The organism is Thermobacillus sp. ZCTH02-B1 (assembly GCF_002159085.1).
Lineage (GTDB): Bacteria > Bacillota > Bacilli > Paenibacillales > Paenibacillaceae > Thermobacillus.
Window position 1 is genome coordinate 1 of sequence record NZ_LZRU01000019.1, and the last position, 115343, is coordinate 115343.

Sequence of the window (115343 nt, forward strand, 5' to 3'; positions counted from 1 at the left end):
CAACCGCCGCAGGCGACGCCTCCCGAGCGGCGGGAGGAGCCGCAGGATTCGGGCGGCGGCGCCGAGGGCGCGGGAGCGAACGGCGGCGAAGCCGGCCGGAACGCCGGCGGACCGGACCATGCCGGAACGCAGGACGGGGACTGATCCGGGAACAGGACGGGGGTCCGCCCATGAAGAAATTGCTGCTTCTCTATCTGGTCATCATCGGTGCCTATGTTCTGTATGCCCTCAATTTCTTCTACGGCCAGAATCTGTCGGCCCGGTCCGGCGAACCGGCCGGCCTGGTCGGCAGCATCGACGAGAAATACGTCATGGTGACGTTCCAGTCCGGCATTGATTATTGGAAGAGCGTGATCAAGGGGTTCGAGGACGCGGCGGAGAAGCTGGGCGTCTCGGTGGAGTACCGGGGTTCGACCCAATATGACGCACGGGAGCAGGTGACCGTGCTGGAGCAGGTGATCGCCCAGAAACCGGCGGGTATCGCCCTCACCGTGAAAAATCCGGAAGCGCTTACACCTTCGATCGACAAGGCGGTCGACGCGGGGATTCCGGTCGTCCTGTTTGATGCCGGAGCTCCGGACAGCAAAGCTTACTCGCTCCTGGCCACGGACAACTACAACGCGGGCGTGACGGCGGCCCGGACGATGGCCCGGCTGATCGGGGGCAAAGGCAAAGTCGGCGTCATCACCCTTCCCAACCAGCTCAACCACCAGCAACGCACCAACGGCTTTCGCGACACGATCCGTGCGGAATTTCCGGACATGAGCATCGTGGCGATCGAAGACGGCAAGGGAGACGTCATCGTCTCCCGGGACGCGGCGCTCGCCATCCTCGACGCCCATCCGGATCTGAAGGGGATCTTCAATACCGACGCGGTCGGCGGCGTCGGCGTCGCGGACGCGGTCCGGATGAGGCAGCGGAAGCACGAGGTGAAGGTGATCGCGTTCGACACGGACAAGGTGACGCTGGACCTGATCCGCCAGGGCGACATCGACGCCACGCTGGCCCAGGGCACGTGGAACATGGGCTACTGGTCGCTCGTCTTCCTGTTCCATCTCCATCACGGCATCGTGACGCCCGACCGCGGACAGACGGCGGACGCCTCCCCGCTGCCCGTCTATGTGGATACGGGGATTTCCGTCGTCACCCGCGAGAACGTCGACGACTATTACGTGAAGTGACGGACGATCGGCGGCAGGTGAACGCCATGCGCGTATGGCTGGAAATCAACAACTGGCCGATCCGCTACAAGCTGATCGCCCTTTTTCTGCTCATCGGCATCCTGCCGGCGATCTGCATCGGCGTGCTCATCCACTTTTCGGTGGACCGCGTGCTGGAACGGCAGGCCGTGGAAAACACGCTGCAGCTCATCGCCAAAGTGAACCGCTCGCTGGAGCATTATGCCGTGAGTCTCCAGAACATCACGTACATGGTCTCCGACAATCCGGATGTGCGGCGGTTTCTGGACGGCACGGAAGGACCGGAGGCGAAGGCGAACGACCATTACGAAATCCGCCAGTTGATGCGGACGATCGGCACGCTCTACACGGAGGTTGCCGGTATCCTGATCGCCGGCAGCACGGGCGAATCGATCAGCAACGAGCTGTACGTCAGGGAAGGCTACCGGCTGTCCCGGGAACCGTGGTACGAGGAGGCGGTGCGGCGGGACGGCATTTTCACGATCGTCGGGCGTCCCGAGGGCAGACAGGTGGCCAGCCACGTCAATTACCGGGATGACGAGGTGATCTCGGTCGCCAGGGCGGTGCTCGATCCCGACACCCAGAACGTGCTCGGCGTCGTGCTCATCGACCTGAAGCTGCGGGTGATCGCGCAGGAGCTCAAGAACGTGCGCCTCGGCCGCAACGGCTATCTCATGGTGATCGACAGTGAGGGAGAGCCCGTGTACGCGCCCTCCAATCTGCCGATCAGCAGCGTCAGGCCCGACTGGTTCGGGGGAACGTCGGGTTCGGTCTACCGGGACACGGACAGCGGAAGATTCCAGTTCATCTACGTCAAATCGCCCTTCACCGGCTGGACGACGATCGGGGTGTTCCCGGCGCGCGAATCGATCCCGGAAATGCGGGAAATCCAGTTCTACATCGTCAGCTTCGTCTTTCTCGTCTGCCTGTTCGGGATTGCGGCTTCGTATTACCTGTCCCGCACGATCTCCCGCCCCATCGGGCAGCTCATTTCCTTCATGCAGAAGGCGGAATCGGGGGATCTCCTGACCCGCTTCATCGGCGAACGGCACGACGAAATCGGCATGCTGGGCCGCAGCTTCAACCGGATGCTCGTTCAGATCAACCGGCTCATCTCGCTCATGAAACACAAGGAACGGCAGAAGCGGGAGGCGGAACTGCGCAGCCTTCAGGCGCATATCCGGCCGCATTTCCTGTACAACACGCTGGATACGATCCAGTGGATGGCGCGCCGGGAGGGCGCGGCGGCCGCGGCGGAAGTGGCGGAATCGCTCGCAAGGCTGTTCCGGATCGGGCTGAGCGGAGGCAGGGACCGGATTCCGCTGGCGGAGGAATTCGAACATCTCGAAAGCTATCTGAAGATCCAGAAGGTCCGCTACCGGGACAAGCTGAACTATTCGATCCGCATGGAGCCCGGCCTCGAGCGGTACACGGTGATGAAGCTGATCCTGCAGCCGCTCGTGGAAAATTCCATCTACCACGGCATCAAGGAGCGGCGCGGGCCCGGCACCATCGAAGTGGACGTGTCCCTCCGGGACGGCGATCTCGTGCTCCGGGTCCGGGATGACGGCGTGGGAATGGACGAAGCGCGTCTCGCGGAAGTGCGGCGGGCGCTGGACCGGGTCGGCCGCGAGCCGGATCCCGGGGAACTGATCACCGAAGCGGAATCCGCCGCGGCGGACGGATCGGGGAGCCGGGACCGGGGATTCGGGCTCATCAATGTCCATGAACGGCTGCGGCTGACGTTCGGCGAACGGTACGGGCTTGTGATCGACAGCGCGCGCGGCGAGGGCACGACGGTGACCGTCATCCATCCCGCGCTGCCGGAGGATACCGCTGCCTGTCGGGAGGAGGAGGGGCCGTGAAGCGGCGCTGGAAGGTGCTGATCGCCGATGACGAAGCCATCATCCGGGAAGGCATCCGCGACTCGGTGGACTGGGAGTCGCTCGGCATGGAAGTCTGCGCCGAAGCGGAAGACGGCGAAGAGGCGCTCGAACTTGCGGAACGGCATGGGGCGGACGTCATGCTCGTCGATCTGAACATGCCGATCATGCACGGGCTGGATCTGATCCGGCTGATCCGGGAGCGGCGCCCGTCGTGTGTCGTCGTCATCATCACCGGCCATGACGAGTTCGAATACGCGCGGGAGGCCATCCGGCTCGGCGTCCAGGAATATGTGCTGAAGCCGACGAATCCGGGAGAGCTGACGAGAATCATGACGCGCGTCCGGGACATGCTGGAGCGGGAGGAGCGGCAGAAGGCCTACATGGAAGCGGCGGCCGCGCAGATCCGGAAGAACCTGCCGCTGCTCCGGGAGCGGTTCTGCCTGGAATGGATGGAGGGGGCGCTCGGCCGCGACGAGATCGCCGACCAGCTCCGGTTCCTGGAGCTGCCCGAACGACCGCCCGAATGGGTCATGGCGATCCGCTGGCCGGAGCTCGACACGGGCCAATCCCCGAGGACCGAATCCGAGCGCCAGCTGATGCTGTACGCCATCGAGAACGTCACGTCGGAACTGCTGGGCGCGGCGGAGCATCTGATCTTCCGGGACGCCACCGGGCTCATCCTGCTGATCATCTGGGACGATGTGCCGCCGGCGCTGGCGAGCGGGATCGAGCAGGCGGTGCAGCAATATCTGAAGCTGACCGTCCAGGTCCATCTCGAACCGGCCGGCCGGGATCCGGCCGAAGCCGGCGCGGCGCTGAGGCGCGCCCGGTCCGCCGTCAGCCGGGAAGCGCGCCTGTCGCCGATCGTGAAGCGCGCCCGGGCGCTGATCCGCGAGCGGTTCGCCGATCCGGAGCTGACCCTGGAAGCGGCGGCCGCCGAGCTGCGCGTGTCGCCCGTTTACCTGAGCCGCATCCTGAAGCAGGAGCTCGGAGCGCCGTTCAACAGCCTCGTGACGATGATGCGCATGGAGAAGGCGACGCGCCTGTTGACCGGAACGGATCTTCCGATCCACGAGATCGCCGAAAGCGTGGGTTACGTGAGCCAGCATTATTTCAGCACCGCGTTCAGGAAAATGTTCGGCGTCTCCCCCGTCCAATACCGGAAGGGCGGGACGGAGGCGGACGAAGCGGACGAGCGTTGAGCCGTCCGGCATCATCCCCCGGAAGGGGGATTTTTTTGTCCGCACCGGCGGCTCTGCGCCATGCATCGTCCGGGTTTGGCCGCACGACGTTTGTTGAAATTTTGAAAATTCGCGTCGGGTTTTTGGAAAGACCGGGACGGCCGCCCCGCGTTACGATACGGTCGTACACCATACCGAAGCGACAGGGAAAGGGGTAGACCGGATGAAACGAAAACGCATCCTGAATCTGATCCTGCTGCTCGTCGCGGCGCTGGCGGTTTCCGCGTGCGGCGGCGGCTCCGGCGGCAGCGGCGGCGAAGCCGGGTTCATCGGCATCGCGATGCCGACGAAGTCCTCGGAACGATGGGTGCATGACGGCAACAACATGAAGGCGGAATTCGAGAAGCGCGGCTACAAGGTTGATCTGCAGTACGCGGAGGACATCGTCGAGAACCAGGTTTCGCAGATCGAGAACATGATCACGAAGGGCGTGGACGTGCTGGTCATCGCCGCGATCGACGGGGAATCGCTGACCAACGTCCTCGAAAAAGCGAACAGCCAGGGCATCAAGATCATCTCCTATGACCGGCTGATCCGCAAGACGCCCCATGTCAGCTACTACGCGACCTTCGACAACTTCAAGGTCGGCGTGCTGCAGGGGTCCTACATCGAACAGGCCCTCGGACTGAAGGAAGGCAAGGGACCGTTCAACATCGAGCTGTTCGCCGGATCGCCCGACGACAACAACGCCTACTTCTTCTTCGACGGCGCGATGAGCGTGCTGCAGCCGTACATCGACAACGGCCAGCTCGTGGTCAGGAGCGGGCAGACGGACTTCGACCAGGTGGCGACGCTCCGCTGGGACGGCGCGACGGCGCAGGCGCGGATGGACAACCTGCTCAGCGCCTACTACACCACCGAGCGCGTGGATGCGGTGTTGTCGCCGTATGACGGCATCAGCATCGGCGTCATCTCGTCCCTGAAGGGCGTCGGATACGGTTCGGCCGACAAGCCGATGCCGGTCATCACGGGCCAGGACGCGGAGCTCGCGTCGATCAAGTCGATCATCGCCGGCGAACAGACGTCCACGATTTTCAAGGACACCCGCGAGCTGGCGAAGAAGGCGGTGGAGATGGCGGAAGCGGTGCTCAAGGGCGAGGAGCCGGAAGTGAATGACACGACGACCTACGACAACGGCGTGAAGGTGGTGCCGTCGTACCTGCTCGAGCCCGTCCTCGTCGACAAGTCCAACTACAAGGAAGTGCTGATCGACAGCGGCTATTACACCGAGGATCAACTGAAATGATCCGTTGACCTTCATGGGGAATCCGGACGGAAACGGTTTCGCGGCGGCCCTGAAAGGGCGCGCCCGCGAAATCGTTTCCGCGAAGGAGTGAATCGTCCAATGACAGACATCCTGCTGGAAATGCGCGGGATCACGAAGACGTTTCCCGGCGTCCGGGCGCTGAACAACGTGAACCTGAAGGTCCGGGAAGGCGAAATCCACGCGCTCATGGGAGAGAACGGGGCCGGAAAATCGACGCTCATGAAGGTGCTCAGCGGCGTCTACCCTTACGGCACCTATCAGGGTGAAGTGTACTTTCAGGGCCGGCTCTGCCAGTTCCGGGACATCCGGGACAGCGAGCGGCAGGGCATCGTCATCATCCACCAGGAGCTGGCGCTCAGTCCGTACCTGTCGATCGCGGAGAACATCTTCCTCGGCAACGAGCGCGCCCGGCGGGGCGTGATCAACTGGCGCGAGACGTACGCGCGCGCGCGGGAATTGATGGATCTGGTCGGGCTGGACGAGTCGCCGAACACCCGCGTCATGGATCTCGGCGTCGGCAAGCAGCAGCTTGTGGAAATCGCGAAGGCGCTCAGCAAGAACGTCAGGCTGCTCATCCTGGACGAGCCGACCTCCGCCCTCAACGAGCACGACAGCGAGAATCTGCTTCGGCTGCTCCGGTCGTTCAAGGCGCGCGGGCTGACCTCCATCCTCATTTCCCACAAGCTGAACGAGATCGTCCAGGTCGCGGATTCCATCACGATCCTGCGGGACGGCGAGACGATCGAGACGCTCGACATGGCCCGGGACGAGATCACGGAGGACCGGATCATCCGGGGCATGGTCGGACGGGATTTGAAGCACCGCTATCCGGAACGGACGCCGAACATCGGCGAGACGATCTTCGAGGTGCGGAACTGGAACGTGTATCACCCCCGGCAGCCGGACCGCCGGGTGATCAAGGACGTCAGCTTCCATATCCGCCGGGGCGAAGTCGTGGGCATCGCCGGGCTCATGGGCGCCGGACGGACGGAGCTCGCGATGAGTCTGTTCGGCAGGGCGTACGGCAAGAGAATCAGCGGCCAGATTCTGAAGAACGGAAAGCCCGTGGAGCTCCCCGACATCCCCGCCGCCATCCGGAACGGCATCGCCTACGTGACCGAAGACCGGAAGCATTACGGCCTCGTCCTGATCCAGGACATCCGGCGCAACACGACGCTCGCCGGGCTGCGGAAGGTGGCCCGGCGCGGCGTCATCGACGAGCGGCGGGAGAACCTGGAGGTCGAAGGCTTCCGGCAGCGGCTGAACATCAAGACGCCGAGCATTCGGCAGACCGTCATGAATCTGAGCGGCGGCAACCAGCAGAAGGTCGTCCTCAGCAAATGGATTTTCACCGAACCGGACGTGCTCATCCTGGATGAACCGACCCGCGGCATCGACGTCGGCGCGAAATACGAGATCTACACGATCATCAATCAGCTGGCCGGCGAGGGAAAGGGGATTCTGCTCATCTCTTCGGAGCTTCCGGAGCTGCTCGGCATGTGCGACCGGATCTATGTCATGAGCGATGGCCGCATCACCGGGGAGCTGCCGCGGGAAAAGGCCGACCAGGAAACCATCATGCGACTCATGGCGCGAATGGAGGGCGACATTGTTGCAAACGGTCGTTAATCTGCTCAAGGCCAACATCCGGCAATACGGCATGCTGGTCGCGCTGCTCGCGATCATGCTGCTGTTCCAGATCCTGACGGACGGCATTCTGTTCAAGCCGCTCAACGTGACGAACCTGATTCTGCAGAACAGCCACATTCTCGTGCTGGCGATCGGCATGATGCTGGTCATCATCAGCGGGCACATCGACCTGTCGGTCGGGTCCGTGGCGGCCTTCGTCGGCGCCGTCGCCGCGATCCTGATGGTCGAGATGAACGTGCCGTTCGCGGCCGCGATCTTCCTGTCGCTGCTGCTCGGCGCGCTGATCGGCGCCTGGCAGGGCTTCTGGGTCGCCTACGTGCGGGTCCCGTCGTTCATCGTGACGCTGGCGGGCATGCTGATGTTCCGCGGGCTGACGATGCTGGTGCTCGAGGGCCAGTCCATCGGGCCGTTCCCCGACGCGTTCCGCGCGCTCAGTTCCGGTTTCATCCCGGATATTCCGGGCGGGCGGGGGATTCATCTGCTCAGCATCCTGATCGGCATCCTGCTGTCGCTGCTGCTCATCGCGCTGGAATGGGGCAAGCGGCTGTCGGACATCCGGTACCGGTTCGAAACGGAGCCGTTCGCCTACTTCATCGCGAAGCTGGTCATCCTCGCCGCCGCCCTGAATCTGTTCATCTATGTGCTGGCGAGCTATGAAGGCATCCCGAACATCCTGATCGTGCTGCTCGTCCTCATCTTCCTGTACACGTTCGTCGCCAACCGGACGGTGATCGGCCGGCACATCTACGCGATGGGCGGCAACGAGAAGGCGGCGATGCTGTCCGGGGTCAAGACGAAGCGGGTGACGTTCTGGGTGTTCGTCAACATGGGCACGCTGGCCGCGCTTTCCGGCCTCGTGTTCGCCGCCCGCCTGAACGCGGCCACCCCGAAGGCCGGCACCAACTTCGAGCTGGACGCGATCGCGGCGTGCTTCATCGGCGGTGCCTCCATGTCCGGCGGCGTCGGCACCGTGATCGGCGGGGTCATCGGCGGCCTCGTCATGGGCGTCATGAACAACGGCATGTCGATCCTCGGGATCGGCGTCGACTGGCAGCAGGCGATCAAGGGGCTGGTGCTGCTGCTCGCCGTTGCGTTCGACATCTACAACCGCAGCAAGTCATCCTGAATCGCTGCATTCGGCAGACTGTCGGCAGACCGTCTCCGGCGATGACCGGCCGGGGAGGTCCGCCGTTTTTTTTGCGCCTTTTTTGTGCATTTTTTGCGCTTTTTTGTTCCGGGCGGAAGGAGCCGTTTCTCCGAATGCCGCCGGTTGTGTTACAATAGCGGAGGAACCTGGGAAGGAGAAGGGTATGGCCAAGATTCGACTCGTAGCGCTGGATATGGACGGCACCCTGCTCAATGACCGCCAGGAGGTCAGCCCGCGCAACGCCGCGGCGATCCGCCGCGCGCTGGATGCGGGCGTCATCGTCTGCCTCGCGACGGGAAGGGGCGTGCAGCACGTGCTTCCGTACACGGAGCTGCTCGGCCTCACGACGCCGATGATCACCGTGAACGGCGGCGAGATCTGGCGCCGGCCGCACGATCTGCACCGGCGGACCCCGATGCAGGCGGAGGACGTGCTTCGCCTGCGCGAGCTGGCGCTGGAGCGGGGCGTATGGTACTGGGCGTACGCGACGGACGGCGTCTACAACCGGGAACGCTGGGTGGAGCCGGAGGATGCCGTCCGGAGCAAGGTTTGGCTGAAGTTCGGTTATTACGAGGAAAACGCCGCGGTTCTCGACGAGATCCGCAGGACGGCGGAAAGCTGGGGCGGATTTGAAATATCGAATTCTTCGCCCGCGAACATCGAGCTGAATCCGTCCGGCGTCTCGAAGGGCGCCGCGCTGATCGAACTGTGCGATCTGCTCGGCATCGATCCGGCCGAGACGGCCGCGGCCGGCGACAGCCTGAACGACCTGTCGATGATCCGCACGGCCGGGCTCGGCGCCGCGATGGGCGGCGCGCAGCAACGGGTGAAGGAGGCGGCGGACATCGTGCTGCCCGGCAACAATGAAGACGGCGTCGCGCATCTGATCGAACATTACGTGTTGCGGGGCTGAGTCCTCATGTGGCCGGAGATTGTGGCCTGGATCATCGTCATCCTGCTGTTCGCCGTCGGGATGGCGGGCGCCGTCTTCCCGGTGCTGCCGGGCGCCCTCGCGATTTACGCCGCGTTCTTCGTCTACGGATTTCTGGTCTCGTTCGAGCCGTTCGGCTGGCTGTTCTGGACGATCCAGACCCTCATCGTCGCCGCGCTGTTCCTGGCCGACTACGCGGTGAACGCCTGGGGGGTTCGGAAATACGGCGGTTCGCGGGCGTCGGTCATCGGCAGCACGATCGGCGTGATCGTCGGTCCGTTCGTCATCCCCGCGTTCGGGCTCGTCATCGGCCCGTTCCTGGGCGCCGTCATCGGCGAGCTGATCGCGGGTTCCGATCCGAACCGGGCCGTGAAGGCGGGGTGGGGATCGCTCGTCGGCCTGTTCGCCAACACGGTCGTGAAGATCGTGCTGCAGGCGGTGATGATCCTTTTGTTCCTGATCTGGGTGTTGTTCTGAACAAACCTTACCTGACGGAGGAGGCCGGCGCATGATTCGCGTCACGGTATGGAACGAGTTCCTTCACGAGAAAAAGCATGAAGAAGTCGCCCGCATCTATCCGGACGGCATCCACAACGCGATCGCCCGGGGCATCGCGGGGGACGGCATTTCGGTGCGCACCGCCACGCTCGATGAGCCGGAACACGGCCTGACGGAGGAAGTGCTCGGCGAGACCGACGTGCTGATCTGGTGGGGCCACATGGCCCACGACAAGGTCGAGGACGCGATCGTCGACCGCGTCCATCGCCGGGTGCTGGACGGCATGGGGCTCATCGTGCTGCATTCGGGCCATTTCTCGAAAATTTTCCGCCGCCTCATGGGCACGTCGTGCGATCTGAAATGGCGCGAGGCGAACGAGAAGGAGCGGCTCTGGGTCGTGAACCCCGCGCATCCGATCGCCGCGGGGCTCCCCGAATCCATCACGATCGAACACGAGGAGATGTACGGGGAACACTTCGACATCCCGGCGCCGGACGAGCTGATCTTCATCAGCTGGTTCGAGGGAGGCGAAGTGTTCCGCAGCGGGTGCACGTTCTACCGCGGGCAGGGAAGGATCTTCTATTTCCGGCCCGGCCACGAGACGTACCCGACGTACCACAATCCGCAGATTCTGCAGGTGATCCGGAACGCCGTTCGCTGGGCGGCGCCCGCCGGCGCGGCGAAGCCGGTGCGCGGCAACGTGAAGCCGCTCGAGCCGATCAAGGGCTGAAGGCGGCCGTCCCGTCCAACCCGTCCGGCCCCGCGGCCGGACTTCGAAGGAATGGAGAACGTGAGCCTGAAGAAAGATTCCCTGATCCGGGGCACGGTCATTCTGGCCGCCGCCGCGCTCATCGCCCGTTTCCTCGGCATATTCCAGCGGGTCCCGCTCGACTACATGCTGGAGGAGGCGGGCGGCGCCTATTTCACGGCGGCGAACAACATCTATCTGCTGCTCCTCGTCGTCGCGACGGCGGGCATTCCGAGCGCGATCAGCAAGATGATCGCGGAGCGGCACGCGCAGGGGCGGTTCGCGGAGGCGGAGGGCATCTACCGCGCCGCGCTGCTGTTCGGCATCGCGACGGGCGTCGTCGTGTCGGGCGGGCTGTACGCGCTGGCGCCGCTGCTCGCGCATGACAACCCGGGCGCGGCGGCATCGATCCGCGCGATCGCGCCGGCGCTTCTCCTGTTCCCGGTCATCGCGATCATGCGCGGGTATTTCCAGGGACGGCAGTTCATGACGGCGGGCGCCGTCTCGCAGATCGTCGAGCAGATCGCGCGCGTCGTGACGAGCGTCTCGCTCGCGTTCGCGCTGTACAGCTTCGGCTACGGCGACGAGCGGATCGCCGCCGCCGCTTCGGCGGGCACGATCTTCGGCGCCGTCGGCGCATTCGCCGTCATGCTCGGCTATACGGTGAAGCTGCGCCGCGCGGATGCGGCGGATCGCCGGGGGGCCGGGGCCCATGATCGAAGCGGCGGGCGGATGTTGCGGTACCGCGAGATTTACGGCGAAATCTTCCGCCTGTCCGTGCCGATCGTTTTGACGTCGATGACGGTGCAGTTTTTCTATTACTTCGACACGCAGTTTTTCTACCGGCTGACGGAAGGCTACTACGGCTCCCGCGAGCTGACGAACGCGGCGCTCGACGCGCTCGGGATGAAGGCGCAGACGATCGCGGGCATTCCGCCGATCCTGGCCGTCGCGCTCAGCCAGTCGATCATCCCGGTCATCTCGTCGGCTTACGCGACGGGCGACATGCGGGAAGTGAGCCGCCAGGCGTCGCTCGTGCTGCGCATCGTGATCTTCACCGGCGTGCCGTTGGCGCTCGCGCTCACCGCCGCCGCCGAATCCGTCACCGGGCTGCTCTATACGCCGGGCGGCAGCGGCGTCGTCGCCGCGCTGACGGCCGGCACGGTGCTGCAAATCGTCATGATGACGACGAACTCGACGCTGTTCGGCCTCGGAAAGCCGCGCCAGGCGATGTACCACACGCTGACCGGCATGGCGGTCAAGGCGGCGCTGAGCGTCCTGTTCGGCCCCCTGCTCGGCGTGTACGGCCTCATTCTCGCGTCGACGATCGGCTTCCTCTGGATCGGCGGGTTCAACGTGCTGTCGATCCGCAAGGTGGTTCCGATCGCCGTGCTGGGCCGGCGCTGGCTGCCGTATCTGGGAGCCGTGCTGGCGGCGTTCGCCGCGGGATACGGCATCGACACGGCCGGCCTGCGCCTGATGGACGCCCTGCCGTACAAGCTGGCCTGCTTCTTCACGGCGGCCGCCTCCTGCGCCGCCTCGGGCGCGGCCTATCTCGCGCTCATGGTGCTGTTCGGCGCGGTCACGCAGGAAGACGCGGCATCGTTCCCGGGACCGCTGAAGAAGCTGTTCAGGCCGCTGCTCCGCCTGCGGGCGCGCTAGCGCGGCCTTCTTCGTGACCGGAAACCGGAACGGCGTGACCGGCGACGGCGTGTTCGACCGGCAAGCAATGAATCTGCTGCGCGAAATTTTTAATAAAGAACGGGACGGCAATTTCCGCCTGTCCGGACGTAAAGCGGGGAATGGACCCGCGGCGGCGGTGCCGGCATGGACCATGTAGTGCCGATGTGAACCAGGCGATGCCGGTCCGGACGCGGCGGCGGGCGGCTGTCGGGTGATGGCCGGCGAACGGAGAGCGGCTCTCCGGCGGCCAGAAGCAGCGAATCGCCATTGCCCGGGCAATATTGAAGAACGCGCCGCTTCTGTTGCCGGATGAGGCGACCGCCCTCCCTCGTTTCCGAGTCGGAGCAAGCCGTCCTGCAGGCGCTTCGGCGGCTGATGGCGGGCAGGACGACGATCGTGGTCGCCCATCGTTTGTCCACGATCCGGCGGGCTCTGGTGGTCGACCGGGGCGTGTTCGCGGTACGGGGCACGCATGAAGAGCTGATGGAAGCGGTCGGCGTATACAGCCGTTTTTGGATCAGATACTGATGCGGGAGAGAAGATCCGGTCATGCTGATACGGCATTTGCATGTTGGCGGCACATGCCGGGTAGCCGTCACGGTGAGCCGGAAAACGCTTAACACGAGCATCTTTTTTATTACAGATACCTTACAAACCCCCGGGATTTGTGGTAATATCGAACTGCTGCCCCATTATTTCGAGAGAGGAGAAACACGGAAGACATGCGGTTGAAGAAATGGCTCGGATTGGTACTGTCAGCTCTGCTTCTGTTCGCCGCGGGCTGCGAGTCGGTGCAGGGAGTCGATCTGAACTCCGTGCTCAAGCAGTCGCAGCATGTAAAGGCGTACGAAGGCAGCATGGTGTTCGAGCTCGATGTGAAGCTGAGCGAGGACCTGCTGGACGAGATCGCGGCCGAAGACGAGGAATCCGCTTCGTTCGTCCCGCTGCTCACCCATGTAAAGTTCGAGCTTGACGAGATCAAGGTCAAGGATCCGGTGAACGCCTCGATGCGCGGGAAACTGACGCTCGGGGATATCGGAATCGGATTCGGAATCCGGCAGGCCGGTACGATCATGGTCATGGAGCTGGACGGCGCGGCCGCACCGATCGTGATCGACATGGCCGCCATGCAGGAAGAGTTCCCGGGAGCCGTCCTGACGCCGGAACAACAGCTCGAGCTTCAGGAGATGGCGCTCAAGGCCGCGGATTCCGCGAACGGATATCTGATCGGCAACATGCCGAACGTGTCCGATATTTCGGTGGAGCTGAACGCGCCTGTCAAGGTGGGCGGAGAGGAGCTCAAGCTCACGAAGATCGGCGTCCGGTTCGACGGCGCGGAACTGCTGGAGTGGCTGAAATCGTACCTCAAGGCGCTGACCGAAGACAAGGAAGGCCTCCGGGCGTTCATCGGCGCGATCGAGACGTACATCCGGGAAAGCGCGGGGCTGTTCGGCGAATTCGGGCCTACGGACGACGAAGGGCAAGCGGACTTCGGCCTGAACGAGGATGAATTCGTCGAGATGCTGCAGATGGCTTCCCTGTCGCTGGCTTATCTGGAGACCACGGAACCCGAACTGGCCAGGGAGATATTCGGCGAGAACCTGACCGTCAGCGCCGATTTGTACGTCGACGGCAAGCTCGACATCCGCAGGCAGGACGTGGAAGTCAACTTCCGTCCGGACGGGAAGAAGCTGGCCGAGCTGGCCGAAGAAGAATCGCTCGCCGGATTGGAAGGCATCCGGATTTACTATTCGCAAGAATTGTGGAATATTAATGGCGATGTGGCGATCGACGCGACGACGGTGGAAGGCGGCGTGACGGTCGAAGAAATGGAAGACTGGTCGACGGCGGACACGCTCCGCTTCTTCCGGGGCACCGGTCTGTACAAGCTTTTGGCGAATATGGGCGTGGGAGAGCAGGAGCTTTGGCTTTTCCCCGACATCGACGAGCGGGCGCCGATCAAGTCGCCGGACGGCCAGACCCTCGTGCCGCTGCGCTCGGTGGCGGAGTATTTCGAAGCCGAAGTCGGTTGGGACCACGCCACGAAGACCATCACCGTGAACGACGACGCCACCGGCAAACAGATCGTGCTGCAGGTCGGCAGCAGCCGGGCCGTCGTGAACGGCGAGACCGAGGAATGGCCCTATCCGGTCGTCCTGATCGACGGCGTAGCCTACGTGCCGGGCGACAGCCTGCTCGCGACGCTCGGCGGCACGATGGAATGGGACATCGACGGTGATGACTGGGAAGTGCTGATCCTCTCGCGCGACGTCGTGAAACTGATCCGATCCTGACCGGTTCCGGATCACGGCGGATAACCGGAGGGCGGCCGAAGCGCCGCCCGGCCAGGCCGGTCGGAAGGAGCGTGAACCGATGGACAAAGCGTTAAATGCCGAAGATTTCCGCAACCGGATCGGACGGGACGAACTGACCGTCGCGGTGTTCAAGGCGGACTGGTGCCCGGATTGCCGGTACCTCGACCTGTTCTTCGGGGAGATCGAGGAGGCTTACCGGGACCGGATCACCTTCCTGGAAGTCGACCGCGACGCGATGCTTGATGAGCTCATCGAGCTGCAGGTTTACGGCATTCCGAGCTTCATCGCGTTCCGGAACGGACGGGAGATCGTCCGGTTCGTCAGCAAGCTGCGCAAGACGAAGCCCGAAATCGAGCGGTTCCTGGATCGCGCGATCGAGGTGGACGCGGCGCTGAACGGAAGCGGCGGCTCCGGCCGTACCGATTGACCGCGGCCTGCGGCATCACCGCGGCATACGGGCATCGAACAGGTTAGCGGCAGGAATCGACCCTTTGCGGTCGGGGCCTGCCGCTTATGCTTTCCGGTGCGTTCGTCCGTCCGCCCCGCTAGGCCGTCCGGCCGGATCCGTCAAATCGCCGACATGTTCACCGTTTCTACATGGATTTCGCTGTTTGCAATCGTTATAATGTAGTCTGAATGAGATGTGAAAAGTCTGTGAAGCGAACCGCCGGGCTCCGGCCCGCTGAACGGTCGATTTGACAGAAGGAATGTGGTGAGTCCATGATATCCGGCGGTTACCGCAAACTCGCCGTCGCGACCTGCGTCGGCATGCTGATTGTGCTGCTTGGGGGCGCGCTCGTGACGAACACCGGCTCCGGCGACGGCTGCGGCACGGACTGGCCGCTCTGCCACGGCAAGTTCATTCCGGCCCGGACGCTCGAGTCGGCGATCGAATATTCGCATCGATTTTTTACCGGCATCGTCGGCATACTCGTCATCGCGATCGTCGTCGCGACCTGGCGGCTTGTCCGCAGGATGGACAGGCCCGATCCGGAGCCGCTCTGGTATGCCGGCAGCATCTTCGTGTTCACGGTCGTGCAGTCGCTGATGGGCGCGGCGGCGGTGAAATGGCCGCAGTCCTCGCAGGTCATGGCGCTGCATTTCGGCATTTCGCTGTTCGCGTTTGCGGGCACGATGCTGCTGGTCCTGTGGGTTCTGAGGCGCGGGCGGGCGGCGGAACGCGGGATGCCGTCCATCCCGCGGGGCGTTTTTCCGTTCGCGCTGGCGGTCTCCGTGTACAGCCTGATCGTCATCTATCTGGGCGCCTATATCCGGCACACCGACTCCAGCGGCGGCTGCGGCACGGACTGGCCGCTCTGCGCCGGCGCCCTCGTGCCGGAACTCGAAGGGGCGACGCTGATCGCCTTCGTGCACCGGCTCGCGGCGGCGCTGTTCCTCGTCCTCGCGATCCTGCTCCACGCGTACGTCCGGCGGCGGGCGGACCGCGGCACGGCGAGAATCGCTTCCTGGATCCTCGGGATGACGTGCGGACAGGTGCTGAGCGGCGCGCTGGTGACGTGGACGGTGGGGAACGATGAGGTGTTCATTTTCACCAGCCTGCTGCACAATCTTGTCATCTGCGGCCTGTTCAGCCTGCTTGCCGATCTGACCATTCAATCCGGGATCCGTCGCGCCGCCGGCGGGCGCCGGAATTAGACGCGGGAAGGAGATGCGGCGTTGCTGCGCATGCTGTTCGGCGAACGCCCCCGGCGGTTGACGGGGCGAATGGCCGAAGTGCACAGGGAAATCATGGCTTTCGCGAACCTGATGGACGAGCGGATCCGGGCCGGCAAGGATCGCGACCATCGGCTGCGCATGTACGAGATCGGCGCGCTCGGGTTGCTCGCGTCGCTCGATGAGCTCGAACAGAGCCTGTACGCGGCGCGGGGTTACGCGAACCGCATCACGAAGCATTCGCTGGCGCATATGTCGCGCGAAGAGCAGTTGGATTATTTCCGGTATGTCTATTTCGACAAGAACGGATTCATCCGCGTGTTCGCGATTCTGGACAAGCTCGGCGCCTTTCTGAACGACGCGCTCGGGCTGGAGACCGAGCGAATGAAGCCGCACTTCTCCTACTTCACCGTGCTCCGCAACATGCGCCAGCGGAAGCTGCATCCGAAGCTGTCCGCCGCGCTCGACGAGCTGAAGATGAAATATCAGCCGCAGCTCACCGAACTGCGCAAACGCCGCAACATCGAGATTCACTTCATGAACACCGAGATGCTGGACGATCTCGATCACAGCCGCAAGGCATACGGCCAGCCCGCGAGGCTGGAGAACATCGGGGAGCAGGTCAGACATCTGGAAGATGCCTTCGAGATGATCACGGCTTCCCTGTGCATCGCGTTCCGCTACGTCCGGAGCCGGATGAAATGAGCCTCCGGAACGGAGCGGAACGGGCCGGGGACCGGTTCACGGGGAGGAATCGATGGAGCTGAAGGGCAGAAGGGCGCTGATCACCGGGAGCGCGAAGGGGCTCGGCAAGCGGACCGCACAGCTCCTCGCCGACGCGGGATGCGACGTCGTCGTGAACTATGTGACGAGCCGCGCGGAGGCGGAGGCGCTTGCCGAAGATTTGCGCGGCCGCGGCGTCCGGTCGGCCGCCGTGCAGGCGGATGTCGCGGACCCGAAGCAGGTCGAGCGGCTGGCCGAAGAGGCGGAGCGGCTGCTCGGCGGCATCGACATCCTGATCAACAATGCGGGTCCGTTCATTCGCGAGCGCCGGCTGTTCGCCGATTACACGCCGGAGGAGATCATCGGGCTCGTGAACGGCAATCTGCTCGGCGTCATGCTACTCGACCGTCTGCTGCTGCCGGAAATGCGGCGGCGGAGATGGGGGCGGATCATCCATTTCGGGTTCGGTCACGCCGGAGAGTCGCGCGCCTGGCCGCACCGCGCCGTGTACGCCGCGGCGAAGACGGCGCTCGTCTCCTTCACGAAGACGCTGGCCGTCGAAGAAGCGGCGCACGGCATTACGGTGAACATGATCTGTCCGGGCGATATCCGGGGGGCCAACAAGGAGAAGTCGATCGACGACGTGCGGAACGAGATCGATCCGGAGACGCATCGGCGGCCCGGAACGGGCGAGGACGTCGCGCGCGCGATCCTGTTCCTGTGCGATCCGAAGTCGGATTTCATTACCGGCAACCTGCTCGACGTGACCGGCGGCTTCGATCCGATCCGGAACACGGTATGACGGACGCGCGGCGTATGACGGACGCGCGGCTGGCAAAGGGCGGAGCGGCATGCCCGAAGACGAAAAAAAGCGTCTCATCCCGCGGATGTTCGAACGAACGGTTCCGGGGACGAGGCGCTTTTGTCGCATGTTCGGGGAAATCTAATGTCAGAAGACCTGAATGACTTCCTGGATGCCCTCGACTTCTTCGAGCAGCGCGCGCTCGATGCCCGCCTTCAGCGTGATCGTCGAGCTCGGGCAGCTGCCGCATGCGCCCATCAGGCGAAGCTTCACGACGCCGTTTTCGACATCGACCAGTTCGACGTCGCCGCCGTCGCGCTGCAGGAACGGGCGCAGCTTGTCAAGGACGTCCAGCACTTCGTCGTACATGCGCTGATCCGCCTCATTGCTCATTTGCCATCAGCTCCTTTCGTGCTTAGTATTTATTATAGTACAAAAAAGGCCGAAAGAAAACGGATCGGACAAGGGGCGGGTGATGACCGCGTGGATCGGCCGATCATCGAATTCTGCGCAAGCAACATGCATCACGGGACGGACGCGGTGATGCGCCGGCTCGAAGCCGAACCGGACAAGTATGAGGTGATCGAGTACGGCTGCCTCGGGAACTGCGGCGAATGTTTCCTGTTCCCTTACGCATACGTCAACGGCGAGATCGTGGCCGCCGAGACGGCGGATGAACTGTACGACAAGATTCTGGCATGCATTCGCAAGCAGCAGGAAGAGCGGGACATGCTCGACAAGCTGCTGGATGATCTGTGACGGATAGCCGCGGATGCGTGTTACTCCCGCTGCGGTGAATCGCGAGCGGGAGTTTGTGTTCAGTCTGAGGCTCCCCCGAACGGGGGAGCCTCATGCGTTGCGCGGAACTCAATCATAGACCTTGATTTCGTTGTAGAACGTGTCGCGCTCGACCGGAATCCGGCCGGCGCCCTTCACGAGCCAGATCAGATCTTCGCGCGTGAGGCCTTCCGGCGTCAGCGCACCGGCGGAATGGCTGACCCGCTCCTTCACGATCGTGCCGTGGACGTCGGAGGCGCCCATGGTGAGCGACACCTGGGTGAGCTGCACGCCGATGTTGATGAAGTATGCCTTGATGTGTTGGAAGTTGTCCAGCATGAGGCGGCTGATCGCGATCGTCTTCAGGTCCTCGAACGCCGAGTTCCGCTTGCGGATGCCGGCGCTCGGGCTGCGGGGCTGCATCGACAGCGGGATGAACACCATGAATCCGTTCGTTTCGTCCTGCAGCTCGCGCAGCTTGATCATGTGCTCGATCCGGTCGCGGTACGTCTCGATCGCGCCGTACAGCATCGTCGTGTGCGTCCGGAGCCCGAGCTGGTGCGCCGTGCGGTGCACTTCGAGATACTGGTTCACGTCGGCTTTCTCGACGCGCATTTTCTTGCGGTATTCGTCGGACAGAATCTCGGCGCCGCCGCCCGTCAGCGTGCCGAGCCCGGCCTTGATCAGCTCCTGCAGCACTTCCTTGTACGAGAGGCCGGAGAGGCGCGAGAAGAACTCGATCTCCGCGGCCGTGTACGCCTTCAGCGTGACGTTCGGATAGTGCTTCTTCAGGATGCGCAGCGACTCGACATAGTACTCGAACGGCACGTACGGGTTGTGGCCGCCGACGATATGGAATTCCCGGATGCCGGGATGGTAATGCTTCTCGATGTAGGCGAGCATCTCTTCGCCGGTGAGCGTGTATGCTCCCTCTTCTCCGGGATCGCGGCGGAAGCTGCAGAAGGCGCAGTGCGATTCGCAGATGTTCGTGAAGTACAGGCTCATGTTCTCGATGAAGTAGACCTTCCTGCCGTTCTTCCGCATGTTCACTTCGTTCGCCATCTGGCCGATGGTGAGCAGGTCGTCGGACTCGTACAGGAAGACGCCGTCTTCAAGGGTCAGCCGCTCGCCGTGCCTGACCTTTTCCCAGATCTCCTGCATGCGCGATTGTTCCGTCGGGATGACGACGTTCATGGCGATTCCTCCTATCCGGCGGGCCGTAGGGACACCCGTCCAGAGAACTGTAATCATTATAATCCTCCGTGGACGGATCGGGCAACAGGAACATCCGGCCGAAGACCGGCGGCAGCGGCGACGGACCGCGCCTCCGGCGGGCGTGATTCGCCGCGGGTGCGGGTTCTGTGCGGATGCTGTTGGAAGCAGGATCCGTACGGATACAGTTCGGCGCGGGTGCGGGCTTCGTGCGGGCGTAGTTTGTCGGGGGTGCTGGTTCCGTGCGGGTGTGGTGCATCGCGGGTGCAAGTTCCAAGCGGGCGTGGTTCGGTGCGAGAATCCGTGCGGGTACGGGTTTCGGGCGGGCGCGGTTCGGCGCGAGTTTGGTGTTAGTCGGGGAAGGACCGGCTGGATGTGCCCATAACGGTTCCGCAGACCGTTAACGCGTTGCCGGAGCGCATTTGGATGGGCCATAACGGTTCCTAAGGCCGTTATTTGCCTGCCCCAGGCGAATCAGGGCCGTCTAGGTGCGCCCATAACGGTCCCGCAGACCGTTAACGCGTCGCCGGGGCGCATTTGGATGGCCCATAACGGTTCCGGAGACCGTTATTTGCCTGCCCCAGGCGGATCAGGGCCGTCTAGGTGCGCCCATAACGGTTCCGCAGACCGTTAACGCGTCGCCGGAGCGCATGAAGATGGCCCATAACGGTTCCTAAGGCCGTTATTTGCCGGCGCCCACCAGGCCAAGGCCCGGTGGATGCGCCCTGAACGGTCCCCCGCACCGTGATCGTGCGCCGGAGCATATTGTGGCAGCTTCGGATGTCGGATATACTATTTAGTAATCACCGATGTCGTATTACCGCATCGGACCGCGGGAGGGATCCGGAATGATCGCGATCAGCGAGGCGGCTTCGAATAAAATCAAGGAAATGCTCGCCGAGGAAGGGACGCCCGGCCTGTTCCTCCGCATCGGCGTGAGGGAGGGCGGCTGCAGCGGCTTCTCCTACGGCCTCGGCTTCGACGACGAGAAGCACGAGAACGACCAGGAGCTGGAAATTCATGGCCTGCGCGTCGTCATCGACTCGGAAAGCATGAAATTTCTGCGCGGCGCCGAGATCGATTACAAGGAGACGGCGATGGGCGGCGGGTTCACGATCCACAACCCGAACGCGATCGCGACCTGCGGCTGCGGCCAGTCGTTCCGCACGGCGACCGAGGCGGGCAAGCCGGAGGAGTGCTGACGCGGCCCTGACCGGCGTACAACCTCCGGTCCTGGTGATTACCATATGAAGCCCTTCATCACCGGATACCGTGACCGATAAAAACGGAATCCGCGGAATCCGGGGAGGAGGGCTTTTTTGTTGCCGTTTGCGTGCCGGAATCATGCGCACCGGCAGGGAATCCGCCGCCGACAACGTATACCTGTAGAAAGGTGCATTCGGCATGGAGGTGTCCGCAAGCCGGGAACCATGAAACCGGTATTCGGGCGTTACGTTGAGGCATGGATTCGCGCGGACATGGAAGCCGCGCTCGAAACCCTTGACGAAGACGGCGTGATTACGGAATGCGACGGTCCCGTATATCGCGGCCGGAACAAGGTTCGTCTGTGGAGGGAAAAATGGCCGGGCGAGGGCAATCGCGTCCTGGAGTGGGACATCCTGTCCCGCGTATCCGGCCGGGACGCCGACGCCTTCGAATGGCGCTTGCTTCAAATGCCTGTGGCACGGCGAAGAATCCGGCTTCGAAGGGGCCGGCATCGTGCGATACCGGAACGGCAAATCCTGTACATGTGCGAGTACGCGACCACCGCCGAATGTTACGAGTGGTACGGAACCTGGCGATCGCAATGAATCGCCGGCGGGATCTGGCCGCGGCTTTACCGCCCCATTGTTCCCGCGCGAATCAGCCGGATCAGCGCGCAGCATCTTCCCGTCCCGCATGCAAACGCATACGCGTCCCAATGCCAACGCCAGCGTCACGGTCAAGGACATCACGGCGCCGGCTGAAGCGCGGAACCCTTCCCGAGGACGGGGACTTTTTTGTCACTTGCTGCAATCTTCTGTCATCCGCTTTCGCGACGGAGGGAAATGGAGTACGCTGTCGAAAGAAGTCAAGTCCATTTTTGAAAGCGCTTGCTAAATGAAAACCCGGGGGTTCAACTACCGACAACGGGCAGGGTGACATCCGCGATGAAATTCGACCGATCCATGTTCCATTCCGTCGGCGTGAAGCTGTTCATCCTCATTTTCTGCGCCATGCTGATCTGCGTCCTCGCCCTCGGCTGGTTCTCGTATTCCCGTTCGAAGCGGGCGATCGAGCAGGAGGTCGCGGAGGCGAGCCGGGTCACCGCGCGGCAGACGGCCGAAACGCCGGCATCGAGGCCGCGTGCGCCGGGCACGCGGGCAAAGGCTTCATGGTCGTGGCGGACGAGATCCGCCGGCTCGCGGAGCAGTCCCGGCAATCGATCGGGATCGCCGGCGAGATCATCGGCGCGATCCGGCGCAAGATCGGAGACGGTCGGGGCGCTGAACGAGGCCGATCCGGTGTTCCGCGAGCAGATCGATTCCGTCCGGGAAGCGCACCGGCTCTTCCGGAAAGTCCGGATGAACATGAACGCCTTTGTCGGCAGGCTGGAAGACGCGTCGGCCTCGATCCGCCGGCTCGAGCAGGTCAGACCGCGATGGCCGAAGCGATGGCCGACGTCAGCTCCATCGCGCAGCAGGCCGCGGCGGCTCCCGGCGAAGTGGCGAATCTCAGCCGGGAACAGCTCGGCGTGAGCGAGCATCTCGTGGAACTCGCGAACCGGCTGGAATCGGTGTCCGACCGGCTCAAGATATCGCTGTCCAGGTTCACGGTCGTCTGATTCGACTGCTCCGAACACGACGGAAGATGGGGAGCAATCGCCATGCGCAAAACGATCGTTCTGTTGCTCGGCGTCATCGGCGCGGTGCTGATCTGGTTCACGTCGGTGTCGGCCTACAGGGTGTTCAGCGTCGACTGGCAGCTGCCCCAGACGCCCCTGCAGCAATCCGCGGAATACCGGCTCGTGCTCATCACCCAGGAGCTCGAGACGCCCTTCTGGGACAAGGTGGCCGCCGCCGCGCGGGAAGAGGCGGCGAAACACGGGGCGATGCTCGCGGTCTGGGGGAGCTACAACAACGACTCCGACGAGTTTCTGAAGAAGCTCGAGATCGCGATCCATTCCCGCATGGACGGCATCATCGTCCAGGGGCTGGACACGGATACGTTCAAGGAGCTCGTGAAATACAAGGCGGCCTCCTACGGCATACCCGTCATCACCGTCGGGAGCGACGTGCCGGACAGCCTGCGCCGGACCTACGTCGGTTCGGATCATTTCCGGGCGGGACGGATGATCGCGCGGCAGCTCGTGGAGGACATGGGCCCCGAGGGGACGGTCATCCTGGTCCGGGACAGCGGCAACGCGCACTATCAGGAACAGCGGCTGAACGGCATTCGCAGCGTGCTCGAGTCGTATCCGGGCATCGAGCTGCGCTACGCGGAGACGCAGGGCACGCGGGAGCAGGTGATCGCCGCGATGCAGGACCTGATGAACCGTTCGCCCGACGTGCAGGCGTTCATCGCCGCGAACGCGAACCTGACCGCCGCGATGGTGCAGGAGATCGGGCGCCGCTCGAGGGTGCAGCCCTACCATATCTACTCGTTTGACGACAGCCCGGACATGCTCACGCTGCTCCGGGACGGCCTCATCGACGGCATCATCGAGCAGTCGCCCGAAGCGATGGGACGGATCAGCATCTCCCTCATGATCGACTGGCTGAAGGGCGAGAAGCTGCCGCTCGATTCGGGCGGCTACCATACCGAAATCCGGCTGCGGAAAGCGGTCGATGCGCCATGAACCGAATCCAGTACAAAATCCTGTCACTCACGGGCATCGTGCTGTTCATCATGGCGGCCATCTGGATGACGCTGACCTACTACAGCCGCCAGACGCAGGAACAATACAACGAAATCCTGCAGCGGTACCTGCGCATGAACGAAGTGACGGGCGCCAGCCAGCAGACGATCACCGACCTGAACAACTACCTGATCAGGCCCACGCAGGAACACCTCGGGCAGCTCGAGGGGAGCATGGAGCGTCTGCGCCAGGCGAAGTACGACGTGTACGCGCTGCGCAACGGAGACAACGATTTCGACCTCACGAGCTACACGAACCTGATCGACAGCCTGCTCGACGCGGCGAACCGCGCGCTCATGTTCCAGTCGCAGACGGCGACCGAAGATTCGAACGAGGCGTTCAACGAAGCGACGCGCATCTCGCGGTCGATCTCGGACATGACGCTGACGCTGCTCGATACCGAGCTGAAGACGTACGACCGGTTCTACCGGGGCATCATCGAGCGGTCGACGGAGTTGAACCGGCTCGGCATCTGGCTGCTCCTGACGATCACGTTCCTGCTTCTGATCTTCGCGTATTGGTTCGCCCTCAGCATCACACGGCCGGTGCAGAAGCTGACGCAGGCGGCGAAGGAGCTGTCGCGCGGACATTTTGACCGGAAGATCGAAGTTTCGTCGAATGACGAGATCGCTTTTTTGGCCAAAATGTTCGAGCGGATGCGGGTCAATATCAACAATCTGATCACCGAGATCCAGCAGAAGGCCCAGCTCGAGCATGAACTGCAGCAGAGCAAGCTCCTGCTGCAGGAGAGCCGGTACCGGAGCCTGCAAAGCCAAATCCATCCGCATTTCCTGTTCAATACGCTCGATACGCTGTCGAAGAAGGCCTATCTGGAGGGCGCCGAAGAGACGAGCGACCTGCTCGCGAGCGTCGCCGGCCTGCTCCGTTACAGCCTGCGGCGGATGGACCGCTCCGTCACGCTCTACGAGGAAGTCCGGGTGCTGCGGCAATACATGGACATCCAGACGGCCCGGTTCGCCGACCGGCTGCGGTTCGTCGAGGAGATCGACGAATCGTGCCTGTACGTGGAGATCCCGGGGTTGACGCTCCAGCCGATCGTGGAGAACGCCGTCATCCACGCGGTGGAGCCGATGGAGGACGGCGGCACCATCACGTTCCGCGTCGCGAACGACGGCGACCGGATCCGGGTCGAGATCGAGGACAACGGACCGGGGATCCCGGCGGACAAGATCGCGCAGATTCTGAAAGGGAGTGCGCAGGAGACGGAAGGGCATACGACCGGCATCGGGATCGGCAACGTCGTGCAGCGGCTTCGCCTCTTTTACGGGCAGGAGGACGTCATCGATATCGAAAGCGGGCCGGGGTCCGGCACGAAGGTTGTGCTGCGTCTGCCCAGGTGGAGGAGGTACGAAACGGATGACCAGCGTACTGATCGTGGATGACGAGAAGATCGAACGGGACGGGCTGCAGGCGATGCTGCGGAAGGGATTTCCCGATCTCGTCATCGAGCAGGCGCGCAACGGGAAGGTTGCCTTGCGGATGGTGGAGGAAGGCTTTCGCCCCGACCTCGTGCTGATGGACATCAAAATGCCGGGCATGGACGGGCTCGAGACGATCGAGCGGATGAGCGCGATCGATCCGGACATCCGGTACGTCATGGTGACGGCCTACGATACGTTCGACTACGCCCGCCGGGCGATCAAGCTCGGCGTGATGGACTATCTGCTCAAGCCGGCCCGGGCGGACGAGATCATCGCGACGGTCGGCCGGGCGCTGAAGCGAATCGGGGAGGAACGGCGGGAGCGGGAGGCGAGCCGGCGGCAGCATGTGACGCTGAAAAAAGTCCTTCCCGTCGTCGAGACGGACATCGTGACCCAGCTCCTCTACGATCATGTCCACGACGTCCATCTGAACGAGCTGGTCGCGCTGCTCGGCGTCAGCACGTCCAGCGAAATGTTCGCGATCGTCGTCATCCTGCCGTCCGGCGACGAGCAGTCGTACGCCAGGGTGAAGGAGAAGATCCGGACGACGGGGGTCGGCCTCGTCGGCGCGCTGACCGGCGGCCAGATTCCGGCCATCTTGTTCCGCGATCCGGCGCGGTCGTACCGCTCCCAGGCGACGGCCCTCGCCCGGTAGCTGCTCGCCCTGGCAGCTCCGGAGGACGAAGGCTGGTTCGTCGGCATCGGCGGTGTCCGCGGCTCGCTCGACGACGTGCGCCAGTCTTACCACGAGGCCCAGATCGCGGCCAAGGACCCGATGCTGCCGGTCAAATACCGTTTCTATGAAGACACGCCGGCGCTCGGCTCGACGGGCGGCCAGCCGGACCGGGATTGGGAGAAAAGGTTCGTCGAGGAGATCCGGACGGGCGACTGGGAACGGGTGCAGGCCGATGTCATGGCGTTCATCCGCCGGTGCGAGCAGGAGGGCGTGGAACTTCTGGTCGCGCAGCAGCGGACGCTCGAGCTGCTCTGGCTTGCGGCGCGGATGCTGCGGGAGCTCGGCATCGAAGTCCGGACGCCCGTATTTCCGTCCGCGTCGCAGGATTATCGCCATCTCCAGGCGGAGGCGATCGTGCTGCTCGGCCGCATCCGGCAGGCCTATGCGGAGCATCAGGCGCGGCACGAGCCGGATGCCGTGCACCGGATCCGGAAATACATCATCGAGCACTCGCATGAGGACATTTCGCTCGAGGCGATCAGCCGCATGGCGGGCCTGTCCCCCTTCTACATCAGCAAATTGTTCAAGGAGCAGTTCGGCATCAACTACATCGATTTCCTGACCGAATGCCGGATCGAGAAGGCGAAGAAGCTCATGGCCGACCCGGAGCTCAGCATGAAGGTGATCGCGCTCGAAGTCGGCTACCGCGATCCGAACTACTTCAGCAAGGTGTTCAAGAAGATGTGCAACATCTCGCCGACGGAATACCGGAAGGCGCTGCTCGGCGCGGGAGGACGGGAGGCCGATGATGCCTGAACGGAGCGGGAAATGGAAAGCGGCGGGCCGGCGGCTGCTTCAGGCGGCGGCCGCCGCGCTGGCGGTGTTGGTCCTCTGGGCGTTGGCCGCGCTCGGGAACGGCGGAGGAGGCACGCATTCGCCTGCGCCGCATTCCGGGGAGATTCCGGACGGGAGCCGCAAGGTCGTGCGTCCGGACGACGGCATCATCCGGGTCGGCCTGACGATGGACACGCTGCAGGAGGAGCGCTGGATCAAGGACATGGAGCTGCTCGGACAGGCCGTCGGGGCGCTGGGGGCGGAATACCTTGCCATGACCGCGGACAGCGACGACGCGAAGCAGCTCGAACAGGCGGAGACGCTGATCGCCATGGGCGTCGACGTCCTCGTCATCGTGCCCCACGACGCCGAGGCGATGGCGACGGTCGTGAACAAGGCCCATGCGGCCGGCATCAAGGTGCTCTCCTATGACCGGCTCGTGCGCAACGCGGACGTCGACCTGTACGTTTCGTTCGACAGCGAACGGGTCGGTGAACTGATGGCGGAGTCGATCACGAAGCGGGTTCCGGCCGGCAAATATGTCTATATCGGCGGACCCGAGACGGATTACAACGCCCATCTGGTGAAGAAAGGCGTGTACAACGTGCTGCAGCCGTACATCGACCGGGGCGAAATCACCGTCGTGTTCGACCAGTGGACGCCGGACTGGATGCCCGCCATCGCGCGGGACAACATGCGCATCGCGCTGGAGAAGAACGACGGCCGGATCGACGCCGTGATCGCCGGCAACGACGGCACCGCGGGCGGCGCGATCGAGGCGCTCGCGGATTGGGGGCTCGCGGGAACGGTTCCCGTCGCGGGACAGGACGCCGAACTTGCGGCCGCCCAGCGCATCGTGCAGGGTACCCAGACGATGACCGTCTACAAGCCGATCCGGCAGCTCGCCGAAGTGGCGGCGGAGCTCGCCGTCATGATGGCGAAGGGCGAGACGCCGCGGGCGGACCGCTTCGTGAACAACGGCAAGATCGACGTGCCGAGCGTGCTGCTTACGCCGATCGCCGTCGACGCCTCGAACATCGACGACACGATCATCGCGGACGGGTTCCATTCGAGGGAGGACGTCTACCAATTCGTCGAGCCGTGAACGCCGGGCCGCGAACGTGCAGCCGGCGCTGTCCGGCTTTTTGCTTTTGTTCAAGAAATTGCAGAACATCTCAAAAGAATCCTGGCGATGAAGCGCTTGCAAGCGGAGCCGGGGTGCTACATTGGTGATGCCGGAAAAAAACTTGCGAAAGGGGTTCTACCAATGCGCACAGGGTTCCGTATCACCGCCATCGCCCTTGTCGTTGCGCTGTTCGGCGCGCTGCTCGCGGCCTGCGGAGGCGGCGGCAACAAGGTGGACATCGGCATCGTCCTCCCGACGAAGGACGAACAGCGCTGGGTGCAGGACGAGCAACGGTTCAAGGAGGCGCTGGCGGACACGAAGTACAAGGTCGAGATTCTGTTCAGCCAGGGGTCTTCCGCGAAGGAGAAGGAGAACGTCGAGACGCTCATCAACCGGGGCATCAAGGTGCTCATCATCTGTCCTCCGGACGGCGACGCCGCCGCGGCTTCCGCGGAACTGGCGAAGAAGGAAGGCATCACGGTCATCGCCTACGACCGGCTGATCACGAACACGGACGCCGTCGACTACTACGTCACGTTCGACAGCGTGGCGGTCGGCGCGGCGCAGGCGCAATACCTGGTTGACCACATGAAGGGAGGCGGCCAGCCGGTCTACCTGTACGCGGGCGCGGCCTCCGACAACAACTCGTTCCTGTTCTTCGAAGGCGCCTGGAAGGTGCTGCAGCCGTACTTTGCGGACGGCACGCTGCGGATCGCGAACTCGAGCGAAGCCGAAGCGCTGAAGGACAAGGCCGAGCTCACGCGCGAAGAGATGAGCCGCATCATCGGCCAGGTCACGACGAACTGGGATCCGAACGAGGCGAAGAACAAGGCGCAGACGCACCTGACGGCTGCTTCGGACGACCTGAAGGGCGACGTGCTCATCCTCGGTCCGAACGACCATACGGCGCGCGCCATCGCGGACGTGTTCTCCACCGACTCGGCGATTACGAGCTACGTCGTGACGGGTCAGGACGCCGACAAGGCTTCCGTCGAGTACATCCTCGACGGCAAGCAGTCGATGACGGTGTTCAAGGACGTCCGCCAGCTCGTCAAGGACGCGATGAGTCTGGCCGTCGACATCCTCGAAAAGCGCACGCCGAACGCCACCGGTTCCTACTTCAACGGCAAGATCGACGTCAAGGCGATCCAGACGGACGTCATCTCCGTCGATCAGTCGAACATCAAGAAGGAACTGTTCGACTCCGGCTATTACGACGAGAGCGAATTCGTGAAATCGTGATCCGGCGGTTCATGCGGGGGAAGACGGATCCGCCAAGGTCCGGCTTCCCCGGCCGTCGGGCGGAGCCGCGGCTCGGCCGTCGCGTGGCGGCGGCGTCGGCGGGGCATCGGGCAAGCCTGCAACAGGCGCCCTCCATGTTGCAAACGCGCCGAAAATACCCGCAACGCGGCATCCGCCCAGCAGCCGCAGCATCGGGTCATCGGGATTGCGTCGGGCTGCCCGCAAGTCCATCGCGCGGCTTGCGGGCCGGCCCGTGTCATTACCGCATCCGCATGAAGGAGAACGGGCCATGGACGACTACATTCTGGAGATGCGGAACATCTCCAAGACGTTCCCGGGCGTCAAGGCGCTCACGAACGTCAGCTTCAAGGTGAAGCGCGGAGAGATCCACGCCCTCGTCGGCGAGAACGGAGCGGGCAAGTCGACGCTGATGAAGGTGTTGAGCGGCGTCTACCCGTACGGCACGTACGAGGGGGAGATCGTCTTCGATGGCCGGGAGCAGCGGTTCGGGTCGATCAGCGACAGCGTCGCGGCCGGCATCGTCATCATCTATCAGGAGCTGGCGCTGTTCCCGGATCTGTCCGTCTACGAGAACATCTACGTCGGCAACGAGGTGCAGCGTAACGGGCTGATCAACTGGAACGAGACGATCGTCCGGGCGCAGGACATGCTCCGGAAGGTGAAACTGGACGTCAATCCGTCCACGCTGATCAAGGATCTCGGGGTCGGCAAGCAGCAGCTCGTCGAAATCGCAAAGGCGCTGAGCAAGAACGTGAAGCTGCTCATTCTGGACGAGCCGACCGCCGCGCTCAACGAGAATGACAGCGAGAACCTGCTCAACCTCCTGCGCGATCTGAAGCAGCAGGGCATCACCTGCATCCTGATTTCCCACAAGCTGAAGGAAGTGATCGCGATCGCGGACAAGGCCACCGTGCTCCGCGACGGACAGACGATCTGCACGCTGGATGCGGCCAAGGGGGAAATCACGGAGAACAACCTGATCAAAAACATGGTCGGCCGTGAAATCGAAGACATCTATCCGAAGCGCACCAACAAATCGTTCGGCGAAACCGTCTTCGAACTTCACAACTGGACGGCGTACGACCCGCAGTTGGGCCGGAACGTCGCGAACCATGTGAACCTGTACGTGCGGAAGGGCGAGATCGTCGGCATTGCGGGGCTGATGGGCTCGGGACGCACGGAGCTGGCGCTCAGCATTTTCGGCAATCCCAAGGGATACCGGATCCAGGGTGAAATGTTCCTGGACGGCAAGCCGGTCCGCTTCCGGCACCCGAGCGACGCAATTCGCGAAGGCATCGCCTACGTCACCGAGGACCGGAAGGGCAACGGGCTGTTCCTGATCCAGGACATCAAATGGAACATCACGGCGGCGAATCTCCGGAAAGTGGCGTCGGGCGGCTGGATCAACGAGAACGAAGAAATCCGGGTCTCCGATTACTATAAAAATGCGTTGAACGTCAAGGCGCCGTCGGTGGAGCAACTGGTCGGGAACCTGAGCGGCGGCAACCAGCAGAAAGTCTCCCTCGGCAAATGGATGTTCGTCGGGCCCAGGCTGCTCATTCTCGACGAGCCTACACGCGGGATCGACGTGGGCGCGAAGTACGAGATCTACACGATCATGAACGAGCTGATCAGCCAGGGGATGAGCATCATCATGATATCGTCCGAACTCGGCGAAGTGCTCGGGATGAGCGAACGCGTGTATGTCATGGCGGAGGGCAGGATCACCGGCGAGCTCCCGATTGAAGAAGCCGATCAGGAGAAAATCATGCAATACGCAACGCTATAGGAGGAACCTGTATGAGTACGCAAGTGAACGAAAGCCGGACCACCGCCGAGGCGGGCGGGTTCTTCCGCGAGATCCTGTCGCTGCTGAAGGTAAACGTCCGGGAATACGGCATGTACATCGCCCTCTTCGTGATCATGCTCATCTTCTCGATCCTGACGGACGGGCTGTTCATGTCGTCCCGGAACATCAGCAACCTGCTGGACGCCACGGGCTACATCGCGGTGCTCGCCGTCGGCATGACGCTCGTCATCGTCATCCGTCACATCGACCTGTCCGTCGGCTACGCGGCCGGCTTCATGGGGGCGATCGCGGCGATCCTGCTGACGCAGTACGGACTTCCGGTGTACCTGACGATTCCGATCATTCTGCTCATCGGCCTTGCGGCGGGGCTCGTCAACGGCTTCCTCGTCGCTTCGGTCGGCATTCCGGCGTTCGTCGCGACGCTGGCGGGGATGCTCATTTTCCGCGGGGCGCTGCTGCAGGTGACGGAGAAGACCGGCACGATCAACGTGCGGGACGAATATTTCAACGCGATCGGCAACGGCTACATCCCGGCGATCGCGAAGATCGGCGGCCTCAACCTGTCGTCGCTGCTGCTCGGCGCCATCGCGATCGTTCTGTATATTCTCTCCCAGATCCGGAACCGGCGCAACAAGCTGAAATACAACTTCCAGGTCGTCTCCACGGGCATCTTCGTCCTGCAGCTCGTGTTCGTGTCGGCCCTCATCGCCTACATCACGTGGATTCTGGCGGGTTACAACGGCATCTCCTGGACGGTCGTCATCATGCTGCTCGTCGTCATCGTCTACCATTTCCTGACGACGAAGACGGTGCTCGGACGTCACATCTACGCCGTCGGGAGCAACCCGGAAGCCGCGCATTTGAGCGGGATCAACGTGAAGAAGATCACGTACGTCGTGTTCGGTTCGATGGGGATGCTCTCGGCCCTTTCGGGCATTCTGTTCACGTCCCGGCTCCAGTCGGCCTCGCCGACGGCGGGCATGCTGTTCGAGCTGGACGCCATCGCGGCCGCGTATGTCGGCGGCGTGTCGGCGGCCGGCGGCGTCGGCAAGGTGACGGGCTCGATCATCGGCGCCATCGTCATGGCATCGCTCTCGAGCGGCATGAACCTGCTCGGCGTCGGCGTCTCCTACCAGTACATGATCCGCGGCGGCGTGCTCGCGCTCGCGGTCATCTTCGACGTCATGACGCGCAAGAAGCGCGCCTGAATCGAGAATCGGGCCTGTGCCCGTCCGGGCCGGCCGGGGATGTTCCCGGCCGGCCTTTCCGTGTTGCGGCGGGGTGCCGGTCCGGTCGAAACGGAGGCGCGCCGATCGTCGTATCAAGGGTAGATGGTTGCGGATCGGAGGGATCGCCATGCCGGAACCGAAGGAGCGGCGCCGCCGGTTCGGCCGGCTGCTCGAGCTCGACTGGATCGAGGTGATCGGGGAGCTGTTCGGCGGGTTGATTCGTCTGCTGGCGCGCGGCATCCGGTCCTTTTTCGACTGATGCCGGTACGGGTCATGGTCCGTCCAACGGGGACGCGTGTCTGGAGGCGCGGGCGCATCATTCCCGTGCATTGCTCCCAATTTGAAATCATGGTAATATACGGATAACACAAGGAAGGAGCCCGCCATGCCCGAGATCAGGATCGACGTCCTGGACGCCGCCGACGGAGAACCGGGGCGTCTTTGGCAAGCCGGCTTCGGAGTTTGATAGCGGCTCCAACATCGATGTTGGATGGATCGAACGGAGGAGATGTCGCATGTGGTCGTCCATGCCGGCACCGTGGCAGGCCTGCTTCGAAGAAGCCTGGGAGGCCTATTGCAGCGGCTCGATTCCGATCGGCGCGGCGATTGCGGACCGGCATGGCACGGTGATCAGCCGGGGAAGGAACCGGATGCACGAGGCGGAGGCGCCGCCGGACCAGATCTGCGGAACCCGGCTGGCCCATGCCGAGATCAACGCGCTGCTGCAGATCCGGACGGCGGACTCGGGCGAGCTCAAGGACCTGATCATCTACACGACGACCGAACCGTGCGTGCTCTGTTTCGGCGCGATCGCCATGAGCGGCATCCGGACCGTCCGGTACGCCGAATGCGATTTGAACCGTTCGGGCAACGCCTTCATCCGGGATCGGAATCTCGACGTCCGGCAGGCGGAACATCGGCTCGGCGAGATTCAGCGCGTTCCGAGAACGGATTACGTGCTGCGGACGATGGATGCCGCCAGGGCCGAACGGTTTCTGGACCGGGAAGGCGGGGATTACCCGCAGGCGGTGGAACTGGGCCGGAGATGGCACGCGTCGGGCCGGCTGGCGGAAGCGGCGCGCAGGCGCGTGCCGATCGCGGCGGTGGTGGATGAAATCGCGGCGGAACTCGATCGGATGCAGCGGGCGTTTTTTACCGGCAAAGGGGAGAGGGGCATGGACGAGCTTCGGATCGTGAAAGCGACGGACGGGGATGTCGAACGGCTCGCGCGGATGAACCAAGAGCTGATCGAAGACGAGCAGCATGAAAATCCGATGAATGTCGAACAGCTCGCGGAGCGAATGAGAGGGTTCCTGAACACCACCTACAGCGCTTGGCTGTTCACGGCCGGCGGTGACGTCAAGGGTACGCGCTGGTCGACCATGCGCGCCAGCCGCTGTATCTGCGGCACTTCTTCATCTGCCGGCATTGCCGGCGTGAAGGCTGGGGACGCAAGGCGTTCCACCTGCTGCTCCGGGAGCTCGGGACGGACGTGATCGACATCGACGTGCTGGTCCGGAACACGCGGGGGCGCCGGTTCTGGGAGGCGCTCGGCTTCGGCGAGCGGAGCATCCGGATGCGCTATGAAGCGGGCCGCTCCTGATCCGGAACTTCTCGGCCGCATCGCCGGAAGCCGCCCCGTCGTCGAGGTGCGGGCCCTGGACCCCGGCTACCCGGACCACGGCAGCGACGTCTGGCTCGTCCGGACGGAAGCGCAGGAGTTGATCGTCCGCTCGTCCCGGCTGCGGGAGGAACCGGATCGCGAATTCTGGTGGGGGCTCAAGGCGCTGTTCGGCGTCGATCCCCGGAACATGGACCATGTCGAAGCCGCGTTGAAGCTCCTCTCCGGCATTCCGGACATCCCGGTTCCCCGGGTGCTGGCGCGGGAGAGGGTGAACGGCCGAGAGTACCTCGCGGTCGAGCGGATGCGGGGAGCCATGCTGCCATCGTTCATCGGCCAGCCGGATGAGCTGCTCCGGAGCTTCGGCGCCTGGCTCGCCCGGGTGCACAGGCTTGAAACTGATGTGTTCGGCAATCCGGCGGGGACAAGGCGCGAGGCGAAGGAGCATTTCCACGGGCGGCTGGCGGAAATCGTGCGCGTCATGGTCGGGCGCGAACATCCGGACGATCCGGAGATGCGCGAATGGCTGGACGTCGCGCTGGACGAGCTGAGCCGGCTGCCGGCGCCGGAGGCGTGCTGTCCGGTCCTCGTCGATCTCGGGCCGGGACAGTTTCTTGCGGAGGACGGGAGAATCACGGCCCTCGTCGACGTGGAGGCGTATGTGCTGGCGCCGCGCGAGCTGGATTTCGTCAATCTGGAGTACGAGCTGGACGCGCGGGCGGCGGAGGCGTTTCTTGAAGGGTACTCATCCGTCCTCGACGTGCCCGACCTGTCCCGGTGCCGGACCGCATACCGGCTGTTCTGCCGGCTGATGGGCGTCAAGGGTTCGGTGGACATCCGCAAGTGGATGGCGCATCCGTGGCTGTTCTGAAAGCCTGGTACAGACCGGTGCAAATTCGAAGCCTGCCATGGAAGAGGGGCTCGCCGCGAACCGGACTCCGGAGACCGGGATGCCGGAACGCGGAGCCCCTCTTTTGTCGCGGTCCGATCATTCGGACTTCGGGTCATGAACCGGGTTGCCGCAACATTCGCATGTTACGGACGAGAACGGCGGAACCGGCACCGGAGCGCCGCAACCGGGGCATTTTGTCGCCGCTTGCGGCGGCGATGGAGCAGATCCCCGGGCCGTTCCTTTCACGGCGATATTCCGCGGGACCCGGAACCTTTGGGTGAAAAAGGATTTGGTGCGCGCGCGTCGAACAGGGTTTGGAAATCTGCATTGAAAGTTCCGCCATTTCCCGGGTAATGGGGCCCCTGTGGCTGTGGCGGTTGGTTTTCTTTCTCCAGGCGGATGATGCGTGCTGCTCGGAAGGTTTGGAACGATTGAAACGAAAAAACGGAGTTGTGTTCCCATGAAAAAAGCGAAGGTACGGATGCTCATGGCAAGTGTATGGATCGGTCTGGCCGTTTTGATCGCGCTGTTCATGTGGGGCGTTTTTGAAATGTACGCATCCATAAGCGAGACGGTATCGTTCGACAGGGAAATCACCGCGGCAAAGGCCGCGTTGGCCGGCCTGTTCGTCGTCTATGCGGCGCTGCTCGCGCGGTTCAGGATCAAAGGGGCCGGTCCGCGCGACCTTTTTCTCAATGTTGCGGTATGCATCGGGGTTCCCGGCTGATCATTGCGCTGTATATGTTCTATCTTGGGTTGACGGGATCGTTGGCGTTGTGGTGAGCATGCAGCGGAACGCGGCGGTTTCCATTTGGGGAGGAACGAAACATGATCCGCTATGATGACCGGTCGACCCCGGCCGTGAAAGATTATCTGGCGCTTGTGGAAAGCACGGGATGGCCGGGGATCGTCGAGAAAGGGGCGCGCAAGATAGCCGAGGCCTTGTCCAACAGCTGGTATCTGGTATGCGCCTATGAAGGCGACCGATTGGTCGGCTCCGGCAGGATCGTATCCGACGGAGCGCATCAGGCGCTGATCTGCGATCTGATCGTGTTGCCGGAGTACCAGGGAAGGGGAATCGGGAGCGAGATTTTACAAGGCTGCTGAAGCAGTGCCGCGAGCGCGACATCACGATGGTGTCGCTGTTCGCGGCGCAGGGCAAGAGCGGTTACTACACGCGATTCGGCTTCGAGGAACGACCGCATGACGCGCCCGGGATGCGATGGGTGAAGCGGGACGGGATTCAGGGCGAACGGCTTTCCGGGATGGGGAAAAATCGGCGGTAGCCGTGCGGGAGCGAAAGAAGCGCAACGGTCAGACGACCCATTGCGCTTCTTTGCCTTGCCCATCGGTGCAGGTGATGATCGAGCGATAGGTGTCCAGATCCACGTGAAGGGCGCATCGTATGGCGTCCTTCTCCCATTCAAGCCGGATTTTGCTGTCCTCCGACTCGCAGACCCGGAACGAACCCTGAAACGCCTCGTGTTCATTGCGGAAACGGATCAGTTTTAGGAGCCGCTGCACAACAGGGCGCCGCACCGCCTGCTCGATCTCTTCGAGGGTGTAATTGTGCCGGTTGATTTCGCGGCCGTCTCCGGTGGCTTCCGCCCTCGCCGGATCGTTCTCCCCGGCCAGAAGCCCGACGTAATAGATTTGCGGGATGCCGGGCACAAAAAGCTGGATGGCGCGGGCGGCCAGATAGGCGTCGTCGTTCCGTCCGAGGGCGTCGTAATAGGTGCAGCGGATCTGATGGACATCGAACCCGTCCGGAGACTTGTGCCGGTCGGAGATCACGTAGCTGAGATTGGCGCCGCGTGCAAGGCACAGATCGACGACCCGCCGCGCTTGCGCGGTATCGACCAGATCGTCCAGATCCGGTTTGACCGGGATGCCGTCATGGCAGTCCAGCATCGTGAACTGATTGGCCGGCCGGGTGCGCAGGTAGCGAAGCAGCATGGCGGAAGACCGGTTGACCAGCGCGTCGAGCACCATGAAGGGCAGGATGAAATCGTAGATCCAGAAGCCCCGCTCCGCCAGTTTGTACTGGATCGAATAGTGGGCGTGCACTTCAGGCAGCAACGCGATGTCATGTTCCTTCGCCTGATCGGCAACCCAGTCGAGAAATTCGTAAATGTCCGGCTCGACAAAAAAGCAGCTCGTCCCCGGTTTCTTGATGACGTAACCCACCGCGTCGAGGCGCACCATATTCACACGGTTGGCCTTGAAACGTTGGAAAATGCCGGACAGATAGTGCCGGGCAAGCGGCGACCTCACGTCCAGATCGATCTGTTCCGAAGGATCCGTCTTTCCAAAGGTCGTCCAAACGAGTTCTTCCCGTCCGTCCCCGACCGTGAAGGCGGAGTAGGGGAGTTTCCGGCGCAGGAACATTTTGTCGATGTCGGCCTGTACGGGCCGCCCGTCCGGCCAGATTTTGTCAAGGGTCAGGAACATGTCGGCATAAGGCGAGCTGCGGCCTTGCTTGAGGAAATCCATAAACTGCGGCGAACGGCGGGAGATATGATTTACCATGACGTCCAGCATGACACCGTATTCTTCGCCGAGTTGCGCGATGTCTTCCCATGTGCCGAACGCGGGATCAATCATGCCATAGTCCAACGGGGCAAACCCGCGGTCTCCCGAGGAAGGAAAGGGCGGGAGAATGTGGATGCCACCGAGGAACAAGCCGGGAAAATGGCGGCGGAGAACCTCCCTCAGGGCGGCGAGATTGCCGCCGAGGGAATCGGGATACGTAATCAGCTGAACGCGATTCTCAAGCTTCATGATGGATTCTCACCACCGGACGGAAACCGTGTCAACCGGTACTCCTCGGGGAATCGGCTGACGGGTCCGAGATGTCTCAATTTGTACGCGCTCACTTCCATGCCGAGTTTCACCGATTCTTTCAGGACAAGTCCCTTCACGAGACCGGCGTAGAACCCGGCCCAGAAGGCGTCGCCGGCCCCGGTCGCATCGACCACTTCCGTCGGAATGCTGTCCATCCTGAGCGTCTCATTGCCGTTGGACACCAGAATGCCCTCCGCTCCGAGCGTCAGGATGACCAGTTTCGCGCCGAGGGCGAGAAAGCGGGACAGGTGGTTGTCCGGCGTGTCGGCTCCGAACAGTCTGTCCGCGTCGTCCTTCGACGGCTTGATCACATCCACCCGGCCGATGACGGATTTCACGTAGGCCGCTCCGTCCTCACCCTTGCTCCAGATGGACGGATGGTAATTGGGGTCGAATCCGACCAGCGCGCCCTCCGATTTCGCCAGTTCAATCGCGCGCTCGACGGTGGATCGTGCCGGCTCCCGCGAGATCGGCCAGCACGAAAAGTGGACGATCCGGGATTGCCTCACCGCCCTCGCCAGGCCGGGCGTAAAGTCCAGCCGGAAATCCGCGCCCCGGTAAAAGATCGGTTGGGGGGTGGTTCGGCTCTTGGTGATCACCACCATGCTGGTGGACTCGTCTGCCAGCTGGATCTGATCCGTCGGAATTCCTTCCTTCTCCAGCTGCTGAAGCAGATAGGTGCCGAATCCGTCCCGGCCCACGGCCGAAGCGACCAGCGAACGAAGGCCCAGTTTTTTAGTGTTCAAGGCCAGGTTTGCGGCCGAACCGCCGAAAAAGCGGGTAAACGTGCTGCAATTCACCGCGTCGTCGTACGTTTCGGAAATCATGTCGATCAAAAGCTCGCCCACGGTCAGGATGTCGTAGGGCTTCTCTGCCAGCGTGACATGATGGTCAAGTTCGAACAACCGTTTCCCTCCGCTCCTTGTTGGTCATCAGTTGAACAGTGCAGGGCACTCAAAGGGCAGTCAAACGGTTCTCACGCGTCGATGAAGGTCACGGGCAAGCCGCCGGATGTGTCAAACGGTTGATATAAGAACCGGTTGACAGATGCGGCGGCGGAAAGGGAGGGTGTCCCTTCCTCCATGCAAGAACGTCAGGTGGTTTCCTTCTCCACCAATTTGACGGGCAGAATGTTTTCCCTCTGCACTTCTTTGCCGTTGATCTGGTCGATCAGCAATTGGACCGAGGTCTTGGCGATTTCCTTGATCGGCTGCTGGATCGTGGACAAACCGGGCGTAATGTACCTGCCCAGTTTGATGCCGTCAAAGCCGATCACCTTGACATCTTTCGGCACCTCTTTGCCGAGCTTCCGGCATTCCTTCAACACTTGCGCGGCGATGACATCGCTGCTGGCAAATACGCCGTCGATGTCCGGGTGCTGACGGAACAGATCCTCGACGATCTTCTCGTATTCATCGTACTTGAAACCGTTCAGGTCCGTCTCGACCACGACATGGGGAATGTTCGCCTTGGTCACCGTATCCAGGAATCCGTCGTATCTGGATTTGGCGAGCAGATGCAGCTTCAGGTTGCCGCTGATGTGGGCGATTTTCCGGCAGCCCTTGCGGATCAGCAATTTGGTGGCGAGCACCCCGCCCTTGTAGTGGTCGGCCGATACATACGGAATCGATTCCGACAGCTGGCGGTCCAATGTCACGAGCGGCAGATTGATCGTGGTAAATTCCTCGGTGTCGAGCGTGTGGCTGCCCATGATGATGCCGTCGACCTGGCTGGCCCTCAGCATGCTGATGTAGTCCAGCTCTTTCTTGTTGTCGAGCTGGGAGTTGCAGAGCAAAACCTTGTAGCGGTTCTTGTAGGCGTATTCCTCGACGTACCGCGCAAATTCGCCGAAAAACGGATGGGAGATATCCGGAATGATCAGCCCGATAATAAAGCTTTTCTTGCGGAACAGGGAACGCGCGAGTTCGTTCGGCTGATAGTTCAGCTCTTTCATGGCCTCGTAAACCCGCCGCTTCAGGTCCTCGCTTAAATATCCCCGGTTGTTGAGGACTCGCGATACCGTCGTGACCGAAACGCCGACCTTCTCCGCCACGTCTTTGATGGTCGCCATGCCGTTTCCTCCGAAACCTTGTAATGGCCTGTGAAACGCCCGAATTATGCTTAATATTATATCATACCATTTTTCCGACCGGATGTTCGGGAGTGGCGGCGATTCAGCGCTGCAGCGCCCTTTTCAGTGCCTGAACGTATTCGTTTCTCGCCCGGATGCTGATCTCCGCGTCGGGCACCGCGACTTCGAAAGCATGGTAACCGCCGGGATACAGATGAAACTCGACATCCACGCCGGCTTGTGCCAGACGGGCCACGTATTCGAGCGTTTCATCACGGAACGGATCCAGCTGTCCGACGCACGTGTAGGTTGGCGGGAGCCCGGACAGGTCGGTCGCGCGGATCGGAGCGGCGTAAGGCGAGACCTCTTCCGTCCGTCCGCCCAGATACATGTCCCAGGCCGCAACGTTGTTGTATTCGTTCCATACGGCAGGATGCATGATCTCGTGGCTGGACGGCGTAATGTTGCGGTCGTCGATCATCGGATAGAGCGGCATCTGGAAGCAGATGGACGGACCGCCCCTGTCTCGCGCGAGCAGGGAGAGGGCCGCCGTGAGTCCTCCGCCCGCGCTCGGGCCCGCCACGGCGACCCGCTTCGGGTCAAGGCCGAGCGATTCCGCCGATCGGTGAATCCAGACCAGCGTCGCATAGCAATCTTCCAGACCGGCGGGGAAGGGATGCTCGGGAGCCAGTCGATAATCCGGCGAAAACACGACGCATCCCACGGCTTCGGCGAAGGCCAGGCACAGGTTGTCGTCGTATCCGGGGTGCCCCATCACATATCCGCCGCCGTGAATCCAGAGCAGGGCCGGCGCCGCGGCGGGATCCCGGTCTGACGGTTCATATACGCGGAGCATCATCTCGCGTCCGTCCGCGCCGGGAATCGTCATGTCCCGGATCGAAACCCGGTCCGACGGGTTGCGCGGAGGCTGCGGAATCTGCCTCGCCTTCTCCAAATCTCCAGGCAGCACGAACGGGGTCATATGCTGCAGGGCGCTTCGCAATTCGGGATGAACCCGGCGCAGAAAATCGTTCATGGCTTGTGCCTCCATCCGGTTTCAACCGGTTTATTTCAAAGCCCCCTCCGTGATTCCCCTGATGACGTAATCCTGCAGGATCAGGTAGAGAATCAGGACCGGAATGATGGTCATGACGAGTCCGGCCATCAGGGGGCCATAGTCGACGGAATAGGAAGAGAAAAACGCGTACGTGGACAGCGGCAGCGTCCGGTTCGACGGCGACAACAGCACGAGGCTCGGCAGCAGGTAGTCGTTCCAAATCCACAGCACGTCAAGCACGATCAGCGTGACCACGACCGGTTTGAGCAGGGGAAAGACGATCTGGAAGAACGTCCTGAGTCGGGAACAGCCGTCCAGGAACGAAGATTCCTCCAGCTCGTAGGAAATCCCCTTGATGAAGCCGTGAAACGTGAAGACGCCCAGCGGCACGCCGAAGCCCATGTACATGAAGATCAGCATGGCCTTCGAGTCCAGCAGTCCGAGGTTGCCGTACAGCATGACCAGCGGGATCATGATGACCTGGAATGGAACGGTCATGGCCGCCAGCATGATGAAGAACAGGATCTTGTTCACTTTCCAGTCGAAGCGGACGAACAGGTAGCCCGTCATGGATGAAAACAGGATGATGACGAATACGCCGAACACCGTGATCAGGAGCGTATTGATGAACCCTTGCATGAAGTTCATTTTGTGAAACGCGTCGATATAGTTGGCGAAACTGAACGTGTCCGGCAACGCGATCGGATTTTCGACGAAATATTGGGTTTTCTTGAACGAGTTCAGGATGACGATCAGAAAAGGTGACAGGAACACGACCAGTCCCGCGTAAATCAGGACATGCTTCAGGAAACGGCCCGCACGCCGCGCCGACATTACGATTCCACCTCCAGCTTCTTCAGCAGATAGGACTGGGTCAGCGCAACGGCCGCCACAATGACGAAAAGCACGATTGCTTCTGCCTGGCCGACTCCGTACTGGTTGGACAGGAAAGCCTTCTGCACGATGTGGTAGGTGGCCAACTCGGTCGAGTTGAACGGCCCGCCCTTCGTCAGGCTGAGGTTCAAATCATACGTCAGGAACGAACGGGACACGGACAGGAAGACGCAGACGACGACGGCCGGTATGGAAAGCCGCAGCACGACTTTCCGGAGGATGGTAAAGTTTCCGGCGCCGTCCATTTTGGCTGCTTCGATCACGTCTTTCGGGACGCCGGTGATGCCGGCAATGTAGATGATCATCAGATAGCCGGCCAGCTGCCATGACGTGGCGATGACCAACGCCCAGAACGCCTTGTCCGTATCGGTCAGCCAGGACGTCTCGAAGAGCGGCCAGCCGTATTTCTGTCCGAGGAACGGCATGACGCGGGAGAACAGGCTTTGCCACAGATAGCCGAGAACAATGCCGCCAATCAGGTTGGGCGTGAAATAGCCGGTCCTGATCCAGCGCTCCCCTTTGATGCCGGTGGTCAGCGCCAGGGCGATCAGGAAGGCCAACACATTGGAGAAGATCACCGTGAAAAAGACGTACCGGATCGTGAACCAAAGCTGCGTCAGAAATGATTTGTCCCTGAACACTTCCACATAGTTGACAAATCCGACAAACGAACCGTCATTGTTCACGACGTCCCATTTGGTGAAGGTCAGGTACAGCCCGACGACAAACGGGATCAGGAAGACGAGCGTGAACGCGATCAGGGAAGGACCGCCGAAAAGAAAAAAAAGTCCCGCATTCCTCAACGCTTGGTTTTTCTTCATAATTACCGCACCTTTAATTTGCGATATGATGTCGGGAAGAAGATGGGCGCAAGACCCTGTGCCTTACGCCCATTGTTCAACTTCCTGCAGCGATGCGCTTCAATCAACATTCTGCCAGTACTTCTCGATTTCCTCAAAGAGTCCCGCACGGTCAATTTTGTCGACCAGGTATTTCTGCATCGAAGCGCCATTATTGGCCCAGTAATCTGCCGGGAAATAGTTGATAATCGAGATGTCGATGGTCTCGCCTCTGCTGACGTATTCGGCTACGGCTTTGGCGATGACGTTGCTGCTTTCGGCCTTGACATCCTTGTAAGGCATGACCAGTCCCATTTTCTCCACGATGGCCTTCTGGCCTTCCTCGCTGGTGAGCATCCATTCGATGAATTCCAGAGCCGCCTGCTGTTCTTCCGGCGTCGCGGCGCTGTTGTCAATGGCGAACAGCTTGGGCTCGCTGTAGGGAATCTGCCCGTTGCCGTAGTCGTCCGGATTGTTGCTGATCGGAATGGGTAGGACGCCGAAGTCGTTGTCCCGGTCCTCCAGGGAACCGATGACCGCCCAGGTCCAGTCGCCCATGAAGTAGAATGCGGCTTTGCCTCTCGCGAAATCCGCACTGTCCAGTTCATAGTTCGCCACGAGCGGATCGTTCTTGCGGGCGTTATACTTCTTGAGCAGATCGAACGTATCCATCAGACCGTTGAATACCGCGTTGTCGGCAAGTTTGACCTTGCCTGCCTTGAGATCTTCCCAGAATTGGAATCGTTCCTCGGCGTTCCGCGATTGCAGGGAGAAACCGAGTGCGAAGTAGTGGGCGCCCAGCGACCAGTCCGCGCCGTGAATTATGACCGGAGGAATGCCTGCCGCGTCAACCTTCTCAAGCAGTGCCGCCAGATCGTCCCGCGTGCGGATGGTCGACGGATCGAACGGACCGCCGATCGCTTCCTCGACGACCCGGGTGTTGTACAGCAGACCGTACCCCTGGGCGCTCCACGGAATGCCCAGGAACTTGCCGTCTAACACGCCGCCTTCCACCGCGCCGGGCAGCGTCAGTTCTTCGTATTTCGCCCGCACGCTCTCCAGATCGAGGAACTTGTCCTTGTAGAGAAGAATGTGGCCAGCGTCCAGATTCGAGATGGTCGGGGGATTGCCCGAGGCCAGACGGGATTGGAAGATTTCGATCTGGGCGCCGCCGATCGGTGTTGGAATCAGTTCCACCGTCACATTCGGATTGATTTCGTGATACTTGGCGAACAGCTCTTCGAAGACCGTGTTGACTTCGGCCGACGTGTTGAAGAACGTGATCTTGATTTCTTTTCCGGAACCGGCGGCCGATCCTGTCGATTCCGACGATGTTCCGGTTGATCCGCCGGCAGAGCCGGAATTCGACGAGCCGGTATTTTCTTTGTTGCCGCCCGAGCATGCCGACAGCAGTCCAACCAGCAGAATCGTACACAGGCTCAAAAATGCGAATGATTTGAAAGCTTTCAAAGGCTCCGCCCCCTGTGTGTGGTTGTTTTAGTTTGAATGCGCATTCAATTCATACCCGTATGATAACCGGTTGTCATATGGATGTCAACCAGTTGACATATTCATTTTTTGCTCGATTTTTATCTTAATTTGTCGTTGGATAGGGGGCGAAGTGTCTGTGGGAAAATGGTTATATGAAACAGCGAACAATGGAGGGGGCCGGCATTTCTCATTTTGAAGCAGCCCGCTTCATCAATCGGCGCGATCGCAGCGGTCGAAAACGGGGGCGTCCGTTCATGGCGCGTCGCCCGAACGAAAGTCCCTGATGACGCTCCACTCCCGGATCAATTGCTCCAGGCTTTTCGCGGCGTTGGCGGGTGAAGTGGAGGGCAGGCAGATCGCTTTTCGTCCGATTGTCGGCGCGATCAGCCTGTTGAACAGTTGTTCCGCCTTCCTGCCGTTGACGAAGATCTGTCGGATGTTCGCGGTGCTCAGGATCGGCGTCAGATCATTGGGAACGGCATCCCGGATCGTCTGGTCCGAACTGCCCTCGATTTCGCAGCTTGCGATGACGTCCCACAGGGCGATCCGGTTCCGCAGCAGGAATGCCTTTTTTTCTTCGAACGTCCGGGGAACGTCCTGTTCGAATACGGCCGCCACCACGCGCCAGAAGCGGTTTTGCGGATGGCCGTAAAAGAACTGCGCCTCCCTCGACTTCACCGACGGAAAGCTGCCGAGGATGAGAATCTCGCTGTGCTCGTCGTATATCGGCGGGATGGGGTGGAAGATGGCGGTCAATGGCGATCCCTCCGTGATTCATCATCGCTGCGCGTCGGACAGGACGTCGAAGAAAAACGGCGCCACCGTATCCCGGCTTTCGCCGGTGTCCATCGTTTCGTGGCCGATGCGCGTTCGGCAATGCCGGGCCGGTTCAGATCCAGGCTCCGAAACCCGGGGGCTATGCAATGTACAATTCGTCTCGCTGGCGGCAAATCCTTTGTCCGAACCCGGAATCCCGTTCCCTCCAGGGACTGTACCTGACGGGATTGCGAAGCGGCCTTGGAATATCCGGCGGTCACTGAAAAACGAGCCCCTTCCGGCGGAGCGGATTTCACCGGAAGGGGCTTCTTCATTCAGGATGCCGGAGCGATGCGATCCAATATCCTCAGGATCCGTACAACGGCTTCGGCGCGGGTCGCATGATCGTCCGGATCGAATCGGTTGCCGCTCCTTCCCCTGACGATGCCCGCTTCCGTGGCTGCCGCAACGGCCGGGTAAGCCCATGCCGGAATTTGATCCGCGTTTTTGTAGGGCAGCGAAGGCCTCGTATCCATCCGGTCATCGTATCCCAATACGCGCATCAGCATGACCGTCATTTCGGCGTTGGTGATCCTTTGCAGCGGCCTGAACGTCCCGTCTTCGTATCCCATTACCAAACCGGCGGCAGCCGCTTGCGTGACAAAAGGTTTCGCGTATGCCGGAATGCTCTCGTGATCCCCGAAGATCCGGGCCTGGCCGGACGGAGCCGAGAGCGCGAGCGCTCTGGACAGCATCGTGGCGAATTCCGCGCGCGTGATCGCTTGGTCCGGGCCGAATCTTCCGTCCGGATACCCCTTGATCCAGCCCATTTCCGTCGCCCGCGCGATGCCTCCTTCGGCCCAGTGACCTTTCGTATCCGTGTAGTAAGCGGCATCGGATACACGGATCGTCACGAATGCGCCGGGTTCGACCGTTGTGCTGCCCAACTCGCTGTCCACCAGCTTCGCGCGCGTCAATCGAACGGGGACGTCGCCAGGCCCGATCGCCTTGAACCGCACGTCGGCAAGGCGAACGGGGCCGTTCTCGCCCTTCTGTCTGCCGATCTTGGTGTGCGCGAACATGATGTTCCCGTCCTCGACGATCGGAGGAACCGTGAAGCCGTCCCACGGAGTGGTTGCTTCGAGGAAAGTCAAGGCTTCCGGATCGTAGGACAGACGAAGCTCGTATCCGTAGACATCCCTTGCGTTGGGGCTTTCGATCGTGATCAGGATTTCTTCGCCGACGCGCGCTTGATCGACGGTGCTGCTGATGGAGAAGGAAGGCTTGTCTTCGGCGGATGCCCATGCCGGCAACATGGCAAAGAACAAAAGCATCAACAGCAGAAGCAGCGCTGTTCGGTTCTTCAAACGAATCATCTCCTTGAGATGAGGCATCGGACGCGGCAATCGCCGCGCCGGAACAGACCCGGGGGGATCGACGAGCGCCGCCGATCCCCCTCGGGCCGCATGGGAGCGATCAGGGATTCAGGATAAGCCGTGCCAACGCGACAAGGTCTTCGATGTCGATGACGCCGTCGTTGTTGATGTCGTAATGCTTGACCTGATCCCAATCCGGGCTTTCCGATGTCTTGCCGTAAGCCTTGGCCAACAGCGCCAGGTCGCCGACGCTTACCCGGTTGTCGTCGTTGAAATCTCCCGGTATGACCGGCTTGTAAATCTCGACCGCAATCGCGTCACCGTCGATCTCCGTTTCCACGCCGTCGCCGTCGGCAATCACGACTTGCGCGATCCTGATCTCCGCTGCGCCGGCGGTATTCTTGGCCTTGAAGCGGAGCGTGAAGAGATTCCGGTTCGGATCGTTCGCGCCGTCATTCAAATGAGCGGCCAGAATGCGGATCTTGCCTTCCTGGATGTCCGTGCCCACGATCGCGAACTGGTCGGCGTCCAGGGATGCCGGCTCTCCGGCCAGTTCCAGCTTGTCGGCGTCGTATTCAATCGTGATGTCTTGCGCGTACACGTCCTGTTGCAAGCCTTCAAGACCGTACGTCACGTCGAACGTGTCGCCGAACTGTGCCCTGGCCGGACCCGACAAAACGGCAGCGGGGGCGGAAACGCTCTTTTTTCTGGACTGCGCGAACATCCAGTCGAAGATGTTCTTGTCCGCGAACGCCTCCTGGCTCGGGCCATACCGGTAGACCGTTTTCGATTGGCCCGGCAGGTTGCTGAACACCTGGGCCTCGGTTTCGTGCGGCGTCCAGTCAAAGCCGAAGTACGGGTAGTTGAAGGCCTGGTTCGTCTCCAGAATGTTCACGTTGGCATTTTCAAACAAATCGCTGGCGCCGGGGCCCGTGGAGAAATACTGCATCCAGGAATTGCCGGCTCCGTCATTCTGGTGGACATGGGCCCATATGGCGGTCTTGCCGAGTTTCGGATTCGCGACAAGCTGCTCCTCGGTCGGCAGGGTGCCGCCCGCAAGCGGAACGATCGCCGCGAGGAACTCGGGATAGCGGGTATAGAAACCGATCGTGTACATGCTGCCCATCGAGAATCCGGACATGTAAATCCGGTTCGGATCCACCATGCCCTCGGCGACCAGTCTCTCCACGTATGCGATCAGGGCTTCGTTGTTTTCCCGGCTGTTCACATGGTTCTGCGTGGCGATGATGTGCGCGTTGTACTTGCCGGGGTGCTGCAGTTGGAGCTTGGAAAGCACGGTCGCCCCGTTCGCGGTCTGGACAGGCGCGAAATGGTCACCCGCAGGGCCTCCGCGACCGCCGCCATGGTTGTAGATGAACAGCGGGAGAGGACCGAGCTCCCTCCAGGACTCGTCGATCGAGACCAGGATGTCCATATTGCCCGGGCCGCCCGGATTCGTCTGATCCGGGACGAACTTGTCAAGCGCCGGATTGACCACCGCGGTTTGCACGAATCGCGGCGTGAGGGTCGTGCCGTCCGACAGCCGGATTTCCCGGTTCACGTTGATGCGGTAATTGAGAATCGCCGAGAACGCGTTTTGCAAACCGCCCGAAACCATTGCGCCGGATGCGGGCCCGCTATCGTTCCAGAACTCGAATTCGATGATGATATAGCGTCCGCTTGCGGGCGTATCCGTCACGAGGTCATCGGATCCCGGCGCGGGCGTCACGTAGCCGAGCGGCTTCGGTTCGTCGTTGACATAGACCCGGGTGATTTTGCGCGCGCCTTCAAAGATGACGGTCTCGCCGTCGAGTCTGGTGTTCCTTGCGGATACCGTGAACATGTCGGTGTTCAGATCGGACAGGTTGGCCGTCCTGCCTTCGCCAAGGTCGATGATGACCGCCGTCGTGACGTTGCCGACGGAGAAGATGTCGTTATACACGATGAACGGCAAATCCACCGTATCGGCAACAGGCTTGAAGGTGACGTGGATGGTGATTCCGTCCGTGGTGACGTTCCGGATCGTATAGGTGTTGCCGGAGACTTCCACTTCTTCGCCGTTGACCGTCACCTTGTCCACTTCATACCCGAACGCGGGGGTGAACGTGAAGGTCACGTCCTCGCCGGCTTTCACCCAGACATGGCCGGTCAGGGAAGTCGGGCTGATCGTGCCGTTCGGACCGGTTGTCGCGAGGATGTAATGCTCTTCGCCGACGTCCACGTTCGGTTCGTACAGCCGGATCGGCGGGGACTGCCGCATCAGCTCCAGCAGTTGGGCGGCGGTCGATGCGCTCGCGGCCGGACTCTTCGCGGTGAAGCCGTCTTCCGTGCTCGTCAGGACAAAGTTGAATTGGTTGTCTCCGGTCCAGAAGTACAGGGCCACCGTCCCTTCTTGTTCGTCCAGGACGTGCAGCATGACGCTCTGTTGGTTGCCGTTGACGGAGGCGTTCGTCGTGTTGAGCGGCGCATGCTGCGCGTTGTAGCTGGGCTCCCTTCTCAAGGGCTCCGTGCCTCCGCCCGGGCCGGGGGAGTCGTTGTACAGATGGTAGCCCGGACCTTCGCCGATCCCGTCGGATGCGGGAGCGGTGTTGGCGCCCAGACCGAACTGCCAGATCATGTCGGGCGTCACCTTGGAAGTGATCAAACCGTTTCGGATCGTCACGGGTTTGGAGGCCATGCCGATCTGGGTGTCGCCGGTGACGTCGCCGGGGGTGTTGATGGTCGCCTGGGCGTTGACGAGTGCGCCATGCTCGGATACGATGAGATATTTTTTGCCAATCTTGATGTCGTCGGGATGGACCTGCCTCCACGTTTCGCCCGGCGCCGATTTCACACTGCCCTGGGGAAAAGTGAAGCATGCGGCCAAAACGAAGCAAACCAGGAAGGCCGCCACGGATCTTTTGCCGCGCATGACCCAAAATCCCTCCTTCGAAATGAATGCGCTTACAAACATGCGTGCCATTGTTCCGCAGCTTCGCAGGCCTTTCTGCAACCATGGATGTTTTACATTATCAAACCATGTTTGTCATTCTTGGCAACAAAAAACAGATGGTTTTACAATGTCAAACCATGTTCATCACCTCTCGCACGCTCCATCGTTCGGGTAACTTGAAGCATAGCAGAAGAGGGGTGAAAAGGACGTCGAATCCTGCGCGTCCGGAATGACTATTTTTATCGTCTGAATGTCCTGAAAAAGCGCCTTTCCCCGGCCCGTCGGGCCGAATAAAAGCGCGATTTGCCGAAAAAACAAGGGAAAGGCCTGTACCCTGCGTGTTCTTCCGATGTGCGGTTCGCCATCAAAAACCCGGAAACCGAACCGGTAACGGTCCAATTTCCGGGTCAACCATGAACGGCTTTCGGGTCGAACGGGTTCTTACATCCCTCGGATATGACAGAAAGGCTTCGGAAACTCAACGGCTCTGTTTGGCAATCCACTCGAAGATGGTCTCACCGTTTTCATCTTCGACAAGGTTATTGTAAATATAGTTCCAGGAATCGTGAGCGCCATAGTAATATTCTCCGTCGAAAACGGGACCCTCGGGATACAGTTTCAGCCTGGCGTCCACCCCTGCCGCCTGCAGGTTGGCCAGCGAGGCGGGGAGGCCGGACGCGGCAAAATCGGATGCGTTGCCCACAAGATATACAGGGAAGCCCTTGCTCGCGATGATCTCCGCCTGTGCCGCATTGATGTTGCCCCCGGAGCAGAGGATCGCTGCGGCGAAGTTGATCTGATTTTCGGTGGTGGACGTGATCAGCAGCGTGGTCATGACGGTGCCCATGGAAAGTCCGCCCACATAAATTCTGTCGGGATCCACATGATGTTCGGCCACGACCTGATGAATGAGTGCTTCCATGTCGTTGAGTCGGTTTGCGTTCCATCCGTCGGTCGCGGATTGCGGTGCCAATACATAGGCGCCGTTGAGGGCCTCCTGGAACTCCCTGTCTGCGAAGGAAAGGGCTCTGTTGCCGATGAGATTGCCGCCCGGATTGTCGCCGAAATAGCGTTCTCCCGTGCCATGGAACCAGATGAACAACGGTCTTTTGTTGTTCTCGCTGGCGTTCTCGGGAGTGTACAGCGCGTATTTGCCGCCACCGGGGGCATCCAGGATCTCGAATTTATCGAACAGGGGATCGTGCCTGGTCTCCCGCTGGACATAGGTGGCAGATGCAATTCCCGGAATTTCCTTTTCCTGCGTAATCTCTACCTCTGCGCTCGCATAGGCAATGTAGCTTCCCGCTCCCGTGTACCACGCCGCACGGGTAGCGGGAACGTCGTACCGGTTGGCGCCGCTGGCTCCGCTCGGCTCGGTTCTCGGCTTGTATTCAATGTCGATTTTTACATAGTTGCCCTTGTCCACCCTGTTCCCATAGGCATCGGCGACATAGGCGTCGACAATATTCCATTTCGCCCATCCGTCTCCGAGCGCGTAGCCCGCTTTTTCGGGATCCCAGGCAAAATTCCCGAAATCCCCCTGAACGACGCCGTTATGTTCGGTGACTCTGGCTTTTGCGGAGAAGGTGTCCTTGTCCACGGCGTCGGCGGTCAACGTAACGCCCATATCGATCAGAGCGCCGGAGAAGTAATATCCGGGGTTGATCGCGGTTCTCAAAACGTCGAAGTATATCGGACCGTCGTACAAGGCGGGAACGACGACCGTGGTGTGAAGCTTTTGTTTGTTGACCTTTGTCAAGGTAAACACGACCGTCTGTTCTTCGGTGGTCTGCCGGATCTGGATGCCCAGCTTTCCTTCTCGCTGTTTGTTGTTCACGACCGTGTACGGCGTAACGATGACCTCTCCCTGGTTGCCGGTCCAGGTGACATCGGCTTTATTGTTGCCGTTGCCGTTCCATCTGACCGTGATGTCCCCGACATACCAGCCGTCTACCGCCTCAAAATTCCCTGCCTCAAATTCGTACACGTTATTGCTGACGGGAATATCCAGGGCCATGGCCTGTTGTGCCAAGCCAAGCGTCATGATCAACGCGATGACGACAGTCCAGAATTTCTTCACGATGATCCCCCTCCCACCGCAAGGTTGGGATTTTTCATGTTCAGCTTAGCCGCGGATGCGAACCACAGAATTAACCATCCTTGATACCCGTCACAAACGAGGCATGCCCGCGTCATGAACCACCTCCCTTCACAATGCATGGGGAACCGTATATTTGACATAACCGCATTCATGACATTTGAAACGCTTTCAATCTTTCGCCTTAATAAAGCCTTCAAAAACAAACATGACGCGCAGGGGAAGCCCATCCTGGCGTCATGGTTTTGTTCCAGAAGGCTGAATGGCCGGCGTCAACATGGCCGCGCTCTCGTTTTTGGGCTGTACGGACACACGTCAGCTATTCGTTCCGAACCAGCAACAGGACCGATTCCACATGGCTCGTCTGCGGAAACATGTCCACCGGCTGCACCCATTCGATCCGGAACCCCGAGTCAAGCAGAAAACGGCAGTCCTTTGCGAGCGTCGCCGGGTTGCACGAGACGTAGACGAAGCGGGGCGGCTTCACATCGGCGACCGCGCGCAACAGGGCGTCGTCGCAGCCGGTGCGCGGCGGATCGACGACGATGACGTCGGGGCGGAAGCCCGTTTTCAGCCAGCGGGGCAGCAGTTCCTCGGCGCGTCCGACGTAGAAGCGGGCGTTCGTCCGGCCGTTCAGCCGCGCGTTTCGCTCCGCATCGTCGACCGCCTCGCGGATCGTCTCGATGCCGCGGACTTCGCGCGCATGCGGCGCGAGCCACAGCGCGATCGTGCCGGTGCCGCAGTAGGCGTCCACGACCGTCTCTTGGCCGGTCAGGGCGGCCGCCTCCCGCACGAGATCGTACAGCTTTACGGTCTGCTCCGGGTTGAGTTGGAAAAAGGCGCGCGGCGAGAGCCTGAAGGACAGTTCGCCCAGCTTCGTCTCCAGAGCGGGTTCGCCCCATAGGAGCCGGGTTTGCTCGCCGAAGACGAGCGGGGAGCTGCCGCGGTTGACGTTGACCGAGATCGAGGTGATCTGCGGAAGCTCGCGGCGGATCGACGAGACGAGCCGGTCAAGTCCTGGGAACCGCCCGGCCGATGCGACGAGGACGAGCTGCAGCTTGCCCGACTCGGGAGCGACGCGCAGCACGACGGTGCGCAGCGCGCCTTCCGGGCCGCTGCCGACCGGCACGCGGGCCTCACCGATCAGTCGCCGGATCCGCCCGGCGGCTTCGGTCACGGCCGGGTGCTGCACCGCACACCCGGCGATGTCGACGAGCCGGTGACTGCCCGGCTCGTAGAGTCCGAGGGCGAGCTTGCCATCCGGCGTGCGCCCGGCCTGAAGCTGCGCCTTGTTGCGGTAGCGCCAGGGCTCGTCCATGCCGATGATCGGGCGAAGCGGCAGCGGATCCCCCTCGAGGCCGGCGTAGCGCGCGAACGCTTCGCGGACGAGCTCCTCCTTCGCCTTGAGCTGCCCCGCGTAATCCATGTGCTGGAGCTGGCAGCCGCCGCAGCGTTCGTACACCGGGCAGGGCGGCTTCACCCGGTGCGGCGACCGCTTTTCGATTTCGACCAGGTCGGCCGTCAGCCGGTTCGGTTCCGTTCGCGCCACGGCCGCTTTCACGACTTCGCCGGGCAGGGCGCCGGGCACGAAGACGGCCTTGCGCTTGTAATAGCCGACGCCCTCGCCGTTGATGCCGATCCGCCGGATCGTCACGACGATCCGGTCGCCCGGCTTCAGCTCGTCTGCCGGGACATCCGCGACGCGCTCATCCCCTCTCTTTTTCGGGACGCGCCCATGTACGCGTTTCGCTTTCCCCTTGTCCGCGGTTCCGTCCGCTTTCGTACGGACGGATTCTTCTTCCGTGCCCTTCCGGTGTCGGTTCTTCATGCCCCCGTACGCTCCGTTTCTCATGCTGGTTGCGTCCGTCGCACCCTCTTGTCCATCATAGCATGAACCGGACGCGCGCCGCCAATCCGCCCGGCGGAAACGCCCGTCCGCTCAACCGGCAGCAGGACAACCCCCGCAAGAGATGAGGAAATAAGTCCCATTTTGGCTGGCATCTGGTTTCAGTGGGTGATTTTCGGTTTATATATTCACAATGAGTTTTTAAGCGTTTACATCCGCGTTCCGGACCTCTGTTTGCGGAATTGGAGGTGATTGCAGTCTCCGGTCGCATGGCGGGACGCCGCCGGTCAACCCAATACGTAAAGGAGGGCAATGAGATTTCATGTTCCAATTCAAACGAACTCGCCGAATCCTTTCGTTCTTCTGCTGCGTCATGCTGCTGACGTCCTTGCTGCCCGTATCTTACGGCTTTGCCGCCGAAGCGGATGACAGCGATCACGCGGAGGAGAACGGAAAGCCGACCGCCATGTTCGGAACGCCCCAGCTCGGGGCCGACGACCCGCTGTGGGACCAGACGAAGGCGTATCCGATCAACCGCAGCACGCTGCCGGAAGGGGATCCCAGACCCCGCGCCACGGGCACGGTCCGGATCCTGTGGGACGACGACTACGTGTACGCCCGCGTGGAAGTGCAGGACAGCAATCTGTATGTGGGGCCCGGCGGCGACCATACGTACGACAGCGTGGAATTTTTCGTCGGTCCGGGCTCCAGCGGTTCCAACCAATGGCGCGTCAGCGCGACGGGCGTGTTCTCGGGGCAGTCCCATACGGACAGGGCCGCATGGACCCGAATCACGGACGACGGGTACATCGTGGAAATCCGCATCCCGAGACGCGATGTGGTCTTGGAATCCGGCGGCTACCTGACCTTCGAGGTGAACATCAACAACTCGACGGAAAAGGGCGGGGACCGCTACGAAGTGGTATCCGCATTCGGAACGCCGGATGCCGGCTTCACCGGCGACGAGTCCTTCCGGGACAGCGTGAAGCTCATAGACGCCATCAAACCGGATCCCAGGCTTTCCGTCATCATCGTGGCGGAGCCGGGAGGCCGGGTCGAGCCGAACGCGCCCGGCAACGTGCTCAGGGTGGAGCCCGGCACCAGCCTCGAATTCACCATCAAGCCGGACAAAGGCAAAATCGTGGACACCGTCACGGTAGACGGCCAACCGGTGACGGTCGGTGCCGACAACGCGTTCACGCTGACCGATATCCGCGTCGACACCAGGATTCATGTGACTTTCAAGGATGATCCGGCCGCCGAACAGATTCCGTTCATCGTGTGGAACGACAACTTTGCCCGGGGCGAGTACACGACGGCCGTCATCATCGATCTGGGCGAGGGCCGGGAAGCGAAGGGTTCCGCGCTCCGTCCGGACCTGTTCGCCGTATCGCACCGGGACACGACCCTGTCCGGCAACACGGTCTTCGAAGGAGAGCGCAGGATCACGAGGGTATACGCCAATGACGAACCGAAGGTGCGCGGCTATCTCGGGGAGAAGTTCAATTCGCCGGATTATCGGGACGGACTGGAGAGCGGCCGCTACATTGTCATCGAACTGGAGTTCTACACGGAGGTCGGCGGCCACACCACGCTGGACGAGAACAGCAACTCGACCGTGCAGCATTACGGCATTGTCCTGAACGGCGAGATTGCGCTCACGAAAGGCGGGCCGATCCGCTACGCCGTCTTCAAACAGACGGGCGTCGTGAACCCGATCCTTGACAAATTCACCACCCATACGAGCGGGACGGCCCATTACGCGCTGTACCTGCACAAGGACCAAGAGGGCCATGTGGTGAAGGGATTGCCGCTCTATATCTACACACACGGCTTCTCGCGCGGCGGCACCCAGGCGCATATCGACCAGAAGGCGTCGATGAAATCCGCCAACGGTGCGGTTGCCCTGATGAAGCGGATGGAGGAGAATTTCGACAAATACGCGAGCCACATCCTGAACATTTCCTACAATGGAACGGCGACTCCGCAGACGGACGATGTGAAGCGGGTGATCGACGAACTGATTGCGGAAGGGCTGGTGGATCCCGATCGCATCTATGCGGCGGGCTTCTCCTGGGGCGGCGCGTATACGAACACCCTGATCAACGCCTATCCCGGCTTCTTCGCGGCGGCGGCCACCTTGTCACCGGTATTCGGCTCGCCGGATACGAGCAGGTTCCCTGAAGAACACAGGGATCTGGCTTACTGGATGTTCATCAATGCGCACAATGTCGGGATCTATCAGCAGACGCTCAACAACTTCATCACCAACGATATGCCGAACATGACGAACGCGCGGGCTACCCGCTTCGAGAGCAACGAGGCGCTTACGTGGCCCTACAATCAATACGACCAGCCGAGCCAACGGCCGAATCCGGATCTCGATCCGCCGCTGCTCGATTATATCGCACACGAGGTGGAAGCGGCGGTTCTGTACAACCGGTTCACGATGGACAATCCGCACACAGGCGGAATCTGGAGCATCGCGCCGACCGCGCAGTCACCCAACTTGCCGCCGTGGAACGATGACTACACCGATCTCTTTGACTGGATGTTCTCGCAGCGCAGGCCGGGAGTGCCGGATGCTCCGGGCGGCTTGACGGCCGTTGCGGGTGACGGCAAGGTCACGTTGAAATGGACGGCTCCGGCATACGACGGAGGGAAACCGATCCTGGGATACAAGGTCTGGTACGATGATGAGTCACCGGTCCCGGTGGATGCGTCGACGTACGAATATACCTTTACCGGACTGAACAACGGTCAGGAGTATACCTTCAAGGTTGTCGCGGTCAACGAGAAAGGCGACAGTGCGGCGGCAAGCGTGAAGGCGACGCCGCGGAGGTCCTCGTATCCGGTGATCATCATTCCCGGCGGCGGGGGAACCGGCCAGGATACCGATTCGGAACTGCCTTACACGCTGAAAACACCGGAAGGCAGTCCGGCCGTCAAGGATCAGAACGGCAACACGATCCTGCCGGGCGGAGGCGAGATTGTAACCGGAAGCGGAATCCGGATTCTGGCGCCCGCGGGCACGACGATCGCCCCGGACGGCGAGATCGTGATCGGATCGGGCGGTGCGGCCGTCATCTTCGAAAGCGGCTTGTCGCTCAACATTCGGGCGGGCGCGAAGCTGGTGCCGGATGAGATGTCGGCGCTCGGCTTCTCCGTGGCGTCCGGCGGTCCTTTCCGCGACGTCGACGAAAACGCCTGGTTCTACCGCCATGTCGTGACCGCCTACACCTTCGGGCTGTTCAACGGCACGTCTTCTGCAACGTTCTCGCCGGGAACTTCGATGACGCGCGCCATGTTCGTACAGGTACTGGCCAATCTCGAACAAGTGAACCGTTCCGGTTACCGGAACACCCGTTTCAAAGACGTGGCGGACAGACAGTGGTACACGGCCGCGGTCGCGTGGGCGGCCGAAACCGGCATCGTGAACGGGGTTGGCGCGGATCGGTTTGATCCCCATGCTCCGATTACGCGCGAGCAGATGATCGTAATGCTCTACAATTACATGAAATCCAAAGGCTACGCGATTCCTCAGGGTCAGGGTCGGCCCTTCGCGGATGAGGGCAAGATCAGCCCGTGGGCGCTGGAGGCCGTTCATGCGCTGCAAAGCCTGAACATCATAACCGGCAGGAACGGCAACCTCTTTGATCCGAAGGGGGTCGCCAGCCGTGCCGAAGTCGCGGCCGTCTTTGTCCGACTGATCGAATATCTGGCCCAGACCCGGGCTTGACACCCCCGACAGCGGAGGCCCTTCCGGCGGGCATGTTCCTGCCGGAAGGGCCCTCTTTCTGACCGTATGCATGCAAGCCGGGACCGGAAGAACGGGGCGAAGGCGGCGCGCCTTCACCCCGCCCGGTTCACTTCCGCGTCCAGATTCCGCAGGATCCGGTCGATTTCCGCCATCTGCTCCGGCGAAAGCGGACCGAATGCCATCGCCTTCGCGGCCTCTTCCGCCTGCGCGGGATGCTTGATGCCCGGAATCGGCACCGTATGCGCGCCGCGTCCCCAGATCCAGCAGAGCGCGCCCTGCACGAGCGTGCGGCCCCCGGAGGTCAGCACCTCCCGGATCGCGTCCAGCGCGTCGAGATATTCCGGCACCGGCCGGCCGTTCTTGAAGTAGCGCACCCAGGCGTGCATGCTGCCGCGCACGTCATCGGCCGGAAGCTGCGACGAGCGGTTGAACTTGCCGCTGAGCAGCCCCATCGCGAGCGGCATGTTGTTGATGCTCGTGAGGCCGTGCCGCGCGCAGAGCTCCACCATCGGGGAATCGGCCAGCACGTTGAGCGGATGCTGGAATGCCGCGGCTCCGGACCTGGCGGCGAACGTTTCGGCCGCCTCCGGGTCCTCCGTGCTCCAGCCGTACGCGCGGATCCATCCCTTCTCCTTCAGCCGCTCCAGCGAGTGGATGACCGAGTCGATCCGGTCGTCCGGAATGGAGCCGGGGTGGATCTGGTAGAGGTCGATGTAGTCCGTGCCGAGCCGCCGCAGCGACCGCTCGCAGGCCCGGACGATATAGTCCGGCGACACGTTGATTTTCGTGTACACGTTCCGGGTCGCTTCGTCGTAGGTGAAGCCGAATTTCGTCGCGATGACCGCCTCGTGGCGGCGACCTTTCAGCGCGCGGCCCAGCACTTCCTCGCTGTGTCCGGTGCCGTACACGTCCGCCGTGTCGAAGAATTGGATCCCGAGCTCGAGCGCCCGTTCGATCGCGCGGATCGACACGTCGTCGTTCACCTCGCCGTAGCCGTCGGGATGCCCGTCGAGCAGGAACTGACCGCCGATCGGCCAGCAGCCGAAGCCGACCGCGCTCACTTCGATGTCCGTGCGCCCCAGTTTCTTCTTGCCCATCATGCGCATCCAGCCCCTTTCCGGTTCGTTCCGGCCCCATTATAATGGGGGGAAATGGTCGTTCACAGAGCCACTTTTCATCAATTTTCATGGAACCACTTGCTTCGTTGCGGGAAAGGGGTGGCATCCGGTTTGTTCGGCATGACGATCGACCGGTCGTCGGATCGGCCCGTGACCGCCCAGCTCTGCGACCAGATCCGGCGCCTGATCGAAAGCGGCGGGATGGCCCGGGGCACGCGCCTGCCCTCGACCCGCCATCTCGCGAAGGAGCTCGGTATCGCGCGGAACGTCGCCATCGAAGCGTACGAGCAGCTCATCGCGGAAGGGTATCTCGTCGGCCGCGTCGGATCCGGCACCTATGTGGCGGAAGGCATCCCGGCGATTGCGGTTCCGCGCGCGGTCCGCATGTCCGAAGCGGGCGATCCGGACGCGGCCGGTGCGCCGAAGGACGCCGCCGCGCGCGCGGACGTGATCCGTTTCACCCCCGGCGTGCCGGATCTCGAGCGCTTCCCGCGCTGGAAATGGGCCCGCTATCTGAAGGAAGCGACGGAGGCGTGCAGCTTCGACTACGGCGACGTCCGGGGCGAGGAATCGCTGCGCGTCGAAATCGCGGCCTTTCTGCTTCGCTCGCGGGGGATGCGGGTCGACCCGGACCGGATCATGATCACGAGCGGCTCGTCGGAGGGATTCGACCTCATCGCCCGGACGCTCCGGCCCCGGTTCGGAAGCGTTTTCCTGGAGGATCCGACGATCGAGATCACGGGACACATCTTCGGCCGGGCCGGATACCGGATCGAGCCGGTTCCGGTCGACGAGTCCGGCATGCGGGTGCACGAGATCGGCACGTTTCCGCCGGACGGGCTGATGGTGCTGACGCCTTCCCATCAATATCCGACCGGCTGCATCCTGCCGGTCCAGCGGCGGCTCCACGCCCTCCGGCTCGCCGGGGAAGCCGGCTCCTTCATCGTGGAGGACGACTATGACGGCGATTTCCGGCTGAAGGGGGTGCCGATTCCGCCGCTCTGCATGCTCGGGCCCGAGCGCGTCCTTTACGCGGGGACGTTCAGCAAGACGCTCGCACCGGGCCTTCGCCTCGGCTTCCTCGTGCTGCCCGGCGACCTGACCGGGACGTTCGCCGAATTCCGGGAACTGGCGAACCTGCGCCCGCCCGTCCAGCCGCAGCTCGCCCTGGCCCGCTTCATCCGGGACGGGCATCTCGACCGGCACATTTACCGGATGCGGACCGTCTACCGCAACAAGCGCACGATGCTCATCAAGGCGATCAAACGGCATTTCGGCGATCGGGCCGTCATCCGGGGCGACGAGGCGGGCATGCACCTCCTCGTGGAGTTTCCGTTCCTCGACGCGGCGCCGGACTGGTCGCGGTCGGAGGAATACGGCGTCGCGGTCGAACCGGTCGAGGACTACTGCATGCGCCGGGGATCCCGCACGCGCCAGATCGTGCTCGGATACGGCAACATCCGCGAGCGCGACATCGAGCCCGGCATCGAGCGGCTGAGCCGGTTCGTGCGGGAGCGGGGAACGGCGCGGCGGACCGGCGGGACGGATTTTCCGGCCGGTTGACATGGACAACCCCGCTTCCGGGTGGTACGATGGCTCATGGGAGAAGAGTGGGAGAATCCGAGAAGCCGGAGGGAGACATGGATACGTCATTCATGGCAGCAACATTGGCAGGCATCAGACGCGGCATTGCCATCTGCGTCGCGGCTGTTCTGGTCGCATGGCCGCTTGCGGGGGAATGGACGCGGACCGCGCACGCGGCGGCCGGATCGGCTGCTCCGGCGGCGCAGCAGGACGGCATCCGGGTGATGCTCGACGGGAAACCGCTGTCCTTCACGCCCGCGCCGATCCGGGAAAAAGGCGTGACGCTCGTGCCGATGCGGCCGATCTTCACCGCCTTCGGCGCGAAGGTCACCTGGGTGTCCGAGACGAGGACCGTCTTCGCGGTGAAGGGAATCCTGAGCGTCTCGCTGCAGGCCGACGCGCGGCAGGCGGTCGTGAACGGCGAGAAGGTGGCGCTGGACGTGCCCGCCCGGTTGATTGACAACACGATGATGGTGCCGCTGCGCTTTGTCGCCTCCGCGTTCGGCGCGAAGGTCCGGTGGGAAGCCGGGACGCAGACCGTCTTCATCGAGACCGCCGAATCCCTGGAGCGCGAACGAGAAGCGGCGGAGGCCGGGGGCCGGCTGACGCCCGCGCAGATCGTGGAGCTGAACGACGACCGGGTCGTCATGATCACGACCGACACCGGCCAGGGCAGCGGCGTCATCGTCGGATCCCGCTGGGTGCTCACAAACTGGCACGTGATCGATGGTTCCGATTCGGGCCACGTCATCCTGAACGACGGCACCTCCGTCGGCATCCAGGGCGTGGCCGCGGCGGATGAGGACGCGGATCTCGCGGTCGTGCAGACGACGCGTCCGCTCGGGATTGCGCCCGTGGTGTTCGCGGATCCGGACTCGGTCCGGAAGGGCGACCGCATCGTCGCGATCAGCAGTCCGCTCGGCTACCGGAACACCGTGTCCGAAGGCCTGATCAGCAACTTCATCGAGAGCGGCGGCATCACCTATTACCAGATCAACGCGCCGATCGACCGGGGCAGCTCCGGCGGCGCGGTGTTCAACGAATACGGCGAGCTGGTCGGCATTACGACGGCCGTCATCCGGGACACGCTGGCCAGCCTGAATTTTGCGGTTCCCGCCTACTACGCCGAACCGCTGCTCGGGGAACTGGCCGCGAATCCCCCCGCCGCAAGCAGCGTCCGTTTCCCGGGCCGCAAGCTTCCGGACAGCCTCGCCGGCGCGTCGAACGAGGAGATCCGCGAGCTTCTGGAAGCGAAATTCGGCGGCGTCCAGACGACGAAGGGGCTCGCCACGTTCACCGACTGGACCGTCACCCGTGACGGGGAAGGGTGGCTGGTCATGACCGCCGTCATCAACCCGTCCTTCTACATGCTGTACGCCGAAGATGCGTCGGGAGAACTGCGCTGGTGGGCCATCAACCTGGCCACCGAGATGCGCCGCATGCTGCCGGACGTCAACCTGGAACTCATCGTTTATTACTCCCGGACGTTCAACGCAAAACCGCGCGGCTTCGCGCCGGACGACGTGACGTATCTCGGAGACGGCGAGTGGCGCGTCCAATATGAAGTTTTGCACCTGCAATATATGGACAAAATCCATCTCAGCGACATCCTGTGAGAATGACCAGGGAGGCCTGCCGCTTCCGGTTCGCGGGAGCAGGCGGGCCGTCCTTGTCCAGCGAGGTCAGGCCACATGAAAATCGTGCTCGCCACGCTCAACGCGAAATACATCCACATGTCGCTCGCGCTGCGCTGCCTGAAGGCGTACAGCGGCCGCGAGTTCGACATCGAGATCGCCGAGTACACGATCAAGGATCCGCCGATGCACATCACCGCCGATCTGTACCGCCGGCGGCCGGATGTCGTCGGCTTCTCGTGTTACATCTGGAACATCGAGGAGACGATCGCGGTCATCGACATGCTGCGCAAGGTGCTGCCCGAATGCCGCATCGTGCTCGGCGGCCCGGAGGTCAGCTACGACACGGAATATTGGATGAGGCGGCTTCCGGCGGTCGACTTCATCGTCATGGGCGAAGGGGAGGAGACGTTCCACCATCTGCTGACCGAGCTTGAGGGCGACGGGAAGTTCCATTATGTGTTCGGTCTCGCATATCGCAAGACGCTGCCGGACGGCACGCGCGAGATCCGGATCAACCCGCCGCGCCCGAAGGCGGATCTCACGAAGATGCCGTCGCCTCACCGCTTCCCGGAGGATATTCCGCATCTTCCGAACCGGATCGTCTACTTCGAGACGAGCCGCGGCTGTCCGTTCAGCTGCCAGTTCTGCCTGTCCAGCATCGAGACGGGCGTCCGGTACTACGATCTCGAGCAGACGAAGGCGGACCTGAAATACCTGATCGAGAACGGCGCCCGGCTGATCAAATTCGTCGACCGCACGTTCAACATCCGCCGCGACTACGCGCTCGAGCTGTTCCGCTTCCTGATCGAGCACCACGGCGGCTGCGTCTTCCAGTTCGAGATCACCGCGGACATCATGCGGCCCGAAGTGCTGGAATTCCTGTCGGAGCACGCGCCGCCGGGCATCTTCCGCTTCGAGATCGGCGTGCAGTCGACGAACGACGCGACGAACGAGGCGGTCATGCGGCGGCAGAACTTCGCGAAACTGGCCCGCACGGTCACGGCGATCCGGGACAGCGGCAACATCACCCAGCACCTCGATCTGATCGCCGGACTTCCGTACGAAGACTACGCCTCGTTCCGCAAGACGTTCAACGACGTGTTCGCGCTGCGCCCCGAGGAGCTGCAGCTCGGTTTCCTGAAGATGCTGCGCGGCACCGGGCTTCGGCGGGACGCGGAGAAGTACGGCTATGTCTACATGGAGCGGGCGCCGTACGAGATTTTGTCGAACGAATGGCTTTCGTTCGGCGACATCGTCCGGATCAAACGCGTCGAGGACGTGCTGGAGAAATACTGGAACGCGCATCGGATGGACCGCACGGTGCAGTATCTCGCATTCCATGTGTTCGAGACGCCGTTCGATTTTTTCCAGCAGTTCGGGGACTACTGGGAAGAGCGGGGCTGGCAGCGGATCGGCCACCAGCTCGAGGACCTGTTCATCCGCCTCCTGTCGTTCCTCGAGGACGCAAGGCCGCCGAAGCTGGAGCCGGATCTCGCGCTCGGCCTCATGAAGTACGATTATTTCCTGAACCACAAGTACCGGCCGCGCGCCGTCTGGTGGGAATTCCGGATGGACAAGCGGGAACACGCCGCGTGGATGCGCCGGCTGGCCGAGCGCCCGGAGGACGTGTCGCCGGCGTTCGCCGCGCTTCGGCCGGACGAGAAGCTGCTGCAGAAGCACGCGGTGATCGAGCGGCTGCCGTTCGATCTCGGCGCCTGGCTCGAACGCGGGGAATTCACGCGGGAGGCGGAGACGCTGCTCGTCGTCTGCTACGGCCTCGGCGGCGAGGGGGCGTCGGCCCACACGCTGCGCCTGCCGGCCGGGTCGAAATTGTGACATCAATCACGAAAATCAGAAGGAAAATGCACGGAAATGTCGAATGTTGGCTTTACGTACCGCTTGTACGTACAACCGAAAAGACCGATAGGGCATGCACCAAGCTTGAAAAAGGCAAACCATATGAAAATATGGGACGCAAAGCCACGGGTCTAAGGCATGGACCTCCGTTGCGGCCATGCTATGACGGCCGGGCTGCCGGGTAAGTGCATCGCAAGGACGCGTACCGTCTTCATGCCTTTTAGAGCTTGGGGACGGATTTTTTTTGTGCCGGCTTTTTGCGTCCCCGTCAGCGGGGGATGAACATGTCGAATGATTCCGTCGGGAAACAACGTCCGGGGTGGAAGGGGGGAATTGATGTTTCTCTCGCGGCGCTCGCCGCGATCGTCATGGTGCTGCCGGCTCCGCCGGCCTTCCTGAACGGTGCGGGCTGGGCCGGCTGCCTGCTGCTGCCGCTCCTCAGGCGGACGGGCTTCCGCTTCGCCGGGGCCGCGGCGCTAGCGGCAGCGGCGGCCGGCTTCTGGCTGGGGGATCGGCCGTGGACCGCGTTCCTCGCCGTACCGGAGGCGGCGCTGCTGGCGATCTGGCTGAAGCGCGGCCGGCAGGATCTGCTGCCCGCGGAGCTTGCCTGGCAGCTGGCCGCCGCCGCTCCGGCCGCGTTTGCGGCGACGCTTGCGGGAGGCGGGACGGCCGGAGAAGCGGCGGTGGCGGCCGCCGGCAGCGTGATCGCGGGGGCGTCGGCCGCGCTGCTCGCCGATCTGGTCCATCATTACCGGCTGCTGGATCGGTTGACGGGCCGATTCACGACGCCGGCGGAAGTCGGGTGCGTGCCGCTGCGGCGCATGATCACGCATCTGGCCACGGCCGCAGCGGTCGTGCCCGGCCTGCTGATCGTCCTGGCCGCCGGGCTGCCCGGATCGAAGCATGCGGCGCAATCCGGGGCCGGCGGATTTTCGGGCCCGGCGGTGCTGACGGTCGCCGCGGCGGCGGCGGTGCTGCCCGCGGCGTTCGGCGCCCACTGGCTGTCCGGACGGATCTCGGGCGCCTTCGAACGCCTTGCGACGGCAACGGACGGCCTGCACCTGAAGCTGCGGCGGGGCGAGGCCGTCCGCTGGCCCGACGGCGGCGCGGCGGAGGCGGCGGCCATCGCGGCGAACTGCCGGGAGATCGCGAATCTGCTCGCGGTTCAGTTTGACGCGAACGAGCGGCTGTCGGAATCGCTGGAAACCCAGTCCGCCCGGCTCCGCGCCTCCGAAGCCGCGCTCGAGCGGTTGTCCTGGCACGACACGCTCACGTCGCTGCCGAACCGGTATTCGTTCTACGAACGGCTGCGGTCGATGATGGAGGAGCACGGCGAGCGCGGCGTCGGCGTCATGCTGCTCGACATCGACCGGTTCAAGCAGGTAAACGATTCGCTCGGCCACGCCTCCGGCGACGAGCTGCTGCGCATCTTCGCGGACCGGCTGCGGCGGACGTGCGGCGAACACTCGGTCATCTGCCGGCTGGGCGGCGATGAATTCGCGGTTCTCGTGCCCGGCGGCACGCGCGATGCGCTCGGCCGGCTCGGCGACGCGATCCTCGGGGCGGCGGCGGAGCCGGTGCGCGTCGGCGAACGGGAACTGTACGTCGGCGCGAGCATCGGCATCAGCCTCTATCCGGACGACGCGGTGCGGGTCGAGGAGCTGGTGCGGAACGCGGACACCGCGATGTATACGGCGAAGGAAGCGGGCGGACGACGATACATATTTTATTCCGGTTCGATGAAGGAACGGGTATCCGAGCGGCTGGAGCTGGAGACGAGCCTGCACAAGGCGCTGGAACTCGGACAATTCGAGCTGTTCTATCAGCCCAGGATGGACGCGGACGGCAAGCGCACGCTCGGTTTCGAGGCGCTGATCCGCTGGTATCTTCCGGGCAAGGGATACATATCACCCGATCTGTTCATTCCGCTCGCGGAGGAGACGGGCGTCATCCAGGCGATCGGCGACTGGGTGCTGCGCACGGCGTGCCGGCAGTGCGCGGTCTGGCGCGAGGCGGGACATCCGCCCGTGTTCGTGGCGGTCAATGTCTCTCCCCGCCAGTTCGAGGATCCGCGGTTCGTCGAGCGGGTGGAAGCCATTCTCGCGGAGACGAACATGCGGCCGGAGTGGCTGGAGCTCGAGATTACGGAGAGCTTCCTGCAGCGGGACCGCCGCGTCGTCGCCGCCATGCTTCGGCGGCTGAAGGACCGCGGCATCCGCATATCGATCGACGATTTCGGCACGGGCTACTCGTCGCTGTCGCAGCTCAAGGATCTGCCGATCCACGCGGTGAAAATCGACCGCACGTTCATCCGGCACATCGACACCGACCGCAAGAACGCTTCGATCGTCTCGGCCATCATGGCGCTGGCGCACAGCATGAACCTGCGGGTCATTGCGGAGGGCGTCGAGACGGAAGCCGAGCTTCGGCTGCTGCGCAAGATGGGCTGTGACGAGCTGCAGGGCTATTATTTCAGCGCGCCGCTCCGGACGGAGGACGCCCATTCGTTTCTCCGCCTCGTGCGGGAGCCGGCCGCCTGGCGCAAGCGCGGATCGGGCAGCGGGGGCGCGGCGGGGTAGAAAACGGGCCATATCGGCGATTTTGCGCGAGTGAGGGGAAATTTTTTCTTCTATTTTGTCTGCCGGAAGCGGGCCGAACCGGAAGCGGGCCGAAACCGGGAAATCGAAACCGGGAAATAGACGAAAAAATGGCGATTCTTGCTTCGTCCGTCGGACGGGCGGGAACCCGCCGGCATCGGAATCCTGCGCTCCGCCCTCCCCGTTCGCGGCGGAGCCGTCCGATTCCGGAACGGTTGCAGGCGGCGGTTCGGTTCGTTTGCGGCATGCTTTTGGGGCTGTCTCATGCGGGCGGTCCGTTTTTCTTTTTGCAGGGGTTCTCCGGGACGGTTCGTTGCGGGGAGCCCGTTTTTTCCGGCGGTCCTCCGGGATTGACTTCGGAGGTGTCTCTTGCGGGCGGTTCCAATTCCGTTAACATCCGCATCATCCGCGCTCCGGCCGACCCCGCGCTTTGATCCCCGCACGCCGTTCTGCTTCAGGCCTTGTCTCCCGCGCCTCGTCCCGCGCGTTGTCCCCGCATGCCGTCCGTCTCTAAGCATTTTTTCCCCGCGTTCCTTCCCGCGCTTTGCCTCCTTGCGCAGTTCCGTTCGTCTCCGCACATCTTTCTCGTACTCCGTTCCGCGCCGTGTCCTCCCGGGTCCCCTCCTGTCGCTTCCGGTCATAAAAAACGCCCATCGTGGGAATATTTAACTTCGTGACTTCGACCAGACAATACACCTGGATCACGGGAGGACTCATGATTCTGAACGAGGAGCAGCTTCGGCGCAAAGCGCGGGAGCTGGCTTTGACCCATAATCTGTCCGGAGGCGGTCTGCGCGCCTCGTTCGCGCTGATCCGCGCGTTCGACCGCGACGCCGGGGAGCTTCGGAATTACGCGCTCAGACTTCAGCAGGAGGGACAGGGAAGCACGCGGCCGGCCGAAGAATGGCTGCTTGATCACGCGGATTTCATTGCCGAACAGACCATTCACATCCGCAAAATGATCCGTCCGGATGAAACGCGCCGCCTGCCCGCGCTGTCCGGCGGCCGGGAGCTGCGCGCGATGGCGCTCTGCGCGGATTACCTGGAGCATACGGACGGCCTGTTCGACGCCGATCTGCTCGCCGCATACGCGGAGGCGTATCAGGAGGTCGCCGTGCTGACGATCGGGGAAGTCGCGATGATCCCGCTGTTCGTCCGCATCGCGGTCATCCGGCGGCTCGCCTCCCTGTGCCGCACGTTGAAGGAGCGGCGCGAAGCCGGCGATCGGGTCGACCGGATGCTGGAACCGTTCACGAAGGCGGGCCGGACGCTTTCGGCGGAGGCCGTCCGGGAAGCGCTCGACGATGCCGGCGAGACGCTTCCGCTCTCGGGACCGACGATCGTCCATCTGATCGACCGGCTCGGGGAAATGGCCGAATACGCCGGCGATGTGCGGGATTGGCTCGCCTGCCGGCTCGACCGCCGGCAGGAAAGTCTCGAGAAAATCATCGCGCACGAGCACGGGCTGCAGGCGGCGTACGAAGTGTCGGCCAGCCACGCGATCCAGTCGCTCCGGCGGCTGGACCGCCTGGACTGGAGCACCATGTTCGACCGGCTCTGCCATGTTGACCGGGTGCTCCGCACGGAGACGGCGGGCACGTATCCGCTGCTCGACGCGTCCAGCCGGCAGGTGCTGCTCGGCCGGGTCGAGACGCTGGCGCGGCGCATGCGCGTGCCCGAGACGCTCGTGGCGAAGCAGGCGGTGGAGCTGGCCGCCCGTTACGGCGAACGCGAACGCGCCGGCCGCAAATCCGCGGACGTCGGCGGCTCCGTCCGGGACGGGGACGGCTCCATCCGGGACGGGGAAGGCGCCGGGGCGAGCCGGGACGGTCGCACCGCGCGGACCGATCTTCCGTCCTGCAGCGAACCGGAAGTGCTGCCGCGCCCGGCCTATGCGGCCTACTACCTGCTCGATCCGCACGGCGTCCGGGCCCTCTGGCGCGCCCTGAAACGGTGTGCGAAGCCCCGCGCCATGCCGCGCGCGGTGGTGAAGCGGATGCGCCAGCCCGTCTATTTCGGCGCGCTGGCCGTGGTGTTTGCCGCCTTGTGGGCGCTGTTCGTGCGGCTTGCGGTGCCCGGGGACGGAGCCGAAGACTGGCGGACGTGGATCGCCGCCGCGGCGGCGCTGTTGCTCGCGATCCCGGCGAGCGAATGGGCGGTGCAGATCGTGCACCAGTCGATCTGCGCGTATTGCCGGTCGCGGCCGCTGCTCAGGTACGATTACGCCTCGGGCATTCCGGACGACGCGGCGACGATGGTCGTCATGCCGGTCATCTGGTCCAGCCCCGCGCAGGTGCGCGAGAGCGCGGAGCGGCTGGAGCTCCATTACCTTGCGAACCGCGATCCGAACATCCATTTCGCGCTGCTCGGCGATTACGCCGACGCGGACGAGGAGACGAAGGATGAGGACCGGGCGATCGCCGACGAGGCGATCCGCGCGATCGAGGCGCTCAACCGCGCGTACGGTTCGGAGGGCGGCCCGACGTTCCATGTCTACATTCGCCGCAGAACCTGGAACGAGGCCGACCGGGTCTGGATGGGCTGGGAGCGGAAGCGCGGCAAACTGGTGGAATTTGCGGATTTGCTGCGCGGCGCGACGGACACGACATTTGCCGTGCGCGTAGGCGACCCGTCGGTGCTGCCCCGCATCCGCTATCTGATCACGCTGGATGCCGACACCCAGCTTCCGATCGGCGCGGCGCAGCGGATGATCGGCACGATGCATTATCCCTACAACCGTCCCCGCTTGAACGAGGCAGGCACGCGCGTCGAAGAAGGCTACGGCGTGCTGCAGCCGCGCATCGGCATCAGCCACGAATCGGCGACGCGTTCCCGTTTCGCGCGGCTCTGGTCCGGCGAACCGGGCATCGACCCGTACGCCTTCGCGATGTCGGACCCGTACCAGGATGGTCTGGACGTCGGCATCTTCACGGGCAAGGGCATCATTGACGTTGACACGTTCCGCGCGGTGCTGCGCGAGCGCATTCCGGACAACCGGGTGCTCAGCCACGATCTGCTCGAGGGCGGTTTTCTGCGCTGCGGGCTGCTGCCCGACATCGAGCTGGTGGACGGACATCCGGCGACGTTCAGCGCCTGGCAGCACCGGCAGCACCGCTGGATACGCGGCGACTGGCAGCTCCTGGGTTGGCTGAGACGATCGGCGCCGGACCGCAGCGGACGGAAACGGCGCGTCGATCTGACGATCCTGACGCGCTGGCAGATCGTCGACAACCTGCGCCGCAGCCTGCTCGCGCCGGCGCTGCTGGCGCTGATCGGGCTGGCCATGCTGCTGCCCGCCCGGTCCGGCCCGGCCGCAGCCGCCATCGCGCTGGCGACGCTGGCGATGCCGCTGTGGCGGGCGCTCGCCGCGCCCGTCCGGTTGATCCGGCGGCCGTCCGTCCTCGCCGTCGCCGCCGGACAGACACTGTCGGCGCTCGCGACGCTGCCCTGGCAGGCCGTCATGGCCGTCGACGCGATCGCGCGGACGCTCTGGCGGCTGGCCGTATCCCGGCGGAAATTGCTCGAATGGGTCACCTCGGCGGAGGTGGAACGGAACCGCCCGCGCCGCCTGATGGGGCTCGATTGGGGGATGGCGCTCGCCTTGGCCGTCGGGGCGCTGGCCCTCGCGGCCGAATCCGCCGCCCAGACCGTCATCGGCGTTCTGCTGGCGGTGATCTGGGCGTTCGCTCCCGTCGTCATCGAATGGCTGGACCAATCCGCGCCGGCCGCCGAAAACGGACTGACGGAAGCGGAGAAGGACGAACTCCGGAAGCTGGCCGCGGACATCTGGCGCTTCTATGAAGAGTTCGCGACGGAGCGGGACAACTGGCTGCCGCCGGACAACGTGCAGATCGATCCGCCGGTCGGCGTCGCCCACCGCACTTCGCCGACGAACATCGGCATGCTGATCGCCTGCACGGTGACGGCGCGGGATTTCGGGTTCATCGACACGCCCGGCATGATCGAGCGGCTCGAGCGGACGATCGGCACCGTCGAGCGGATGGAAAAATGGCACGGCCACCTCTACAACTGGTACAGCACCGAGACGCTGCAGCCGCTCCCGCCGCGTTACGTCTCGACCGTCGATTCGGGGAACCTGGTCGGCTGCCTGATTGCCGCGAAGGAGGGGCTCGCCGAGTGGATCCGGCGCGATTATCCGGAAGCGGGCGCCGGGGAGGCGGACCGGAGCGCCGCAGCGGGGAGCGGGGTGCCGGCCGGCGCGGGAGAACGGCGCGCGGACGGCGGACGGCTGCTCCCGGCGACGGCGGATCCCGAGCTGTCGGACGAGCCCGGGCGCCAGGCGGTGCACGAGGCGCCGGGCGCATCCGGGCGTGAGTCGGTGCCTGAGGCGCCGGTCGAATCCGGGCGGCAAGCGGCGCATGGGGCGCCGGGATTGTCCGGCCGGCAGACGGCGGATCTCGAGGCTTCGGCGGAGCCGCTCGGCGTACGCGAGCCCGCGGTCGCATCCACCGAATCGGGCGATTGGGCGGCGCGCGGTTGGCGGCTGGTCGAGCGGATGGAGGCGCTGATCGCGGGGACCGATTTCCGTCCGCTGTATGATCCCGCATCGAAGCTGTTCAGCCTCGGATTCCATACGATGACCGGCGAGAAGGAGACGATCCTCTACGACCTGCTCGCCTCCGAAGCCCGGCAGACCAGCTTCATCGCGATCGCGCTCGGGCAGGTGCCCGTCTCGCACTGGTTCAAGCTCGGCCGGGCGATGACGCGCGCCGGCGGCGGCAAGGCGCTGGTCTCCTGGGCGGGCACGATGTTCGAATATCTGATGCCGCCGCTGCTCATGCGCACCTATTCCGGCACGGTCTGGGACGCCACCTACCGCGCCGTCATCCGCAGGCAGGCCGAATACGCGCGGCTGCGCGGCGTGCCGATGGGCATATCCGAGTCGGGCTATTACGCGTTCGATTTCCAGATGAACTACCAGTACCGGGCGTTCGGGGTTCCGGGCCTCGGCTTCAAGCGCGGGCTCGAGACGGATCTCGTCGTCGCGCCCTACGCCACGGTCATGGTGCTGCCCTACGAGCCCCGGCTGGCGTTGGACGAGCTCAAGAAAATGGAAGCGCTCGGGGCGCGGGGGGAGTACGGCTATTACGAGGCGATCGACTGCACCCGGGAACGGCTTCCCGAGGGGCAGACGAGCGTCGTGATCCGCAGCTTCATGGCGCACCATCAGGGCATGATGCTGCTTACGCTCGGCAACGTGCTGCTGGAGCGAACCATGGTGGACCGATTCCACGCCGACAAGCGCATCCGTTCGGCCGAATTGCTGCTGCAGGAGCGGGTGCCCGAGCGTCCGGCCCTCGTCCTGCACGCGGCCGCGGCGCCGCTGCGCATGCAGGACCCGGACCATCGGCTGAAGGCGCCGCAGCGGAAGTTCCGTACGCCCCATCCGCCGCTGCCGGAGGTATGCGTCCTGTCGAACGGTTCCTTCACGTCCGTCGTCACCGCTTCGGGGGGCGGCTGCCTCCGCAGCGACGGGATGGCGGTGACGCGCTGGCGGGAGGACGCCTGCGAGGATGCGTGGGGCATCGGCGTCTACATCCGCGACGTCGAGCGGGAGGCGGTCTGGTCGGCCGCCTGGTATCCGGTCGGATCGGCGGGCGACGAATACACGGTTGAATTCTCGCTGGAACAGGCGCGGTTCATGCGCCGGGACGGCGACATCCGGACAACGATGGACGTGTGCGCGGCGGCGGAGGCCAACGCGGAGATCCGCCGGATCACGATCACCAACCGCGGAGACCGCCCGCGGCTGCTGGAGGCGACCACCTACGTCGAGCTCGCGCTGGCCGATCCGGCGGCGGACGCGGCGCATCCCGCGTTCAGCAAGCTCTTCGTCGAGACGTCGTTCGACGAGGGGCAGGAGGCGCTGCTGGCCCGGCGCCGGCCGCGCAGCCCCGAAGACAAGCCGATCTGGGCGGTGCACGGGCTCATTTCATGCGGCGAATCGGTCGGGCCGGTCGAATACGAGACCGACCGCGCGCGGTTCATCGGCCGGGGCGGGTCGATGCGGGAACCGCGGGCGATCCGCGAGAGGCTCACCGGCACGGTCGGCGCCGTCGTCGACCCGATCTTCGCGGTGCGCCGGCGAATCTCCGTGCCGCCGGGCGGCCAGGCGAAGCTGATCGTCGTCACGGGGACGGCCGCGTCGCGGGAAGAGGCGCTCGAGCTGTACGGCCGTTTCGGCACGGCGCAGCAGGTCGAGCGCGCGTTCCAGCTCGCCTGGACGCGCAGCCGGATCGAGCTGCACCATCTGCACATGCAGACGGCGGAGGCCACGCTCTGCCATGTCCTGGCGGGACGCGTGCTGTATGCGCCGCCGATGCAGGCGGAGCGCGCCGAGGCGCTCGACCGCGGCCCGTACGGCCAATCCGGCCTGTGGCCGCTCGGCATATCCGGCGATCTGCCGATCGTGCTGGTCAAGACCCATGACACCGCGAACGCGGGATCGGCCGCGGAACTGATCCGCTGCCACGAATGGCTCCGCCGCGCCGGCATCGTGTTCGATCTCGTGTTTCTGATCGAATCGCCGGGCGGCTACCAGCAGGAGCTGCGCGATCAGATCATGCGCCTGATCGGGCAGTCGGTATCGCGCATGTACGCGGACCGGCCGGGCGGCGCGTACGCGTTCAGCGCCGACCAGCTCCGCGAGGAAGAGAGGCGTCAGCTCGCCGCCTCCGCGCGGATCATCCTGCGGCTGGACGGCTCCAGTCTGCGCGCGCAGTTAAGGGTCCTGGCAGCGGCGGACCGGACGGCCGCTCCGGCCTTCGCACCCGTCGCGGGGGGGACGGGACCGGCGGAGGAGGCGGAAGCGGATGCCGGTTTTGCGGACAAGGCGCGGGAAGGGCTGGTGATGTGGAACGGCTGGGGCGGTTTTGTCCCGGACGGATCCGAATACCGGATCGTGCTGCCCGAAGGCAGGAGTCTGCCCGCCCCCTGGTCCAACGTCGTCGCCAATCCGGACTTCGGCTTCCTGATCACCGAACGGGGCACGGGCTACACGTGGTTCCGGAACAGCCGCGAATTCCGGCTGACCCCCTGGTCGAACGACCCGGTGCTCGATCCGGCGGGGGAAGCGTGCTACCTGCGCGACGAGGAGACGGGACGGTTCTGGTCGATCGCGCCCGCTCCGGTCGGCGGACCGGGGACCGTCGTCGTCTCGCACGGCCGCGGGTACACGCGGTTCGAGCGGCGTTGCTTCGGCATCCGCCAGACGATGACGGTGTTCGCGGCGCGGCATGACCCCGTGAAGATCACGGAGATCCGCCTCGCGAACGAGGGGAACCGGCCGCGGCGCCTGTCCGTCACCGGCTACGTCTCCTGGGTGCTCGGCGTCAACCGCGAAAGCGGCGCCCCGTTCGTCGGGACCGAATGGGACGGCCGGGTGCTGTACGCCCGGAGCGCCTGGCAGGAGACGTTCCGGAGCGAGACGGCTTTCCTGACCGTCGTCTCGGACGCAAAGGACGGTTCGCCCGCCTGCACGGCCGACCGGCGCGAGTTCGTCGGCCGGGGTGGCAGCCTCGCCGAGCCGGCAGCGATGAAGCGTCGCAGTCTGTCGGGAGCGGCGGGCCGGTTCGCGGACAGCTGCGGCGCCGTGCAGCTGGTCATCGAACTGGAACCGGGCGCCGAGCGGACGGTGTGCCTGCTGCTCGGCTGCGGACGGGACGGGGAGGAGGCGCGCCGGCTCGCGGCGGCGTATGCGGTTACGGCGCGGTGCCGGGAAGCCTTTGCGGAGGCCGCGGAATTCTGGTCGGAGACGCTCGGGCAGCTGCGGGTCGAAACGCCCGATCCCGCGATGAACCTGCTGCTGAACGGCTGGATGCTGTACCAGACGCTCTCCTGCCGGATGTGGGCGCGTTCGGCCTTCTACCAGTCCGGCGGCGCGTACGGCTTCCGCGACCAGCTTCAGGATTCGCTCGCGCTGCTGCACGCGTGGCCCGACCTCACGCGCCGGCAGATTTTGCTCCACGCCGCGCACCAGTTCCGGGAAGGCGACGTGCAGCACTGGTGGCATGAAGAGACGGGGCGGGGCGTCCGGACGCGCTATTCGGACGACCTGCTCTGGCTGCCGTATGCGGTCGCGCGCTATGTGCTGCATACGGGCGACATGGCCTTGCTGGACGAGATGCGGCCTTTTCTGGCCGGCGAAGAGCTGGGCGCGGACGAACACGAGCGCTACGATCGCACGGTCGAGTCGGAGGAGGCCGGCACGGTGTACGAACACTGCCTGCGCGCGATCGCCCGCGCGCTCCGCTTCGGCGTCCACGGCCTGCCGCTCATGGGCATCGGCGACTGGAACGACGGCATGAACCGCGTGGGCAGCGAAGGCCGGGGAGAGAGCGTCTGGCTCGGCTGGTTCCTGATGACGGTGCTCGATCTGTTCGCGCGGGTGTGCGAGATGCGCGGCGACGGGAGCCGGGCGGCCGAAATGCGGCGGACGCGCGAGGCGCTGGCGGAGGCGCTGAACCGGCACGCGTGGGACGGCGAATGGTACCGGCGCGCGTACACCGACGGCGGCGAATGGCTCGGCACGAGCGGCGGGCGCGAGTGCCGGATCGACGCGATCGCCCAGTCGTGGTCCGTCATTTCCGGCGGCGCGCCGGCGGACCGGGCGCTCCGGGCGATGCGGTCGTTCGACCGCGAGCTCGTCGACCGGACGACGTCGGTCGCGCGGCTGCTCACGCCGCCCTTCGACACGACCGAACCGTCGCCCGGCTACATCCAGGGCTATCCGCCCGGCATCCGGGAGAACGGCGGCCAGTACACGCACGGCGTGCTGTGGAGCATCGTCGCCTGGGCGATCCTCGGCGACGGGGACAAGGCGTTCGAATTGTTCGACATGCTGAATCCGATCCGTCACACATCCTCGCCGCGCGAGGTCGCGGTTTACCTGGGCGAGCCGTACGCGATGGCGGCGGACGTGTACATGTCGAACCCGTATCGCGGCCGGGCCGGCTGGACCTGGTACACGGGCGCGGCCGGCTGGATGTATCAGGCCGGGGTCGAATGGATTCTCGGCATCCGCCGGGAAGGCGGCCGGCTGCGGCTCGAACCGCGCATCCCGGCGGGCTGGCCGGGTTTCCGGGCGGAGTACCGGTTCGGCGGCAGCGTGTACGCGATCGAGGTGCGGAACCGCCAGGCCGGCGGGTCCGGCCCGGGCCTTACGGTCGACGGCAAGCCGGTGCCGGCGTGTGCCGCGGCGGAGAGCGGAACCGGTTCGGAGCCCGGAAGCCCGTCGGAGGGCGCGCGACCGGACGGCCATCCGGCGGAGGCCGGCGGCGCTGCGGACGCTCCCGCGCCGTCGCCGGAAGCGGCCCCGGACCGGCGGGAGCGGACCCGCGAAGCCGTTCCGGCCGAAGGCGGCGGCGTTTCGCCGCTTTCGGCGGCCGCGACGGGCCGCTGGTATGTCGAACTCATCGATGACGGCGCGCGGCACGAAGTCGTGTTGCAGCTTTGAGGCCGCGCCGGCCGCGGCGACGGCGTCGCCGCCCGACCCGGCGCGCCCGTCTGCACGGGTTCGGGCGTCGGGCGCCGCCATGATGCGCCGTCCGCGTCATCGCGGGATGCCGGCGCCCGGATCAACCGCTGCGATGGCGGACTGGCATTCCCGTTCGTCGTGCCACATAATGGGTCATGCGGGGCGCCTGCATGCGCCACCCGTTCCGGGAAACGGATCGACACACCATGCGATGGCCGATGCGTCCGCGGGAAACGGCCGGAGATGCGGCGCTGCGGTCTGGACCCGGCCTGCCTTCGGCACGGGAGCGTTCCCGGCGGCGCACAGGAAAGGAGCGGAGGCATCTTGATCGGAGGGAAAGGCGGAGAAACGCGGGACGGCGTCCGCGCCGCTCCCGAACGGGTCGCGGCGAACGTTGAAGCGGCCCTGACGGATTCGGACGGTCTGCCGACCGGCGGAACTTGCGAGAGCGGCGGGATCGGCGGAATCGGTCGGACGGCTTGCGGAGGCGGGCCGGCTCCGGGCGGCGAAGACGCAGAAGCCGATTACGGCACCGTCGCGGAGAAAACCGGTCCGCTCGCCGGCGCAACCGGGCCGGCTCCGGGCGCCGAAGCCTGCGGAGTCGATCTTTATCTGCTCGCCGGCATCAAGACCTGGCCGACCTATTTCCGGGAACCGGCGGAGAGGTTGAAACGGCTGCTCGCCGAGGCCGGATATGCGATCGCCGAAGCGCACGTGCTGTATCCGTACGGCGATCACACGATCCCGATGCTGCGCCAGGTTCGGCAGGTGACGCGCGACGTCATGCGCCGGCTTGCGCCCGTGACCGATCTTGCGCCGCGTCCGGGCGCCGGCGCAGGGGAAACGGGGCGGCCGGTCATTCCGCCGGATGCGGAGGCGCTTGAGACGGGCGCCCGGCCGGGCATGCGGCCCTTGCTCCCGCGCTTCCGCTCCGCGGCCGAGGCGCGGCTGGATCGGCTCGTCGACATGATCCGCGGAAGGTCGGCGGGCCGCATCGTCGTGCTGGTCGGCCACAGCGGCGGCGGCGTCGCCGCCTGCCACGCGGGGCGCCGCCTGCTGGCCGAAGGCGCCGTGCGCGACCTGCGAATCGTCCAGATCGGATCGCCGAAGGTGCGCATCCATCCGGCCCTGCGGGACCGGACGGCGTATTTCTACGCCGCGGACGAGCGCGGACGCGTCCGGGACCCGATCACGCGGCTCGGCACCTGGGGCGGCGTCCGGCTGTCCGCTGCCGGCATTCCCGTCTGGGATTCCCGCCGCTGGGCGCCGGGCCATATCGCCCCCGTCGCGATCGAAGGCGGGCACAAGGACTATTTTCTTCCTTCGGCCGGCGCGCCGGGACGGGCCGCGAATCTCGAACGGACGGCCGCGGCGATCCTGGACTGGCTGGTCCGCTCGCTCCAACCCGTTGCGGCGGCGCCGCCCGACCGGCCGGAGACGCGCCGGTGAAGGCCGCGCGGCCGGATGCGGGCGGGTGGCGCGGCGCCATCCGCCGGCATGCTCATGCGCCCGCGGCATCGCCCGCCTTCCGGTCAATAGCCCCTGCCGTAATCGACGAGATTGATCAGCCGGTCCGTCTCCCCGCGCAAATAGATGGCCAGATTGGCGGCGAACAGATCGGCGACGCGCTCCTTCAGCCGGTCCGTGTGCCCGGCGGTGTGCGGCGTCAGAATGACGTTGTCGAGCTCCCACAGCGGATGGCCGGCCGGCAGCGGTTCCTCCTCGAACACGTCGAGCCCGGCGCCGGCGATCCGGCGATCGCGCAGCGCCTTGACCAGCGCGTCCGTCACGACGGCCGATCCGCGCCCGACGTTGACGAAGAACGCGGTCGGCTTCATGAGGCCGATCCGCGCCTCGTCGAAAAGACCGCGCGTCTCCGGCGTGTCCGGCAGCACGTTCACGACGTAGTCGCTTTCGGCGATCGCCGCGTCCAGCCCGTCCAACCCCGCGACCCGGTCGAAGGCGGGATGCGGGGCGGGCGTGCGGCGGATGCCGATCGTGCGCATGCCGAAGGCGCGGGCCAGCTCGGCGATCCGCGTGCCGATGGCGCCGGCGCCGACGATGAGCGCCGTCTTGCCGTACAGCTCCGTCAGCGCGGACGGCCGCTCCCATGCTCCGGCGATCTGGCTGCGCACGGCGAGGTGGATGCCGCGCGTCAGGCCGAGCATGTGCGCGAAGGCCGTCTCCGCGACCGCGATCGAGTGCACGCCCGCGGCGTCGGTCAGCAGCACGCCGCGCTCACGAAGCCGCCCGAGCGGCAGGCTGTCGATGCCGGCCGACCAAGTCTGCACCCACCGCAGCTTCGACCCTTCCCCGAGGCACAGTTCCTCCACCCGCGCGTTCCAACCGCATATCACTTCCGCGTCGCGATAGACGTCCGGTCCGATATCGGCCGTGCGTCCGAATACGATGTTCCGTCCGGGCGCCGCCCGGCGGATCTTCTCCTGTTCGGCCGGGCCGAATCCGTGCAGGCACAGAATGGTTCCCATCGGCTCTCTCCTCCGGTTCCGCGATGCATTCCCGACCATTATAACACATCCCCGAACCGGACCGAGAAACAGCGAGCGTCGCCCGGACGTTGCCGCTTACATCGGGAATGGGCCGCGAATGACCCGAATGCGCCGGTTTTCCAGTCCGGAGCGGATGGACTATAATGGTGGCATACCAAGTCCGTCGAGGGAATATGAGGAAAAGGATGTGAAACGATGATCGGATTGGAGACGCCGTTTGAACTGAAGGGTCTGAAGCTCCGCAACCGCATCGTCATGCCGCCCATGTGCCAGTATTCGGCGTACGGCGAAGACGGCATGCCGACGGACTGGCATTATGTGCATTACGTGTCCCGCGCGATCGGCGGCACCGGTCTGATCATCATCGAGATGACGAACGTCGAGCCGGCCGGCCGCATCACGAACCGCTGCCTCGGCCTCTGGTCGGACGACCACGTGCCGGCTTTCCGGCGCATCATCCGCGCGTGCCAGGAGCACGGCGCGAAGGTCGCGATCCAGATCGCGCACGCCGGTCGGAAGGCGGAGGACGAGCCGGTGCCCGTCGGTCCGATGGCCGAAGCCTACAGCGAGCGGTACCGGACGCCGCGCGCGCTGACGACGGAGGAAGTCAGGGGACTCGTGGTCAAATTCGCCGAAGCGGCCAGACGGGCGGTGGAGGCGGGCGTCGATGCCGTCGAGCTGCACGGCGCGCACGGCTATCTGATCCACCAGTTCCTCTCGCCGTATTCGAACCGGCGCGACGACGAGTACGGCCGCGACCGCGGACTGTTCGCCGAGGAGGTCGTCCGGGCCGTCAAGGCCGTGCTCCCGCCCGACATGCCGCTCATCTTCCGGCTGTCGGCCGTTGAGTACGTCGACGGCGGCTACGACCTCGACTACTCGCTCGAATTCGGCGAGCGGCTCAAGGCGGCGGGCGTCGACATCTTCGACGTCTCGTCGGGCGGCGAGGGCAAGCCGGGCAAGCGCAAACCGTCGGACACGCCCGGATTCCAGGTGCCCTACGCCCGCGCTTTCAAGGAGAAGCTCGGCGTTCCGGTGATCGCCGTCGGCAGGCTGGACAATCCGCAGGTGGCGCAGATGGTGCTCCGGAACGGTGATGCCGATCTCGTCGGCGTCGCGCGCGGCATGCTGTATGATCCGTACTGGGCGCTGCACGCGATCCGGGCGACGGCCGGGCTGTCCAGGGAGATCGCCCCGAAGCAGTACGAGCGCGCGTTCTGACGGACACGGACGGGACCTTCGCGGAAGAGGCGGGGGTCCCTTTTTTTGCGCGGATTCGCTTTTTCCTCCGAAAAGGAGTATAATGGCAGGAACAGCCGCCCGCCGGGGAGGACAGGCCTTGTCCTCCTTCAGCCCTGCGGGCAGGGGAGGAAACCTTCGTTGTCGGGAACCCCCGCCTTCACCCGCCGGGAGGAGCTGGCGAACGCGATCACCCACGGCATCGGCGCCGCGCTCAGCCTGGCCGCGCTGGCGGTGCTCGTCGTCTGCGCCGCCCTCAGGGGAACGGCGCTGCACGTCGTCAGCTTCGCGGTATACGGCACCGCCATGCTCCTGGTCTACACCGCGTCGACGCTCGTCCACAGCCTGCCCGAGGGAAAGGCGAAGCGCGCGTGCGAAATCGCGGATTACGCTTGCATCTATCTGTTCATCGCGGGCACCTACACACCGGTCGCGCTGCATGCCGTGCAGGGCGCGCTCGGCCGGACGCTGCTTGCGGCCGTCTGGACCGCGGCCGCGGCCGGCATCGCGTTCCAGTCGCTGTTTCCGGGGCGCTACCCGGTCGTGTCGACGCTGCTCTATATCGCGACGGGCTGGATGATCGTCGCCGCCTGGGAGCCGCTGGCCGGGCGGATGGAAGCGGACGGACTCGCCCTGCTCGTGCTCGGCGGCCTGGCCTATACGATCGGGACGGTCTTCTTTCTGTGGAGGAAGCTGAAATACCACCACGCCGTCTGGCATTCGTTTGTCGTCGCCGGGTCCGCGCTGCATTTCTGCGCGATCCTGTTCCACCTGCTGCCGTAACGGCGACGCAAAAAGGCGGAGCTCCCCGGGGAGTCTCCGCCTTCATTTGCGCTTTGGGGCATTGCCGTCCATCACGGCGCCGAGCACCCGTTCCCAGAGCGGCCACGGCAACAGCGCGCGCGCCGCGAACGCGAGCCGGATGCCGGCTCCGGCCGGGTATTGGAAGCGGCGGACGCGCCCGCGCTTCCGGGCGATGCGGACGATCCGTTCGGCCGCGAGCCGCGCGTCGGGCGCCCGTTCCGCCGACCGCCGGGCGAGCTCGAGCATCCGCTTGAACTGCGGGCGGTAGGCTTCGGGCGCGTCCTCCGGCAGGCCGCCGAAGCCCTTCTCCCAGATGCCCGTCCGGTACGAGCCGAATTCGACCAGCACGACGTCGATGCCGAGCGTCCTGAGCTCGTGGCGCAACGCCTCGCTCCAGCCGGCGAGGGCGAATTTCGACGCGTTGTACGCGGCGAAGCCGGGCATGCCGATGCGTCCGCTGACGCTGCCGACCTGCACGATCAGGCCGGAGCCGCGCCGGCGCATGCCGGGAAGGACGGCGCGGACCGTCTCGACGGCGCCGAACAGGTTCACGTCGAACTGCCGGCGCCAGACTTCCGGCGGGAGCGTCTCCGTATAGCCGCCCGCGGCGAAGCCGGCATTGTTCACGAGCACGCCGATGCCGCCGAAGCGGGATTCGGCCTCTTCGACGGCCGCCCGGATCTGCCCGGCGTCGGTCACGTCCATGGGAAGCGGGAGGATCCGGTCCGCCAAGCCGGCTTCGCGCGCCCGCCGGAGCAGCGCGTCCGCGCGTGACGGGTCGCGCAGCCCCGCGGCCACCCGAAAGCCGTTCGCGGCGAGCAGGACGGCGGTCTCGAGCCCGATGCCGCTGCCCGCGCCCGTGACGAGGGCGGTCCGGGGCCTTGCGGACCGGTTCCCGCCGGCACGCGCGGATTCATCGTGCCGCCGGATGTCCGTGCCGCCGGCCGTCGCGTCCGCGCCCGTCCGGGCCGGTATCATGTCGATTCCCCCTTGTTCTTCGCCCGGCGCGCCTTCCATTTCCGGTACATCGCCAGGCTTTCCTGCAAATATTCCGCTTCCTCTTCCGTCAGATTCTCCTTCAGAAGCTGCGGCCAGCGGGACTTGTCCGCATTGCCGCCGTTCCTGTCGGTCTTGTCGGCCCTGGCGGCCGGCTCGCGCCCGAACAGGTAGTCGACGGACACGCCGAACAGGTCGGCCAGCTTGACCAGCGTCTTCAGGTCGGGCTCGTTCACGTTGTTCTCGTATTGGGAGACCGTGGACTTGGCCGCGTTCAGATAGGCGGCGACCTGCTCCTGGGTCATGCCCTTCGCCTTGCGAAGTTGCCGCAGCCGTTCGCCGATCATGGCGCATTCACCCGTCTGTCATGATGGAGATGGTGATGGAGTCTATAACATTGTACACGATGAATGAATCAACACCTTTCGTCATTCATGAAACGTGTATTATTTCTTGATTTTTCCGTGTGGATTTCCTATAATCAGGAAATGTGGTTCACGAAACATGAACCGATTCATGGACCGGAACCCGATTACATGGCAGCGAGGAGGGTTATCGTGACACTTTATGCAGGCGAGTCGGCATGGCTCGTCGTGGCGGCTTTCATCGTGGTCTCGGCGGTCATCGTCCACGAGATCGTTACCCGGCGCGGAGGCTGGGGACGCGGCAAATCCAGGCGGAACGACCGCGACAAGCGCGACAAGGAAGACGGATAAGCCAGGCGCCGGTCAATCGTCTTCCGCGTCGAATTTGACGCCGAGCGACGCCGCCCAGGCGGGATCGCGGCGGGCGAGCGCGAGGAAATAACCCCGAAGCGCATGATTGCCGTACCCGGGCCCCGATCGGAATTCGACCCGGACCAGCCCGGGAACGTGGCGATAGAAATAGAAGGCCTGCGTCACCAGCGACATGCATACCGGCGGCGGCAGCCGCGTGACGAGGTCGTGCGGATTCGCGGCGCGGTGCGATTCGGGCACCAGCCTGCCGAAGCGGCAGGCGAAGCGGGGATCGCCGACGCGCGGCGCGCCGAACGTGTAGACGACGGGCCGCCTCCCGGCGGATGCGAGATCGGCGGCGGCGAGCACGGCCAGCGCGCCGCCCAGGCTGTGGCCGGCGATGTACAGCGTTTTGGAGCCGGCGATCGATCGAATCGCTTCCGCCATTTCGCCGCGCACCGAATCGTAGATGCGCGCGAATCCTTCGTGGATCCGGCCCATGCGGGGCGCGAACGGGCAGGGAATCTGCCGGATCAAGGCATCCGACACCCATTCGTCCGTGCGGATCGTGCCGCGGAACACGAGCACGGCGTCCCGGTCCGATTCGGCGAGGAAGGCGAGCGTCGACGGGACGCCCGCGTACGCCTTGCCCTTGAAGGCGGCCGTGAGCCGGTACCCGGGCGGCATCGCCACCGGGTCCCGCGGCCGCTTGTACTTCACGTAGGTTTGCTGCAGAACGGCCATCAGCACCAGCGCCCGCCTCACGCTCCAGCCTCCGGTTTCCTCCTCCATGCGTCCCACCTCCGAAGGTTTTTGATCCGCATTCAAGGACAACGTATGACGGCGGGAGGGGGAAGATGCCTGGAAGCGGACCGGCGGTTGTCCGATGTTTGGCGGGGATGGCAAAATCGCAGACAACCATGGCCAAACAGGAGAGTGGATCGGACCGCGTTATCTTTTACAATGGTGGACGTGAAGGGCGATGGACGCGCGTTCGTACGCCCGGCATGCGCGCATTACGGCGGAAGGAGAGATCGGTTTTGGCGATTGTGCAGTTTCCGAAGGGCTTCGTCTGGGGCGCGGCGACCGCCGCGTTTCAGGTGGAGGGTGCGTATCAGGAGGACGGGCGCGGCCTGTCGATCTGGGACACGTTCTGCCGGATCCCCGGCAAGGTGCGGAACGGAGACAACGGCGACGTCGCGTGCGACATGTACCACCGGTACAAGGACGACATCCGGCTGATGAAGGACCTCGGCATCACGTCCTACCGCTTCTCGGTGGCCTGGCCGCGCATCATACCGGACGGTTCGGGCGACGTCAACCCGAAGGGCATCGAGTTCTACCGCCATCTGGTGGACGAGCTGCTCGCGAACGGGATCGAGCCGATGCTGACGCTCTACCATTGGGATCTGCCGCAGGCGTTGCAGGACCGGGGAGGCTGGGCGAACCGCGAGACGATCGATCATTTCGTGAAGTACGCCGAGACGGTGTTCCGGGCGCTGGACGGCAAGGTGAAGCTGTGGGCGACGTTCAACGAGCCGTGGTGCATCTCGTTCCTTTCCCACTATCTCGGCCATCATGCGCCGGGCCTGCGCGACCTGCAGACGGCGATCGACGTCGCGCACAACGTGCTCGTCGCGCACGGCAGGACGGTCCGCCTGTTCCGCGAGCTCGGGATCAAGGGCGAAATCGGCATCGTCCCGAACACCGAATGGGCGGAGCCGTTTTCCGACAGGGAAGAAGACGTCGAGGCGGCCTGGCGGCGCCGCGGCTGGCTGAACGAATGGTTCATCCGGCCGGTCATGACGGGCGAGTATCCGGAGAAGCTCGTCCGATGGTTCGAGAAGCTCGGCGGCAAGCCGAAGATCGAGCCCGGCGACATGGAACGGATCGGATCGAAGATCGATTTCCTCGGCATCAACTACTACACGGGCTCCGTCGGCCGTTACAACCCGGAGGAGGGCGACCTGTTCGGGTATGAGGAAGTGCCGATGGGCTGGGACAAGACCGACATCGGCTGGAACATCTATCCGCAGGGGCTGTACAACGTGCTGACGTACATCAAGCGGGAATTCGGCGACATCCCGATCTACATCACGGAGAACGGCGCCTGCTACAACGACGAGCCGGGGCCGGACGGCCGGGTGCGCGACCAGCGGCGGATCGAGTATCTGAAGAAGCATGTGCTGCAGGTGGCCCGCGCGATCGAGTCGGGCGTGAACGTGAAGGGATACTACGTTTGGTCGCTCATGGACAATTTCGAATGGGCATTCGGCTATACGATGCGCTTCGGCATCCTCTATGTCGATTACGAGACGCAGGCGAGGATCAAGAAGGACAGCTTCATCTGGTATCGCAGACTGGCGAGGAACAACTACCTCGAGGTGTGACGTCGGCGGGTTCGGCCGGCCGGGACGATGTCCCGGTCGGTTTTTTGTTTGCGGTGGAACCCGGCGGGTTCGCGCCGATCACCGCCGTCTGGCGCGCTTCGAACGGGACGGCGCGGCCGCCCCGGCTTCCGGCCCGATCCGCGGTCCGGACATGCCGCCGGGTTCGTCCGGGAACGCGCCGTCCCGCAATCCCGCCCTTCGCCCGCCGTCGCGCCCGGGACGGGCTCCGTTGCGCCTGTCGGCCCCGGCCGGCCGTACAAGCCGGCGCAGCCACGCGTAGAGGGCGAGGGAGAGCAGCGCGGCGCCGCCGCAAACGGCCGCGAAGCCCCACGGCTCGTCGGCAATCGCCGCGCCTCCCGCGCGCAGCCCCCAGAAGGCGCCCGCCGCCGCGGCCGGCACCGGCAGCAGGGCGGCCAAGGCGAGCGCCCGCGGCGGGGCGCCCTTCGGCGCCGCAACCGCGCCGTCCAGCGCGGCCAGCGTCTCGATCGCCGCGGCGTGGCGCCCGATCAGCGCGCGGACCAGACCCAGCCGGCGCTGCAGCCGGCGGTAGGCCTCGCTGTCCGTCAGCCGGCTGCCGAACGCTTCCGCGGCGGCCGAATCCGCCTCGACCAGGGCGAGGAGATGCCGGTTCCACTGCAGCAATTCGCGCTGCATGCCGGCGATCGTGCCGGCCGGGATCGGCCGGCCGGCGTACTCCGCCTCCGCCGCGTCCAGCCGGCGCTCGAACGCTTCGAATCCGGCGCGCAGCGTCTCGAGAGCGGCCGTGAGGATGACCGCGAACGCCTCGGGAGCGCTGCCCGCGCGGCCGATCCGTTCCTCCCACGGCGAGCGCTGCAGGCGGAGCATGAACCGGAGATCGAATTGCAGCGTGACGAGCCGCTTTTCCGTCAGCCAGAAATGAAGCGGGCAGACATCCCGCTCGTCCGGCGACATGCGCAGCGGCAGCGTGCCGAACACCGTGTCGCCGGCCTCCGGCGTTTCCGTCATGACGACGCGCGTGTCCCGGCGTTCGACGGCGTCGTCAAGCCAGTTTGCGCATTCCGGAAGCCGCCGTTTGACGGCGGTGAGCGCGGCCGACCGCGTCATGCCGGCCAGCGGAACCGTCCCTTCCGTCTCCGTGGCCTCGACGGAGCCCGGCGCGCCGGCTTCCGCCGCGCCTCCGCCGATCGGCGCATCCTTCGGAAGATGCTCCGCCGGGTGCGGCTGTCCGGCGCCGGCCGGCGCCGGTCCCGGCCGCTTCGCCCCGGACGTCGCTGACAGCCATTCCGCCGGCACGCGCCCGTCGGTCAGCAGGTGCCATTCCCAGCCTGCCGGCATCCGCAGCATGCGGTGATTCATGTCGTCCCTCCATTCGGGCGATTGCGGGCTTGTCCGAATCACTCCCATGATACTGCCGGCGGCCGCATCGAACAAGGGACCCGTTACCGCAGTTGCCGCACCTCCCTGTCGTGAAGACGGTCTGTCCTCCTGACCGGCTCCTGGTCCGACGCCTGGTCCGGCATCCTGTCCGACAACCACCGCCGCAGCTTGCGGATCGCGCGCCGCTGCATGCGCGACACGCTCATCTGCGACACGCCGAGCCGTTCGGCGACCGCCCGTTGCGGCAGGCCGATGTGGAACACGAGCCTGAGCACCTCGGCTTCTTCCGGCTTGAGCCGTTTCATCGCCCGTTCCAGGTCGAGCCGGCACTCCACCGCCGTGAATTCGTCGCCGGGCCGGCTGATCCGGTCGCCCAGCGTGGACAGGCTCTCGTCGTCGAACACGGGCGTGTCCAGCGAAACGCACCGGTACATGTCGCGGCCGGCCAGCACCTCCAGCGTCTCGTCCCGGGTCAGGCCGAGACGTTCCGCGATCTCCTCGACGCTCGGCGCGCGCTCGAGCTGCGCGGTCAGCTCGTCGATCGTCTGCCGGACGTGGAAGCCCTTCTCCTTGATGTGCCGGGGTACCCGGACGTACCAGGACTTGTCGCGCAGATAGTTCTTCATGTGTCCGACCATGCTCTTCATCGCGTACGTCTCGAATTGTGCGCCGGTCGTGGCGTCGTAGCGGCCGAGCAGGCGGAACAGCGCGAGCCTGCCGACCTGGTGCAGATCCTCGTACAGGTCGGGGTTGTTGCGCGATATGCGCGACGCGGCCATCCGGATCATCGGCTCGCACACCTCGATCACCCGCGCCGCGTTCTCGCGGGACGGGCTGGCCCGGTAGACGGAGAGCAGCGCGTCCGTTTCGGACGGCGACGGCTTGGGCGGACGCCTCATTCGCATAACCACCTCGCTTGACCGATGCTTTTTTCCGATCAACCTCCTTATCGTATTCCATTTTAATAAAGTTATTACATTATTAACCATAATCCATTCGAACCGGTGCCGGATGCCCGTCCTCCGTCCGGATTCGACACCGGTCGATCCGGTTCGTCAACCTCGTCCGGGCGAACCTATCCGGCGCATCTGTTCGCGGTACGCCGTCGGCGGCATGCCGCAGATGCGGCGGAACTGCTTCGAGAAATACAGCGGGTCCTGGAAGCCGACGGAGGCGGCGATTTGCTCGACCGTAAGCTCCATGCGCTCGCGCAGCAGCCGGCGGGCATGGTCGATGCGCAGCCGAAGCAGGTAAGCGACCGGCGTCATGCCGGTATGCCGCTTGAAGACGCGGGACAGGTAGGCGCGGCTGAAGCCGAGCGTCGAGGCCATCAGCTCGATCGAGACCGGCTCCGCGTACTGCGTGGACAGATAGTGCACGATCCGCCGGACGATGGCATTGCCGCCGGCGCCGGGGCCGGGCACGGGCAGCGCCTCGCGGGCCAGCGCCTTGCCGTATTCGGCCATCAGCAGCTTCAGGTAACCTTCCGCCTCCAGTCCCGCCAGCCTGCCTCCCCCGCGGAAGGCGCGCTGAATCCGTCCGATCAGCGCGGCCGGCCGGAGGCCCGGGCCGGCGTCGACGACGGGGCGCGACGCCGAGAAGCCGGCGGCGCCGACGAGCTCTCCGCTCCGTGAGCCGGCGAACGCGACCCACCGGTACTTCCAGGGATCGTTCCGGTCCGCTTCGTATTCGATCAGCCGTCCGGGCTCGATGAGAAAAGCGTGCCCCGCCCGCAGCCGGTACTCGGCGCCGTCGACGCGGTAGACGCCGGTGCCGGAGAGCACGTGATGAAGCAGCCAAAAGTCGTATACCTTCGGCCCGATCCGGTGGCCGGGGCGGGTCTGGCTTTCGCCGGAGAACAGCACGTTCAGGTCGCCGTGCTCGATCGAGACGGGATTGGAGACGACCATGTAGGTCGGGGTGCGCATCGCGGCAGTGTGTTCCATGGTTCCATCCTCCGCAGACGAGTGTAGCTGCATCAAACATAACAAACATGGAGCGCGCCGGACCACCTGTTTGCCGCAATGAGGTCACAAAAATCCATGCCGAATTCACTTTCCGCCATTCGCCCGCCCCGCGCCGCTCCGCTATACTGGAGCTGACGAACGATAACACGATGACGAAGGAACGTGATGGCGATGGCGGATCTCGCGAGCTTGAAACGGCAGTTCATCGAGCGCTACGGCGGTACGGAGGCGGGCATCCGGATCTACCACGCGCCGGGGCGCGTCAACCTGATCGGGGAGCATACGGACTACAACGGAGGATACGTGTTCCCGGCGGCGCTGACGTTCGGCACGACGATGCTCGTGCGCGCGCGGACGGACGGCACGATGGGGCTCGCGTCGACGAATTTCCCCCTGGCCGGGCGGATCGATCTCAAGTCCGTCACGTACGATCCGGACGACGAATGGATGAACTATCCGAAGGGCGTCGTGCGCGAACTGATGCAGGCGGGCTTCGATCTCGGCGGCGGGTTCGACATCCTGTACTGCGGCGAAATTCCGAACGGCGCCGGCCTCTCGTCCTCAGCGTCGATCGAGGTCGTGACGGCATACGGGCTGCTCGAGCTGAACGGTCATCCGACGGACACGGTGGAGATCGCGAAGCTCGCGCAGCGGGCCGAGAATGAATTCGTCGGCGTCAAGTGCGGCATCATGGACCAGTTCGCGGTCGCGAACGGCAGGCGGAACCACGCGATCCTGCTGCTGTGCGACACGCTGGAATACGAGCTGGTGCCGTTCGAGAGCGGTCCATACCGGCTCGTCATCGGCAACACGAACAAGCGCCGCGGGCTCGCCGACTCGAAGTACAACGAACGGCGCGGCGAATGCGAGCAGGCGGTGCGGGACCTCCGGGCGGCGTTCCCGGATCTCGGGCTGCTCGGCCGCCTGACCCCGGACGAGCTGCGGGCGCATGAGCATCTCATCGGAAACGAAACGGTGCGCCGCCGCGCGCGGCACGTCGTGGAGGAGATCGACCGGGTGAGGCGGTCGGTCGAGGTGTTGAAGCGCGGGGATCTCGAGGCGTTCGGCCGGCTCATGAACGCGTCCCACGACTCGCTGCGCGACCTGTACGAGGTGACGGGACCGGAGCTCGACGCGATGGTCGACGCGGCGCGGAGCGTGCCGGGCGTGCTCGGCTCGCGCATGACCGGGGCCGGCTTCGGCGGCTGCACCGTGTCGCTCGTGCACGAGGACGCGGTCGAGGCGTTCCGGCGCGAGGTCGGCGCCCGCTACCGGGAGGCGACCGGCCTCACGGCGGATTTCTACGTCTGCTCGATCGGCAACGGCGTCGAGCGGATCGAATGACCTGACGCGCGTTCCGCGGTTCGGGAAGGACGGAAAGGAGCGGATATCATGGCGATCCTGGTGACGGGCGGAGCGGGCTACATCGGCTCGCATACGGCGGCGGCGCTCCTCGAGCGCGGGGAGGAAGTCGTCGTCCTCGACAACCTGCAGACCGGACATCGGCGTGCGGCCGAGGGCTGCATTTTCCACGAAGGCGACATCCGGGACGCGGAAGTGCTGGACCGGATTTTCGAAACCCACGACATCGACGCGGTCATCCACTTCGCGGCGAATTCGCTCGTCGCGGAGAGCATGGCGGATCCGGGCCGCTACTACCACAACAACGTCTACGGCACCCTCTGCCTGCTCGAGCGGATGCGGGCGCACGGCGTGAAGCGGCTCGTCTTCTCGTCGACCGCCGCGGTGTACGGCGAGCCGGAGCGCGTGCCGATCGGGGAGACGGACCGGACCGAGCCGACGAACGCCTACGGCGAGACGAAGCTCGCGATGGAGCGGATGATCCGCTGGTTCGGCGCCGCGCACGGCATCGAGAGCGTTTCGCTTCGCTACTTCAACGCGGCCGGCGCGCACGAGAGCGGGCGGATCGGGGAAGATCACGATCCGGAGACGCACCTCGTGCCGATCGTGCTGCAGGCGGCGCTCGGCAAGCGGCCGCACGTCGCGATCTTCGGTGACGACTATCCGACGCCGGACGGGACATGCATCCGCGACTACATCCACGTCTCGGACCTGGCCGACGCGCACCTGCTCGCCCTCGACCGGCTGCGCCGCGGCGAGGGAAGCGCCGTTTACAACCTCGGCAGCGGCCGCGGGTTTTCGGTCCGCGAGATCATCGATCAGGCGCGCCGCGTGACGGGACGCGACATACCGGTCATCGTGCAGCCCCGGCGCGCGGGCGATCCGGCGGTGCTCGTCGCTTCGCCGGAGCGCGCGAAGCGGGAGCTCGGCTGGCAACCGCGCCGGTCCGACATCGAGACGATCATCCGCACCGCCTGGGCGTGGCACTCCGCGCATCCCGACGGATACGGAGACCGGTGAACGGCTGACCGCGGGAGGAGGACATCATGACCGAACCGAAATCCGAAGCGCCGGTGACGGCGGAGCAGGCGCGGGAAGCGCAGGCGGCGATCGGCCGGCTCGTCCGTTACGCGCTGCACCACGGGCTGATCCGGCCGATCGACCGGGACTGGGCGCTCAACGCGCTGCTCGATCTGTTCGGCTTCACGGAGCCAGGCGCCGCAGAGGAGACGCTGGCAAAGGAGGATGAGCCGGTGCCCGGCGAGGCCGCGCCGATCCTCGCGCCGCTCATCGACTTTGGCGTCGCTTCCGGGCTCGTGCCGGACGACACGACGACATCCCGCGACCTGCTCGACGCCCGGATCATGGGGCTCGTCATGCCGCGTCCGTCGGAAGTCGCCGAGACCTTCGCCCGGCAGGCGGAGCGCGAAGGCATCGAGGCGGCAACGGATGCGTTCTACCGGCTGAACATCGCGTCGAACTACATCCGGATGGACCGCGTCCGGCAGAACGAATACTGGGTGTACGGAAGCGAATACGGCGGCATCGAGATCACGATCAACCTCTCGAAGCCGGAGAAGGATCCGCGGGAGATCGCGCGCCTCCGGGCGATGCCGCCCTCGAGCTACCCGAAATGCCTGCTCTGCCCCGAGAACGTCGGCTACGCGGGCCGGCCGGACCATCCCGCCCGCCAGAACCTGCGCGTGCTGCCGCTCAGGCTGAACGGCGAGGACTGGTATTTCCAATACTCGCCCTACGTCTATTACAACGAGCACAGCATCGTCCTCCGTGCCGAGCACGTGCCGATGGCGATCACGGAAGCGACGTTCCGGCGGCTGTTCGATTTTCTGGACCGGTTCCCGCACTACTTCGTCGGGTCGAACGCCGATCTGCCGATCGTCGGCGGGTCCATTTTGAGCCACGACCATTTCCAGGCGGGCCGCCACGTCTTTCCGATGGAGAAGGCGGAGCCGGAGGAGATGTTCCGCCATCCGGATTACCCCGGATTGACCTGCGGCGTCGTCCGCTGGCCGATGTCGGTGCTGCGGCTTGCGGGATCGAGGCGGGAGGAGCTCGAGGAGGCCGCGTCGGCGCTCTTGGCCGCCTGGCGCGGCTACTCCGACCCGTCCGTCGGCATCCTGGCCCATGCGCAGCAGGTGGACGGCCCGCCGCAGCCGCACAACACGATCACGCCGATCGCCCGCCGGAAGCCGGACGGCCGGTACGAACTCGATCTCGTGCTGCGCAACAACCGGACCAGCGCAGAGCATCCGGACGGCATCTTCCATCCGCACCGTCATCTGCATCACATCAAGAAGGAGAATATCGGGCTGATCGAGGTGATGGGGCTCGCGGTGCTGCCCGGCCGGCTGAAGGGCGAGCTGCGGCAGATCGCGGCCATCCTGACGGGCGAGCGGCCGTACGATCCGGATGCGGTCGCCGACCCGTCGCATCCGCTTCGTCACCATGCCGACTGGATCGCCGGGCTCGTGCGCGCGCACGGCACGCGCCTCGGGGCCGCAGACGCGGAGCGCCTGCTCCGGGAAGAGGTCGGCCGCAAGTTTGTCGAGGTGCTGCGCTGCTCGGGCGTGTTCAAGCGCGACGAGGCCGGCCGCGCCGCCTTCGCCGCCTTCGCGGAATCGGCGGGCTGGCGCCGCTGACCGCTTCCGGCGGGGAAAGGCCGGCGACCCGACATGCGCCGCCGTTCCGGATTCGGCGTCCGGGCGGCCGGCGATTTTCATTTTCATTGGAGCCCGGAATCGAAATACGGGCGTTGCCGATCGTGACATGCCGGGCCGTCCTCCTTCCGCGGGGACGGCCTTTCTGTCGGACCGGAATGCCAACAAATGCATGAACATAAAAAACCTTACAAGAACATTGATTATCCCGAAATTTTTCATTAAGATATGGAAAGAATTATAAAAAAATATTTGTACGGCAGATCGGTGCCGCCATGCCGTGCATACCCGGGAGGTATGGAATTTGACGGTCAACATCATGCCCTTGGAGGAGTTCATGAAGCTGGATGCGGACCAGCAGGTCGAGCAGCTCAAGCGTTACAAGCTCGACTACACGCTGAAGGACATCCGGGAAGCCTGGGGGCTCAAGCATTCGGCGCAATATTACATGCTGCTCAAGAAACTGCGCATTTACGATCGTGTGGTCAACAGGTCGGACAAATTCTATCCCGAGCAGCTTGTCTACGAGCGTTCCGATTCGCGTCCGTACGGTTACGTCGATCCGCGGCATGCGCTGGCCGCCGTGAAGCAGGACCATTTCAGCTACCAGCTCAACGTGACGCTGCCCGGACCGGAACTCGCCGACAAACTCGAGCGGATCGCCTTCTTCCTCAAGGGGGAGAACAAGCGGATCAGCGTCAAACTGGTGCTGGAAGCGGAGGAAAGCGGTACGAACGGGGAGCAGGCGGCCGGCGAATCGTCCGAGGAGCAGGCGGCCGCGGCAAGCGAAGGTTGAGCCGCTTCCGTCGGACCCGGGGCGCGTCCGTCATTCCGTCGCCTCCCATTTCCGGCGGTCCGCCGCCGCAATTGCCGAATGAACGGGACGCCAGGGCGGCGCCGCCTGACAGTGCGCCCGCGGATCCATGCGAAGGAGGGCGAAGCCCGGTGCGCAAACTTGTGGACGAGGCGGGATTGGCCAAATTTCTGGCCGAAATCGCCGCCGAACAACCGGATCCGGACCGGATCGTCATGCTCTGCATCGGAACGGACCGGTCGACCGGCGATGCGTTCGGGCCGCTGCTCGGCACCCGTCTCCTGCGGGACGGATGGCCGCATGTTTACGGGACGCTGCGCGATCCGTGCGACGCGGAGCGGCTGCCGGACGTGCTCAAGGCCCTTCCGGCCGGCAAGACGGTGATCGCCTTCGACGCATGCCTCGGCTCGCCCGCGAATGTCGGCAGATTCTCGGTGGCCCGCGGGCCGCTCGTACCGGCAGAAGCGGTCGGCAGGCGGCTGCCGGCTGCCGGACATTTCAGCGCCGCCGCGGTGGTCGCCGCCCGGACGGCGAAGCCTTACCACGCATTGATGACCGCGCCGCTGTCGCTGGTCGTGGACATGGCGGAGTGCGCCGCCGACGCGGCGGCTGCGGCCTGGAAACTGACGGGGGGACGAACATGAGCGAACCGATCTCGATTGCGGAGAGCCGGACCGGAGAGGGAACGGCTTATCTGGCATACGGCCGGAAGCGGCGGGCAGCCGATCCGGCCGTCGTGTTGCTGCACGGCTTCTGCGGAAGTTCCGCCTACTGGGAAGAGACGCTGCCTCACCTCGGGGACGCCGGACGGTTCATCGTGCCGGACTTGAGGGGGCACGGGCGGTCCGGCGCGCCGGAGGGCGACGTTTACCGGATGGAAGATTTCGCGGACGATCTCGCGCGGCTGCTGGATGCGCTCGGCGAGCGCGAAGCGGTCGTCCTCGGCCATTCGCTCGGCGGCTATGTCACCCTGGCATTCGCGGAGCGGTATCCGGGCCGTCTGCGCGGGTTCGGCCTGATTCATTCGACCGCGCTGCCCGACACGGAGGAAGCGAAGGCCGGCCGCGACCGGACGGCGGCCCGGCTGCTTCGGGAGGGCGCGGCTCCGTTCGCAAACGAGCTCGCGCTGAAGCTGTTCGCGGCGGAGAACCGCGCGCGCATGGCGGACAAGGTCGCGCGGGTGGCTGCGATCGGCTGCGGCACGTCGCCGGCGGGAGCGGCCAGGACCGCGCTCGGCATGAAGGTGCGGCCGGACCGGTCCGGCCTGCTGCGCGACCCGCGCTTTCCGGTGCTGCTCGTTGCGGGTGAAGGCGACGAGATCGTCGCGCCGCAGCGCACGTTCCTCGACATCGAACGCCCGGGCTTGAAAAAGGTGCTGCTCTCCGGCTGCGGCCACATGTCGATGCTGGAGGCGCCGGCGAAGCTGGCGGAGGCGATCGCCGGGTTCGTCGAAGAAGCCGCCGCGGCGCGGAATTGAAGGCGCCGGCGAAGGAACCGCCGAAGGCAGCGGCATCGCATCCGGGAAGACGTCCACGGCCGAAAGCGAAGGGCAAAATCATGCGCCGGTTTTCTTTCCTGCCGGAAGGAAATGCGTGAAACATGTCGAAATCTCTTCTGTCACCATACGCGGACGGACGCCGCTGATGCCGATTGTCGCAGAAAACCGGTTTGTGATAAGATTATGGTGGAAACTACCTATATTTAGTAATGTGGTGACCTCTTTGGAATATGCGTTGTGGCTCGATTTCGGCCTGTTCTGCGTGACATCGGCGCTGTTCGTCTATATGTTCATTTCAAGCTCGATCACGCGGCTGCACAAGGTGTATCTGGCGTTTCACGCGAGCCTGCTTCTGTGGCCGCTGTGCCAGTTTGCCTCGGAGACCACGGACGACCCGTTCTTCCAGGCGTTCTATCTGAAGTTCGGGTTTGCGGGCATTTCCGTCGTAGGGGTGGCCTGGACGTTCTTCGCGGTGCTTTTGTCGGGGCGTTCGTATCTGCTCAACCGGCGTTCCATGACAGCGCTTGCGATTCCGACGGTCGCTCTCGTCATCCTGATTCTGCTCAATCCGTCGGGAGCGTTCATGGAGCCGTTGGGCGAGGATTACACCAACCGTGTGTACGGGCCGATCTTCTGGGCGATGGTCGCCGTTCAGTTCATATATCTGGCGTTGTCGTCCGCCCTGCTCGTCAGAACCTTCCGCGACCAAGCCGCGCCCAGGCAGCGGCGCCAGATCCGGATGGCGATGACGGGCATGATCATTCTGGCCGGATTCGCGCTGGCCGACACGTTCGTGAACATCTTGCTCGACGCCGAACTGCCGAACGTGACGGGGCTCACATCCCTGGGGATTCTGTTCTCGGTCATCTATTTTGTCATCGCGATCCGGCGATACGGCGTGTTCGACGTCGTCCGCATCGCGCAGGTGAACGTCGTCGACAGCATGTCGGCCGGCGTCGCGGTGCTGGACGAGCATGACGTGGTGCTGGAGACGAACCGCGTGTTCCGCCGGCTGTTCGATATCCGGACAGGCGACCGGCTCCGGATCGAATCGTTGCTGGAACCGCTGGATGTCGAGGGAGGCGTCGATTCGTTCCTCCATGCGTATCGCGGCAATCCGCCGCGGCCCGCGCAGATCGAGGTGACGTTCAGGGAGAACGACGCGTTCCGCCACGTGGTCATCCACGGCGAGCCGATCCTGGCGAACGGCGCGTTGATCGGCCGGGTGCTGACGTTCCAGGACGTGACCGAGCTGCGCTCGCTTGTCGAATCTTCCTATCGGCAGAATGAAGCGCTTCAGCAGCGGAACCGCGAGCTGGTCGAAATGCAGGCGGAGCTGTATGCGATGAACCAGCAGCTCGAGCGGATGGCGATCACGGACAGCCTGACCGGCTGCTACAACCGGCGGTACCTGATGCAGCAGCTCGAGCACGAGATCATGACGAACATCCGGTACAACATTCCGTTTGCGATTTTCCTGTTCGATATCGACCTGTTCAAATCGATCAACGACGTTTACGGCCATCTGGTGGGCGACGAGGTCATCAAGAACACGGCCGACACCGTTCGCCGCGTTCTTCGCCGGACCGATATCGTGGCGCGCTACGGCGGCGAGGAATTCACCGTCTATCTGCCGCACACGAACCGCGCGCAGGCGCTGATGCTGGCGGAACGGATCCGGGAGGCCGTATCGGCGAGCGAGATAAGCACCGGCAAGGATGGCCAGACCATCCGGGTCACGATCAGCATGGGCGTGCTCGCCGTGGAGGATAGCGATCCGAGCCGCCTCGACGACGTGAAGGAATACCTCCGGGAACTGTTCGCCAAGGCCGACGCTGCGTTGTATCAGGCGAAGAACGGCGGCCGGAACCGGATCGTGGCCGCCGATTGACGACCGTATTTCCGAACCGGGAGGTGCGGCATGCGCAGCAAAGGGCAGATTGCGGCAATCGCATATTCGACCTTTGGCAGCGCAGCGCTGCTGGGTTTCTATGCGATCCTCGACGGGCATGCCATCAATCCGGCGGCGGCGATGCTGGTCGCCGTGTTCCACGTGCTGGTGTTGCTGCCCGGAGCATGGCTGGCCGGACGGGCGTATGACCGGTTTCGGAAGATCGCGATGCAGGACGAGCTCACCCGGACCTGGAACCGGAAATACGTCTCGGTCATGATGCCGAAGCTGCTCCGTCAAGCTGCGAAGCGGGGGAAACCGCTGACGGTGTCCCTGATCGACATCAACGATTTCAAACTGATCAACGACTCCTACGGCCACCAGGCCGGAGATCAGATGCTGCAGCTCATCGTCGGGGCTCTCCGCGGCTGCGCGGAGAAGGGAGAGATCGTTGCGCGCTGGGGAGGCGACGAGTTCCTGTTCGTCAGCCCGGGCTGCCGGGTCGGAGAGCCGATCGCCGAGGCGGTCGGCAAGGCGATGGACAAGCTGTCGAAGCGGATCGGCACGCGGGTGACGGCGTCCGTCGGAACCGCGGTCTTCCCGGAGGACGGCGATACGCTGCAGATGCTGCTTCATCATGCGGACCGCCGCATGTACGAAGACAAGGAGAACCGGAAAGGAATCTGCGACCGGCAGACCATGCTGCAGGCATAAAAGCAAAGCTCGGGTTGCTGAAGAGGAAGGATATGGCATGAGAAGGGTGCACATCAGTATGGTTCGGCCGGGAGAGAAGCTCGCGAGGCCGATCATGCGGGAGAACGGCAGCGTTTTGCTTGGCGCCGGAGTGGAATTGAGCGAGCGTTTCATCGAGCGGCTGCGCAACCTGGGCATCGATGTCGTGTACGTGGAAGACGATTGGACGCACGACATCATCCCCGAGGAGGTCATCCGTCAGGAGACCTACCAGCGGGCGGTCGACACGATCTACCGCACGGTCGGCAGCCTGCTGGACTCACCTGCCAACAAGGGACGGGCGGCCGTCCCGGATCTCGGCCGGACGTTCCGGCAGCTGTTCGGCGAGATCATGCATGATCTGCTTCAGTGCAAAGACATCATGTACAATCTGGCCAACATCCATGTGTCGGACGCTTATCTCTTCCAACATTCCGTCAACGTGGCCGTACTCGCCGGCATCATGGGCATGGCCAAGGGATACAACCGGAACCAGATCGAGGAGCTGGGCATCGGCGCGCTGATGTTCGATATCGGCATGATCCGGGTGCCGAAGGAACTGCTGCACAAGAAGTCGCCGCTCACGCCGGAGGAGCGGGCCGTCATCGAGAAGCATACGACGGAAGGGTTCGACATGCTGCGGGTGCAGCACGACATTCCGCTGGTGTCCGCGCATTGCGCGCTTCAGCATCACGAGCGGTACGACGGCTCGGGATATCCCCGCGGACTGAAGGGACAAGAAATCCACGAATACGCGCAAATCGTGGCCATAGCGGACGTGTACGACGCGCTTACCTCTCCGCGCTCCTACCGCAACCGCTACTCGCCCTCCGAGGCGATCGAGTACCTGTTCGGTGCCGGCAACACGCTGTTCGACCTGGAGTTGATCAAGCTGTTCTGCCGGCACATATCGGTCTATCCGGTGGCGACGACGGTCATGCTGAACACGGGCCAGATCGCCGTCGTGACGGCCAACAACCCGCTTGCCGTCCATCGTCCGGTCGTGCGCATTCTGCGTGAGGCCGACGGGCGGCCGGTCAGGCATCCCTATGAGATTGACCTGCAATACGATACGCAGCTCATGATCGTGAAGGAGCTGTGAAGCGGATCGTTCCCGATCCTGCGCCCTGTCTGCGCATCCGCCGTTTCGGGGCCGTGCCGGCGTTCGCCGGTGCGGCCCTTCGTTGTCGGCGGCCCGCATCCGCATCCGGCCGGCGCGGTCCCGTCAGCCGCCGAAGGCCGCGCGGAACGCCGCGCCGAGCCGCTTCGGCTCCACGTCCCAGAGCGCCGCGATCGCGGGACAGACGTTTTCCTCCCACCAGTCGGCCAGCTTCTTGCGGTTGTCCCGGTTCTCGTGAATCCAGATCAGATTTTCCGCCACCTTGCGAAAATACAGCTTCTCCGCCTCCTCGATCTTGTCCGGCGGAATGTACCGTCCGAGCCGCTTGATCGTGCGGTACAGCTCGACGCTGCAGGCTCGGCGGATTTGGCGCGCGGACGGGTAGACGGCTTCGTGCCTGCCCGCCGGCTTCCGCGGTCTCATCGGCCCCATCACCTCGCCCTGCTGCAGGATTGCTCCCCGCATTGTATGCACGGCGATGGGCGGAGGGCACCGGGCCTTTCCGCGGGGTCGGGGCTCCGGAATGCCGCCGCGGCCGGATCGGCGCCCAAACCGGATCGGCGCTTCGGCAGGCCCCGCATCCGGCCGGACGGGCGCTTCGGCCGAATCGGCGCCTTGGCCGGACGGCCGGACCGACGCTTCCGTTGGATCCGTGCCCCGGCCGGATAGCGGGCCGGCGCTTCGGTTGGATCCGTTCCACGGCCGTACAGCCGGGCCGGCGATTCCGAAGGAGCCGCATCCCGGCCGGTCCGGCGCCTCACAGGACGGTGATGTAGCCGACCATCGGACCGTTCTGCCCGAGATCCCGGTGCGTCAGGCACAGGATCGGGTAGGTGCCCGCATGTTCCGCCGTGAAGCGGACGACCGTCGTTTCCCCTTTGCGGACGATGCCGCGGACGCCGAGCCCCTCGATCACGAACGGATGGCTTGCACCGTTGACGCCGGTGATCCGCAGCTCGACCGGCTGCCCGCGGTTCACGACGATATTTCCGGGATCCCAGCGGTACACTTCGATCTTCCGCCCGTCCGGCCCCGTGCTGCTGAACTCGCCCGTCACGAGATGGAAGACCGCGGCTTCCGCGGGTTTTCCGCCCGCGAGAATCGCCGGCTCCCATTTCAGGTAAGCCAGCGCCAGGAGAACCGCCGCCGCGAGCGTGAGCGCGAGGTAGAGCGTCCGTTTGCGGATGACATACACCTTGGGCATGGCCCGACACCTCTCGCATAGAATGTTCATGGACAATCTATGCGGGGGATGGTCCGGGCATGCCGGACATGGCGCGTTTCAGGAACCTGTCACCATGGGGATCGCCGCGATTTTTCCCGGTAAAAAAGATCGCCGTTCGCATGAAAGCACCGGGTTCGCCCATGTGGCGGTCCGGCGGACGGCTGTGGTAGAATAGGGGACAGATTGCCGGATGTTCGGAGGTGCGGGCGGTTGGAACAGTGGATCACCGAATTCATGGAACAGTACGGTTACTTCGGCATTTTGCTGCTCATCATGATCGAGAACCTTTTTCCGCCCATCCCTTCGGAGGTCATCCTGACATTCGGCGGGTTCATGACGACAACGTCGAACCTGACGATCTTCGGCGTCGTGCTGGCTTCCACGCTCGGTTCGCTGGCCGGTGCGACGCTGCTGTACGGCGTCGGGCGGGTGTTGTCCGCGGAGCGGCTCGAGGCGATCGTCGTCCGCTACGGCGCGGTGCTCCGGCTCAAGCCCGAGGATATCCGGAAGGCGGACGCCTGGTTCGACCGGTACGGGACATGGGCGGTGTTCTTCGGCCGGCTGGTGCCCGTCGTCCGCAGCCTGATCTCGATTCCGGCCGGAAGCTCCGGCATGCGCTTCCCGACGTTCCTGGCGCTCTCGACCGCCGGCACGCTCATCTGGAACACGGCGCTCGTCAGCCTCGGCGCCGCCGTCGGCGCCTCCTGGGACATCATCGTGCATTACATGGATCTGTATTCGTACGTCGTGTACGCGCTGCTGGCGTTGGGCTGCGTCGCCGCAGCCGGCTGGTACGTGCGCAGCCGCGTGCTGAAAGGGCGCAAATAGCCGCCTCGCCCCGCCGCACGGTTCCGCAGGGGCGGGACGGGCGGAGAACGGGCCGGCGGGCCGTTGAGACGGGCCAAGGGCTCTGGTAACATGGGATGAAGACGGGAAAGGGAGGCGATCCGGCATGGCGAAATCGGTGGCGGACAAGCTGGGGCGCGGCATTTCGCCGCGGGAGTTCATGGACGGGATGAAGCAGAACCGGGAGACGTTCGTCTCGCTGTACGAGAACTTCGAATGGCCGAGCGACGAGGACCGTGCGTTCTTCGAATCGCTCCGGTTCCGGGACGATCTGCGCTGCCTGATCCTGATGGCGGACTGGTGCGGCGACTGCGTCAAGAACATTCCGCCGGTGTTCCGGGCGATGGAGGCAGGCGAAGTGCCGGTCGACGTGCTGATCAAGGAGGAGCATCCGGACACGATGCGGCAGTTTCTGACGCTCGGCGGCGAATCGATCCCGGTCGTCATTTTCGCCGATACGGGCGGCGCGGTGCTCGGCACCTGGGGGCCGCGCCCGGCCCACGTGCAGGAAGCAATGGTCCGGTTCAAGCAGGAACATCCCGACCGCAGCGCTCCGGACTATCAGGAGAAGCTGGCAGCGGTGCGCGAAGAGATCCGAAGGAGGTACGGAGAGGGCACGGGTTACCAGGCGCACGTCCTGCGGGAAATCCGTGAGCTCGTCTCCGGTTTCTGACGATGGCGGCGGAAGACATTCGCATCGAGACCTATACGCTGGGGGCGCTGGAGACGAACGCGTATCTGGTGATCAATCCGGAGGGGACGCGGGCGTTCGTCATCGATCCGGGCGACGGACCGGAACCTCTGCTCAGGCGGATCGATGAATTGGGCGTGAAGGTCGAGGCGATCGTGCTGACCCACGCGCACTTCGACCATATCGCGGGCGTCGGGGACGTGCGCCGGGCGTGCGGCTGCCCGGTCTGGGTGCACGGCCTCGAGGCGGACTGGCTGACCGATCCGCGCAAGAACGGCTCCCTGCTCTGGCCGGACGTGACGCCGCCGATCGCGCATGAGCCGGCCGAGCATACGCTGGAGGACGGCATGGACCTCGAGCTCATCGGCCGCAGGTTCCGGGTGATCCATACGCCCGGCCATTCGCCGGGCAGCGTCAGCCTGCTGCACGGCGGCCATCTGTTCGGCGGGGACGTGCTGTTCCGGATGTCGGTCGGGCGGACGGATCTGCCCGGCGGGCGGATGGAGGATCTCGTCGATTCGATCCGGAACAAGCTCTATCGGCTGCCGCCCGACACGCGCGTCTATCCGGGACACGGACCGCAGACGACGATCGGCTTCGAAATGGCGCACAATCCGTATGTGCCCGCCTGAACGGAATCGTACGTACCCGCATGAACGGGCATGACGGGGAGAACCTCGCCTCCGGGCGGACGGCGGGGATTTTTTTTGCACTTTCGAAAAAAGGTTCCGTCACGGGGCCGGCCGAGGATTCGCTGCAGCGTGAACCGTCCGGCGAGGCCGGAGATGGTGCCGGACCGGCGGGCACCGTCACGGCGCATGCCGGTCTTTACCATCCGGCGCCATGATGCGGACGTGCCGCCGGATGCCGCTCGAACGCGACGATCCAGTCACCCTGAACGGTCGCGTACCCTTCATCCCCTTCCACGAGAAGACCGTACAGATTTTTCACGTCGAGATATTCCCGGCGTCCGCCGTCCCCGAATTCCAGCGTGATGTAATAGTGGGTGCGCGAGTGATCCCCCCACACCTCCATCCGTTTTGCCGCGACGCGGGCGTACCAGGTCTGCCGGGGCGCGCGCGCATTGCGGACGTTGCCGGCGATCGCGCGGATGAACAGGATGAGAAATACGATAAACCCGATCGGCATGATGACCGACATCAGGGAGAACATGAAGCCGAAACCGTCGAACGGCTCCGGAGCGAACGGACCTCCCATGCGTTTCCTCCCGTTTCCGATGTTTACATGATATATTACCCTGCTATATACGCCGGGGCGGCGGGAATGTTTCAGGGGACCGGTTGCAAAGGATGGCCATGCCCGCCGCCCGGAGAAATTGCGTTGCCCGGACCGATCTGCGAAAATGGAAAGGAAACGGTCGGCAGGACAAGGATGGTGCACATGAAAGAGACGGATATTGCATGGGAGAAAGCCGGCGGCGGGGATTGGTCCGAAGCGAAGGCGGTTTCGGAAGCGGCCGGGGATGCCGCGTCGAAGCCGACGCCGGAGGAAGAGGCGGCCGAACGCGAGCGGATCGTGAAGCTGATCGGCGCCGAGCTCGGCATACCGGCCGGCAAGGTGGACGCGGCGGTGCGGCTTCTGGACGACGGGAACACGATTCCGTTCATCGCCCGCTACCGCAAGGAAGTGACGGGCGAGCTGGACGAGCAGCAGCTCCGGACTGTTGCGGAGCGGCTGCAATATCTGCGCAACCTGGAGGCGCGGAAGCGCGAAGTGATCCGGCTGATCGCCGGTCAGGGCAAGCTGACGGACGAGCTGCGGGAGGCGATTCTGCTGGCGGCGAAGCTGCAGGAGGTCGAGGACCTGTACCGTCCGTACCGCCCGAAGCGCAAGACGCGGGCATCCGTCGCGAAGGAGCGGGGGCTGGAGCCGCTCGCGGAATGGCTGCTCAGCCGCCCGAAGCGGGGAACGCCGCTGGAGGAGGCGGCGAAGTACGTCCATGAAGAGAAGGGCGTCGCGACGGCCGAAGAGGCGCTGCAGGGCGCGATGGACATCATCGCGGAGCAGCTGGCGGATGATGCGCAGATTCGCGCCTGGGTGCGGAAGCACACCCGCGACCACGCGGTGCTGGTGTCCGTCGCGAAGGATCCGGCGGCGGAGTCGGTCTACGAGATGTATTACGATTACCGCGAGCCGGTTCGGCGGATGCCGCCGCACCGCGTACTCGCCGTCAACCGGGGCGAACGGGAAGACGTGCTCAAGGTGTCGCTGGAGATCGACCCGGCGCGCATCCTGGAATACATCGGGCGCCGCATCGCCCTGGACCGGCAGCCGGAAGCCGTGCGCGCCGTGCTCCGCCTCGTCGTCGAGGACGCCTACAAGCGGCTCATCGCGCCGTCGATCGAACGCGAGGTGCGCGCCGAGCTGACGGAGCAGGCGGAGGAGCATGCGATCGGCATTTTCGCCGCGAACCTGCGCAGCCTGCTGCTGCAGCCGCCGGTCCGCGGGCGGGTCGTGCTCGGCATCGACCCGGCCTACCGCACCGGCTGCAAGCTGGCCGTCGTCGACGAGACGGGCAAGCTGCTCGCGACGGACGTCTGCTATCCGACGCCGCCGCATTCGAGGATCGAGGAGGCGGAGCGGGTCGTCGGCGGGCTCATCGACCGGCACGGCGTCACGCTGATCGCGATCGGGAACGGCACCGCCTCGCGGGAGACGGAGCAGTTCGTCGCCGATCTGATCCGCAAGCGGCGCGAGGCGGGGAAGGATGCCGGCGGGCTGCAGTACGTCATCGTGAGCGAGGCGGGCGCCAGCGTCTATTCGGCCTCGAAGCTGGCGGCCGAGGAGTTTCCGAATCTCGACGTCGCGGAGCGGAGCGCCGTGTCGATCGCCCGCCGGCTGCAGGATCCGCTCGCCGAGCTGGTCAAGATCGAGCCGCGGTCGATCGGCGTCGGCCAGTACCAGCACGACGTCGATCCGAAGCGGCTGGACGAGAGCCTGGGCGCCGTCGTCGAATCGGCGGTCAACCACGTCGGGGTCGACGTCAACACCGCGTCGCCGCAGCTGCTCGCCTATGTCGCCGGCATCAACGCGGCGATTGCGCGCAACATCGTCGCGTACCGCGAGGCGAACGGCAAATTCACGGACCGCGGCCAATTGCGGCTGGTGCCGCGGCTTGGCGCGAAGACGTACGAGCAATGCATCGGATTCCTGCGCATCCCGGACGGCACGCAGCCGCTCGACCGTACGCCGATCCATCCGGAATCGTATCCGGTCGTCGACCGGCTGTTTGCGATGCTCGGCTGCACCGTACGGGATCTCGGGACGGAGGCGCTGAACGCGAAGCTGCGGGAGCTGGATCCCGCCGACTCGGCGCAGCGGCTCGGCGTGGGCGTGCCGACGATGCGCGACATCATCGACAGCCTGCTGCGTCCGGGGCGCGATCCGCGCGAAGAGCTGCCGCCGCCCGTCTTCCGGACGGACGTGCTGCGCATCGAGGATTTGCAGCCCGGCATGGAGCTGAAGGGCACCGTACGGAACGTGACCGATTTCGGCGCGTTCGTCGACATCGGCGTCAAGAACGACGGGCTTGTCCACATTTCGCAGCTCAGCGACCGCTTCGTGAAGCATCCGCTGGACGTCGTATCCGTCGGCGACACGGTGACCGTGCGCGTGCTGTCCGTCGACGTGAAGCGGGGGCGCGTCAGCCTGACGATGCGCACGGCCGAGTGACGAAGGTTTCGGGAATTTGCGCGTTGTGATACGATGATAATGATACAGGGAACCAATCGGATTACAAGGAGTGGGAGAGATGACCGACCAAGTCAGCCGGATCGCGGAACGGATTCCCGCCGATTTCGGCGAGGTGATCCGCACGCGGCGGTCCGTCAGGCACTATGATCCGCATTTCGTGCTCAGCCGGGAGGAGATCCGATCGCTGATCGCGGACGCCGTTCTGGCGCCGTCCTCGAACAACCTGCAGCCGTGGCGGTTTCTCGTGATCGACCGGAAGGAAGACAAAGAGAAGCTGTACCCGATCGCCAACAGCCAGAAACAGGTGCTCGAAGCTTCGGCGACGATCGCCGTGCTGGGGGATCTCGAAGGTTACAAGCGGGTGAAGGAGATCAACCGCATCGCGGTCGAGCGCGGTTACATGACCGGGGAATTCGCCGCGCAGCAGGCGGAGCGGCTGCTTGCGTCGTACGGCGCGCGCAGCGAGGACGCGCTCCGGCGGATCGTCCTGATCGACGGCAGCCTCGCGGCCATGCAGCTCATGCTGGCGGCGCGGGCACGCGGGCTCGACACGGTGCCGATGGGCGGCTTCGATCACGAGCGGTTCATCGAGGCGTTCCGCGTACCGGCGACCTACGTGCCGATCATGCTCATCGCCGTGGGCAAGGCGGCGGCCGAAGGGCGGCCGACGGCCCGCCTCCCCGTCGACGATGTGACGGTCTGGGGCAGCTTCTGAGCCGACATGCGGACATGCGCAAGGCCGGCCGGCATCGACGGGATGCCGGACCGGCCTTGTCTGTGCCGGGAACCGGCCGGATCCGGCGGATCGGCCATCGGCGGACCGGTCGCCGGATTCTGCGGCGAATCCGTCCGGGTTTCGGCGGTGCGGTCGCGGTGGCCCGGTGAACGGCGTCCGGTCTCCGGCGCCGCGGTCGCCGGGGTGGTGAACGGCGTCCGGTCTCCGGCGCCGCGATCGCCGGGCTCGGCGAATGCGTCCGGTCACCGGTATCCCTTTCGGTATCCGGCGGACCGGCCTGTACCGGCGGTTCCGTCATACCAGTGAATCCGTCTGCTGGCCGCCGTCCTTCCGGGGTTTGGAGCGATAGTAGAACCAACAGTCGTTCAACAGCCGGATTTGCCGGCTGTCCTTCTTCAGGAACGCCCGCATCAGTTGGTTGCACAGCCATTGCGGCATGACGATCGTCCACCTCCGGATATGCCATGTCTCATATAACATATGGAGCTGGGCGGATGACCGTGCAGGTCCCATCGCGGGCGAATGACCATCATGGACTTCCGGATACGTCGCCGTTACGCTTGGGATTCTTCCTCGTACCATTGCTCGAGCTGGGCCAGCAGCGCCCGGATCTCCGTGAGCAGCGAGACGAGCGGATAGGAATGTTCGCGGATCGCGGCGAACTCGCGCTCCAGCTTCGTCATGAAGTCGAGGCCGCTGACGATGGATGCCGAGGGATCGAGCAGTTCCAGGTCGGAACACTCGGCGCAAATGCGCGGAAGCTGCGGCACGTTGTCGGCGGTCAGCTTGCCGATCTCCTTGTGCAGTCTGAGCATAAGCGCGCTGAGCTGATACGCATGGGTAGCCGGCATCTCGACATACTCGAGGCCGTCCGGTCCGTGCAGGATCACATAGCGCATCGTCGGCATGGCGGGTCGGTACCTTCCTTTTTCGTGTAGGATCATGACGCATGGGTCATGCCGGGCGGGGGTGAAACGTATCGCCCCGGGCGGGTTTGTGAGGCGATAGGACGGCACGCGGAGCCGGCTCGGACATCGCGTGTGTCCCGGAACAGGCGAATAACGGTCTCCGGTGCCGTTAAGTCCGGTCGAGGCGCGCCGATCGGGCCGAATAACGGCACGCCTTGCCGTTAAACGCGGCATGGGATCGGCCGGAAGCGTCGAAGCCGGCAAATAACGGTCTCCGGTGCCGTTAAGTCCGGTCGAGGCGCACCGATCGGACCGAATAACGGCACGCCGTGCCGTTAAATGCGGCACGGGATCGGCCGGGAAGCGTCGAAGCCGGCAAATAACGGTCTCCGGTACCGTTGAGTCCGGTCGAGGCGCGTCAATCGGGCCGAATAACGGCACGCCGTGCCGTTAAACGCGGCACGGGATCGGCCGGGAAGCGTCGAAGCCGGCAAATAACGGTCTCCGGTGCCGTTAAGTCCGGTCGAGGCGCATCGATCGGGCCGAATAACGGCACGCCGTGCCGTTAACATGCGAGGGCCGGCGGTCCGCCGTCCGCGCACGCCGCCAAGGCATGGCAAAACTACTTGACAGTGTATCGCACGGCATTTTATAAATTCAAGTATATTCACGACGTCCGGCGCGCTGCCGCGCCGGCGGGAAGGGACGGGACCGGCGTGGACGACGATGCGCTGCAGGCCTGGGTCGAGCGGATCTCGCTGGAATGCTTCGGCCTGCCGTTCCGCCACCGGGCGACGTTCAACCGGAGGCTGCGCACGACGGGCGGACGCTATTTTCTGAAGACGCACAACATCGAGATCAACCCGAAGCAGCTCGAACAGTTCGGCCCCGAAGAAACGGAGAAAATCATCAAGCACGAGCTGTGCCATTATCATCTGCATCTCGCGAACCGGGGATACCGCCACCGCGACCGGGATTTTATCGAACTGCTCGCCAAGGTCGGCGGCACCCGCTACTGCCGGCGGCTTCCGGGCGTTCAGCCGGGCGGGCCGCGTCCGGTGCGCTACATGCTGAAATGCGCCGCCTGCGGCCTCGAATATTTGCGGCGCCGCAGAATGGATCCGCGTCGATACGCCTGCGGCAGGTGCGGCGGAAAATTGAAGTTCATGACGCTTGACTCGACAAACGAATCGTGATAAATTATTACTCGTCGCCGCGAGACAGACCGCGAAGACATCCGGCATGGAGAAGTACCCAAGTGGCTCAAGGGGACCCTCTGCTAAGGGGTTAGACTGCGCAAGCGGTGCGAGGGTTCGAATCCCTCCTTCTCCGCCATTCATCTTCGGATGTCATGTTCACGGCGGCAGCCCGGCGGCGACCGGCCGACGGTCTCTGTCGGAGATTGCGGCCCAGGCTGCCGCCAGTCGTTTCGGCCGCACGGGGATGCGGATGCCCCTTCCCGTGAAGGCGGCGTCGTTTCGGATCCCCGGCGGGTCATCGCGAGCCATTAGCTCAGTTGGCAGAGCACCTGACTTTTAATCAGGGTGTCGTAGGTTCGAGTCCTACATGGCTCACCACCCATCGGTTCCGCTTCGGGGCGGGGCCGCAGGGGTCGCAGTCGAATTGAACATGCGGTATGCGGTAATTGAACATGCGGTAGTGGTGGAATTGGCAGACACGCTATCTTGAGGGGGTAGTGGGCATCGCCCGTGGAGGTTCGAGTCCTCTCTACCGCACCATTCCGAAGGATCAGGGACCCGCGAACGGGTCCCTTTTTCGTTTCCATGCATGATCAGCAATATTCGTCCAGGATGCGCGGAATCATATGCTTGTTCGTGATTTCCGGTCCGAAATGGGCGGCCTTCCGCGATGCGTTGTTCCACGGAGGAATGCTGAACGCGTCGTTGTATCCCTTCAGCTTCCAGACTTCCATCCTGTTCCACGAGACGCCCGTGTTGTCGGAATGGACGTGATTGATCCAGAGCGGTCGACGGATGCCGATGAATTCGCGCGGCGCCGTCAGGGCGCTGACATACCCCCGGGGCAGCGCGATCCTGCGTCCGGCCAGCCAGTCTTCCGTCGGATGGACGGCGGTCAGGAAGCTCGGCGCCCAGAAGAAGAACCGGGCCAGCCGGCTCTGCACGGAATCGTACACATATCCGTATTGCGGAATGAGCAATACCGGAAGTTTCTTCGGAACATGGTTCTCCAGCAGCCGGACGAAGGAACGGTGATACATGTCGTCGCTTTCGAGGTTCGCCTCGTACAGCAGATCGAAGCCCTGGACGGTTTCCGCCACCCTCCGTTCGTATTCGGCTTTCGTGACGAACGCCACGTGATCCGGCAACGGCGGATGTTGCTTCAGTTCCGCCCGGATGAACGCCTCCGATTCCGGGCGGATGAACACGAATGCCTGAAACCGCTGCGACTCCTGCTTCATCAGGCTGCGGAGCGTGTACCGCATGAAGATGCCGAGCCGCCACCGGATCCAGCCGGGTTCGCCGGCCGCCGGGGTCGTATGCCGATTGTTGAACGGAATCGTAAAGATGATCTTCTTCTTCATGAGGATACCCCGCATCGCGTTTTTCGATCAGCATATGCAGACATGCCGGTGCGGGTTTGGACAGGCGGCCCGGGGTTGTGCGGCGGAGGCGGGCGTGGTAGGATAAATGGAACGGGGGAAACGCGGATGCGGGACAGCGACCGCGGGACCAAAGGCGGATCGGGAGAGGGGGAACGGAAGGATGGGTGTGCCGACGGGCGTTTGGGTGGCGTCGTTCGTCATACTCGTCGCCATCTCCTGGGTGACGTTCTGGGTGACGAACAAGGCGTATTCCCGCAAGTGGGAAGACACGGACGATCCGAAATGGTAGTGTCATGATTTTATCGACACGGCTGTTTCGTCATGATCTTGCACCGCGCGATGGGAGTCGTGCGGTTTTTTTGTATTCGTGCAGTTGTATGTACAAGTATGGCGAATTTTCGCGAATCTATTGCAAACTTGTATGGACAAGTGTACAATGCAGGCAAGATGCTTATCAGCGGAACGGAGGGGGAACGGACCATCCATGTTGAAAGCGCTTAAAGAAGCGGTGCTGGCCGCCAATCTCGACCTGCCCAAGTACGGACTCGTCACGTTCACCTGGGGGAACGTGAGCGGCATCGACCGGGAACGCGGACTGGTCGTCATCAAGCCGAGCGGCGTGCCGTACGAGAAGCTGAAGACGGAGGATCTCGTCGTCGTCGACCTGGAAGGCAACCGGGTGGAAGGCCACCTCAAACCGTCGTCCGACACGCCGACGCATCTGGCGCTGTACAAGGCGTTCCCGTCGATCGGGGGCATCGTGCACACGCACTCGCCCTGGGCGACCGCCTGGGCGCAGGCCGGTATGGACATCCCGCCGCTCGGCACGACGCACGCCGATTATTTCTACGGCGCCATTCCGTGCACGCGGCCGATGACGGAGGAGGAAATCCGCGGCGACTACGAACTCGAAACGGGCAACGTCATCATCGAGACGTTCCGGACGCGGGGCATCGATCCGGCGATGGTGCCGGGAGTGCTTGTCCACTGCCACGCGCCGTTCGCGTGGGGCAAGGATGCGCACGAGGCGGTGCACAACGCGGTCGTGCTGGAGGAGGTGGCGAAAATCGGCCACCGGACGCTGCAACTGCGCCAGGTCGGACCGATGAACCAGGCTCTGCTGGACCGGCATTTCCTGCGCAAGCACGGGGCGAACGCCTACTACGGCCAGACCGGGCCGACAACCTGAAGAACGGGAGGAAGGGCACATGGGGAAAAAGTACACGATCGGCATTGACTACGGCACGCAGTCGGGGCGCGCGGTGCTCGTGGATCTGACCGACGGAACGGAAGTCGCGGACCACGTGACGCCCTATCCCCACGGCGTCATCGACGAGGCGCTGCCGGGATCGGGCCGGAAGCTGGAGCCGGACTGGGCGCTGCAGCATCCCGACGATTACATCGAGGTGCTGCGGCGTTCCGTGCCGGCCGTGCTCGAGATGTCCGGCGTCGATCCGGGCGACGTGATCGGCATCGGCATCGATTTCACGGCCTGCACGATGATGCCGGTGGACGCGAAGGGAACGCCGCTCTGCATGCTGCCGGAATTCCGTGACAACCCGCACAGCTGGGTGAAGCTGTGGAAGCACCACGCGGCGCAGGACGAGGCGAACAAGATCAACCGGATCGCGGAGGAGCGCGGCGAGCCGTGGCTCAAGCGCTACGGCGGCAAGATTTCGTCCGAATGGATGATCGCGAAAATCTGGCAGATCCTCGATGAAGCGCCGGAAATCTATGAGGCCGCCGACCTGTTCCTCGAAGCGACGGACTGGGTCATCGCCCAGCTGTCCGGCAACACCCTCCGGAACAGCTGCACGGCCGGCTACAAGGCGATCTGGCACAAGCGCGACGGCTATCCGAGCCGCGATTACTTCCGGTCGCTCGACCCGCGCCTCGAGAATCTGACGGAGACGAAGCTGCGCGGCGAGATTGTGCCGCTGGGCACGCGCGCCGGCGGGCTGACGCCGGAGATGGCGAAGATCACGGGGCTCAGGCCGGGCACGGCGGTCGCCGTCGGCAACGTCGACGCGCACGCGGCCGTCCCGGGCGTCGGCGTCACCGAGCCGGGCAAGCTCGTCATGGTGATGGGCACATCGATCTGCCACATGCTGCTCGGCACCGAGGAGCGCGAAGTGGAAGGGATGTGCGGCGTCGTCGAAGACGGCATCATTCCGGGTTATTTCGGCTATGAAGCGGGCCAGTCGGCGGTCGGGGACATTTTCGAATGGTATGTGACGGAAGCGGTTCCCGCGTATGTGAAGGAGGCGGCGGAGCGCGAAGGCATCAGCGTGCACGAGTGGCTCGAAGCGCGCGCGGCCCGGCTCAAACCCGGCGAATCCGGTCTTCTGGCCCTCGACTGGTGGAACGGCAACCGGTCCGTGCTCGTCGACGCCGACCTGACGGGCGTCATCGTCGGCCTCACGCTGCTCTCGAAACCGGAGGAAATCTACCGTGCGCTGCTGGAGGCGACGGCGTTCGGCACCCGCAAGATCATCGAGGCGTTCGACGGCAACGGCATCGCGGTGAAGGAATTGTACGCCTGCGGCGGGCTGCCGCAGAAAAACCGGCTGCTCATGCAGATCTACGCCGACGTGACGAACCGCGAGATCAAGATCGCGGCGTCGCGGCACACGCCGGCGGTCGGCGCGGCGATGTTTGCCGCGGTTGCGGCGGGCCCGGAGGCGGGCGGCTACGGATCGATCGTCGAGGCGGCGCGCAGGATGGCGCGCGTGCGGGAGGAATCGTTCAGGCCGATTCCGGAAAACGCGGCGATCTATGACCGGCTGTACAAGGAATACACGGCGCTGCACGACTACTTCGGACGCGGCGTCAACGACGTGATGAAACGGCTGAAAGCCCTGAAGGAGGAGGTTACCCGCCATGCTTGAAGCGAAAAAAGTCAAATTCCGGTTCGCGGTCGGCAGCCAGCATCTGTACGGACCCGAGGCGTTGGAGCAGGTGGCGGCGAACGCCCGGGAGATCGTCGGCGGCCTCAATGACAGCGGCGCGCTCGGTTACGAGCTGGTGCTCGGGCCGGTGCTGACGACGCCCGAGGACATCCGGCGGTTTATGCTCGAGGCGAACGCCGACGACGAATGCGCCGGCGTCATCACCTGGATGCACACGTTCTCGCCGTCGAAGATGTGGATCGGCGGGCTGTCGGTGCTGAAAAAACCGCTCCTGCACTTCGCGACGCAGCACAACCGCGACATCCCGTGGGACACGATCGACATGGACTTCATGAACCTGAACCAGGCCGCCCACGGCGACCGCGAGCACGGCCACATCCATGCGCGGATGGGAGTCCGCCGGTCGGTCGTGTTCGGGCACTGGCAGGACCGCGCGGTCCAGGAGCGGATCGGCGCGTGGATGCGGACGGCCGCGGCGTGGGCCGAGAGCCGGACGCTCAAGGTCGCGCGGTTCGGCGACAACATGCGCCAGGTGGCCGTCACCGAAGGCGACAAGGTCGCGGCGGAGATTGTCTTCGGCTGGTCGGTGAACACCTGGGGCGTCGGCGACCTGGCCGAACGGGTGAACGCGGCGAGCGAAGCCGACGTGAAACGATTGCTGGAAGAATACCAGTCGCGGTATGATATCGTAGCGGATACGGAGGAGAAGCGGGAGGCGATCGCCTACCAGGCCCGGATCGAGCTGGGCTTGCGCTCGTTCCTCGAGGAAGGCGGCTTCACCGCGTTCACGACGACGTTCGAGGATCTGCACGGCCTCCGGCAGCTGCCCGGCCTTGCGGTGCAGCGGCTGATGGAGGACGGCTACGGCTTCGCGGGTGAAGGCGACTGGAAGACGGCGGCGCTCGTCCGGCTCATGAAGGTGATGGCCGGGAACAAGGGCACGTCGTTCATGGAAGACTATACGTATCATCTCGAGCCCGGCAACGAGCTCGTGCTCGGCGCGCACATGCTGGAGGTGTGCCCGACGATCGCGGCGGAACGGCCGCGCATCGAGGTGCATCCGCTCGGCATCGGCGGCAAGGAGCCGCCGGCCCGGCTCGTGTTCAACGGCCGCGCGGGCGCGGCGATCAACGCGTCGATCGTCGACCTCGGCGACCGGTTCCGGCTGCTCGTCAGCGAGGTTGAGGCGGTGGCCGTGGAGCGCCCGATGCCGAAGCTGCCGGTCGCGCGCGTGCTCTGGCGCGTGCTGCCGAACCTGCGCGACGGCGTCGAGTCGTGGATCCTCGCCGGCGGCGCCCACCATACCGGCTTCTCCTATCACGTGACGGCGGCCCAGATGGCCGATTTCGCCGAAATGGCCGGCATCGAGTCGGTCATCATCGGCAAGGATACGCGCCCGGACGCGCTGCGCCGCGAACTGGCGATCGCCGACCTGGCGTGGAAATTGCGCAAATAGCAGAACGGACTTGGGTCAAGAAGGTGGCGGCGGAATGACGCGCGGCGGCATGCCGAAATATTTGCAATTGAAGCACGAGATTCTCTCCTGGCTGCACCGAGGCGAGCGGAAGCCCCACGAGCTGCTGCCGTCGGAGAACGAGCTGGCGGCCCGGTTCGGCATGAGCCGGCAGACCGTCCGTCAGACGCTCGCCGAGCTGGAGCAGGAGGGCTATCTGTACCGCCAGCGCGGCAAGGGAACGTTCGTGGCGCCGCCGCATTTCGCGAAGGCCGGCGGGGCGGCGGGCACCGCGGTCGGCATGGTGACGACGTACATTTCGGATTACATTTTCCCGCATATTGTGCGGGGGGCCGAGGCGGTGCTGCGCGCCCGCGGCATGGGCCTGTACCTGTCGAGCACCGACAACGACAAGGACCGGGAGCGCGAGAGCCTGCGGATGATGCTGGACCGGGGCGTCGGCGGTCTCATCATCGAGCCGACGAAGAGCGCGGAGGGCAACCCGAATCTCGACCAGTATCTCGCGTTCCGGTACCGGGGCGTTCCGTTCGTCATGATCAACGCCCGTTATCCGGAGCTCGACTGCCCGTGCCTCGTCGTGGACGACGAGGCCGGCGCGTACGCGGCGACGGAGCACGTGATCCGGCTCGGACACCGGCGGATCGCCGGGTTCTTCAAGACGGACGACCTGCAGGGCACGCGCCGGATGAAGGGGTACCTGCGCGCGATGAAGCGCTACGGCGTGCCGATCCTGCCGGACGGCGTCGTGACGTACGCGTCGCATAACAAGTGGACGTACCCGGTCGGGAAGGCGGGGCAGCTGCTGCGGCGGGAGGAACGGCCGACGGCGATCGTCTGTTACAACGACGAGCTCGCGGTCGCGCTGCTCCGGGCCGTCCGGGAAGCGGGGCTCGCCGTGCCGGACGATCTTTCGATCGTCGGCTTCGACGATTCGACGCTGGCCCAGGCGGCCGAGGTGAAGCTGACGACGCTGACCCATCCGAAGACGGAAATGGGCGAACGCGCGGCGGAGATGCTGCTCCGCCTGATGGCCGATCCGACCTACGAGGCGGAGGACGTGATTTACACGCCCGAGCTCGTCGTGCGCGAATCGACGCGGGCGGTCGGCGTTGGGGCGCGCGGCTAGCGGCGGCCATTCAAAAACGAAAACGGCGCCATCGTCAAGCCCGTGATCGCTTGATCGATGGCGCCGTTTGTCTGTGTGTACCCGATTTCCCGATCGGCGATGCACCGTCCGGTGAACCGGCCAAACGCGGCGCACGGCTTCCCGATACCGCCCGCGCATGCGTGTTGACACATGCGCGAACTTCACGTTCGGCGCAGTTCGAGATGAATCGGCGGCGGGCGATGACGGCCCGGGTGCGCTTCAGGCGGGCGCTCTTTTCCTGACGATCAGGTAGACGGCGACCGCCGCGATCCCGGCCGTCCCCGCGACGATCAGCGCCGGCAGGCCGAAGGCGGACGCCGCAGGCTCATACACCGCGACGGGGGATTCCCGGTTCAGGAACTCCGTGAAAAAACGACGCCGCTCCTCGTCCCCGGCCATCTCGTCCACGGCTTCGTCCGACAGCGGCACCATGCCGTTCGGGCCGGCGACGGGAACGGGATAACGGTATCGCTCGTTGTACTCGAGCAGGAGCAGGAACGATCCACCCTGCTCCTGGAATTCCCGCGCGATTGCAACATCGTTGAAATCGATGCCGGCCGTCATCCGCCGCGGAACCTCGCCCCGGTATACGCGTTCGACTTCGAAGGCGTAGCCGACGAATATCGGGGCTTCCGATACCGTCATGTCCGATGCGAAGTCATATCTTCCGGTGACGATGATGTCCGCCCGTTCCGCCACTTCCCCGGGCGGGACGGCGGCCCAACCGGTCGCATATACGACGCTTCCGGCGAGAGCGTAGGCCGCCGCGAACAGGACGGCGGCGAAGGCGGCGCGCATTTTGGCCACGATGCATCCCTCCCCTCAGGGAAATCTTACCACAAAAAAATCCCGCGTGCGCCTTCGCGCAGCGGGAATCCGACATCGATTCACTTCCGGTTGGCAATCAACTCGCGAATCGCGCCCCGGCGCCAGCGGGACACCGGCAGCCGCTTCGCGTCCGGCCCTTTCTCGCCGAAGTAGAGGACTTCGCCGTCGAATTCGCTGACTTTTCTCAGGTTGACGTACGTATCGGGGGCGACCAGACAGAAATTCGGATCCGATCGGAGCAGCGCGATCCGGTCGCTGCTCAGACGTTTCTTCAGCTTGAAGTTGCGGCCGTCGAAAAACACCAGCTCGGGCCCGCCTACCCTGAAGAACAGCACGTCGCGCTCCGGCGCGAGATCTTCGTACAGATCGCGATCGGTCGGTGCGGCTTGCGTCATCGCCATTCCCCCATTTCCCCCTTTATTTGGCCCACTCTCTGTATATATGGTTTTTGTGAGCGCTTACATTATAACACGAAGTGGCGCCGGCCGGAAGCGGGAATTTCGCCGGACGGTTGGCGGGGCGACGGGCGGAATTTTATAATGGAAGTACATCCGGGCCGGGAAACGTTCCGGCGGAGGGGGAATGAACGTGACGAATCCGGACAGACCGGTGTATGAACAGGCATGCTTTGCGGGCGGATGCTTCTGGTGCATGGTGGAGCCGTTCGAGGAGATGCCCGGCGTCATCCGCGTCGTGTCGGGCTACACGGGCGGCCACAAGCCGAACCCGACCTACGAGGAAGTCTGCTCGGGAACGACGGGGCACGCGGAAGCCGTCCACATCACATACGACCCGCGGCGGATGCCGTACCGGCTGCTGCTCGACATCTTCTGGCGGCAGATCGACCCGACGGATCCGGGCGGCCAGTTCCACGACCGCGGCTCGTCCTACAGGACCGCGATCTTCTATTACACGGAGGAGCAGCGGGAACTCGCCGAGGCATCGAAGCGGGAGCTCGAGGCGAGCGGCCGGTTCGACAAGCCGATCGTGACGGAGATCGTGCCCGCGGGGCCTTTTTATCCGGCGGAGGAGTACCACCAGGCGTATCACCGGAAGCAGCCTTACCGGTACAAGATGTACCGCAAGGCATCCGGGCGGGACGAGTTCATCGCGAAGCATTGGCGGATGCGGAAGGATCCGGAGGAGCTGAAGCGCCGGCTGACGCCGCTGCAGTACGAAGTGACGCAGAACGCCGCGACCGAACCGCCCTTCCGCAACGAGTATTACGACAACGAGGAGGAAGGCATCTACGTCGACATCGTGTCGGGAGAGCCGCTCTTCTGCTCGAAGGACAAGTTCGACGCCGGATGCGGATGGCCGAGCTTCACGCGCCCGATCCACAAGGGCAGCATCACCGAGCATCTGGACCTGTCCCACGGGATGGTGCGGATCGAGGTGCGCAGCCTGG

General features: G+C 64.3%; 98 protein-coding genes, 3 tRNA genes and 1 riboswitch (1 of these 102 running past the window's edge). Of the genes, 70 read left to right on the forward strand and 31 right to left on the reverse strand.

The genetic code is table 11. The annotated features are described in order from the left end of the window. The first annotated feature begins 170 nt into the window (after window positions 1–170). The 17 genes from A9Z00_RS08365 to A9Z00_RS08445 all read left to right on the forward strand — a co-directional run bounded on the left by A9Z00_RS08365 (window position 171) and on the right by A9Z00_RS08445 (window position 17764). Window positions 171–1181: a substrate-binding domain-containing protein gene (locus A9Z00_RS08365; RefSeq protein ID WP_296975793.1), complete on the forward strand. Its 1011-nt coding sequence runs from the start codon at window positions 171–173 to the stop codon at window positions 1179–1181. 26 nt (window positions 1182–1207) lie between these two features. After that, the gene (locus A9Z00_RS08370; RefSeq protein ID WP_296975795.1) at window positions 1208–3064 is read left to right on the forward strand and encodes a cache domain-containing sensor histidine kinase; all 1857 of its coding nucleotides are present in this window, start codon (window positions 1208–1210) and stop codon (window positions 3062–3064) included. Further along, a complete protein-coding gene (locus tag A9Z00_RS08375) occupies window positions 3061–4287 on the forward strand; it encodes a response regulator (protein WP_296975797.1) in 1227 nt (408 codons plus the stop codon). Before A9Z00_RS08370 ends, A9Z00_RS08375 begins: the two co-directional genes overlap by 4 nt. A gap of 202 nt (window positions 4288–4489) precedes the next feature. Beyond that, on the forward strand, window positions 4490–5572 hold the full coding sequence (gene chvE, locus A9Z00_RS08380) for a multiple monosaccharide ABC transporter substrate-binding protein (protein WP_296975798.1): 1083 nt from the start codon (window positions 4490–4492) through the stop codon (window positions 5570–5572). 99 nt (window positions 5573–5671) lie between these two features. Then, window positions 5672–7222, forward strand: coding sequence for a multiple monosaccharide ABC transporter ATP-binding protein (gene mmsA, locus A9Z00_RS08385; RefSeq protein WP_296975800.1), 1551 nt, complete (start codon window positions 5672–5674; stop codon window positions 7220–7222). Beyond that, entirely contained in the window at window positions 7206–8369 is a 1164-nt protein-coding gene (mmsB, locus tag A9Z00_RS08390; protein WP_296975801.1) for a multiple monosaccharide ABC transporter permease, read from the forward strand. Before mmsA ends, mmsB begins: the two co-directional genes overlap by 17 nt. 184 nt (window positions 8370–8553) lie before the next feature. Next, on the forward strand, window positions 8554–9303 hold the full coding sequence (locus A9Z00_RS08395) for a Cof-type HAD-IIB family hydrolase (protein ID WP_296975803.1): 750 nt from the start codon (window positions 8554–8556) through the stop codon (window positions 9301–9303). A 6-nt stretch (window positions 9304–9309) separates the two neighbouring features. Continuing rightward, window positions 9310–9798 carry a DUF456 domain-containing protein gene (locus A9Z00_RS08400; RefSeq protein ID WP_296975805.1) on the forward strand — a complete coding sequence of 163 codons (489 nt, stop codon included), beginning with the start codon at window positions 9310–9312 and terminating at the stop codon, window positions 9796–9798. 31 nt (window positions 9799–9829) lie between these two features. After that, entirely contained in the window at window positions 9830–10549 is a 720-nt protein-coding gene (locus A9Z00_RS08405) for a ThuA domain-containing protein (protein ID WP_296975808.1), read from the forward strand. Window positions 10550–10600: 51 nt separating this feature from the next. After that, window positions 10601–12229 carry a putative polysaccharide biosynthesis protein gene (locus A9Z00_RS08410; protein ID WP_296975810.1) on the forward strand — a complete coding sequence of 543 codons (1629 nt, stop codon included), beginning with the start codon at window positions 10601–10603 and terminating at the stop codon, window positions 12227–12229. Between the two features lie 34 nt (window positions 12230–12263). After that, complete coding sequence (locus A9Z00_RS08415; RefSeq protein ID WP_296975812.1) at window positions 12264–12407, forward strand: hypothetical protein; 144 nt, start codon at window positions 12264–12266, stop codon at window positions 12405–12407. Between the two features lie 218 nt (window positions 12408–12625). Then, window positions 12626–12778: a hypothetical protein gene (locus A9Z00_RS15780; RefSeq protein WP_367189352.1), complete on the forward strand. Its 153-nt coding sequence runs from the start codon at window positions 12626–12628 to the stop codon at window positions 12776–12778. A gap of 194 nt (window positions 12779–12972) precedes the next feature. Next, window positions 12973–14544, forward strand: coding sequence for a copper amine oxidase N-terminal domain-containing protein (locus tag A9Z00_RS08425; protein WP_296975816.1), 1572 nt, complete (start codon window positions 12973–12975; stop codon window positions 14542–14544). Between the two features lie 79 nt (window positions 14545–14623). Then, entirely contained in the window at window positions 14624–14992 is a 369-nt protein-coding gene (locus A9Z00_RS08430; protein ID WP_296975818.1) for a thioredoxin family protein, read from the forward strand. A gap of 293 nt (window positions 14993–15285) precedes the next feature. Next, window positions 15286–16221 (forward strand): COX15/CtaA family protein, encoded by a 936-nt coding sequence (locus tag A9Z00_RS08435; RefSeq protein WP_296975821.1) that lies wholly within the window; start codon window positions 15286–15288, stop codon window positions 16219–16221. Window positions 16222–16251: 30 nt separating this feature from the next. Next, window positions 16252–16944 carry a Cthe_2314 family HEPN domain-containing protein gene (locus tag A9Z00_RS08440; RefSeq protein WP_296976377.1) on the forward strand — a complete coding sequence of 231 codons (693 nt, stop codon included), beginning with the start codon at window positions 16252–16254 and terminating at the stop codon, window positions 16942–16944. Window positions 16945–17002: 58 nt separating this feature from the next. After that, the gene (locus A9Z00_RS08445; protein WP_296976380.1) at window positions 17003–17764 is read left to right on the forward strand and encodes an SDR family oxidoreductase; all 762 of its coding nucleotides are present in this window, start codon (window positions 17003–17005) and stop codon (window positions 17762–17764) included. A 147-nt stretch (window positions 17765–17911) separates the two neighbouring features. On the opposite strand, the gene A9Z00_RS08450 is transcribed toward A9Z00_RS08445, so the two are convergent. Beyond that, window positions 17912–18157 carry a NifU family protein gene (locus A9Z00_RS08450; RefSeq protein ID WP_296975823.1) on the reverse strand — a complete coding sequence of 82 codons (246 nt, stop codon included), beginning with the start codon at window positions 18155–18157 and terminating at the stop codon, window positions 17912–17914. 90 nt (window positions 18158–18247) lie between these two features. Here A9Z00_RS08450 and A9Z00_RS08455 point away from each other — a divergent pair, with 90 nt between their 5' ends. Beyond that, window positions 18248–18523, forward strand: a complete 276-nt coding sequence (locus tag A9Z00_RS08455; protein WP_296975826.1) for a YuzB family protein — start codon at window positions 18248–18250, stop codon at window positions 18521–18523. A 108-nt stretch (window positions 18524–18631) separates the two neighbouring features. On the opposite strand, the gene mqnE is transcribed toward A9Z00_RS08455, so the two are convergent. Further along, window positions 18632–19735 carry an aminofutalosine synthase MqnE gene (gene mqnE / locus A9Z00_RS08460; RefSeq protein ID WP_296975829.1) on the reverse strand — a complete coding sequence of 368 codons (1104 nt, stop codon included), beginning with the start codon at window positions 19733–19735 and terminating at the stop codon, window positions 18632–18634. An 866-nt stretch (window positions 19736–20601) separates the two neighbouring features. On the opposite strand from mqnE, the gene erpA reads away from it, so the two are divergent. Beyond that, window positions 20602–20955: an iron-sulfur cluster insertion protein ErpA gene (erpA, locus tag A9Z00_RS08465; RefSeq protein WP_296975832.1), complete on the forward strand. Its 354-nt coding sequence runs from the start codon at window positions 20602–20604 to the stop codon at window positions 20953–20955. A 228-nt stretch (window positions 20956–21183) separates the two neighbouring features. Then, entirely contained in the window at window positions 21184–21564 is a 381-nt protein-coding gene (locus tag A9Z00_RS15785; protein ID WP_367189388.1) for a nuclear transport factor 2 family protein, read from the forward strand. Window positions 21565–21869: 305 nt separating this feature from the next. Here the strand turns inward: A9Z00_RS15785 and A9Z00_RS15790 are convergent, their stop codons facing one another. After that, on the reverse strand, window positions 21870–22112 hold the full coding sequence (locus A9Z00_RS15790) for a hypothetical protein (protein WP_367189353.1): 243 nt from the start codon (window positions 22110–22112) through the stop codon (window positions 21870–21872). 282 nt (window positions 22113–22394) lie between these two features. On the opposite strand from A9Z00_RS15790, the gene A9Z00_RS08475 reads away from it, so the two are divergent. The 15 genes from A9Z00_RS08475 (at window position 22395) to A9Z00_RS08540 (ending at window position 35830) form a co-directional block, all read left to right on the forward strand. Next, window positions 22395–22577, forward strand: coding sequence for a hypothetical protein (locus A9Z00_RS08475; RefSeq protein WP_296975837.1), 183 nt, complete (start codon window positions 22395–22397; stop codon window positions 22575–22577). 42 nt (window positions 22578–22619) lie between these two features. Beyond that, complete coding sequence (locus A9Z00_RS08480) at window positions 22620–23591, forward strand: substrate-binding domain-containing protein (protein ID WP_296975839.1); 972 nt, start codon at window positions 22620–22622, stop codon at window positions 23589–23591. Next, a complete protein-coding gene (locus A9Z00_RS08485; RefSeq protein ID WP_296975842.1) occupies window positions 23588–25054 on the forward strand; it encodes a sensor histidine kinase in 1467 nt (488 codons plus the stop codon). The genes A9Z00_RS08480 and A9Z00_RS08485 overlap by 4 nt, the downstream gene beginning before the upstream one ends. Then, window positions 25029–25748, forward strand: coding sequence for a response regulator (locus A9Z00_RS15795; RefSeq protein WP_367189354.1), 720 nt, complete (start codon window positions 25029–25031; stop codon window positions 25746–25748). Before A9Z00_RS08485 ends, A9Z00_RS15795 begins: the two co-directional genes overlap by 26 nt. A 75-nt stretch (window positions 25749–25823) precedes the next feature. After that, window positions 25824–26585, forward strand: a complete 762-nt coding sequence (locus A9Z00_RS15800) for a helix-turn-helix domain-containing protein (RefSeq protein ID WP_367189355.1) — start codon at window positions 25824–25826, stop codon at window positions 26583–26585. Further along, window positions 26578–27708 (forward strand): sugar ABC transporter substrate-binding protein, encoded by a 1131-nt coding sequence (locus A9Z00_RS08495; RefSeq protein ID WP_296975845.1) that lies wholly within the window; start codon window positions 26578–26580, stop codon window positions 27706–27708. Before A9Z00_RS15800 ends, A9Z00_RS08495 begins: the two co-directional genes overlap by 8 nt. A gap of 162 nt (window positions 27709–27870) precedes the next feature. Then, window positions 27871–28971 (forward strand): sugar ABC transporter substrate-binding protein, encoded by a 1101-nt coding sequence (locus tag A9Z00_RS08500; RefSeq protein ID WP_296975848.1) that lies wholly within the window; start codon window positions 27871–27873, stop codon window positions 28969–28971. 289 nt (window positions 28972–29260) lie between these two features. Further along, entirely contained in the window at window positions 29261–30781 is a 1521-nt protein-coding gene (locus tag A9Z00_RS08505; RefSeq protein ID WP_296975851.1) for an ATP-binding cassette domain-containing protein, read from the forward strand. A 110-nt stretch (window positions 30782–30891) separates the two neighbouring features. Beyond that, complete coding sequence (locus A9Z00_RS08510) at window positions 30892–32010, forward strand: sugar ABC transporter permease (RefSeq protein WP_367189389.1); 1119 nt, start codon at window positions 30892–30894, stop codon at window positions 32008–32010. Window positions 32011–32158: 148 nt separating this feature from the next. After that, window positions 32159–32290 carry a hypothetical protein gene (locus A9Z00_RS08515; RefSeq protein ID WP_296975858.1) on the forward strand — a complete coding sequence of 44 codons (132 nt, stop codon included), beginning with the start codon at window positions 32159–32161 and terminating at the stop codon, window positions 32288–32290. A 256-nt stretch (window positions 32291–32546) separates the two neighbouring features. Continuing rightward, window positions 32547–33527 (forward strand): nucleoside deaminase, encoded by a 981-nt coding sequence (locus A9Z00_RS08520; protein ID WP_296975861.1) that lies wholly within the window; start codon window positions 32547–32549, stop codon window positions 33525–33527. Window positions 33528–33614: 87 nt separating this feature from the next. Then, entirely contained in the window at window positions 33615–34523 is a 909-nt protein-coding gene (locus A9Z00_RS08525; RefSeq protein ID WP_296975864.1) for a phosphotransferase family protein, read from the forward strand. A 427-nt stretch (window positions 34524–34950) separates the two neighbouring features. Continuing rightward, on the forward strand, window positions 34951–35271 hold the full coding sequence (locus A9Z00_RS08530) for a hypothetical protein (protein WP_296975866.1): 321 nt from the start codon (window positions 34951–34953) through the stop codon (window positions 35269–35271). A 101-nt stretch (window positions 35272–35372) separates the two neighbouring features. Next, window positions 35373–35651, forward strand: a complete 279-nt coding sequence (locus A9Z00_RS08535; protein WP_296975868.1) for a GNAT family N-acetyltransferase — start codon at window positions 35373–35375, stop codon at window positions 35649–35651. A 26-nt stretch (window positions 35652–35677) separates the two neighbouring features. Then, window positions 35678–35830, forward strand: a complete 153-nt coding sequence (locus tag A9Z00_RS08540) for a hypothetical protein (RefSeq protein WP_296975870.1) — start codon at window positions 35678–35680, stop codon at window positions 35828–35830. 28 nt (window positions 35831–35858) lie between these two features. Here the strand turns inward: A9Z00_RS08540 and gtfA are convergent, their stop codons facing one another. From gtfA to rlmD, 12 genes are all read right to left on the reverse strand, one after another. Next, window positions 35859–37325 (reverse strand): sucrose phosphorylase, encoded by a 1467-nt coding sequence (gene gtfA, locus A9Z00_RS08545; protein WP_296975874.1) that lies wholly within the window; start codon window positions 37323–37325, stop codon window positions 35859–35861. Then, window positions 37322–38293, reverse strand: coding sequence for a carbohydrate kinase family protein (locus tag A9Z00_RS08550; RefSeq protein ID WP_296975877.1), 972 nt, complete (start codon window positions 38291–38293; stop codon window positions 37322–37324). Before A9Z00_RS08550 ends, gtfA begins: the two co-directional genes overlap by 4 nt. Window positions 38294–38481: 188 nt before the next feature. Next, complete coding sequence (locus tag A9Z00_RS08555; RefSeq protein WP_296975880.1) at window positions 38482–39459, reverse strand: LacI family DNA-binding transcriptional regulator; 978 nt, start codon at window positions 39457–39459, stop codon at window positions 38482–38484. Window positions 39460–39562: 103 nt separating this feature from the next. Beyond that, window positions 39563–40495 (reverse strand): alpha/beta hydrolase, encoded by a 933-nt coding sequence (locus A9Z00_RS08560; RefSeq protein ID WP_483316286.1) that lies wholly within the window; start codon window positions 40493–40495, stop codon window positions 39563–39565. A 30-nt stretch (window positions 40496–40525) separates the two neighbouring features. Next, window positions 40526–41350, reverse strand: coding sequence for a carbohydrate ABC transporter permease (locus A9Z00_RS08565; RefSeq protein WP_296975882.1), 825 nt, complete (start codon window positions 41348–41350; stop codon window positions 40526–40528). Further along, on the reverse strand, window positions 41350–42231 hold the full coding sequence (locus A9Z00_RS08570) for a carbohydrate ABC transporter permease (protein WP_296975885.1): 882 nt from the start codon (window positions 42229–42231) through the stop codon (window positions 41350–41352). Before A9Z00_RS08570 ends, A9Z00_RS08565 begins: the two co-directional genes overlap by 1 nt. Window positions 42232–42330: 99 nt before the next feature. Beyond that, window positions 42331–43719, reverse strand: a complete 1389-nt coding sequence (locus A9Z00_RS08575) for an ABC transporter substrate-binding protein (RefSeq protein WP_296975889.1) — start codon at window positions 43717–43719, stop codon at window positions 42331–42333. A gap of 273 nt (window positions 43720–43992) precedes the next feature. Further along, window positions 43993–44496 carry a DNA-deoxyinosine glycosylase gene (locus tag A9Z00_RS08580; protein WP_296975892.1) on the reverse strand — a complete coding sequence of 168 codons (504 nt, stop codon included), beginning with the start codon at window positions 44494–44496 and terminating at the stop codon, window positions 43993–43995. 335 nt (window positions 44497–44831) lie between these two features. After that, window positions 44832–45863, reverse strand: coding sequence for an S-layer homology domain-containing protein (locus A9Z00_RS08585; RefSeq protein WP_296975895.1), 1032 nt, complete (start codon window positions 45861–45863; stop codon window positions 44832–44834). A gap of 109 nt (window positions 45864–45972) precedes the next feature. Next, window positions 45973–48783 (reverse strand): cohesin domain-containing protein, encoded by a 2811-nt coding sequence (locus A9Z00_RS08590; RefSeq protein WP_296975897.1) that lies wholly within the window; start codon window positions 48781–48783, stop codon window positions 45973–45975. 499 nt (window positions 48784–49282) lie between these two features. After that, window positions 49283–50884, reverse strand: a complete 1602-nt coding sequence (locus A9Z00_RS08595) for a carboxylesterase family protein (protein ID WP_296975900.1) — start codon at window positions 50882–50884, stop codon at window positions 49283–49285. A gap of 337 nt (window positions 50885–51221) precedes the next feature. Continuing rightward, complete coding sequence (gene rlmD, locus A9Z00_RS08600; protein WP_296975903.1) at window positions 51222–52730, reverse strand: 23S rRNA (uracil(1939)-C(5))-methyltransferase RlmD; 1509 nt, start codon at window positions 52728–52730, stop codon at window positions 51222–51224. A gap of 340 nt (window positions 52731–53070) precedes the next feature. Here rlmD and A9Z00_RS08605 point away from each other — a divergent pair, with 340 nt between their 5' ends. Beyond that, on the forward strand, window positions 53071–56487 hold the full coding sequence (locus tag A9Z00_RS08605; RefSeq protein ID WP_296975906.1) for an S-layer homology domain-containing protein: 3417 nt from the start codon (window positions 53071–53073) through the stop codon (window positions 56485–56487). 113 nt (window positions 56488–56600) lie between these two features. Here the strand turns inward: A9Z00_RS08605 and A9Z00_RS08610 are convergent, their stop codons facing one another. After that, on the reverse strand, window positions 56601–57608 hold the full coding sequence (locus A9Z00_RS08610; RefSeq protein WP_296975909.1) for an aldo/keto reductase: 1008 nt from the start codon (window positions 57606–57608) through the stop codon (window positions 56601–56603). Window positions 57609–57746: 138 nt separating this feature from the next. On the opposite strand from A9Z00_RS08610, the gene pdxR reads away from it, so the two are divergent. From pdxR to A9Z00_RS08640, 6 genes are all read left to right on the forward strand, one after another. Next, window positions 57747–59189: a MocR-like pyridoxine biosynthesis transcription factor PdxR gene (gene pdxR / locus A9Z00_RS08615; protein WP_296976384.1), complete on the forward strand. Its 1443-nt coding sequence runs from the start codon at window positions 57747–57749 to the stop codon at window positions 59187–59189. A 92-nt stretch (window positions 59190–59281) separates the two neighbouring features. Then, complete coding sequence (locus A9Z00_RS08620; RefSeq protein WP_296975912.1) at window positions 59282–60826, forward strand: stalk domain-containing protein; 1545 nt, start codon at window positions 59282–59284, stop codon at window positions 60824–60826. Between the two features lie 75 nt (window positions 60827–60901). After that, window positions 60902–62683: a B12-binding domain-containing radical SAM protein gene (locus A9Z00_RS08625; protein ID WP_296975915.1), complete on the forward strand. Its 1782-nt coding sequence runs from the start codon at window positions 60902–60904 to the stop codon at window positions 62681–62683. 103 nt (window positions 62684–62786) lie between these two features. Continuing rightward, window positions 62787–62886, forward strand: a riboswitch (cyclic di-GMP riboswitch). A 102-nt stretch (window positions 62887–62988) separates the two neighbouring features. After that, window positions 62989–65283: a putative bifunctional diguanylate cyclase/phosphodiesterase gene (locus A9Z00_RS08630; RefSeq protein ID WP_296975918.1), complete on the forward strand. Its 2295-nt coding sequence runs from the start codon at window positions 62989–62991 to the stop codon at window positions 65281–65283. A 733-nt stretch (window positions 65284–66016) separates the two neighbouring features. Next, complete coding sequence (locus tag A9Z00_RS08635; RefSeq protein ID WP_483316291.1) at window positions 66017–74776, forward strand: glycoside hydrolase family 94 protein; 8760 nt, start codon at window positions 66017–66019, stop codon at window positions 74774–74776. A 345-nt stretch (window positions 74777–75121) separates the two neighbouring features. Next, a complete protein-coding gene (locus A9Z00_RS08640; RefSeq protein ID WP_296975925.1) occupies window positions 75122–76246 on the forward strand; it encodes an alpha/beta hydrolase family protein in 1125 nt (374 codons plus the stop codon). Between the two features lie 83 nt (window positions 76247–76329). On the opposite strand, the gene A9Z00_RS08645 is transcribed toward A9Z00_RS08640, so the two are convergent. Continuing rightward, window positions 76330–77286 (reverse strand): D-2-hydroxyacid dehydrogenase, encoded by a 957-nt coding sequence (locus A9Z00_RS08645; protein ID WP_296975927.1) that lies wholly within the window; start codon window positions 77284–77286, stop codon window positions 76330–76332. Window positions 77287–77502: 216 nt separating this feature from the next. Between A9Z00_RS08645 and A9Z00_RS08650 the strand changes: the two genes are divergently transcribed. Continuing rightward, a complete protein-coding gene (locus A9Z00_RS08650) occupies window positions 77503–78528 on the forward strand; it encodes an NADH:flavin oxidoreductase/NADH oxidase (RefSeq protein WP_296975929.1) in 1026 nt (341 codons plus the stop codon). Window positions 78529–78687: 159 nt separating this feature from the next. Beyond that, complete coding sequence (gene trhA / locus A9Z00_RS08655) at window positions 78688–79329, forward strand: PAQR family membrane homeostasis protein TrhA (RefSeq protein ID WP_296975931.1); 642 nt, start codon at window positions 78688–78690, stop codon at window positions 79327–79329. Between the two features lie 42 nt (window positions 79330–79371). Here the strand turns inward: trhA and A9Z00_RS08660 are convergent, their stop codons facing one another. Beyond that, window positions 79372–80328 (reverse strand): SDR family NAD(P)-dependent oxidoreductase, encoded by a 957-nt coding sequence (locus A9Z00_RS08660; RefSeq protein ID WP_296975934.1) that lies wholly within the window; start codon window positions 80326–80328, stop codon window positions 79372–79374. Beyond that, the gene (locus A9Z00_RS08665; protein ID WP_296975936.1) at window positions 80325–80693 is read right to left on the reverse strand and encodes a helix-turn-helix domain-containing protein; all 369 of its coding nucleotides are present in this window, start codon (window positions 80691–80693) and stop codon (window positions 80325–80327) included. The genes A9Z00_RS08660 and A9Z00_RS08665 overlap by 4 nt, the downstream gene beginning before the upstream one ends. 210 nt (window positions 80694–80903) lie before the next feature. On the opposite strand from A9Z00_RS08665, the gene A9Z00_RS08670 reads away from it, so the two are divergent. After that, on the forward strand, window positions 80904–81062 hold the full coding sequence (locus tag A9Z00_RS08670) for a hypothetical protein (RefSeq protein WP_296975939.1): 159 nt from the start codon (window positions 80904–80906) through the stop codon (window positions 81060–81062). Between the two features lie 12 nt (window positions 81063–81074). Here the strand turns inward: A9Z00_RS08670 and A9Z00_RS08675 are convergent, their stop codons facing one another. After that, complete coding sequence (locus A9Z00_RS08675) at window positions 81075–81854, reverse strand: lipase family protein (RefSeq protein ID WP_296975941.1); 780 nt, start codon at window positions 81852–81854, stop codon at window positions 81075–81077. Window positions 81855–82102: 248 nt separating this feature from the next. Between A9Z00_RS08675 and A9Z00_RS08680 the strand changes: the two genes are divergently transcribed. Further along, window positions 82103–83452 carry a GH1 family beta-glucosidase gene (locus A9Z00_RS08680; protein WP_296975942.1) on the forward strand — a complete coding sequence of 450 codons (1350 nt, stop codon included), beginning with the start codon at window positions 82103–82105 and terminating at the stop codon, window positions 83450–83452. A 78-nt stretch (window positions 83453–83530) separates the two neighbouring features. Here A9Z00_RS08680 and A9Z00_RS08685 read toward each other — a convergent pair whose 3' ends face one another. The 3 genes from A9Z00_RS08685 to A9Z00_RS08695 all read right to left on the reverse strand — a co-directional run bounded on the left by A9Z00_RS08685 (window position 83531) and on the right by A9Z00_RS08695 (window position 86757). Further along, the gene (locus tag A9Z00_RS08685; RefSeq protein WP_296975946.1) at window positions 83531–84790 is read right to left on the reverse strand and encodes a CorA family divalent cation transporter; all 1260 of its coding nucleotides are present in this window, start codon (window positions 84788–84790) and stop codon (window positions 83531–83533) included. Between the two features lie 83 nt (window positions 84791–84873). Continuing rightward, a complete protein-coding gene (locus tag A9Z00_RS08690) occupies window positions 84874–85710 on the reverse strand; it encodes a sigma-70 family RNA polymerase sigma factor (protein ID WP_296975948.1) in 837 nt (278 codons plus the stop codon). 156 nt (window positions 85711–85866) lie between these two features. Beyond that, window positions 85867–86757 (reverse strand): AraC family transcriptional regulator, encoded by an 891-nt coding sequence (locus A9Z00_RS08695; protein WP_296975952.1) that lies wholly within the window; start codon window positions 86755–86757, stop codon window positions 85867–85869. Window positions 86758–86949: 192 nt separating this feature from the next. Between A9Z00_RS08695 and A9Z00_RS08700 the strand changes: the two genes are divergently transcribed. The 9 genes from A9Z00_RS08700 (at window position 86950) to A9Z00_RS08740 (ending at window position 96855) form a co-directional block, all read left to right on the forward strand. Then, a complete protein-coding gene (locus tag A9Z00_RS08700) occupies window positions 86950–88122 on the forward strand; it encodes a galactokinase (RefSeq protein ID WP_296976387.1) in 1173 nt (390 codons plus the stop codon). A gap of 48 nt (window positions 88123–88170) precedes the next feature. Beyond that, window positions 88171–89160, forward strand: coding sequence for a UDP-glucose 4-epimerase GalE (gene galE / locus A9Z00_RS08705; RefSeq protein WP_296975955.1), 990 nt, complete (start codon window positions 88171–88173; stop codon window positions 89158–89160). A gap of 26 nt (window positions 89161–89186) precedes the next feature. Further along, a complete protein-coding gene (locus tag A9Z00_RS08710) occupies window positions 89187–90800 on the forward strand; it encodes a UDP-glucose--hexose-1-phosphate uridylyltransferase (protein WP_296975958.1) in 1614 nt (537 codons plus the stop codon). A gap of 322 nt (window positions 90801–91122) precedes the next feature. After that, window positions 91123–91614 (forward strand): hypothetical protein, encoded by a 492-nt coding sequence (locus A9Z00_RS08715; RefSeq protein WP_296975961.1) that lies wholly within the window; start codon window positions 91123–91125, stop codon window positions 91612–91614. A 149-nt stretch (window positions 91615–91763) separates the two neighbouring features. Further along, window positions 91764–92276 (forward strand): spore protease YyaC, encoded by a 513-nt coding sequence (yyaC, locus tag A9Z00_RS08720; protein ID WP_296975963.1) that lies wholly within the window; start codon window positions 91764–91766, stop codon window positions 92274–92276. Next, a complete protein-coding gene (locus A9Z00_RS08725) occupies window positions 92273–93109 on the forward strand; it encodes an alpha/beta fold hydrolase (RefSeq protein ID WP_296975965.1) in 837 nt (278 codons plus the stop codon). Before yyaC ends, A9Z00_RS08725 begins: the two co-directional genes overlap by 4 nt. Window positions 93110–93353: 244 nt before the next feature. Then, window positions 93354–95021 carry a histidine kinase N-terminal 7TM domain-containing diguanylate cyclase gene (locus A9Z00_RS08730; protein WP_296975968.1) on the forward strand — a complete coding sequence of 556 codons (1668 nt, stop codon included), beginning with the start codon at window positions 93354–93356 and terminating at the stop codon, window positions 95019–95021. Between the two features lie 30 nt (window positions 95022–95051). Beyond that, window positions 95052–95735 carry a GGDEF domain-containing protein gene (locus tag A9Z00_RS08735; RefSeq protein WP_296975971.1) on the forward strand — a complete coding sequence of 228 codons (684 nt, stop codon included), beginning with the start codon at window positions 95052–95054 and terminating at the stop codon, window positions 95733–95735. Between the two features lie 37 nt (window positions 95736–95772). Next, on the forward strand, window positions 95773–96855 hold the full coding sequence (locus tag A9Z00_RS08740) for an HD-GYP domain-containing protein (RefSeq protein WP_296975974.1): 1083 nt from the start codon (window positions 95773–95775) through the stop codon (window positions 96853–96855). A 123-nt stretch (window positions 96856–96978) separates the two neighbouring features. On the opposite strand, the gene A9Z00_RS08745 is transcribed toward A9Z00_RS08740, so the two are convergent. Further along, entirely contained in the window at window positions 96979–97296 is a 318-nt protein-coding gene (locus A9Z00_RS08745) for a dehydrogenase (protein WP_296975977.1), read from the reverse strand. A gap of 334 nt (window positions 97297–97630) precedes the next feature. Next, window positions 97631–98077 carry a cupredoxin domain-containing protein gene (locus tag A9Z00_RS08750; protein WP_296975980.1) on the reverse strand — a complete coding sequence of 149 codons (447 nt, stop codon included), beginning with the start codon at window positions 98075–98077 and terminating at the stop codon, window positions 97631–97633. Window positions 98078–98308: 231 nt separating this feature from the next. On the opposite strand from A9Z00_RS08750, the gene A9Z00_RS08755 reads away from it, so the two are divergent. The 3 genes from A9Z00_RS08755 (at window position 98309) to A9Z00_RS08765 (ending at window position 100267) form a co-directional block, all read left to right on the forward strand. Beyond that, window positions 98309–98926, forward strand: coding sequence for a DedA family protein (locus A9Z00_RS08755; protein ID WP_296975982.1), 618 nt, complete (start codon window positions 98309–98311; stop codon window positions 98924–98926). 124 nt (window positions 98927–99050) lie between these two features. Then, window positions 99051–99617 (forward strand): thioredoxin family protein, encoded by a 567-nt coding sequence (locus tag A9Z00_RS08760; RefSeq protein WP_296975984.1) that lies wholly within the window; start codon window positions 99051–99053, stop codon window positions 99615–99617. A gap of 2 nt (window positions 99618–99619) precedes the next feature. After that, on the forward strand, window positions 99620–100267 hold the full coding sequence (locus A9Z00_RS08765) for an MBL fold metallo-hydrolase (RefSeq protein ID WP_296975987.1): 648 nt from the start codon (window positions 99620–99622) through the stop codon (window positions 100265–100267). A 196-nt stretch (window positions 100268–100463) separates the two neighbouring features. Here A9Z00_RS08765 and A9Z00_RS08770 read toward each other — a convergent pair whose 3' ends face one another. Further along, window positions 100464–100853 carry a DUF2500 domain-containing protein gene (locus tag A9Z00_RS08770; RefSeq protein ID WP_296975990.1) on the reverse strand — a complete coding sequence of 130 codons (390 nt, stop codon included), beginning with the start codon at window positions 100851–100853 and terminating at the stop codon, window positions 100464–100466. A gap of 183 nt (window positions 100854–101036) precedes the next feature. On the opposite strand from A9Z00_RS08770, the gene A9Z00_RS08775 reads away from it, so the two are divergent. Then, window positions 101037–103328, forward strand: coding sequence for a Tex family protein (locus A9Z00_RS08775; protein ID WP_296975993.1), 2292 nt, complete (start codon window positions 101037–101039; stop codon window positions 103326–103328). Window positions 103329–103407: 79 nt separating this feature from the next. Beyond that, window positions 103408–104064, forward strand: a complete 657-nt coding sequence (locus A9Z00_RS08780; protein WP_296975996.1) for a nitroreductase family protein — start codon at window positions 103408–103410, stop codon at window positions 104062–104064. Window positions 104065–104379: 315 nt separating this feature from the next. Here the strand turns inward: A9Z00_RS08780 and cmpA are convergent, their stop codons facing one another. Both cmpA and A9Z00_RS08790 read right to left on the reverse strand, forming a co-directional pair. Further along, window positions 104380–104523 (reverse strand): cortex morphogenetic protein CmpA, encoded by a 144-nt coding sequence (gene cmpA / locus A9Z00_RS08785; protein ID WP_296975998.1) that lies wholly within the window; start codon window positions 104521–104523, stop codon window positions 104380–104382. A gap of 116 nt (window positions 104524–104639) precedes the next feature. Further along, a complete protein-coding gene (locus tag A9Z00_RS08790) occupies window positions 104640–104993 on the reverse strand; it encodes a hydrolase/acyltransferase (RefSeq protein ID WP_296976001.1) in 354 nt (117 codons plus the stop codon). A 716-nt stretch (window positions 104994–105709) separates the two neighbouring features. Between A9Z00_RS08790 and A9Z00_RS08795 the strand changes: the two genes are divergently transcribed. The 4 genes from A9Z00_RS08795 (at window position 105710) to A9Z00_RS08810 (ending at window position 106732) form a co-directional block, all read left to right on the forward strand. Further along, a complete protein-coding gene (locus tag A9Z00_RS08795) occupies window positions 105710–106189 on the forward strand; it encodes a SprT family protein (protein WP_296976003.1) in 480 nt (159 codons plus the stop codon). 48 nt (window positions 106190–106237) lie between these two features. Further along, window positions 106238–106328, forward strand: a tRNA-Ser gene (locus A9Z00_RS08800). Between the two features lie 166 nt (window positions 106329–106494). Next, a tRNA-Lys gene (locus A9Z00_RS08805) sits at window positions 106495–106570 on the forward strand. 76 nt (window positions 106571–106646) lie between these two features. Further along, window positions 106647–106732 (forward strand) — tRNA-Leu (locus A9Z00_RS08810). A gap of 53 nt (window positions 106733–106785) precedes the next feature. Here A9Z00_RS08810 and A9Z00_RS08815 read toward each other — a convergent pair. Next, window positions 106786–107556 (reverse strand): hypothetical protein, encoded by a 771-nt coding sequence (locus A9Z00_RS08815; protein WP_296976006.1) that lies wholly within the window; start codon window positions 107554–107556, stop codon window positions 106786–106788. Between the two features lie 181 nt (window positions 107557–107737). Here A9Z00_RS08815 and A9Z00_RS08820 point away from each other — a divergent pair, with 181 nt between their 5' ends. From A9Z00_RS08820 to A9Z00_RS08840, 5 genes are all read left to right on the forward strand, one after another. Further along, window positions 107738–107866, forward strand: coding sequence for a hypothetical protein (locus tag A9Z00_RS08820; protein ID WP_296976008.1), 129 nt, complete (start codon window positions 107738–107740; stop codon window positions 107864–107866). A 195-nt stretch (window positions 107867–108061) separates the two neighbouring features. After that, window positions 108062–108766 (forward strand): L-ribulose-5-phosphate 4-epimerase, encoded by a 705-nt coding sequence (araD, locus tag A9Z00_RS08825; protein ID WP_296976010.1) that lies wholly within the window; start codon window positions 108062–108064, stop codon window positions 108764–108766. Window positions 108767–108785: 19 nt separating this feature from the next. Further along, the gene (locus A9Z00_RS08830; RefSeq protein ID WP_296976013.1) at window positions 108786–110465 is read left to right on the forward strand and encodes a ribulokinase; all 1680 of its coding nucleotides are present in this window, start codon (window positions 108786–108788) and stop codon (window positions 110463–110465) included. Beyond that, window positions 110458–111942 carry an L-arabinose isomerase gene (gene araA / locus A9Z00_RS08835; RefSeq protein WP_296976016.1) on the forward strand — a complete coding sequence of 495 codons (1485 nt, stop codon included), beginning with the start codon at window positions 110458–110460 and terminating at the stop codon, window positions 111940–111942. Before A9Z00_RS08830 ends, araA begins: the two co-directional genes overlap by 8 nt. Before the next feature lie 34 nt (window positions 111943–111976). Further along, window positions 111977–113086 (forward strand): GntR family transcriptional regulator, encoded by a 1110-nt coding sequence (locus A9Z00_RS08840; RefSeq protein ID WP_296976019.1) that lies wholly within the window; start codon window positions 111977–111979, stop codon window positions 113084–113086. A gap of 240 nt (window positions 113087–113326) precedes the next feature. Here A9Z00_RS08840 and A9Z00_RS08845 read toward each other — a convergent pair whose 3' ends face one another. Together A9Z00_RS08845 and A9Z00_RS08850 are read right to left on the reverse strand one after the other, a co-directional pair. Beyond that, window positions 113327–113914: a hypothetical protein gene (locus A9Z00_RS08845; RefSeq protein WP_296976022.1), complete on the reverse strand. Its 588-nt coding sequence runs from the start codon at window positions 113912–113914 to the stop codon at window positions 113327–113329. 80 nt (window positions 113915–113994) lie between these two features. After that, window positions 113995–114336: a hypothetical protein gene (locus A9Z00_RS08850; protein ID WP_296976025.1), complete on the reverse strand. Its 342-nt coding sequence runs from the start codon at window positions 114334–114336 to the stop codon at window positions 113995–113997. A gap of 187 nt (window positions 114337–114523) precedes the next feature. Here A9Z00_RS08850 and msrA point away from each other — a divergent pair, with 187 nt between their 5' ends. Continuing rightward, window positions 114524–115343, forward strand: the 5' portion of a protein-coding gene (gene msrA, locus A9Z00_RS08855; RefSeq protein WP_296976028.1) for a peptide-methionine (S)-S-oxide reductase MsrA. The gene runs 161 nt beyond the window's last position; 820 of the gene's 981 nt are visible here — the first part of the coding sequence; the start codon lies at window positions 114524–114526; its stop codon lies beyond the right edge, outside the window.

Excerpts from the sequence above, each read along its gene's own strand:
- A9Z00_RS08515 (WP_296975858.1), top strand. The coding sequence starts at position 32,159 with ATGCCGGAACCGAAGGAGCGGCGCCGCCGGTTCGGCCGGCTGCTCGAG.
- rlmD (WP_296975903.1), bottom strand. The coding sequence starts at position 52,730 with ATGAAGAACCGACACCGGAAGGGCACGGAAGAAGAATCCGTCCGTACG.
- A9Z00_RS08660 (WP_296975934.1), bottom strand. The coding sequence starts at position 80,328 with ATGATACCGGCCCGGACGGGCGCGGACGCGACGGCCGGCGGCACGGAC.
- A9Z00_RS08840 (WP_296976019.1), top strand. The coding sequence starts at position 111,977 with ATGACGCGCGGCGGCATGCCGAAATATTTGCAATTGAAGCACGAGATT.
- A9Z00_RS08650 (WP_296975929.1), top strand. The coding sequence starts at position 77,503 with ATGATCGGATTGGAGACGCCGTTTGAACTGAAGGGTCTGAAGCTCCGC.
- A9Z00_RS08400 (WP_296975805.1), top strand. The coding sequence starts at position 9,310 with ATGTGGCCGGAGATTGTGGCCTGGATCATCGTCATCCTGCTGTTCGCC.
- A9Z00_RS08480 (WP_296975839.1), top strand. The coding sequence starts at position 22,620 with ATGCGCAAAACGATCGTTCTGTTGCTCGGCGTCATCGGCGCGGTGCTG.
- A9Z00_RS08370 (WP_296975795.1), top strand. The coding sequence starts at position 1,208 with ATGCGCGTATGGCTGGAAATCAACAACTGGCCGATCCGCTACAAGCTG.
- mmsA (WP_296975800.1), top strand. The coding sequence starts at position 5,672 with ATGACAGACATCCTGCTGGAAATGCGCGGGATCACGAAGACGTTTCCC.
- A9Z00_RS08485 (WP_296975842.1), top strand. The coding sequence starts at position 23,588 with ATGAACCGAATCCAGTACAAAATCCTGTCACTCACGGGCATCGTGCTG.
- A9Z00_RS08770 (WP_296975990.1), bottom strand. The coding sequence starts at position 100,853 with ATGGGAGGTCCGTTCGCTCCGGAGCCGTTCGACGGTTTCGGCTTCATG.
- A9Z00_RS08540 (WP_296975870.1), top strand. The coding sequence starts at position 35,678 with ATGGTGTCGCTGTTCGCGGCGCAGGGCAAGAGCGGTTACTACACGCGA.
- A9Z00_RS08405 (WP_296975808.1), top strand. The coding sequence starts at position 9,830 with ATGATTCGCGTCACGGTATGGAACGAGTTCCTTCACGAGAAAAAGCAT.
- erpA (WP_296975832.1), top strand. The coding sequence starts at position 20,602 with ATGATCGCGATCAGCGAGGCGGCTTCGAATAAAATCAAGGAAATGCTC.
- A9Z00_RS08690 (WP_296975948.1), bottom strand. The coding sequence starts at position 85,710 with ATGAGGCGTCCGCCCAAGCCGTCGCCGTCCGAAACGGACGCGCTGCTC.
- A9Z00_RS08510 (WP_367189389.1), top strand. The coding sequence starts at position 30,892 with ATGTACATCGCCCTCTTCGTGATCATGCTCATCTTCTCGATCCTGACG.
- A9Z00_RS08735 (WP_296975971.1), top strand. The coding sequence starts at position 95,052 with ATGCGCAGCAAAGGGCAGATTGCGGCAATCGCATATTCGACCTTTGGC.
- A9Z00_RS08620 (WP_296975912.1), top strand. The coding sequence starts at position 59,282 with ATGGCAGCAACATTGGCAGGCATCAGACGCGGCATTGCCATCTGCGTC.
- A9Z00_RS15785 (WP_367189388.1), top strand. The coding sequence starts at position 21,184 with ATGAAACCGGTATTCGGGCGTTACGTTGAGGCATGGATTCGCGCGGAC.
- A9Z00_RS08440 (WP_296976377.1), top strand. The coding sequence starts at position 16,252 with ATGCTGTTCGGCGAACGCCCCCGGCGGTTGACGGGGCGAATGGCCGAA.
- A9Z00_RS08750 (WP_296975980.1), bottom strand. The coding sequence starts at position 98,077 with ATGCCCAAGGTGTATGTCATCCGCAAACGGACGCTCTACCTCGCGCTC.
- A9Z00_RS15795 (WP_367189354.1), top strand. The coding sequence starts at position 25,029 with ATGACCAGCGTACTGATCGTGGATGACGAGAAGATCGAACGGGACGGG.
- pdxR (WP_296976384.1), top strand. The coding sequence starts at position 57,747 with ATGACGATCGACCGGTCGTCGGATCGGCCCGTGACCGCCCAGCTCTGC.
- A9Z00_RS08695 (WP_296975952.1), bottom strand. The coding sequence starts at position 86,757 with ATGGAACACACTGCCGCGATGCGCACCCCGACCTACATGGTCGTCTCC.
- cmpA (WP_296975998.1), bottom strand. The coding sequence starts at position 104,523 with ATGCCGCAATGGCTGTGCAACCAACTGATGCGGGCGTTCCTGAAGAAG.
- A9Z00_RS08410 (WP_296975810.1), top strand. The coding sequence starts at position 10,601 with ATGGAGAACGTGAGCCTGAAGAAAGATTCCCTGATCCGGGGCACGGTC.
- A9Z00_RS08820 (WP_296976008.1), top strand. The coding sequence starts at position 107,738 with ATGGGTGTGCCGACGGGCGTTTGGGTGGCGTCGTTCGTCATACTCGTC.
- A9Z00_RS08830 (WP_296976013.1), top strand. The coding sequence starts at position 108,786 with ATGGGGAAAAAGTACACGATCGGCATTGACTACGGCACGCAGTCGGGG.
- A9Z00_RS08700 (WP_296976387.1), top strand. The coding sequence starts at position 86,950 with ATGGCGGATCTCGCGAGCTTGAAACGGCAGTTCATCGAGCGCTACGGC.
- A9Z00_RS08780 (WP_296975996.1), top strand. The coding sequence starts at position 103,408 with ATGACCGACCAAGTCAGCCGGATCGCGGAACGGATTCCCGCCGATTTC.
- A9Z00_RS08505 (WP_296975851.1), top strand. The coding sequence starts at position 29,261 with ATGGACGACTACATTCTGGAGATGCGGAACATCTCCAAGACGTTCCCG.
- A9Z00_RS08665 (WP_296975936.1), bottom strand. The coding sequence starts at position 80,693 with ATGATCGGCGAACGGCTGCGGCAACTTCGCAAGGCGAAGGGCATGACC.
- galE (WP_296975955.1), top strand. The coding sequence starts at position 88,171 with ATGGCGATCCTGGTGACGGGCGGAGCGGGCTACATCGGCTCGCATACG.
- araD (WP_296976010.1), top strand. The coding sequence starts at position 108,062 with ATGTTGAAAGCGCTTAAAGAAGCGGTGCTGGCCGCCAATCTCGACCTG.
- A9Z00_RS08815 (WP_296976006.1), bottom strand. The coding sequence starts at position 107,556 with ATGAAGAAGAAGATCATCTTTACGATTCCGTTCAACAATCGGCATACG.
- A9Z00_RS15780 (WP_367189352.1), top strand. The coding sequence starts at position 12,626 with ATGGCGGGCAGGACGACGATCGTGGTCGCCCATCGTTTGTCCACGATC.
- A9Z00_RS08630 (WP_296975918.1), top strand. The coding sequence starts at position 62,989 with ATGTCGAATGATTCCGTCGGGAAACAACGTCCGGGGTGGAAGGGGGGA.
- A9Z00_RS08675 (WP_296975941.1), bottom strand. The coding sequence starts at position 81,854 with ATGGAGGAGGAAACCGGAGGCTGGAGCGTGAGGCGGGCGCTGGTGCTG.
- chvE (WP_296975798.1), top strand. The coding sequence starts at position 4,490 with ATGAAACGAAAACGCATCCTGAATCTGATCCTGCTGCTCGTCGCGGCG.
- A9Z00_RS08365 (WP_296975793.1), top strand. The coding sequence starts at position 171 with ATGAAGAAATTGCTGCTTCTCTATCTGGTCATCATCGGTGCCTATGTT.
- A9Z00_RS08790 (WP_296976001.1), bottom strand. The coding sequence starts at position 104,993 with ATGCCGACGATGCGCTATGTGATCCTGCACGGACCGGACGGCCTCGAG.
- A9Z00_RS08635 (WP_483316291.1), top strand. The coding sequence starts at position 66,017 with ATGATTCTGAACGAGGAGCAGCTTCGGCGCAAAGCGCGGGAGCTGGCT.
- araA (WP_296976016.1), top strand. The coding sequence starts at position 110,458 with ATGCTTGAAGCGAAAAAAGTCAAATTCCGGTTCGCGGTCGGCAGCCAG.
- A9Z00_RS08525 (WP_296975864.1), top strand. The coding sequence starts at position 33,615 with ATGAAGCGGGCCGCTCCTGATCCGGAACTTCTCGGCCGCATCGCCGGA.
- A9Z00_RS08590 (WP_296975897.1), bottom strand. The coding sequence starts at position 48,783 with ATGCGCGGCAAAAGATCCGTGGCGGCCTTCCTGGTTTGCTTCGTTTTG.
- A9Z00_RS08725 (WP_296975965.1), top strand. The coding sequence starts at position 92,273 with ATGAGCGAACCGATCTCGATTGCGGAGAGCCGGACCGGAGAGGGAACG.
- A9Z00_RS08565 (WP_296975882.1), bottom strand. The coding sequence starts at position 41,350 with ATGTCGGCGCGGCGTGCGGGCCGTTTCCTGAAGCATGTCCTGATTTAC.
- A9Z00_RS08570 (WP_296975885.1), bottom strand. The coding sequence starts at position 42,231 with ATGAAGAAAAACCAAGCGTTGAGGAATGCGGGACTTTTTTTTCTTTTC.
- A9Z00_RS08745 (WP_296975977.1), bottom strand. The coding sequence starts at position 97,296 with ATGAGACCGCGGAAGCCGGCGGGCAGGCACGAAGCCGTCTACCCGTCC.
- A9Z00_RS08430 (WP_296975818.1), top strand. The coding sequence starts at position 14,624 with ATGGACAAAGCGTTAAATGCCGAAGATTTCCGCAACCGGATCGGACGG.
- A9Z00_RS08395 (WP_296975803.1), top strand. The coding sequence starts at position 8,554 with ATGGCCAAGATTCGACTCGTAGCGCTGGATATGGACGGCACCCTGCTC.
- A9Z00_RS08450 (WP_296975823.1), bottom strand. The coding sequence starts at position 18,157 with ATGAGCAATGAGGCGGATCAGCGCATGTACGACGAAGTGCTGGACGTC.
- A9Z00_RS08645 (WP_296975927.1), bottom strand. The coding sequence starts at position 77,286 with ATGGGAACCATTCTGTGCCTGCACGGATTCGGCCCGGCCGAACAGGAG.
- A9Z00_RS08765 (WP_296975987.1), top strand. The coding sequence starts at position 99,620 with ATGGCGGCGGAAGACATTCGCATCGAGACCTATACGCTGGGGGCGCTG.
- A9Z00_RS08495 (WP_296975845.1), top strand. The coding sequence starts at position 26,578 with ATGCCTGAACGGAGCGGGAAATGGAAAGCGGCGGGCCGGCGGCTGCTT.
- A9Z00_RS08555 (WP_296975880.1), bottom strand. The coding sequence starts at position 39,459 with ATGGCGACCATCAAAGACGTGGCGGAGAAGGTCGGCGTTTCGGTCACG.
- A9Z00_RS08535 (WP_296975868.1), top strand. The coding sequence starts at position 35,373 with ATGATCCGCTATGATGACCGGTCGACCCCGGCCGTGAAAGATTATCTG.
- A9Z00_RS08500 (WP_296975848.1), top strand. The coding sequence starts at position 27,871 with ATGCGCACAGGGTTCCGTATCACCGCCATCGCCCTTGTCGTTGCGCTG.
- A9Z00_RS08740 (WP_296975974.1), top strand. The coding sequence starts at position 95,773 with ATGAGAAGGGTGCACATCAGTATGGTTCGGCCGGGAGAGAAGCTCGCG.
- A9Z00_RS08435 (WP_296975821.1), top strand. The coding sequence starts at position 15,286 with ATGATATCCGGCGGTTACCGCAAACTCGCCGTCGCGACCTGCGTCGGC.
- A9Z00_RS08520 (WP_296975861.1), top strand. The coding sequence starts at position 32,547 with ATGTGGTCGTCCATGCCGGCACCGTGGCAGGCCTGCTTCGAAGAAGCC.
- A9Z00_RS08850 (WP_296976025.1), bottom strand. The coding sequence starts at position 114,336 with ATGGCGATGACGCAAGCCGCACCGACCGATCGCGATCTGTACGAAGAT.
- A9Z00_RS08605 (WP_296975906.1), top strand. The coding sequence starts at position 53,071 with ATGTTCCAATTCAAACGAACTCGCCGAATCCTTTCGTTCTTCTGCTGC.
- A9Z00_RS08610 (WP_296975909.1), bottom strand. The coding sequence starts at position 57,608 with ATGATGGGCAAGAAGAAACTGGGGCGCACGGACATCGAAGTGAGCGCG.
- mqnE (WP_296975829.1), bottom strand. The coding sequence starts at position 19,735 with ATGAACGTCGTCATCCCGACGGAACAATCGCGCATGCAGGAGATCTGG.
- A9Z00_RS08475 (WP_296975837.1), top strand. The coding sequence starts at position 22,395 with ATGGCCGAAGCGATGGCCGACGTCAGCTCCATCGCGCAGCAGGCCGCG.
- A9Z00_RS08425 (WP_296975816.1), top strand. The coding sequence starts at position 12,973 with ATGCGGTTGAAGAAATGGCTCGGATTGGTACTGTCAGCTCTGCTTCTG.
- A9Z00_RS08710 (WP_296975958.1), top strand. The coding sequence starts at position 89,187 with ATGACCGAACCGAAATCCGAAGCGCCGGTGACGGCGGAGCAGGCGCGG.
- gtfA (WP_296975874.1), bottom strand. The coding sequence starts at position 37,325 with ATGAAGCTTGAGAATCGCGTTCAGCTGATTACGTATCCCGATTCCCTC.
- A9Z00_RS08625 (WP_296975915.1), top strand. The coding sequence starts at position 60,902 with ATGAAAATCGTGCTCGCCACGCTCAACGCGAAATACATCCACATGTCG.
- A9Z00_RS08775 (WP_296975993.1), top strand. The coding sequence starts at position 101,037 with ATGAAAGAGACGGATATTGCATGGGAGAAAGCCGGCGGCGGGGATTGG.
- A9Z00_RS08560 (WP_483316286.1), bottom strand. The coding sequence starts at position 40,495 with ATGAACGATTTTCTGCGCCGGGTTCATCCCGAATTGCGAAGCGCCCTG.
- A9Z00_RS08685 (WP_296975946.1), bottom strand. The coding sequence starts at position 84,790 with ATGAATCACCGCATGCTGCGGATGCCGGCAGGCTGGGAATGGCACCTG.
- A9Z00_RS08760 (WP_296975984.1), top strand. The coding sequence starts at position 99,051 with ATGGCGAAATCGGTGGCGGACAAGCTGGGGCGCGGCATTTCGCCGCGG.